Raw genomic sequence first — 115,343 nt, forward strand, 5'->3', positions numbered from 1 at the left:
TTTACCGGTGGTCATCGTGATTGACTGTTGGTTGTAAGAGATACGGGCGAAAATGGGAGATTCTCCCTTTTTGTTAGCTTTTCCAGCTTTGAGATAAAAAATTACTTTTAACATAACTTCTTGTTTTTAAATTAATAATCAAATTGATTTAAAAACTTTGAGAGTTGCTAGTGATGGCGGGGAATTCCCGGGGAATTCTTCCGATTTAGTGACCCTATTTTCTCGAAAATGGCTGAAAATAAAATAGGGTCACCAATAGGGTCACTGTTCTTTGATTCTATATGTGTATTTTGACACATTATAAAAAACGAAAAAGCCTTTAAATACTACTATTTAAAGGCTTTTGACTTTTAAAGTTTCTTTTGAAACCTTATGTGGCGGAGAAAGAGGGATTCGAACCCCCGGACCTGTTACAGTCAACAGTTTTCAAGACTGCCGCATTCGACCGCTCTGCCATTTCTCCAGTATGTCGCATTCATTGTCTGATTGCGAGTGCAAATATAAGAACCTTTTTTGGTTATGCAAATCTATTTTTAGAAAAAAAGCATCTATTTTTTGGACTAATTTTTAAAGGTTTCATTTTGTATACTTTAGATGAAAATATTTTTATAATTTTTTTTAAAATGAATTTAATAATTTACATATTCTTTAATTTCTAATCCATATCCAATCATTCCAACGCGTTTTGTTTGCTCAGTATTGGATAATAAACGGATTTTTGAAATATCAATATCATGTAAAATCTGAGCACCAATACCAAAATCTTTATTATCCATCTTTATTTGTGGTGCTTTAAATTCTCCTTTCGCTTGCAGTCCTTTCAATTCTACAATTCGATGCAATAAGTCTATTGATTGCGCTTCCTGATTAATAAATAAAACCGCCCCTTTTCCTTGATCATTTATCAATTGAAACATACCGTCTAATTTCTTATTGACATCATTGGTCAATGTTCCTAAAATATCATTATTGACTAAAGTAGAATTGATTCTGGTAAGTATTGGTTCACCAATATTCCAGTTGCCTTTAGTCAGCGCAATATGTATTTGTTTGTTAGTGGTTTGTTGGTATGCACGTAATCTGAATGTACCAAAACGAGTTTCAATATCAAAATCTTCTTTTTTAACAATTAAGCTGTCGTGTTGCATTCTGTAAGCGACTAAGGATTCGATTGACACTAATTTTAAATCGAATTTTTTTGCCACTTCGACTAATTGGGGAAGACGTGCCATGGTGCCGTCTTCATTCATGATTTCCACAATTACTCCAGCTGATTTAAATCCAGCTAAACGAGCAAAATCAATTGCTGCCTCTGTATGGCCTGTTCTTCTCAAAACACCACCTTGTTTGGCAATTAGAGGAAAAATATGTCCGGGTCTTGCTAAATCATGCGGTTTTGTTTCTTGATTTACGAGTGCTAAAATTGTTTTTGCTCTATCAGCTGCTGATATTCCAGTTGTAACTCCGTTTCCTCTTAAATCCACCGAAACTGTAAAAGCGGTTTCCATTGGATCCGTATTATTGGTCACCATCACATGCAATCCTAATTCTTTACAACGGCTTTCTGTCAACGGAGCGCATATTAATCCGCGACCATGAGTAGCCATGAAATTAATCATTTCGGGTGTTACTTTTTCGGCTGCAGCCAAAAAATCTCCTTCATTTTCACGATCTTCATCATCAACAACTATAATAATTTTTCCTTGACGAATATCTTCTATTGCTTCTTCAATTGTGTTAAGTTGTATTTTATTTAAGTCCATTTCGGGTGTTAGTTTTGTGATGGGAATATTTTTTTTACTAGTTTTTGAAATGGAGCTAAAATAACATCCATATTTATTAAACCAATATCGTTTGTAGCTCTGTAAGTCAATAAAACAGCTAATGGTGTTAGTATAAATGATGATAACCAAGCTCCCATAAATGGAGTCATTCCATTTTCCTGAGCAATCCTTTTTCCAAAAGTATTTATAAAATGAAAGGTTATAAATATAAAAACAGCAAAAACTATTGGAAGTCCTAATCCTCCTTTTCTAATAATTGCTCCTAATGGCGCTCCTATAAAAAACATCAGAAAGCAAGCATATACGATTACAAATTTATCGTAAAAAGCCAATAAATGTCTGTTTATATTTTTCTGCTTATTGAACAATTCGGTTTTAGAAGAATCAATGGAATAGCTGGTGCTGATCACATTACTGCTGGCGATTTTTAAAATATCCGATTTTTGTTCGTTGGTGTATAATGATAGAATATCATCTGGAAGTGGTTTACTTTTTTTGGCTACTGGTACTAATTTTTTTTTCCCTGGAAATCCAATTCTTGCATTGCTGTTTTCGGTAAACGTAATGATGTCCGTTTTCATATTTTTATTTAATGAATCTAAAGTGTAATTTAGTTCATTAACGGTAAGCATGGTATTTGTGTTGGCAACAGATTCGTCATTTACATCCACTTTATTCAGTTCAGATAAATCTATATTTATAATTTGCTTTCTAAAGGAGCTTTTTGCAAAAGGCATCTTACTGCGATCTTCATATTTTTTTGGAACGATGTCTTCGTAATAATACCCTTTGTTAAGCACTAATTGCAGAATACTGGATTCTTCACTACTAATTAATTCTCCATTTTTGGCTTTGATTACAGTTTTACTTCCATCACCAATTTTAGATTTTTTGTGAATAGTTATTCCGGTCAGAATATTTCCTTCTGTGCCACTTTTTTTGTTGACTTTTATATTATAAAAACCAACATCATTAAATTGTCCTTCGGCGATAGCCAATGCTGGTTTGACCTGTGCGATATTTTTTCGAAAATTAATAAACTTGTATTCAGCATAAGGAATGACATTATTCGAAAAGAAAAAGGCCACAACACTTAATAAAACTATGAATACAGTGAGACTTCTCATGGCGCGTTGAAGCGAAATTCCCGAAGATTTCATTGCTGCAAATTCATAATTTTCAGCCAAATTTCCAAAAGTCATTATCGAAGATAAAAGTATAGAAAGTGGTAAAACCAAAGGTACAATTCTAGGCATGGAAAAGGCCAGGAACTTAATAATCATTAATAGATCTAAATCTTTCCCAGCCAATTCTGATATAAATAACCAAACGGTTTGCAGTATAAATATAAAAAATAGGATTACAAATACCGTAATAAATGTAGTCAAAAAGGTTTTTAATAAGTATTTGTCAAGAATTTTCACTTAGCGCATTAATCTAATTTGTTGATGTAGTAATTTGGATATTTACTTCCCGCAAATGTAAATTGATTTTTTGACAAAGGTTGGTTGGTTTTGAAAGAATTAACCGTTAAAGTTGTTTTTGTGCCTTTTTTGCCCATTTCTATTAAATTGTAAATGTGTTTCGTTTGAACATCAATTCCCAATAAGACTTCTTTTCTTTGATCTTTAGCATTTAACGGAACTAATTTAATATATTGAATTTTTCTGCCTTTTACATTTTGCAAAATATCCATATTATATCTGTAACCCGTATTAAAAAAAGTCAACATTTTTGATGGAGTTATGGCATTATCGTCTTTTTCATTTACTGCTGAAATGGTAATTTCTTCATCTTCGGGAACAATAGTATATGTTTTTTTACCATCAAAAATTTTAGTGACTCCCATGAAATTTAAAACATATTGATTTCCTTTCATCGTAACATTTCCTTTACTGTCCTGATTGATGTTTTCTTTGGCGTTATTCAAGGAGTATTTAAAATCAATAGCAATATTATCATAACTTTTAACTTTAGCAGTAACTTGATCTAAAAGGTCTTTTGCTTTTTTATCTTGTGCTTGAACTGAAAAAGTAAGAATAAATATACCCGCTAATAAAAGGAACTTTTTACTCATATTTTGTATGTTGCTTTTTTTAGAATCTTGAATTTTTGATTTCATCGTAATTATTTGTTTTTTTCATTGTTGAAAAATTGATCAAGAGAACTCATGTCCAGAATGTTAACACTGCGTGCTTTACTTCCTTCAAAAGGGCCTACAATTCCAGCAGCCTCGAGTTGATCGATTAATCTTCCTGCTCTATTGTATCCTAATTTAAGTTTTCTTTGTAATAAGGAAGCTGATCCCTGTTGTGCATTCACAATGATTTCAGCGGCCTCTCTAAACAAAGTATCTCTGTCGGAAATATCCATATCAAGATTAATGCCACTTTCGTCACCAACGAACTCAGGAAGTAAATAAGCAGTAGCGTAGGCTTTTTGGGAACCTATAAAATTAGTAATTTTCTCCACTTCAGGAGTGTCGATAAACGCACATTGTACCCTTACCACATCATTTCCATTGGTGTAAAGCATATCACCACGTCCTATCAACTGATCCGCTCCTTGCGTATCCAAAATGGTTCGAGAATCAATTTTTGAGGTCACTCTAAATGCTATTCTCGCAGGGAAATTGGCTTTAATTAAACCTGTAATTACATTTACAGATGGTCTTTGTGTCGCTATAATTAAGTGTATTCCAATGGCTCGCGCCAGTTGTGCCAAACGAGCTATGGGAACTTCCACTTCTTTGCCTGCAGTCATAATCAAATCGGCAAACTCATCAACTACAAGAACAATATAGGGTAAAAATCGGTGTCCGTTTTCAGGATTCAGTTTTCGAGCCTTAAATTTATCGTTGTATTCTTTGATGTTACGGACCATCGCATCTTTTAACAAAGAATAACGGTTGTCCATTTCTACGCAAAGGGAATTTAATGTATTAACTACTTTTGCATTGTCCGTAATAATAGCGTCATCCATATCTGGAAGTTTTGCTAAATAGTGTCTTTCGATTTTGTTAAAAAGTGTAAGCTCTACTTTTTTAGGATCTACCAAAACAAATTTAACTTCAGCTGGATGTTTTTTGTATAACAGCGAAGTCAAAACGGCATTCAAACCAACTGATTTTCCTTGACCAGTAGCTCCTGCCATCAATAAGTGAGGCATTTTGGCTAAATCCACTACAAAAGTTTCGTTAGAGATTGTTTTTCCAAGAGCGATTGGTAATTCCATTTCAGCTTCTTGAAATTTGGCAGATCCGATAACACTTTTCATAGAAACCATCGTTGGATTCTTGTTAGGAACCTCAATTCCTATGGTTCCTTTCCCCGGAATAGGAGCGATGATACGAATTCCTAAAGCCGAAAGTGACAGCGCAATATCATCTTCTAAACTCTTAATTTTTGAAATGCGAATTCCTGCTTCAGGAACAATTTCATATAATGTAACCGATGGGCCAACGGTCGCTTTTATTTGAGCAATTTCTATTTTATAATTGCGAAGGGTATCTACAATTCTGTTTTTATTTTCTTCTAATTCTTCCTGATTGATGGTAATTCCCCCTGTAGAATATTCTTTTAATAAATCAATCGTAGGAAATTTATAATTGGATAAATCCAAAGTTGGGTCGAATAATCCAAAATCAGCTACTAATCGAGACGCTAAGTTTTCTTCGATAATGTCTTCTTCAGGAGCGGTTTCTATTATAAACGATTCCTCAGCATTCGAAATAACTTCTGGAGTTGCTATTGGTGTTACTTCCATTGCAAGCGGTTTTACAATAGGATCTCTATTAATATCAGATGAATTACTAATAGTTGGTTTTAATGCTTCTTTGTTGATTTCGAATTGTGAACCATTTGTTTTTAAATGAATGTCGTCAATTTCTTCCTCTTCAAGAACTGCAAATTCTTCCAAATTATAACCGCTTTTTCCGTTGTTTAGCGGATTGGTGATGGAAACTGCTTTCATTTCTTTTTTGGTAGTATCAAAAAACAATTGAATACTTTCCGGGGAAAGCTTGATTTTGAAAATGATATAAATAATGAGTCCAAAAAGCAAAATTAGTAACGTTCCTGTTTTTCCAATGTAATCTTGCAAAAATAAATTCAATTCATATCCAATAGTTCCTCCTAATTCAGGCGCTGAAGTAGCAAAAAATCCAAATAAAACGGATACTATAATGATCACAAATAAATCCCAAAACCAAATATTCTTAAGTTTTCCTAAAGAAATACCAAGAATCATATATATTCCTGAAAGAAAAAATAAACGTACGAATATAAAAGCGGCGATTCCAAAACCTTTATAAACCAGTAAATCAGCTAAAAAGGCGCCAAATTTTCCAAGCCAGTTCTGAACCGTTTCTGAACGATCCGTCAATTGTTGAACAGCACTTTGATCTTGTTGTCCATAAAGGAACAAGGACACAAACGCAAACAATAATGCAACGGAAAATAAAACCAGTAAAGAACCAAAAACAATTTTATTCTGTTTGGTTAATTTTAATGGTGTTTTGACCGCTGATTTAGTTTCGCTTTTTTTTATTAAAGGAGCTGTTTTTGTTGTTTTTGCCATTCTTATTTGTAATAATACCTAAAAAACGAAAGGGATATATATAATTAAACCAATTACTATTGCTGTCAAAGCAGCAAAAAATACCGCTCCCGCAGCAATATCTTTAATGAAGCCAATTCTTTCGTGATAATTGGGATGAATAAAATCGGCTATTTTTTCAACAGCCGTATTTAAACCTTCAATACTCATCACTAAACCAATAGCTAAAGTCTGAAAAAGCCATTCTGTTTTAGAAATACCAAAATAAAATCCAGCAATGCTGACCAAAATTCCAAGAGAAAATTGAACCATTATGCTGTGTTCTGTCGTAATAAGTTTTAAAGCTCCCTTTAGAGCATAAGAGACACTTTTTAATCTTCCGGAAAAAAAAGTATTGTCTTTTTGAAATTCCATTAAATTCAGATTAAAGTACCGCTAACGCAGCTTCGTAGTTTGGTTCATCTGCAATTTCAGCAACTTGTTCCGTATGTGTAATTATTCCGTTTTCATTAACAACGATAATAACTCTTGAGTGTAATCCGGCCAGAGGACCGTCGGTCATTTCTAAACCATTTGCTTTACCAAAACTTCCTTCTGGAAAATCAGATAAGTTAACAACATTTTCAAGTCCTTCTGCACCACAAAAACGTTTTTGTGCAAATGGTAAATCTCTTGAAACACACAAAACAGTAGTATTTTCTAAAGTACTGGCGCTTTCGTTGAATTTTCTAACAGATGCTGCACAAGTTCCGGTATCTACGCTTGGAAAAATATTTAAAACTAGTTTTTTACCCGCAAAATCTTGTAATGAAGCGATAGAAAGGTCCGTTTTTACTAACTTAAAATCAGCGATTTTTGTACCTATTTTTGGTAATTCCCCTGAAGTATGAATTGGATTTCCTCCTAATGTTATTGAAGCCATAATGTTTGTTTTTTTATGAGGTTCAAAAGTATGAAAATTATTTAAGAATTTGTCCTCAAATAGAGGTTTAAAGTTTACCATTTTACGCAAATCATTAACTTTAAAATTATGTCATCTTTTAGATTTATTGAATAAAAAAACGCACCCGTTTCGGAATGCGTTTTAGTAGAATTAAATAAAAAATTCTTTTATTTATCGATGGAACCCAAAACACGTTTCATGAAAGTGTTTAAGGCTTCTTTTTTATCAGTTCCGGTTTTTACTAGTTTGTTTACTTCTAATGCGCCGTACATATTAGAAATTAATTCACCAATGACATCTAATTCTTCATCTTTCAATGACGAAATTTCAGTCATAGCTTCCAGAACTTCTATCGTTTCAATGATGTAATCTTCATCATTTTCCTCAATAAACTGCGTTAAATGCTTAATAACAGGTAATTTCATTTTTTTCCTTGATTTTTAAATTGTAACATTTATTCGATTTTTAGATTTGTTGGAACTCTAAATTGAATTTAAGTATAAAAAAGATTTTTAGGTTTTTAAAATCTAAGACGTCTATAAATCTAATCAAGTCTAAAAATCTAATCTGATAATCTTGTTAAACAATCTCGTTTACTAATTCAATTAGCACTTCTTGTTTATTAGTTTGTGTTTCGTTTACCAGTTTGCCATTTACAAAAGTGGCAAAAGTTGGCAAATTACTCACATTCGCTAATTTTCTGGATTCCGGAAAATTTTCAGCATCAACAAGAGCAAAGGTGATTGTTTCATTTTCTAAAGCCAATTTTTTGAATTTAGGCTTCATGATTCTGCAATTTCCGCACCATGATGCCGAAAATTGAACCACTACTTTTTCGTCTTTTGCAATTAAATCCTGTAACGTATCTTCGGTTAATTCGATTAACATATTTTTAAATTTCAAAATGCAATTGCAATACTAATATTTACTGTATTAAATAGAAATTTAGTACTACAATTGACAGTGTTATTGATTTAGTTTAAAGTCAAGTATTCAGCTGTACTGTTTCGGTCAGCGCTCATTGCTTCTTTTCCGGCTTCCCAGTTTGCAGGACAAACTTCTCCTTTTTCTTGAATGTGTGTGTAAGCATCAACCATACGCAAGTATTCACTTACATTACGACCTAGTGGCATATCGTTTACGCTTTCGTGGAAAATTTTTCCAGTTTCATCAATAAGGTATGTTGCTCTGTACGTTACATTAGAACCTTGAATAATAATTGAATCAGTTTCTTCGCTGTAAGCTGTTTCTTCAATATCAAGAATTCCTAATATGTTTGATAAGTTTCTGTTGGTATCCGCAATAATTGGATAAGTTACACCTTCAATTCCACCGTTGTTTTTTGGAGTATTTAACCATGCAAAATGTACTTCGTTAGTATCACAAGATGCACCTATAACAATTGTATTTCTTTTTTCGAATTCTGGTAAAGCGGTTTGAAAAGCATGTAATTCAGTTGGGCACACAAATGTAAAATCTTTTGGATACCAAAATAAAAGTACTTTCTTGTTGTTGTTTACAGCTTCTTCAAAAATGTTGATTTTTAAATTATCACCCATTTCAGAGATAGCGTCTACTGCAATACTTGGAAATTTTTTACCTATTAATGACATTTTTATTTACTTTTTAATTGTTTTTTTGTTGGTGCAAATGTAGTCATACTAAAAGTAAATTAAAATAGCATTTGATTATAAATACTTATCTCAAAATAGGGAATTATTATGATAAAATTTTTTAAAGATTTTACCTATAATTAACCCGTTGGGTGTAATTAATAAAAATTTGAATTAATCTTAAATAAAAAAATTGAACTACATAGAAACATAGAAAAAAAGATTTGGACATACCAATTTTTAGCTTCATGCAGCTATGATTTTCTCTAAAAAAGTGAAACGCCTTACATAATTTTAAAATCTATGTTTCTATGTGGTAAAAAAATTAAACAAATTGAATTACACCCAACGGGTTATAATTATAGAAAGTTAACCTCTACAGGAATAGTTCCTTTACATTTAGTATTTTTCAAAAGTTGTTCGGCAGCGGTCTCCTGAAATTCTGAAAAATCCTGATACATTTGAATAATTCCTGAAGCATCTTTCAAATTTGGAATAATTTGCAGCGCATAAGGATTCCCGAAAACATATAAAATGCACTTTTTGACGGTAAACATGTTACCTAAAAATTGAAGTACGGAATCTTCAATATCAAAATTGTTTAATGGTTTTGCCTTTGGAACAAATAAAGAAATGATTAGAGTGTCAAATTTATTTAGTTCATTTCCTAATTCATTCAAAATGGATTCACCTCCAGTTTCATAACTGAATTCAGGTGAAGGTAAAGCGTTACTTAAGGTATGAAAAAATACATTATCGGTATTTTTATAGATGCTAATTTTGGCAAGATCACCTCTATTTTTTGCGTCAAAAACAGTCTCTGTATTGTGATTGTCTTTTATTTTTGTAATGCAGTTTTGAGCAATTTTCAGATTTAATTTAGAAGTGGTTTCAAAATCAAAATCAGTCGCTGAAAGGTTTGGCAAACTTAGTTTTCCATCTACAATTCCTGCTTTTTGTTTGCATTTCCAGATGCGTTGAAAACTAGCTTCAATTCTTTCAGGTTTTGCATTTTTAAGGATTTCCTGGATTCCTTCAACAACATTTTCTGCGAAGCACAACACATCATTACCCGCATTGAAAGCTTCCCATTCCAACTGTCCTTTTTTATCGTACAATTTAGAAACGCTATGCATATTTAACGCATCCGAAATCACTAGACCATCGTATCCTAATTGCTTTCGCAAAAGCGTTTCAATTACGGATTTTGATAACGTGGCTGAAGTGTCTTTTCCATCGTTTAAAGCGGGAACTGCTAAGTGGCCAATCATAATCGAATCAACGTTATTCTCAATTCCTTTTATAAAAGGAACTAATTCATTGGCTAATAATTCTTCCAAAGTTTCTTTTAAAACGGGTAATCCTAAGTGCGAATCAATATTCGTATTTCCGTGTCCGGGAAAATGTTTAAAACAACCTAAAATCCCGACATCATTCATTCCTCTAAGATATTCCAGCGAAAAATCAGCTACTTTTTCTTTGTTTTGACCAAAAGAACGGTACCCTATTACAGGATTATTAGGATTATTATTGATGTCGGCCAAAGGCGCTAAATTATAATGAATCCCAACAAATTTTAAGTCTAAGCCTATTTGTTTACCAACTTCGTAAACCAAATTTTTTTCATTAATAGGTAAAGCGCCAAGTGTTATAGCATACGGATATTGTGGTGTTTTTTCGACGCGCATGGCTAAACCCCATTCGGCATCGATACTCATTAATAACGGAGTCGTAGCACAACTTTGATACCTTTTAATAAGTTCCTTTAAACGTTGAAAACTATCATCATTTAAAACTACTTTTTTCTTAGATTCATAATTCGTCGCTGCACTGGCTCGGCTGTGAAAAAAAGTCAATCCTCCGATGTTGTAATGCCTTATTAATTGTTCGGTAGCTTGAATGTTTTCTTCAGTATCATTAATGAAAACGGCAGGAAAGAAAAACTGTCCTATTTTTTGTTCTAATGTCATTAGTTAGAATTTTATACTTTTTTAGTACGCAGAAAAAATGGATTCACTATTTCAAAAACGCAGGTAAAAACGGATTTTTAAAAACGGTTTTTATTGTTGACTTTACACAGTAAATCCGTCTTATCCGTGTGCTATTAAATTATTCGGTTTTCTTTCCAAAATCGGCTGGAAAAATCAAAAATCGGGATAAAATTAATCCTGGAATGGTTGCCAAAAATACCCAAATAAAGAAATTTCCATAGCCCAGATATTCTTGGATATAACCACTCAACATTCCCGGAAGCATCATTCCTAAAGCCATAAATCCAGTTGCGATAGAGTAGTGGGACGTTTTTGATTCGCCATCAGCCACATAAATTAAATACATCATGAAAGCCGCAAAACCAAATCCATAACCAAATTGTTCCGCAATTATCGTCAAATAAACATAGATAACGGAACCCGGATGAAAATGGGAGAGTAATATAAACCCTATTATGGGTAAGTGCATAGCTAAAATCATGGGTAGCATCCACTTTCCTAATCCATCTCTAGATATGACTATACCGCCCAGAATACCTCCAACAGTTAGTGCAATAACCCCGAAAGTGCCATATATTATACCAACATCCTGAGTGGTTAATCCCATTCCGCCTGCAGTTATCGGATCGATAAGAAAAGGAGTCAACATTTTTAATAATTGCGATTCTCCTAATCTAAACAATAAAATGAAAGCTAAAACTAAACCAATTTGTTTCTTTTGAAAAAAAGTAGCGAAAACAACAGCAAAACTTTTATTAGGAACCGATTCCGCTTTTGTTGCTAAGATTTTTGCTTCAATTTTTGGAGTCGAAAAATAATTATAAATGGTAATTACAGTCATAATGATACCGACAATTACCATCGTGTAGGACCATGCTTTTTGCTTATCACCATATTCTTGTTCTAAATAACCCGCAATAAACACTATTAATCCATTGCCAGTAAGCATGGAAAGTCTATAAAAAGTACTCCTGATTCCAAGAAAAAAGGATTGCTGTTCTTTTTCTAAAGCCAACATATAAAATCCATCGCTTGCTACATCATTAGAAGCGGAAGCAAATGCAGCAACCCAAAATACGGCTAAATTAATAACGAAAAAATTACTTAAAGGTATCGTCAAACCCACCACTAAAAAAGCAATAGAAATAATCAATTGCATGGTTAAAAACCATTTTCTTTTAGTCGAATAAAGATCAATAAATGGGCTCCACAACGGTTTAATTACCCACGGTAAATACAGTAAACTGGTATAAATCCCAATATCTTCATTATTGATTCCGAGGTTTTTATACATGATCACCGATACCGAAATAATGATGGCATAAGGCAATCCGGAAGCAAAGTTTAAAACGGGAATCCAATACCAAGGTCTGTTGTCTGTTTTCATTTATAGCGTGTTATATTCGATTCAATTTTACAGCGTAAAGTTCACTAAAGTTGCTTCACTTTCATTACCATAAAAATCAATGAATGTAATTGCGCAGGTTGTATTTTTGTCTAATTTATAAGATGGAATCACAACTTCAACCGTATTATTATCATCTTTAAATGCTATTTTATCAATAATTTGACTTGGATCGTTAATATCAATTTTTGAATTGAATTTGGCTCCATAAACCATTACGTAACGCACTTTACTGTATAGAGGATAAGTAACATTAAATCGTGACGCAATTGGGTCTATCAAAATGTTATTCGCTGTAGGCACGATCGCCATTTTTTTAATGGAACCGGGCACTACGGTTGGAAGGGCAGCATATTTGTACTGGTTTTCTGTTAGTAACTTGGTCACATTTTGATTTCTGTTTAAGAATGATTTGGCACTAAAAAAAGCATTTCCCTGAATGTTTTTGTAGGATCTGGTAATGTCAATTTGATTTGGTATTTCATTTGGATTATTCCATCTTTTATCAGAATCAGTGTTGATTTTATACGTTCCATTTCCAATGTAAATTGCTGTATTCGTTGAGTTTTCAGACCACCAACGCAATAGTTTTGAATAGGAAGCTTTTGGATGATCCATGCTCCAATATAATTGTGGCACAAGGTAGTCAATCCATTTATTTTCCATCCACGCTAAAGGATCAGCGAATAAATCATCGTAATTCGTTTGTCCCGCCTCGGTTTCAGAACCTCTGGGATCTACTGATTTATTTCTCCAAACTCCAAATGGGCTGATGCCAAATTGCACCCACGGTTTGATGTTTTTTATCGAAAGGGAAACACATCGTACAAAATTATTCACATTTGAACGTCTCCAATCTTCGATACTTAGTCCATTACCGTATTTTTTGAAAGAATCGGTATCATCAAATAGTTCTCCTTTTATTCTGTACGGATAAAAATAATCATCAAAATGTATCGCATCAATATCATATTTTTCCACTACCTCTTCTACGATTGCCGTCAAGTGGTTTTGAACTTCGGGTAATGCCGGATTGTAATAATATTTTCCACCATATTTAATCATCCAATCTGGATGCTTGAAAAAATCATGTTGCGGACTCAAAAGCGACGTGTTGTAATCCATTGTAGCTCTGTATGGATTCATCCAAGCATGAAATTCAAAACCTCTGGCGTGAGTTTCAGCAATCATCCAGGCTAATGTATCAAAATATGGTTTTGGAGCTTGTCCTTCTTTACCAGTCAAAAAACGTGACCACGGAGCTAATTCTGTTGGATAAAAAGCGTCACCAACACTTCGAATCTGAACAATAACAGCATTATAATTTAATTTTTTGTAGGTGTCTAAAATCTCAATATAATCCGCTTTTTGTTTGGCAACATTATCAGTGCTCATTTTTGGCCAATCAATATTTACCACGGTAGCAATCCAAACGGCTCTAAATTCATTTTTTGGATTTGTAGCCAATGCTTGTGCGTTACCATTCCAAAAAGAAAGTAAAAGGAACGTAATAAGCAGAAGGGTGTGCTTGAAATTTTTCATCGGAGTATCGTTTAAATAGTGTTCAAAAATAGTTTTTTTAGTGAAATTTACCAGTTAAAATGGTTTTAAAATTTGACTTATTTTACCAGCGCAATTTCTTTGCCAATTTTTTTAAAATGAGATTTAAGAAAACTTTCCGGTAAATAACAAAAGGATTTGAATTTTTCTTAGTTGTTTTTAAGGTATAAACTGCTATATATTTATATTTGTGAAAATAATAGCAATTTACTCCACTAAATGTTAATCACGCCTCAATTACAAGAATTATCTCAGTCATTAGAAGGAACACTTTTTTATGATGATCTCCATAAAACATTATATGCCACGGATGCTTCCGCGTATCGAATTATGCCAGTTGCTGTAGCGATTCCAAAATCAGAGGAAGATATTGTAAAAATTATTCGATTTGCAGCAAAAAATAAAATTTCAATTACGCCCAGAACTGCCGGAACTTCCTTAGCTGGACAAACGGTAGGGAATGGAATAATTGTAGATGTTTCGAAACATTTCACTAAGATTGTCGCTTTTGATTACGTACAAAAAACGGTTACCGTTCAGCCGGGAGTGATTCGGGATGAACTGAATTTGTACTTAAAAGAACACGGGTTGTTTTTTGGTCCCAATACTTCTACTTCAAATCGTTGTATGATAGGCGGAATGGTAGGCAATAATTCATCGGGAACTACATCGATTCGGTACGGAGTTACCCGCGATAAAATAGTGGAGATTAAAGCAGTTTTGAGTGATGGAAGTTCGGCAGTATTTAAAGAAATGACTTCTGCTGAATTCATTGAAAAGACAAAAGGGAACACGCTTGAAAGTTCTACTTACAAGACCATTTATGAGGAACTTTCGAATAGCGAAAACCAAAAAGAGATTGTAAAGGAATTTCCGAAACCTGAAATTCACCGAAGAAATACCGGATATGCGATTGATTTATTATTGAAATCGGAACTTTTTGGAGGAACAGAAAAAACAATAAATGTAGGGAAACTCCTTTGCGGAAGCGAAGGAACACTGGCTTTTACCACCGAAATTACTTTGAAAGTCGATGAGCTGCCACCAACGAATAATGTGATGGTAGTGGCTCATTTTCATACCATCCAGGAAAGTTTAGAAGCTGTGGTTACTGCGATGAAGCATCATTTGTATACGTGTGAAATGATGGATGACACGATATTAAATTGTACCAAAACCAACAGAGAACAAGCGAAAAACAGATTTTTCATTCAAGGAGAACCAAAAGCGGTTATCATGCTTGAAGTGGCGTCGCATCACAATATGGAAGATGCCGAAAGACAAGCTAATGATTTAATTGCAGATTTGGAAAGAAATAATTTTGGGTATGCTTTGCCAAAAATTTACGGAGCTGATATTGATAAAATAAATGAATTGCGAAAAGCAGGTCTTGGACTTTTAGGAAGTATTGTTGGCGATAATAAAGCGGCTGATTCTATTGAAGATACCGCCGTTGAGTTAAGTGATTTACCTAATTACATTGCCGAATTCACGGCAATGATGGAGCGTCACGGTCAGAGTGCCATATATTATGCACATGCCGGGGCCGGAGAAATTCACTTGCGACCGGTTTTGAATTTGAAAACAAAAGAAGGGCTGCATCAATTTAGAAATATCGCAACTGAAGTAGCCATTTTGGTGAAAAAATATAGAGGATCTTTGAGTGGGGAACATGGCGACGGGATTGTTCGTGGCGAGTTTTTGCCTTTTATGATTGGAGACAAGAATTATGAATTGTTGAAAAGAATCAAACATGCTTTTGATCCTAACAGTATCCTGAACGTTGGGAAAATCGTAAATGCGTTCAAAATGGATGAAAATCTTCGGGTGGAAGCGGGCAGAGTGGAACCGGAAATACAAACAATTCAGGATTTTTCGGATAGTATGGGGATTTTACGTGCAGCGGAAAAATGCAATGGTTCGGGTGACTGTAGAAAATTACCTTCGGCGGGTGGGACTTTATGTCCAAGTTACCGCGCAACCCGAAATGAAAAAGATACGACGCGCGCCAGAGCCAATGCGCTGCGAGAATATTTGACACATTCCGAAAAAGACAATAAATTCGACCATGAAGAATTGTATAAAGTATTTGAATTGTGTGTGAGTTGCAAAGCCTGTGCCAGCGAATGTCCTAGTAATGTGGATGTGGCAGCGTTAAAATCGGAGTTTTTGTACCAATACCAAAAAGCAAATGGATTTTCATGGCGCAATAAAGTGTTTGCTTTTAATGCGAAACTGAATGGCCTGGGAAGTATCACTCCAAAATTCACGAATTTCATGGTGAACTTGCCCTTTGTAAAAAAAAGTATGGGGATTTCTGCCAAAAGAGAAGTGCCGCTTTTGGCTCCAAAGACATTTCGAAAATGGTATGAAAAAAATTGGAATCAAGCACCAAGTGATTCTTTTGAAAACGGAAAAGTATGTTTGTTTTGTGATGAATTCACTAATTATTATGATGTTTCAGTTGGAATCGATGCGTACGAGTTATTGACAACATTAGGATATGAAGTGATTCTGGTGGATCACGAAGAAAGCGGAAGAGCTTTTATTTCTAAAGGTTTTCTCGAAGAAGCAAAAGCAATTGCGAATATAAATGTTGCCGTTTTTTCGGATTATATTACTGCAGATTTACCTTTGATAGGAATCGAACCTTCAGCGATATTGACATTTAGAGACGAATACATTCGATTGGCCGATAATAAAGAAAGTGCGGAAAAATTAGCCAAAAATGTATTTACAATTGAAGAATTTTTCAAAAATGAGATTACAAAAGGAAAAATTCATACACAACAATTTTCCGAGGAGGCGAAAACAATAAAAATTCACGGACATTGTCACCAAAAGTCATTGAGTACGATGGAAGCGACTTTTGCGATGTTGAATGTGCCCAAAAACAGTTCGGTTACCATTTATAATTCGGGTTGTTGTGGCATGGCAGGTTCTTTTGGATACGAAAAAGAACATTATGAAATCAGCATGCAAATGGGAGAAGATACGTTGTTTCCAAAAATTAGAGCCACTGATGCGACAGCGGTCATTGCTGCAGCGGGAACCAGTTGTCGCCACCAGATTTTTGACGGAACTACCAGAAAAGCATTGCATCCGGTCACAATTTTAAGGAGCTGTTTGAAGTAGAAACTATTTTTTAAAAGACAGATAAATTGTGACTGGCTTTCGTTTTCCAAAAATATTGGAAGACTTTTTTAAAAATAAAAATAATAAAATTCTTTTATATTATTATATCCGAACAAAATTTATATTATTGCAAACTGCAAGTAAAAAGGCGTAAAAATAGATTAATTTTTTAATGATAAAATTTAGATATGGCATTTTCAAGTTTATTTAGAAGAAAATCAACAACAACAATAGTACAACAAGGCGGTGATGGAGATCACACCGAACTCCATAAGGTATTGACAGTTAGGGATCTTACTTTTTTTGGGATTGCTGCAATTATTGGTGGAGGTACTTTTAGCGCCATAGGAAATGCCTGTTTTTCAGGAGGTCCCGGAGTAGTAATACTTTATGTTATTTGTGCTATTGCCTGCGGATTTACCGCGATGTGCTACGCCGAATTTGCTTCACGTGTCCCGGTTTCTGGAAGTGCTTACACTTACGCGTATGTCTCTTTTGGGGAATTATTTGCATGGATCATCGGATGGGCGTTGATAATGGAATATTCTATCGGGAACATTTATATAGCTTTCTCTTGGAGTGGTTATTTTACGAATTTGTTGGAAACTTTTCAAATTCATTTGCCACAATGGCTCACGATAAATTATCAATCGGCACATTCTGCCTTTTTAGAAAATAAAGCCGGAGAAGGATTTAATGCTTGGCAAACTGCACCGATGCTGGGCAACTTGCGAATAATTTTTGATATGCCAGCCGTTGTAATCAATTTATTGATCACTTATTTAGTTTACAGAGGCACAAAAGAGTCCAGAAATATCAGCAATGTCATGGTAATGATTAAATTGGTGATAATAGTTTTGGTGATTATTGTTGGCGCTTTTTATGTAGATATTGACAATTGGACTCCGTTTATGCCAAATGGTTTTAAAGGAGTTATGGGTGGTGTTTCGGCAGTTTTCTTTGCTTATATTGGGTTTGATGCCGTTTCAACATTAGCAGAAGAAAGTAAAAATCCGCAACGTGATTTGCCTCGCGGAATGATTTATTCCTTACTGGTTTGTACTGTTGTCTATATTATTTTAGCGTTGGTAATTACAGGGATGGTGTCCTACACTTTGTTGGGCGTTAGCGATCCGTTAGCTGAAATATTTGCTTTAAAAGGCGTAAAATGGATGTTATTTATTGTTTCCATTGCGGCCGTGGTGGCTATGACCAGCGTAATGTTGGTTTTTCAAATGGGACAACCACGTATCTGGATGACAATGAGCCGTGATGGACTGATGCCAAAGAAATTTTCAGAAATTCATCCAAAATATAAAACACCGGGGTTTGCAACTATTGTAACGGGTTTAGTGGTTGGAATTCCAATTTTTTTCACCGATGAAAACTTCGTATTGGACTTTACAAGTATTGGGACTTTATTTGCTTTTGTGTTGGTTTGTGGCGGAGTTTTAATGTTATCTCCTCAAAGTGAAGCTGAAATTGCGGAGCGTAAGACCAATGGTAAATTCAAAATTCCATATATAAACTCCAAGTTTATTTTTCCTCTAATGGTTGTGGCTGCCGCATTTTTAATTCGATATTTATTTCCGACATTCTTTGTGGATACTTTCGATTTCTCTGCAGATAAAATGGCAACAAATAGCACGATGATCATTTTCTTTATTTTGTGTATCGTGATGGCAATTTTGTCATTCCTCAAAAACCTTTCTTTAATTCCGTTATTGGGATTAATTTCATGCTGTTATTTACTTACTGGAATGGCGGTTTCTAATTGGAAATGGTTTGGTGTCTGGTTGCTAATCGGATTGGTGTTTTACTTTTTTTACGGATATAAAAACAGTAAGCTTAATCCTAATAGGTAATACGAATAAAGGATATAAAATAAGCCGTTTCTGCTGCAGAAACGGTTTTTTTGTGTTTTGTAGTTAAGTTTTGAAAAAGATTTTAAACACAGATTTTAATAAACTCAACAAATAGATTGGTTTTCCACTGTTAAGTAAGTTTTGAACGGGTTGAAATACGATTTATCGATCGTGATTGCTCTTAAAGCTAAATAAGTTGTGTAAAGTCCATTTTCTATGAGCTTTCTTCGTAATATATAGCTTAACGACAATTTAGAAGTTGGGATTGGAGATCAATGATTTGAAAAGGTATTGTTTTTTAATGTTTTTGTACCTTATCTAAAAATTATCGGATTTAGTACACTTTTCGATACAATGCATAAAAAAACCCCAATATCTATTGGGGTTTTGTGACCTTGACTGGATTCAAACCAGTAACCTCTTGAGCCGTAATCAAGTGCGCTATTCAGTTGCGCCACAAGGCCGTTTCGCAAACCGTTTTATTATCTTGCTTGCGGGTGCAAATATAGGTATAAATGTGTAATTCGCAAGTGTAAAATTGTAAAAAAACAAAAAAATATAACGTTGAAAAATTATATCGGTGATATTCAGGGTTTTCCCAAAGAAGGAATTTTTTTTAAGACATTATTACATTGTTAATTGATCCCGAAACAAGGAATAAATGCCTTGAAATATTGCGTTCATCCTTAAAAAATAAAAAAATGGACACGGTAATACGAGTAAAGAGTCGCAGATTCTTCTTTGGGATGTTGATTGCACAGGAATTAAATGCTGGTTTTATTCCAGTTCGAAAGCCTAACAAGTTACCTTATGAAATCATTTCGGCAACGGACGATTTGGTATATGGAATGGATACTTTAGAAATTCATATCGACGCGATTCAAAAAGGAGATAGAATCTTACTTCACGATGATGCATTAGCAACTGGAGTAACGGCAAAAGCGGTATGTGAATTGTTTGAAAGTTTAGGCGGCGAAATAGTGCAAAGCAATTCCCTTAAGGAGTTAGCTTTCCTTAATGGAAAAGCAAAAATTAAAGACAATGATATTTTTGCCGTAATCACTTCTTAGATAATGCACGAGTGGTCACATAATATTTATAACCAATAATTGCCATTTGCCATTTCGTGGCTTTCGCCAAATCTAACCGCTGTTTGGTGAAACTAGGTAAAATGACTTTGTTGATTTGTGCTAGGATTTTATACATAGGATTTTATTTGGGTAAAGATATAAAAAAAGACGGTCTTGATAAGGACCGTCTTTTTTGGCTATTTAGGGGAGTTATTATTTTTTTCTTTCGCGTTCCAAGTTAGAATAATATTGTTCCATTTGTTGTTCGTACACTTTCATTTTTTTTTCAAAAACTTCCATTTCTTTATTGAATGGTTCCATTTTCTTATCAAATTCTCCCATTTGCTTATCGAAAGCTTCCATTTGAGGCTCTAGTTTTTTCATTTTAGCCTCGAAGTCTTCCATTTTCTTTTCAAACTCTTTCCAAGCTTTTTTATCTCCTTTAATTGGATCACCCTTAGGTGCTTTTGGTGCTTTTGGAAATGCAGGAGGAACTGGAGTTTTAATATTAAAAACTGGCGGTATTGGCGGCGTTGGAGGAACTGGTAAATTTCTCTCTTGAGAATATTGGATTCCATTTTTGGTTGTAATTCGGATTGTTTTATCATCTTTATTTACATCCATTCTCTCAATTGTATTTTGATCTAAACGTTCTAATTCATTTTGAGACACTTTTTCATTATTGATATAAATGTCATTCTCATTAATCATTTTCCTATGATTATTAGTAATGATTCGGATTTCCTGTTGGTTATCATTCTTATTGACATTCATAGTCGAAATTTCATTAGGATCTATTTTATCCAAATCATCTTCACTTACTTTTTTGCCGTTGATAAAAATTTCTTTTTCAGTTACTGACGGTGCATTTGGAGCAACAACAATACTTTTTTGATTGATCATTTTTTCATCTGAACCAAAATTTACAGTAAGCATTCCATCATCATTTTTAGATATTATAATTCCAAATTCATTTATGGCCTCAGTTCCTTTTGTTTCCATTTTCTGTGCAATTTCTTTTCCTTTTTTTAAATCAACTTTTATAGCGGTCAATTCGTTTTTGGAATTTCTTTTGATTCCGGAAAAAGTAGCAATTATGGCATAGTTTTCTATTAAATTACTTGATTTTTCTTTTAGTTCCTCATCAGTAGTATTTTTATTTATTTTGTATACATCGACTGAATTTTCATTTGTTTTTGAAGGTACCGTAATAATTTGTTCTGATTTTTTTTCCTGAGCAATGGTTTCAATTTGAAATAAAGATACAAAAGCCACTAAAACAGGAAGAATAAGTGTGTATTTCCAGGAATTCGATTTTTTTGATTGATTTTTGTTTAACATAACGATTCGTTTTTTGATTAATGATTGATAAAAATGATTAGTAATGGCAACACAATTTTCGTGTGTTGTTATTTTTAAGAGCGTAAACTGATACGCTTTTTTGTCGGATATCTTTTTTGTGGCTTCGTCGTCAGCAATGTATTCTAAGTTTTGTACAATTGCTTTTTTATAAAACCAAATAAATGGATTAAACCAAAAGACAATACAAAACAATCTTGAAATTAATACATCAACAGTATGATTTTGTTCACTATGCACTTTTTCGTGTTCCAAAATATTTTCTAATTCGGTGGTGCTGTATAAAGAAGAGTTATAAACAATAGTATTAAAAAAAGAGAAAGGAGCTAGGTTGTCTTGTATGTCTATAAATTTAAAATAAGCTTGACGTTTTACGGTTTTTCCTCTTAATACTTTTTGTAAACTGTAAAAATCAAAACCGAATTTAGTTAATAGATACAATGTGCCAATACAGTAAATTACCGCTAATCCCAAATAAATATACTCTTCAGTATGATCTTCATCAGCAATTGTGTTTATGGGTAATGATGACCAATTATAATTTACAGGAGTTGGTTCTACCCATATTATTTTTGTTAAAACCACTAACGGCAAAAGAACGGCAGTAAATAAACCCAATAAAAGAAACCAGCGATTGCTCTTAAAAAAGGTTTCTTTTCGCAACATAAAATAATAAGCAAAATAGAACAGTGCGATTAATCCACTAGATTTGAGAAGATAAAGATAGAATGATTCCATAATTACTGTTGTTACTGTAAAGTTTATATTTCCCCTTTTTGACTTTCAATCATTGCTAAAATCTCTCGTAATTCAGCTGCAGAAATTTTCTCTTCTTTGGCAAAATGCGATACCATATTTTTATAAGAACTGTTGAAATAATTATCGATGGCCGTATTCATAAAACGTTTTCTATAGTCTTCTAAACTCACGATAGGGTAGTATTGGTGCGTGTTTCCAAAAGCATTGTGCGACACAAAACCTTTTTCTTCCAGATTGCGAACAATAGTAGAAAGTGTGTTATAGTGAGGCTGATCTTCGGTGATTTCGGCCATGACTTCTTTTACAAATGCTTTTTTGAGCTTCCATAAAATATGCATTATTTCCTCTTCTTTATTGGTCAGTTTTTGCATGATTTTTTTATTTGAATCAAATGTACAACTATATTTATAGTTTACAAACTGTTTTTATAGTTATTTAACTAATTTTTTAGTTTTTATTAATTTTGATTTTTAAATCAAGGATATATGTTGCTGGTTTTTCTTGTTTAGAGAGTTAATTTGGAAAGACAGAAGCACTTCATTTCAGATGTGTTGTTTTGAAAACGAGGTCGCGTGAGGGATAGTAGCTAGCTACCAAAGTAGCGCGAATAGCCCGACCGCATTGATAAAAGGGGCAGTTTAAGCATCTAGTTAGTTTGCCCCTTTTAGGAATGGGGTCACGCCCAAAGAGTGATAATGGAATTAATTTTGTTCTTTTTGAACAAGTTTTTGCAACCAAATGCAACCTGCTACAGAAAGTATCCCTAAACTACCCATGACAAACCAGTTTGCCTGATAGCCAAATGTAGCAATGATTTGCAGACCAGTTTTAGAACTCGCAATATGTGCCAAACTGAAACTCATCGTAAACAAGGCCATGTAGCGGCCTTCATGCCCTTTTGGTGCTCGGCTCAAAGCAAAAGAGTTGGAAAAAGGGAAGATGAACATTTCGCCAAAAGTGATAAAAATAATGCTGAAAATCAGTATTCCAGCCCACATATTGATCATTAAAACATAGAAACTTAGGGACATCAGCAACGAACCCCAAAGTATAATTTTGAGCTTATTGATATCTTTTCTTTGGCTAAAACTGACTATTGGCATTTCCAAAAAGAAAATCAACAGTCCATTTAAGGATAATAAAAGTCCGCTTTGAAACTCCGTCAGCCCAAATTTTTCGTTGTGATATAAGGGTAAAGTCGTAAAAAGTTGAAAGAAAAGCATCGCCGTTATAAAACAGATAAAGAGAAAAATCCAGAATATTTTGTCTTTAAAAACGGAAGCAGGTATTTCGGTTTCGTTATTTGAGGTGTTTAAATCGGCAGGTCTTTTACGTTCTTTTACCAATAAGGTGAAAATCAAAATAGATACAATGCAAGAGCTTCCATCTACCCAAAATAATCCGCTGTAGCCTAAATTCATGATAATCAAACCTCCTAAAGCTGGTCCCGCGGTAAATCCTAAATTTACTGCTAATCGAACTAAAGTCAGTGCTCTGGTACGATTTTCAGGTTTAGCGTACGTCGCGAGTGAGACAAACATTGCGGGACGAAACATATCAGCGACGGTCATAATAACAAACATTCCTATGCATAATCCGTAAAAAGTTCGGATGTATTGTACAAAAAACAACAGAATTCCACTGGTGAACAAACTGAAAACCATTATTTTATAAAAACCTATTTTATCAGATAATTTGCCTCCGAGCCAGGAACCCAGCATAGAACCAAAACCAAAAGCAACCATAATCCATCCTACTTGTGCGTAGGAAAAATTCAAATCTTCTTTCAAATATTTGGACAAAAACGGCAAAACCATTGTACCGGCACGATTGATAAAAGTGATGAGTGTAAGAATCCAAATCTCTCTAGTAAAGCCTTTGAAATTATTTATGTAACGTTGAAAAGCAGTTTGGATCATATACTAAGTTATAATTTTGCAAAGGTAGAAAACTTTGTACCGATGCGTCTTTGTGTCCTAGTAACTTTTAAACTATTTTTGCATAAAAATAGAAACATGCGGATACTATTTACTTTACTTCTTTTATTGCAATTGAATTTAGGCTTTGGCCAAGAAAAATTTGATGTTTCGGCTGTAGCCAAATTCCAAAAGGAATTGAACGCAGAATATGCTGATGCAAAGACAAGTCCATTGATTGCAGAAGATTTAGCGGTTTTTAAAACGCTGGATTTTTATCCTGCAAACGAAACTTTTTTTGTGATAGCAAAATTGGTAAGAACCCAAAAAGAGAAACCTTTTGAGATGGAAACTTCAACGGACAGAAAACCTTTGTATGTAAAATATGGAGAACTTTACTTTACAATTAACGATCGTGATTTTGAACTGAATGTCTATAAAAACATTGAACTTTCAAAAAAGAAGGAATACAAAGACTATCTATTTCTGCCGTTTTCTGATTTGACTTCGGGTGCCGAAAGTTACATTGGCGGAAAGTACGTTGATTTAAGAATCCCGAAAGGTGATTCGATTGTGATTAATTTTAACACCTCTTACAATCCTTATTGTGCTTATAATTACAAGTATTCTTGTCCAAAGGTTCCTCTGGAAAATGATTTAGATATTGAGATAAAAGCTGGAGTCAAAAAGTTTCACGACTAATGGAATTCTTTAATCTGCATACGCACAAATGGACTAATCAACTCAATGTGTTGGAAATAGTAAATCAATATCCGCAGGAATTTGATGCAACGATTCCGTATTATTCCATCGGAATTCATCCGTGGTTTATTGTTGAGGAACGAATAGAGGCTGATTTGGCTGTAATTGAAAGTAAAATACAAGAGAAAAATTGCCTCGCTGTTGGCGAATGCGGATTGGACAAGCGCATCGAAATTTCGATGGAATTGCAACAAGTAGTTTTCGAAAAGCAATTGCTTTTGGCACAAAAACATCAACAAGCAGTAGTGATACATTGCGTCGCGGCTTTTCAGGAATTAATTGCAATTAAGAAAAAATTGAATATTTCAGTTCCAATGCTGATTCATGGATTTTCAAAAAATGCACAACTTGCCAAACAATTAGTGGACAATGGATTTTATATTTCGTTTGGGAAATATTTATTGCTGAATAAGGAATTAGAAGCTGTTTTTAAAAGCGTTCCCAATTATCGATTCTTTCTAGAGATGGATACGGTGGAGGAAGGAATTGAAGCAGTTTATGAATTGGCAGCAAAATACAAAGAAATTTCCGTCAAAGAAATTCAAGAAATGGTGAATAATAATTTTTTGGAAGTATTCAAGATTAAAATTTAAATATATATAAATTAAAGCTTTATAATTTTAAAAATTAAACAATAAATTAAAAAAATGGCAGAGTGGACAGAAAGAGCCGAACTTTTATTTAAAAAAGAAGGTTTAGATAATTTGAAAAATGCAAATATATTGATTGTAGGATTGGGTGGTGTTGGTTCTTTTGCCGCTGAATTTTTGGCAAGAGCAGGAGTGGGAAATATGACTATTGTTGATGGTGACGTAGTTGATATTACTAATGTAAACCGACAATTACCTGCTTTACATTCTACTGTGGGACAACCCAAAATTACTGTTGTTGGGGATCGATTAATGGACATTAATCCAGAGTTGAAATTGATTCGCGTGCAAGAATTTCTTTCACCGGAGCGCGCTTTCGAAATTGTTTCAGAGGAGTTTGATTATGTTTTGGATTGCATCGACAGTGTCACTCCAAAGTTAAATTTAATTATTGGCGCCAAGCGAAAAAGAGTAAAAATCATCAGCAGTATGGGCGCGGGCGGCAAAATGGAAGCTTCTAAAGTGAAAGTAACCGATATTACCAATACGGTGAATTGTTTCTTTGCTAAAACCATCCGAAGACGATTGAAAGAATTTAAAATTGATAAATTGAAAGTGGTTTTTTCTTCTGAAATTCAAGATGAGACGAGTTTAAAAATGACAGACGGATCCAATTTTAAAAAGTCATTTTACGGGACAAACAGTTACATGCCGGGATTATTTGGTTTGTACGCTGCAGAAACCGTGATTCGTTATTTGCTAAAGAAATAGTATTCATTTTTAGCCTTCGTATTAAAGATTAAAACTCATAACTCACAATTTATAATTTCAAATGATACAAACCGTAATTTTTGACATGGATGGCGTAATTGTCGACACTGAACCCGTACATCGTTATGCTTATTTCAAACAATTTAATGAATTAAATATTACTGTTACGGAGGAAATGTACACCTCATTTACTGGTTTTTCGACTCGAAATACGTTTCAGAAATTGAAAGAGATTTTTGTAATTGAACACGAAGTTGAAGATTTGATTCAAAGAAAACGTACTATTTTTAATGATGCTTTTGACAGTAAAGCTGATTTGGAATTACTGGAAGGTGTTGAAAGTTTTATTAAAGAACTGCATCAAAACGGAATGCAGTTGATTCTGGCTTCTTCAGCATCCAAAGTTACTGTTGAGCGAGTTTTTAACCGGTTTAAATTGCATGAGTATTTTACGCATGTTGTAAGCGGAGAAGATTTTCCAAATTCGAAACCAGATCCTGCTATTTTTGAACATGCCGCTAGTTTGTCAATTGCCCCAAAAGAGAGCTGTATTATCATTGAAGACAGTACGAATGGAATAAGAGCGGCGAAAGCTGCAGGGATTTTTTGTGTGGGTTACAACAGTATTCATTCTGAAGCTCAAGATTTATCGGAAGCTGATGTTGTAATTAATCATTTTAATGAATTGGGTTTTGATATCCTTAAGGATATTCAGTCTAAATTAAGAAATAATTAACAATAGAAAGCCACTGAATTTGTAAATTTGGAAACATAAAAATTTGAAACATGAAAAAAATAATCATTGTATTTGCCATTATTATAGCAAATTTCACTATCGAGGCACAAGTTAAAACACCTCAATCGAGTCCGAAATCTACCATCATGCAAGCAGTAGGTTTGACAGATGTAGAAATTAATTATTCAAGACCAAGTGCAAGAGGAAGAGCCGTATTTGGTAATTTAATTCCTTTTGGAAAAGTGTGGAGAACAGGAGCGAATGAAAACACAACCGTATCTTTCAGCGACGATGTAATTATTGATGGAAAAACTTTGAAAAAAGGAAAATATTCGTTGTACACAATTCCAAAAATAGAAAGCTGGGAAATAATTTTTTATAAAACTACGGATAACTGGGGTAATCCAGAAGAGTGGAAAGAAGAAAATGTAGCACTTAGAGCTACAGTTAAGCCAGAAACTTTAAATAAAAGTGTGGAAACATTTACTATGGGAATTAGCGGTTTAGATAACAATTTTGCCTTTTTAGAAATATATTGGGAGAACTCTTATGCAGCGTTAAAATTTGAAGTGCCTACACAACAAAAAGCGACAGCTAATATCGAGAAAGCATTAGCGGGACCAGCTGCTGCGGATTATTTTTCTGCCGCTCAATTTTTATTTCAATCGAACGGGGATAATGCAAAAGCTTTGGTTTATGTAAACAAAGCATTGGATATGAGTAAAGATAAACCGTTTTGGTTTAACAGATTAAAGTCATTGATTCAAGCCAAACTTGGAGATAAAAAAGGAGCAATTGAAACTGCGAAATTATCTCTTGCCGCGGCTGAAATTGCAAAAAACCAAGATTACGTAAAAATGAATAAAGACAGTATCGCAGAATGGAGTAAGAACTAATTATTTTAATTTTTTTACAAAAAAAACCCGTTTCAAATAGATGAAACGGGATTTTTTTTGTTTGAAAAATCAGGCATTATCATTTTAAATGTAGCGCCTAATACCATTTTATTTTTGTAATAACCTTAATAAACAATTGCGCTGTTTGTCATTTTGAGGAAATGGAAATCTCCTTACGTAATTCAGATTGTGTGATTCCGTCTTCATCGGAATTAAAATATTACAAATAAATATTCCAGTGTTTTTAAAAATAAAAGGATACCATCATTATGATTTGCAAATCTTAAGTTAATAGATTTACGAAACTAAAACACAATCATTTAGTTCAGAAATTAAAGAGCGACAGTACTTTTATTTAAGCAGTAATCCCTCTCTGTTTTCTGAAAATCGTCCATTGTAATAGCAACGAAATTACTATCGTTAACATTGCTCCGATGAAATTAAGCCATAAATACCCAAGTTTTTCTTCACCGCTTGGAAAGATGTAAATCGCGTAATAGTAAATGATAAAAATAGTAAGTTGACTGACAACAGCACTGTAAAATATAGCTTTTGATTGAACTTTGTGTATGTAAAAACCAACCAGGAAAATTCCCAATACAGTTCCGTAAAATATAGATCCAATGATGTTTACCAATTGGATTAAATTTTCAAACAGCGTCCCGATGCAGGCAAAAAGTATCGCAATAATTCCCCATAATAAGGTAAAGAATTTGGTAGCATAAAGATAATGCCTTTCTGACTTTTCCTCTTTGACATTTCGTTTGTAAATATCAATTGCAGTAGTGGATGCTAATGCATTCAGTCCGGAAGCGGTTGATGACATTGCTGCTGAAATGATAACAGCCAGCAATAATCCTATAAGTCCTTTGGGTAAATAGTTAAGAATAAAGTGAAAAAACACATAATCTTTGTCATTCGTTTCACTATTGCTATCAGCTTTTATAATTATTTCTTTAGCTCGATCTCTTAAATCTTTTTCTTTATTGGACAAAGCCACTAATTCTTTTCGAAGGATTGGATTGTCATAATCTTGATTGAGTTGATCGATGTACAAAAGATTAATCACTTTTTTATCCTCCGATAAATCGTCTAGTTTTTTCTCCAAAGCATTGTATTCGCCTTTGAAAGCCGATTTTTCAATCATTGCTTTGTTGTTTGGATTAAAATTTAACGGTACAGGATTGAATTGAAAAAAAACAAAAACCATTACTCCAGTAAGTAAAATAAAGAACTGCATCGGTACTTTTAAGAGTCCGTTCATAATCAGGCCCATTTGACTTTCCCGAACAGATCTTCCGGATAAATAACGTCCTACCTGAGATTGATCCGTTCCAAAATAAGCCAACGCAAGGAAAAAACCGCCTGTGATTCCGCTCCAAAAAGTATATTTTTCTTCCGGGTCAAAAGAGAAATTGACAATGTTCATTTTATCATTCGCGCCGGCAATATGCAAAGCACTGGTAAATGTCATATCATTTGGTAAATAATGCAATATCAGAAAGAATGTGATGAACATTCCGGACATGATTACAAACATTTGCTGTTTTTGAGTTACATTCACCGCTTTTGTGCCGCCCGAAAAAGTATAAATGATTACCAATACACCAATTATAATATTCATGTAAGTAAGATTCCAACCCAATAGTGCCGATAAAATAATCGCTGGCGCATAAATGGTCAATCCAGTTCCTAAACCTCTTTGGAACAAGAAAAGAATGGCTGCAAGAGAACGGGTTTTTAAATCAAATCTTTTTTCAAGGTATTCGTAAGCCGTGTAAACTTTGTATTTGTGATACAGAGGAATAAAGGTGACACAAATTACCACCATGGCAATAGGCAATCCAAAGTAGAATTGTACAAATCCCATTCCGTCATGATATGCTTGTCCCGGAGTGGAAAGAAACGTAATTGCACTAGCTTGGGTCGCCATCACGGAAAGTCCCACAACATGCCACGGTGTTTCATTATTTCCCAGAATAAAGTCTTCTACATTTTTACTTCCTTTGGTTTTCCAAGCACCGTAAATTACTATGAACAGTAAAGTAACTACGAGTATAATCCAATCAAATAATTGCATAATTTAAGAGTATAATTTCATGATGAGACAAAAGATCAAGATGTAAATAGCATTAGCCACAAGCACCCATGTGTAGTTCTTTTTCCAGGTTTTTATTTTTTTTGTTTCCATTTTTGGTAGCGTTAGTGCTTTATATTTTTTGCAGGAATAGTTTCGGATGATTTCAACGAGATGATATTTGAAATTAATTTATAGGCACCGGCAACGCCTTCAGGTAATTCTCTAAAAAAGCTTAAACCTGTATAAATGTAATGGCCTTTTCCATATTGAGCTATCAGTAAAGCACCATTTTTTGGTGTTTCTCCTTTATCATTTGAAGATAGAATAGGAGTGAAGGCTTTGTCGTATTCACTGGGATAATACAAACCTTGCTCTTGTTTCCAGTCTTGAAAATCTTTAGTGGTAATCTTATTTGGGAAATTCAAAACCGGATGGTTTGCTGCCAAAAATCGGACTTCGGCATCTTCCTCCGTTACTCTGTCGCGGGACAGTTTCAACGGATAAGGTGCAATATTATCGGTTACAAGATCACCGGCAGTATTGTATTGAACTAGCATTGTTTTTCCACCTTTTACAAAATCAAAAAGAATGTTTTGCTTATTTGCCAATGCCGCAACGGTGTTGTAAGCACGAACACCAGTTATCACGACATCAAAATTTTCTAATTTTTCAGGTGTTATTTCTTCGGGTTTTAGCAGGGTAACAATGTAGCCCAATTGTGTTAAGCTGCTAGGAACTTCATCTCCGGCACCCATAATGTATGCGATTTTTTCACCATTTGTTTTTAAATCCGTTTTAATGCATTTGGCTTCAGCCGATTTTAAAACTTGCTGTTTAGTGATGTGGTCGTAATTAATGATGATTTGCTCTTTGTCAAATTGCTTGTTATCAATAATTGCAACACTTTTTGCTGTTGCCTCTTCGGATTTGTTAGGTGCAATTACTTCAAAATAGACAATTTGCTCGGTTCCCTTTTTTTGGATATTGAATGGAATTGATTTAGGAGAAACATTCCAGTTTTCAGGCAGTTGGAGTTGGAGATTTCCTTTTACTTCATCTTTCCCAGCTTTAATTTTTACGCCTACGTATTTAATCTTCGTGTCTTTAAAAATCAGTACTTTGTCAATTATTGAAGTGGTAACTTCAGGAACTATATCCAGATAATTATACACTTCGCCTTTTACATCATCATTGTATTTATAAACAACAGTTCGTTCAAATGGGATTTCAATTCCGTTGATTTGAACGTTAAACACCACTTTAGTTTCCCTAATAATATCTGGAATCCCTATGTTTTGTTGCTGATTTACGGCATACATTCCCACGGTTCCTTTTTCTTTTAGCCAATATGGTTGTGTGTAGTTAATTGATTCGGGCAATTTAAAATCCAGCTTTATATTGTTTAGAATATTGTTTTTTAACTCGCGATTTTGAGGTATTGTAATTTGATTTGGAAGAGCGGTCACACTCATTAATTGAATAGGTACTCCGCTTCTGTTAATGGCTTCAAGCTTCAGTTTTATAGTGCTTCCCGGAGTGGCCTCCTGATTTTGAGCTACGGCTTCAAGATACAAACCCGAACAGGCTGCTATAATTTCTTTTATGGATGAAGATTTCAATGGGGCCCAATGATTTTCATCCAAAGCTTTCATCATAGTGTAGGCTTTCGCCAAATTTGGAATACTTGCCGCAGGATTTTTATGGTCGAATTCAGCTTTGATGGTTGTCAACAATTCTCCGATTGCTTTTCCTCCTTTTACGCGGTTCCAAGAGGTATCGATTCCTTCAAATAATGATTTTTTGTCTGTTAAAGCACTTCCATTTATAAACTCTAAATATTCTGTTTCTTCGCCACGTGCACCAGTGCTGCCAAAACCTTGCGATTGATGACGGCTTCTACTTAATGCTGCTATTTCTTGATTTGATTTTCCTAAACCGGCATAATATACGCCAGTTTCTATTGCAATTAAGTTCTTTTTATCGGCGGCATTAAATTTTTCGAGAGTTCCATAAAACCACCAAGAGGTATTGAAAAACTGACGCTTGGTTTGCCAAGGTTTTACAAATTGCAATTGTTCCGGAAAAATGGCTGGATTATTGGCCAGTTCAAAACTTTCTACACTCAACATTGCCGATGAAGTGTGATGACCGTGTGTAGTCCCTGGAGATCGATGATCAAACCGGTTGACAATTACGTCGGGCTGAAATTTCCTTATGGCCCAAACAACGTCAGCCAATACTTTCTCTTTATCCCAAATTTCTAAGGTTTCTGTTGGATTTTTAGAAAACCCAAAATCATTGGCACGGGAAAAAAATTGTTCTCCACCATCAATTTTTCGGGCTTCAATAAGTTCTTGTGTTCGTACTACCCCCAATAATTCCCGTAGTTGCGTTCCTATTAAGTTTTGGCCGCCATCACCACGTGTCAACGATAAATATCCTGTTCTTGCTTTTTGTTCATTGGATAAATAAGAAATTAGTCGGGTATTTTCATCATCTGGGTGCGCTGCGATGTACAGTACTGATCCAAGAAAATTAAGCTTTTCAATTTGATGATAAATTTCAACGGAATTTAATTTTTGTGGTTGTTGCGCAGTTGTAATTTGAAAACAAACCAGAATTGTTACAATGATTAGGCTGAGTTTTTTTTGCATTCTTTTAAATTTAATTTGCAATAGCTTCAAATGTAGGAATTAAATATTTTTTTCTGAAATTTTTTTAGTTTTCTTTAAAGAATAATAGTTCGATTGAACAAAAAAGAGAGAAAACTAATTGTAGTTTTCTCTCTTCTTTTTTGATGGTATTTTAAAGCTTAATCTCTATCTTCTCCATGTCCATGTTTATTCCCACGACCATGTTTATAATTTTTATTTTCTTTATGATCATCATTTTCTCTATGATCATCATTATCATTTTCTCGATGACTGCTGTAACGTCTGCGGTTGTCGTATTGTTTACGGTTATCATATTGTCTGTTATTCACATACACTCTGCGGTCGTTGTTATATCCTATATTTCTTTGTTCTCTAGGATGGTATCCTCTATAATATTTGGTTTTATGGTTTCTAAAGTTGTTATAAGGTCTAGAACCATGGTAATCATTTAATACTACTTTGTATCCATTATATAAATCATAGTTTCTGTATTGACTAGGCAACTGTCTGGAACGAATCCACCTTCCACCACCAAAATAAATAAATTGTGTGGCTCTAATATCATAGTAGGATTCAACATCAGGTAAGTAATAGTAGTCTACGTTCGAATATCCTACTGGACCCCAAGATGGAGCGGTTCCTATATTTACATTTACTGAAACTTGCGCTTGTATTGTACTGGAGGCAAAAAGGATAATTCCTACGGCAATTAATTTTAGTGTTCTCATCTTTTTAAATTTTTTTGTAATTATTTATTGGAACTCTTTTTATTTTCTGTTTATCGATTTTCAACAACTGTGCCAGCGTGAAATAATTAACTTTTTTTTAAGATTTGATTATCATATTATTTTCCCTAAAAAAAAGAACCTCGCTTGGAGGTTCTTTTTTTTTGGCAGGGTATTCCGGTATTAATGCTTGTCGTTACCATGTCCTTTATTTCCTTTTCCATGACCATTATTTCCTTTTCCTTTGTTGTAATCATCATTTGCGTTGTTTCCATGGTTATATGAAGCTTTACGAACCACAACTTTTCTGATGCCAATTGTTTTTTGTGGACTACCTTTATACCCCTTGAAATATTTAACTTTATGTTTGTTAAAGTTACTGTATGGTTTTGAACCATGATAATCATTCAAGACTACTTTATAGCCGTTGTATAAATCATAGTTTCTGTATTGGTTAGGTAAATTTCTGGAACGTACCCACTGTCCATCGCCTAAATAAATAAATTGTCTGGCTTTTATGTCATAATAAGACTGAACATCTGGTAAATAATAATAATCTACTGCGGAGTATCCTGCAGGACCCCACGATGGAGGGCTTCCTAAATTTACATTTACTGAAACTTGTGCCTGTATCGTATTGGTTGATACCAAAAGAATTATAATTGCGGCGATTAATTTTAATGTCTTCATCTTTTAAATTTTTAATTACTATTTTTTTTACAGGTCCTTTTAAGGTCACTATTTTTTATTTTAAATCCAAGAAGTATGCCAAGCTAGAATAACAGAATTTATGTTGATCCTGGCTTGCATAAAAAAAGGAAACGATTTACCGTTTCCTAATTTCTATTTTTAATTTTTATTGACTTATAACAAAAGAATCAATAAAAGAATAACGATAATAATAGCTCCAACAGATAAATAAACACCATTTCCTGTAGATTTTAATTCTGCTTTAATAGCACGAACTTCTTTACGTAATTCTTTTTTCTCTGTTGAAGTCAATTCAGACTTGTCCATTGCTTTTATTTCGTCTAGACGATTAAGCAATACTTTAACTTCAGCAGGAACTTCTTTTGGGGTACTTGAAACCGAAGTTGGAGTTTTTTCAGCAGCTAACATTTGCGTAGGAACAACACTCAATGACAATACCATCATCATTAAATAAAAGGTAACTTTTTTCATTTCTTTTGGTTTTAATTAAAAATTTCTATTTGATAAAAGTAAGAAATAATATGCTACATAAACTTACACTATTTAGGCAATTAATTATATAATTTACGTTAACATGCCCGAAGTGTAATTTGTATTATTTTAAAAATTAGCAATTTAAAGATTTTGATTGCTTGTAATTGTACTTCTGTTGTAGTTTATTTACCTGTAAATTACAGTTCTTGGTTTTGCTAATTCAAAATCCTGAAAGCCAAAGTCTGTCGTCTCAAATGCATTCGTTTTAAAAATATGTTCGCCATTTCCAGGAATGGTTGGATAATAGGAAAGGGAAATTTGGAAAGAGCTAAAGACTAAATAATCATTGTTTACGATGAACCCAATTCCAATTTTAGAATACGCTTTGCTCTCTGTCAAGCTTTTTTTCGAATTCCCAAGTAAAGCAATTGAATAATTAAAAAAAGGATTCAAACGAAATCCCCAAAAATCCCATGGAGCATAGGCTTGGGTTTGCAAAGTCATTAACGCTTTTTTGGTCCCATACTCTGCCATAGTGAAACCATTGAGACCATAATTCTCATTAATTGAAAGTTGATCTCCAATTGCATCCATGCGGTTTGAACCAATAACTAATTGTGGTTTAACAAACTGTCGTAATTTCCATTTTCCAAGAGTCAACAGATTGGTGAAATAATTGGCCTGAAAAGAAAAAGCCGTCTGTTTGGTAATGCCTTTTTCAAAAAAAGTTCCCACATCAAAATTTGCACTCAAAAAACCATATTTGTAAAAATTCCCAAAGGTGGCGCGACCACCCAAATAATATCGTCCAGAACTGTTTTTATATTGGTAGCCGGTTGTTATTCCGTATGTTCTTCCAATGGGGACATCCTCAATAATTCCATTTTTGAAAATAAAGCGGTCTCTTATAAATTTACGTGATGAAATACCAATTCCTATTAGTGCAAGTTTTTCATTTGAATAAAAATCATCGCGATCATACTCAAAAATAGGACTTTCTTGGTATTTAATATGTAAAAACCGTCCTGTCGCAACAAGATTCGTCGTTCTTTCATTTTCAGTATTACCCTTGAAAATTCTAAAAGCACGCCCAAGCCAAAAATCGTGTGTATTGAATTTGAAATTCTGATACGCAAAAACTAAATTGGAATCGGGTAAAGTATCTTTTCTAAATTGCTGATCTAAATAAACTCCACCAGCCCATTTTGTCAAAGGCGAATAAAAAGGGCGATCAATAGCAATACTCTTTCCATAAAAACCGTCTAAATCAATTTGGTAAGTGACTTTGGTATTTATAAAGGTATTTTTTACATTGGGAATAGTGTAAGCAACCGCGTAGGCACTTTTTCCGTCACTGAATCTGTTTCTTATTTTATTTTCAAATTGATGTCCTAAACCTAGAAAATTACGCTCGTTCAATCCAAAACTAATTCTTGAACTTGAAAACGAACCTTTGGGAACCAAACTCCAAGAATCTAAAACTCGGATAGCAATATCGACAGAATCAGGACTATTTGGAATTAATTTAGGTGCAATATCCACCCGATTTATAAATCGTTGCGCTCGTATCAAACGCTCTGATTCTTTCACTAATAATGAATCAAACGGATTATTTTTTTTAATTAGCAATAAATTTCTTATCGTAAGCGAGTTGGTTTTAATATGGATTTTATTCCCATTTTTTTCCGCCCAATTTTTAGGCTTTTTTAAAGTGTCAATTTCAGAGTACCCAAAAGGATCGAGTGTAAGAATAGTAATGTTCCTTATAATTTTGCCTTCAAAACCGCTGTAGTCTTTTTGGACTTCTTTTGTTATTTCGTTTTTTATCACTGGCGTTCTAAAAACTATTTTATGCATCAATCGGGTAAACTTATTCTTTTTTGAATAGTTTCTAATATTGTAGTAAACGTTAGAAGAATCTTTCGTGACCTTTATTTCTTGCCCATAAGAAATGGCAGAACAACAGATGAACATAAGAAAAAAAACTAGTTTTATTTTTTTATACATTGTTAAAGAATCAACTGAAAAAGACTAAGAAAACGTACAGAAAACGTTTTAATGATTGCGTAAAAACTTTTAGATATTCAGCATTCGAAACTGATTTGATTAATAATTACCCACTTATTTATCAGTTTGATTGGAGGCATTTTCAGTGGTCGTTTCGGTAAAAACTGGAACAACAACGTCAGCTTTGATTATCATCTTTTCTGATGGTTCTTCGGAATCAAACAGCGGTAATTTAATTTTACGCCAAGTATAGGTTTTAGGTAAATGATCCCCCATTAAATAGCCCCAAGGCTCCAATGATTCTACTCTGTCAAAAATCACTTTGAGCACTGCAAGTATCGGAAGTGCTAAAAACATGCCTGAAACTCCGGCAATTGCTCCGCCAATGATGATTCCCACAATTGATACAAATGCGTTTATTTCAACTTTGGAACTTACAATCAAAGGAACAATCACATTATTATCAATTAGTTGAACGACGATTGTAATGACAATTACACCTATAATTATTGATAAATCAGGTGAACCGGTAAGCGAAGCTACAATACTTAAAACACCGGCAAAAAGAATTCCTATGTAAGGAATTAGATTTAAAATTCCTGTAATAATTCCCAATAAAATGGCGTATTTCATACCAATAAGCATAAATCCAAGTGTTGTCATTACTGAAATTAAAATCATTTCGATAATCAAACCTACAATGTAACTGTTGATTGCAACTCTTATATTTGTTAGAATGTTTTTTAACTGTTCGTGATTTTCTTTTTTGAATAATTTAGATAAAAACAGTAAAAAATGAGTTCTGTATAAAAGAATTAAAAAAGTATAAATTGGAATTAAAGTTAAATTTATCAAAGTATCCGTAAATGACATTAAGGTAGTTCCAATGATTTCTTTTCCTTTCTCCATCGAATCTTGAGTAGCACTATCCATATACTGCTTTTGTTCTCTCGAACTTACATTAAAATTATCTCTCACAAACACTTGAATATTACTAAGATGAATGTTTATATTTCTTTCAATTTTATCAAAATCATCGGCAAAATCACTGATTTGAAAGGAAAGAAACACAAAAAGACCTATAAAAATTAAGACAAACAGTATCACGGCAATCATCACGGCAAGCACATGCGGAAAACGAAGTTTAGATTTGAAAAATTTAACAATAGGATATAACAAAATGGCAAATAAAAACGACATCATTACAGGAATCAATATGTCTTGACCAATATAAAAAATAAAGATAATAGCAATTAAACCCAACAAAGTCAAGGATAATTTAGCATAAAATGGAAATTTTAGGATATCATTCATATTTTTTTTGATTTGTATTTTAAACTAATTATTATTCAACTCACAAATATGTAATATTAAAAAATTTAATGTATTACATATTTTATAGCATTAGTTATATAATTGTCACTTCCCAATTGATAGTTTTAATATTGACTGTGACATTATCATTCATAAAGTTATAAATTAATCTACGAATTCCTTATTTTCAAAATGATTTTTTAGAATAGATATTCCCTTTTGCAATAGCAAATTATTGGGATAAATAATTTTTTCCCCATCAATCGTTTTTAAGAAAACATGAAAGGCACCAATATCTTCTATTTCAGCTTCAATTGGAAAATCTTTATCATGGATTTTTATAACGTCACCAATTTTAAAAGGAAAAGAAAAAAACAAAATAATACCGGAGGTAATATTACTTAAAATAGACCATTGAGCAAACATTGCAACTCCTACAACGGTTGTAATTGAAGAAAGAGCAATAAAAATATCTTTAGTCTGTACTCCCCAAATTATTATTAAAGCAACAATTACCAGTATATGAATAAATAAATGAATGTATTTGATGACTAAATTGGTTCTGTGTTCCAGCGTTTGGTTTGATTTTGCGTAGCGACGCACCAGTTTTGTTGAAATTATCCGCAATATAATCAGCAAAATCCCTAATACTCCTGTAGCAATTAATTCCTTGGTGTATTCGTGTACTAATGAGATTTCCATAAAATGACTAAGCTAAATTATTCAAATATTCGTACACTTTATCCGTTGGCATTCCCATCACATTAGCATAAGAACCTTCAATTTTTGAAACACCTATAAAACCAATCCATTCCTGAATGCCATACGAACCCGCTTTATCATACGGTTTGTAATTTTCTACGTAATAACGAATAGATTCCTCACTTAATTCATTGAAAGTGACTTTTGTTACTTCGTGTAAAATTTCGACTTTTTCATTTGTTTTAAAGCAAACAGAAGTGATGACTTCATGAGTGGCGTTCGATAAAGATTTCAAGATTTCAAAAGCATCTTGTTCGTCTTTTGGTTTACCCAAAGCTTTGTCATTGTGCCAGACAATGGTGTCGCTGGTAATCAGAATTTCATTCGGATTTAATTCTCCTTCATAAGCGCTGGCTTTCAGTTCAGCCAAATAATTAGTGATTTCATGAGCTTTTAATTCCGGCGGATAAATTTCTTCGATTTCTTTCAATCGAATTTCAAAATCTAAGTCTAAATCTTTAAAAAATTGTTGGCGTCTCGGTGAACCCGAAGCCAGAATTAAAATGTATTTTTTTAATTTATTTCTAAGCATTATATTTTATATTTAAACTGATAATAATAATGGACAGGATTCCAAAAAGCAGAATCCATTTTAAAAGTATACTCAAAATGTGCACCTCTTTTTTTGATGTAGCCGACCACATTTTTACAGTAAAAAAAATCAGCGGACCTACAACAAAAAGCAACAGATATATTGTAACGAATAGTAATTCGAACAAGTATTTATTAATGTAAAATAAAATAAAAAAAAGTGGAATAAAACTTAATCCAAAAACTATTTTTCCAGTTCTGGATTTTCCTATTGCAATGGGTAAGGTGTTCATTCCTTGGTTGTAATCACCATCTGTATCTTCAATATCTTTTACAATTTCCCGAAGCAGATTGATCATAAAAGCAAAAATAGCGTAATCTAATAATATAGAAAAAAACAATCCCATTTGCTGTTGATTGTCTATTCCTGTGGCGGGATATAAATCAAAAATACCAATGATGATCACACTAAAAGAAAGCAACAATGCAATAATAACGTTACCAATGATCATCATTTGTTTCAGACTTGTGGCATACAAATAGAGTGTCGCTGCAATCAGAATAAATATAGAGGCAAAACCAGGTTTGACTATAACATTTGATAAATAGAAACCAATCGCCACGCCCGTTGCAGTAAGTCCAACGTATAAATTATATGCTTGCGTTTCCGAAATGCTTTTACCTATAACAACGGTATTGGGTTTGTTGATTGTATCCGTGTTTTGATCAAAAATATTATTAATGATATACCCACCACCAGCAATCAAAACGGTTGATAAAACTAATAAGCCATATTGCCAATCCGCTAATGCCAAAGGAATATTTTGAATTTTAAAAAATCCGTACCTAAAAATAAGCTGCATAAAAGCGAGCATTAGCAGGTTTTGGTATCGGATTAGTTTTAGAAATGGAACCACAGATTTTATTTGAAATTTATAATTTAAGATTTAAAATACTACTAATCGTGTTTCCCGTCAAAATAAGCCATCCATTTTCCTTGTGCTTTCATAACTTGCTCTATTACGTCTCTCACAGCGCCTTTTCCACCATTTTTATGTGAAATATAGCTACAAATGGCTTTGATTTCTGGACTTGAGTCTTGAGGACAAGTTGGTAATCCCACTAATTTCATCACATGATAATCAGGAATATCATCGCCCATGTACAAAACATGTGCTGGATTTATTTGGTAAACATCCGTATATTCATCAAAGGTTTCCACTTTATCGGGTGTGCCCAAATAAATATCTGTGATACCAAGATTTCGAAGTCTGACCCGGACACCTTCATTGCTTCCGCCCGAAATAATACACACCTTATAACCGCTTTCAATGGCAGCTTTCATCGCATACCCATCGCGAATGTTCATCGTACGCAAAATTTCTCCTTCATTGGTTACAAAAACAGAGCTATCGGTTAGTACGCCATCGACATCAAAAATAAATGTAGTGATGTCGTTCATTATTTCTTTATAACTTTTTGCCATTCTCTAATATTGATTGTGTTAGTGTTTTATAAATATTTAAATGATTCGCCTGTGATAAAAAAGCTTCATGTGCTTCAATAGTTGCAGTATCATTGCGTTTTGCAGGACCAGTTTGCGCTTCTTCGGGAGAAAGCACCATTATTTTATTTGCGGTTTCAGCGATTAAAGGTTTCAGAATTTCGAAAGGAACCTGATGTTCCTCGCAAATTTCCTGACCTATTTGGTACAAATGATTCGTAAAATTATTGACAAATACGGCTGCAACATGCAACGCTTTGCGTTGGTCTGAATTTATTGCGAAAATTTTTTCAGAAATTGATTTGGCTACTTTATCCAATAATTGATAATCAGAAGCATTTTCACTTTCTAAGCAAATTGGGATCATTTTGAAATCTACAGGTTTGTTTTTGGTAAAGGTTTGCAAAGGATAAAAAACCCCTTTACGATTGTCTTCATTCAAAACATTCAACGGAACACTTCCTGAAGTATGCACCACCAAACGATTTTTAAACGGAAGTTGTGAAGAAAGCGCTGCAATCACATCATCCGATACGCAAATAATATATAAATCAGCTTCCGCCAAAGTATCTAAATTATTTGTAATCTGTTCCAAACCGATCAAGTGTGAAACACTTCCAGTTTGTCTGGAATACACCTGTATTAACTCGATTTCCGACCCCAGAATTTGAGCATTTTGAAAAGCGGCAATCAAATGTTGCGCTACGTTACCGGAACCAATAATTACTACTTTGACCATGGGACAAAATTAGCAAAAAAATATTAAGAGTTTTATTCGAAATTGACAAGGGTAAATAAATGACTTTAGCCTTGTAAAGAGCCTTTTTAGGGTTTGATATTCATTCTTAATTTTGGATTAAATTAACAAATGTCAGAATATAGAAGTCAACATTTTTAAGTACTTTTGTGGCACTTTTACAAAACATAATCCCATAAAAATGGATAAAAAAATATTTTCTTTTTTGTTTTCTACACGTTTAATGGCCTTTTTATTTATTTCTTACGCCGTTGCCATGGCTACCGGAACTTTTATCGAAAGTAAATACAATACCGATACCGCAAAAATTTTAATTTACAATGCCTGGTGGTTTGAAGCCATTCACGTGTTTTTCGTTATCAATTTCATTGGAAATATCAAGCGTTACCAACTCTTAAAAAAAGAAAAATGGGCTACATTGTTGCTTCACTTGTCTTTTATCTTCATTATTGCGGGTGCTTTTGTAACGCGTTACATCAGTTATGAAGGGATGATGCCCATTCGAGAAGGCGCTTCGGAAAATCAGATATTTTCAGATAAAACCTTTCTAACTGTTTTTGTAGACGGTGAATTTAAAGGCGAAATGAAACGCAGGGTTTTTGAAAAACAAGTTCTTTTGTCTCCGGCAACAAATAATGATTTTAGCATTTCAGGAAAGTTTGCCGATACTCCATTTGAGGTAGAATATGAAAATTTTATCATGGGAGCTAAAGAATACATCAAACCAGATCGTACAGGTACTGTGTTTTTGAAAATTGTAGAAGCTGGCGATGGCGGGCGCCACGAGCATTTCTTGAAAGATGGCGAAGTACAAAACATTCACAACGTATTATTTTCTTTAAATAAATTTACAGACGGCGCGATAAACATCAATACTACCGGAACTGCGTATACAATCCAAACGCCTTTTGAAGGTAATTTTATGAGAATGGCTGATAAATTAGAGGGTAAAGTAACTAAGGATAATGCGCAACCATTGATGATGCGTTCGTTATACAGCATAGGTGAAATGCGATTTGTATTTCCAGATCCCGCGGTCAAGGGAATTGTTGATTATGAATCGGATAATGATTTTAAAGCTAAAAGCCATGAAGATGCAATTACTGTAAAAGTTATGGCCGAAGGTAAACAACAAACAGTTACCGTTTTAGGTTCCAAAGGTAAAGTTGGAGAAGCTAAAACAGTTAAAATTGGAAAAATTGATTATACTTTTTTCTACGGAAGTAAAGCGTATGTATTGCCTTTTAAGATAAAATTGAATGATTTTATCGCACAGAAATATCCTGGAACGGAGAAAAGTTATTCTTCGTTTGAAAGTAAAGTGACTGTGGAGGATAAAGAACAATTTGATGCCAGAATTTATATGAATAATGTATTAGACCACAAAGGATTTCGTTTTTTTCAATCTAGTTTTGATCCTGATGAAAAAGGAACGGTTTTGTCCGTAAACCATGATTTTTGGGGAACAACGCTGACTTATATTGGTTATTTTATGTTGTATTTTGCAATGATGGCGATTATGTTTACCAAATATTCTCGTTTTGCGGATGTCAAACGCAAATTGGAAGTGGTCAAAATTAAGAAAGCTAAATTATTAACGATTTTAATATTGCTGTTCGGTTTCAATAGCTTTGCACAAGAGCAAGAACACAATCACGATGATCATGAAGGACATGCGCATACGGAGGCTGAAGCTGCACCAGCAACGCATGCGAATCACAACAAAAAAGTACTGAGTCAGGATGAACTAAATGCTTTGATTATTAAGTATAAAGTGCCTGAAACACATGCGACAAAATTTGGTAGACTGGTAATTCAAGATGGTGGCGGTAGGATGAAACCGATTAATACGTTTTCATCAGAATTATTGCGAAAAGTAAGTCATGATGATTCTTATAACGGAATGAATTCTGACCAAGTGTTTTTGTCCATGACACAATACGCGAGTTATTGGATTGAAATCCCAATTATTTATATCAAAAGCGGGAATGATAGTATTCGAAAAATTATTGGAGTCGACAAGAAAGCAGAATTTGCTCCTTTTGTGGCTTTCTTTGATGCTAAAGGCAATTACAAGCTTTCTAAATATTTAGAAGAAGCATTTAAAGCTGCAAATCCTAATCAGTTTGAAAAAGATTTTATCGAAACAGATAAAAAAGTAAATCTGATGGAATCTGCTTTGAGTGGTAGAATATTGAAGATTTTCCCAATTCCGGATGATAAAAATAACAAATGGGTTTCTTATTTAGAACTCAATGAAGCAGGTTTCAAAGGAATGGAAGCGACCTATACTAAAAATGTACTGCCTTTGTATTTTGGGTCTTTGGCAAACGCTTCAGACTCTAATGATTACAAAACAGCCGATGAGTTGCTGGAAAGTATTAATGGTTTCCAAAAACGATTTGGTAGCAAAGTAAGACCAAGTGATGAAAAAATCACTTCAGAGGTGTTGTATAACAAATATGATGTTTTCAAGAAATTACCGTACTGGTATATTTTTGCGTCTATTTTGATGTTGTTTTTTACGATTTTACAAATCTTTAAAGAAAGAAAAGCCCTGAACTATTTAGTTAATTTTATGCATATTGTCGTGATTGCGTTATTTGCATTGCACACTTTTGGATTAATTGCAAGATGGTATATTTCGGGCCATGCGCCTTGGAGCAACGCGTATGAGTCTATCATTTATGTAGCTTGGGCAACGATGTTTTTTGGTTTGGCTTTCGACAGAAAATCAAAACTTACTATAGCTTCATCAGCATTTGTAACCGCCATGATTTTGGCTGCGGCCTACATGAACTGGATTGACCCGGAAATTGCAAATTTACAACCGGTACTGAATTCGTATTGGTTAATGATTCACGTGGCGGTTATTGTGGCAAGTTATGGACCGTTTGCGTTAGGAATGATTTTAGGAGCAGTTTCATTATTATTGATTTTGTTTACCAATGAAAAAAACAAAGCCAAAATGGATTTGAATATTCAGGAAATCACTTATATTAATGAATTAGCGTTAACAGTTGGTTTAATTATGTTAACTATTGGAAACTTTCTTGGAGGACAATGGGCTAATGAAAGTTGGGGACGTTATTGGGGATGGGATCCAAAAGAAACTTGGGCCTTGATCAGTATTATGGTCTATGCTTTTGTAATTCATGCTCGATTTGTTCCTTCTTTACGAGGAAAATGGATTTTTAATTTGATGAGCATGTTTGCTTTTATATCCATTTTGTTTACGTACTATGGTGTGAATTTTCACTTAGTTGGATTACATTCTTACGCAAGTGGCGAAGCACATTCTTTGAATTGGATATGGTATTCATTAGGGGTAATAACTTTATTTGGAGCTATTTCCTATCCAAAATATAAGAAGTATTATAAGAAATAATATTTTTTTGATTGCTATAAAAAAAGGTTCAACTTTGTAGTTGAACCTTTTTTGTTTTAATTAGAAAAATAGGTTATTTATACTTTTCCCAGTGTATATAATTGTTCCATCGTAGGAGTTAAACTTCCACCTTTAGGTTCAAGTGTAATTCCAAAAGCTTCAGCTTCATTAGCATTATTTACCGCAAATAATTTTTGTTCATTTGCATCAAAATCTTCTAATAATCCAATACTGGTAGGAGTCAACGGGCTTAATTTTAATGCCCAAACCTGGTAGACCATTCCCTCAGGTGGTTCTGGTAAACCAGCAGCGTCAATATAAACTACTTTAGTATCTTGATTCCAGTACACTTTCGCTGAAGATTCAGGAGCAACTGCTTGTCCTCCAAGAGCTACAACTGTGTTTTTTGTATCTCTTACAACCGCTAAACTCGTTTCATTAGCCGTATTTTTTAATTTTAAGAAATTAAATTCTTTCTCTAATTTAGCTTTCTCAATTTCAGTAGTAGCTACTTGTGTCGAGGTTTGGTTCAGTTGGTCGTATTGGTAGCCAATACCAACTAATAACAACACAGCCGCTGCCCATCCAATATATTGAGACCTGTTCTTGTTAGGTTCTAATTGTATGATTTCAGCATGTTTGAGTTCCAGTTTAGCTTTAATTTTTTCATAATTCGCAACAGAATGAAACGGTGAAAAACTTGACGATAAAGCAATAATGGCTTTTTCAATAGCGATAATTTCCGCATGTATTTCCGGACTGTTTTTTGCCATGGTACTCACTTCTTCGTTTTCGGTTTCATTAAGTAAACCGTAAACATAGAGTTCCAGGATTCCTGATTCTATATATTCTTTTGTTTCCATTATACTTTCAAATAATTTCTTAAGTCATTAATACAATTCCTATTTTGTGTTTTTACTGTTCCCAAAGGAATTGCCAATTCATCCGAAGCTTCCTGTTGGGTATAACCTTTAAAAAACAGTAAATCAATTATTTGAATACATTTTGGTTTCAGCCTTTTTACAAAATCCTGCAAACCTATAGTATCCACTTTGTCAACCAGTTTAGAACTGTCTTCAAAATGATTTACGAAATTATCAGTAGAAAGGTTTTTTTGACTGTTATTAAAATTTTTAGAACGCAGTTTGTCGATAGAAGTATTTCGGGCAATATTCAGAATCCATGTGTAGAATCGTCCCTTGCTTTCATGATAGGAATCAATGTTTTTCCAGATTTTGACAAATACATCCTGAAGTACATCTTCGGCTTCTTCTCTGTTTTTTACAAGAACATTTATAACCGAAAATAAACTTTTAGAATACATATCATATAGATGTGTAAAAGCTCTCTCGTCTTTCTTATAAATTAATACTAATAATTCTTCTTGACTCATATCTTATTATTTAACGAATACAAACTTATACATTCTTATTTACAAATGACATATTTAATGATTACCAACATTAAAATAAATTTTAAGTTAAAAAAAAATACTTTTTTTTTAACTTGTAAGGCATTGTTTATCAATATTTTGATAAAAAAATTCATTTTTTTTTATGTTTTACAAAACCAAATCGAATACTTACCCGTAAATGATCGTATAAACTTTTAATTTTATCAAAATGAAAAAAACAAAAATGATTTTAGGTCTATCGCTAGTGGCGGTTTCAGGCTTAATTTTAGTAGCTGCGGATCACATTGATGCTCCATTAACTGCATCAGGGAGTGCAATTGATATTACTGATGTCTATGCTTTTCAAGGTCAAAACACTAGTAATTTAGTATTTGCTGTAAACACACAAGGGTTGTTAAGTCCCGGTGCAACTGCTGCGGCAAAATTCGATGAAAATGTAATGATTGAAATCAATATTGACAATAATGGTGACAACATTGAAGATTTGGTAATTCAAGCCATCAAAAGAGATGACAAAATGTACTTCTTTGGACCAGTTGCTCCAGGTACGACAGGAACTACAAGTACCATCAAAACGGCTGCAGCATCTGGAAGTGTAGCAATAACATCTTACGGTACTACAGCATTAACTGCTGAAAAAAATGGAATGAAATTTTTTGCTGGACCAAGAGACGATCCATTTTTCTTTGATTTAGGTCAATTTAAGGCAATTCTTGCAGGGACTGCAACAGGATTTAAAAGTTCAGGTGTTGATACTTTCGCAGGAACTAATGTTATGTCATTAATCGTAGAAGTTCCAAAAGCAATGTTAGGGACATCAAGCAAATTAAATGTTTGGGCTGAAACTAAGAAAAAACAATAACATTTTAAATTTAAATTATGAAATCGCAGAGTAGCGATTTCTCAAAAAAACTTAAATACAAACATCATGTATAAAACAAATAAATTCAAAATTATAGCAATCGCATTAGTAGCAGCGGTTGTTTCCGTAAATTGTGATAATGACGATTCAAACAGTAATCCTGAGGCGAATCTTAATTTCTCAGGAACATTTGTACAGCAAGATCAAATGGCTAGACCAGCAATTAATACTGTATTCATTGCTTCAGGACAGCCTAAAGATGATTTTAATGCTGCAATTCCTTCAGCAATGGGAGCTAAATATCAATCTATTTTCCAATCTAGATTATTAGCTTTAAATTCAGGCTTTACCACTAATGCTTTAGGACAAACTGCAGCTCAGTTAACGGGTCTTTTGTCTACAGACGTATTAAACGTATCAAAAACTGCTAAAACAACGTTTTTTGATGGAACAAATGTTTTAACAGGAAGAGCATTGGCAGATGATGTAATTGACGTTGAATTGTTATTGATTTTTGGAGGTTCTACTGGAGCATCTAATCCTAATCTAACAAAAGACAATGTGAATGCAAATGACAAAGCATTTGGAACAACTTTCCCTTATTTAGCTACTGCCTGGTAGTATTATTTAAAAAAAAACAGAGCGTTTACATGGTAATCTTCGCTCTGTTTTTTTTTTCAAAACAAACAAACAAACAAACAAACAAAAGACTTAGAGTATGAAAACTTTAAAAATAATCCCATTTTTGGTTTTCACAATCCTATTTATATTCGGTTGCGAGACTAAATCAAAACAAATTACGCATACAGAAGATTATAATAAATATTTGACAATAAAAGATAATAAATCATTGAGTTTTGCACGAAATGAAATTGATTTTTGGCAAAAAAAATTCGATGCTGCTCCCAACCAAATCAGTTATTTAAGTCAATTATCATCTAATTATAGTACTCTTTTTGAATATACAGGGAATATCAGTCACTTGTATAAATCAGAAGAATTATTAACAAAATCGAATGAAGCATATGATTACTCAAGAGTTTCCACCATTCGATCTTTGGCAAGAAATTACATTTCCCAACATCGTTTTAAAGAAGCGCTTGTACTTGCTAATAAATCTTTAGCTATAGGCGAAGGAAGAAAAGAAACTCAAAAATTACTTTTTGACGTTCAAATGGAGTTAGGAAACTATCCTGAAGCTATCAAAAACTTGAATGCTATTCGAGACATGACTGATTTTGATTATTTAATTCGTCTGGCAAAGTGGAATGATCATAGAGGCGACTTGGATACTGCTATAACTTTTATGGAAAAAGCCAGAGATATTGCTGAAAAATATGATAATAAGACCTTAAAAATATGGTCTTATTCTAATTTAGGTGATTTTTATGGTCATGCGGGAAGAATTGAGGATTCGTACAATAGCTTTTTACAGACGTTAGCGATCGATCCTAATTATTCTTACGCTTTAAAAGGAATTGCCTGGATTGTTTTTTCAAAAGAAAGAAATACAAAGGAAGCTAACCGAATTATTGATGCAATTGCAGCAACTCACAATACGCCGGATTTTTACTTATTAAAATCTCAAATTGCTCAATTTGAAGGAAATAAAAGCGCGGAAATAAAAAACAAAAACGCTTATTTCTTGATGATGGACAATAATAATTATGGAGCAATGTATAACAAGTACAATGTTTTGATATACGCTGATGACAAACAAATGGCTAAAAAAGCATTAGAAATTGCAAAAATTGAGGTCAATCATAGACCGACAGCTGATTCTTATGATTTGTTAGCATGGTCGTATTTAAATTTAGGTCAGCATAAAAAAGCATTACAAATTGCACAAAAACATGTGGTTGGAAAATCATTTGAACCAAAGGTGCAATACCATTTAGCTATGATTTACAAGTCTAATAATTTAACGCTCAAAACCAAACCTATTAAAGAAGAATTGCTTTCCAGTTTGTATGAGTTAGGTCCTAATTTTGATCAAAAAGTGAATCAGTTATAGCAAATGAAAAATATTGTTTTAATGATGATTTTCCTTTCTGGTTTGTCTTCTTATTGCCAAATCCAAAAAGGAAAAGTGCTGGATAGTGATGGGAATCCTGTAGAAAACGCTTATTTGGTGAATACAAATTCTGAAGGTCATGCCCATACAAATGAATTTGGATTGTTTAGCTTAGACAAAACGGTTTTGGGTGATGTTATAAAAATAACGGCATTAGGTTATAAAAAGTCAAATTTCACCATTGTTTCTTCGGAAGACATAATTATTTTGGAAGATGATATTTTTAGATTGAATGAAATTGTAATCCAACCGAAACTTTCGGCGATGAATGTCATTTCAAAAATTGATTTGCAAACGACTCCAGTAAATTCTTCTCAGGAAATTTTGCGAAAAGTACCGGGATTATTTATTGGGCAGCATGCCGGTGGTGGCAAAGCAGAGCAAATATTTCTTAGAGGATTTGATATCGATCATGGTACTGATATTGCCATTTCGGTAGACGGGATGCCAGTAAATATGGTTTCTCATGCACACGGTCAGGGCTATGCTGATTTACATTTTGTAATTCCGGAAACAGTAGAAAAAATAGATTTTGGAAAAGGAACGTATTATGCTAACAAAGGGGATTTTGCTACAGCAGGGTACGTTGCCTTCCAAACGAAAGATAAAATAGGAAAGAGTAGTGTAGGATTAGAAGTAGGACAATTCAATACAACTAGAATCGTTGGATTGTTTAACCTTTTGGGAAACCAAAAAACACAAAGTGCCTACATAGCAACAGAATATATACTAACAGATGGACCATTTGATTCACCCCAGAATTTTAACCGTATTAATTTATTGGGGAAATATTCTGCTATTTTAAATGATAACAGTAAGTTTTCCATCTCGGCTTCTCGCTTTTCCAGCAAATGGGATGCTTCTGGACAAATACCACAAAGGTTGATAGATAAAGGAACGATTTCTAGATTTGGTGCTGTTGATGACACTGAAGGTGGAATTACCTCAAGAACGAATTTCAATGTGAGTTTGAGCAAACCCATAGATGAAAATACATTTTTGAAAGCGAATGCTTTTTATTCGAATTATCAATTTGAACTGTATTCTAATTTTACGTTCTTTCTGGAAGATCCTGTTAATGGAGACCAAATTAAGCAGAAAGAAAACCGAAATATTTATGGAATGAATACGGAGTTGAATAAAAAAATGAACTTAAATGATGTGGATGTTTTGTTACAATTTGGCGGAGGTTTTCGTGCTGATGCCACAAAAGATACAGAGCTTTCGCATACTTTAAACAGAAGAACGGTTTTAGAAAATTTAAAGTTAGGGGATATTGATGAATCTAATTTATTTTTGTATTTAAATTCAGAATTAAATTTTGGAAAATTAATGATTAATCCGGCATTACGATTGGATTATTTTAAATTCAATTATCAAGACAAGTTGACTGCGAATTACAAAACTCAATCTGAATCTAAATTTAAATTTTCTCCAAAACTGAATTTCATTTATTCGCAAAACAACAATTTACAGTTTTTTATAAAATCTGGTGTGGGATTTCATTCGAATGACACCCGAGTTGTCGTTGAAAACAGTGGAAAACAAATTTTACCAACGGCTATAGGAACTGATGTTGGTACTATTTGGAAACCATTTCCAAAGTTGATTCTTAATGCAGCACTATGGCATTTGTATTTAGAGCAGGAATTTGTTTTCGTAGGTGATGCAGGAATAGTTGAACCAAGTGGACAATCAAGACGTATGGGAGCAGAGCTAGGATTGCGTTACCAACTGAATGATTGGTTGTATTTTGATGCTGATTCCAATTATACGTATGCAAGAAGTATTGGTCAATCAAAAGGTCAGGATTACATTCCGTTAGCACCTGATTTTACAACAACAGGAGGTTTAAGTTTTCAAAAATTAAATGGTTTTTCTGGAGGAATTAGGTCTCGTTATTTAAAAAGCCGTCCAGCAAATGAGGATAATTCTATTGTTGCCAAAGGCTATTTTGTTTCGGATGTAAATGTTAATTATCAGTATAAGAATCTGAATTTTGGGGTAGCTGTTGAGAATATTTTTAATACGGAATGGAACGAAACACAATTTGCAACTGAATCAAGACTTCAGGATGAAACAAAAAGTGTTGAAGAAATTCACTTAACACCGGGAACACCTTTTTTTATAAAAGGAAAAATTACGTACACGATCTAAATATAACATAAAGATTTGTTGTTTATTTGTTTGGAAGCCTGGCATTTTCTTAATGTCAGGTTTCTTTTTTTAACGTGTGTTTATCAAAAAAAAAATTTAATGAGACAAAAAAATGTCTATTTTTATAAAAAATTAGAAATATGAAAAATATATTATTGCTAGCCAGCTGTGCTTTATTATTGTTCAGTTGTAAAAATCAAGCACAACCTCAAAAATCTGGAACAAATATGAGCACACCATTAGTAGCTAAAGAAACCATTTATCAATTTAAAGTAGAAGATTTATCAGGAAACAGTTTTGACTTTGCTTCTTTGAAAGGTAAAAAAATTATGATTGTGAATACTGCTTCAAAATGTGGATTGACGCCACAGTACAAAGATCTTGAAGCAGTTTATAAAGAATACAAAGACAAAGGATTAGTAATTGTTGGTTTTCCTGCAAATAATTTTGCTTCACAAGAGCCAGGAACGAATGAAGAAATTGCCACTTTCTGCCAAATGAATTATGGTGTGACTTTTCCTATGATGGACAAAGTTTCTGTAAAAGGGGATGATATGGCAGCAATTTATCAGTTTTTAACGCAAAAAGCTAAAAATGGATTACAAGATTCAAGTGTGGAATGGAATTTTCAAAAATACCTAATTAACGAAAAAGGAGAATTAGAAAAAGTGATTTCTCCAAAAACATTAGTTACAGATCCAGAAGTATTGAATTGGATCAAAGCATAAATAATACAGTTAATTCGATAATTTTTCGAAAGTAAATACATTAAAGGAGATTTTCAGTCAAATGAGAATCTCATTTTTTTTGCGATTTGAATAACTATACAATATATTCAAAAATTTTAACCATTAAGAAATTAAGTTACATTAAGAATCATAGCTTAATTTTTCTTAATTTCTTAATGGTTTTTTTCTTTAAAACTTTTCATTTTTGAAAATTTCCGCAACAGCTGCTTCGTAATTCCGAATGCTTTGCGCTTTTTTTATTTTTTTCAAAACTTTATGTGGATTCGAAAACGTAGCCGAAAAGTATTCCCATAAATGATACATTTTTAGTAAAATATGCGTTGAACCAGAAAGCGATTCACTATAAATAGCATACAAAGTATCGTGAAACGTACTGAATAATTCCATTTTGTTCGCAGGATATTCTGAAGTATTGTTTTTTATCATGCTTGGTAAAAAAGGATCCGAAATTAATCCTCTGCCAATCATCCAGTGGTCAATGCTTGGGAATCGTTCTTGCATTTCATGAAATTTAGCCACAGATGTAATATCACCATTATAGTATAGTTTGTGCTTGCTGTTATCAACACAATGTTGAAATGCATCCAAATTTACACCACCTTTATACAGTTGTTTTCCAATGCGCGCATGAATCGCAATATTTTTAATAGGATAAGTATCTAAAATAGGCAAAACATCCAGAATTTCTTCGCTGTTGTCGTAGCCCAAACGCATCTTCATAGACACGATAATATCTGATTCAGAGTGCGCTCTGTGAAGTATGTTGTTGATTTTGTCAGGATTAGCGATAAGACCAGAACCCATTCCAGATTTGGTAACCATCGGATAAGGACATCCTAAATTCCAGTTTAATTCTTTGTAACCCAATTCCTGAACATATTTGGCCACAAATAAAAATTCATCGGCATCATTAGTTATCACTTGAGGAATTACCTCTAAATCAAGATTGTTCTCCAGAAGCAGGTCTCGTTCATACGATGGTTTGATCACCATCTTTCCGTTCAATCGAATATAAGGCGAGTAAAATGTATCAATTCCTCCAAAAAGCTTGTTTTGGGCATTTCTAAAACGAAAATCAGTAAATCCCTGTAAAGGCGATGAAAGTAAGGTGTAGTCCATGAAATTTTTAGTTGTGCAAATATACTATAAAGTCTCAAGCCTTAAAGTCATAAATTTTTTAAAGTCAAACATAGTAAAAAACGAACAAAATTTTAGTACAAATTGATTTACTCTAAAATCAACTGCATAAAAACGGAACTCAGCCAGCGATCAAATTTATAACCGGATTCTTTAATAACGCCAACGGTTTCAAAACCATATTTTTTATGAAAAGCAATACTGCCAATATTTTCGGAGTCAATAACGCCAATCATAGTGTGGTATTTTTGTTTTTTTGCCAATTGGATAAGTTCTGCCAATAATAATTTTCCAACCCCTTTTCCTAAAAACTCTTCGGCTACATAAACAGAATGTTCGACCGTAAAACGATAACCTATTTTATGACGAAAAGTTCCATAAGTAGCATATCCAATAACGCCATTTTCAGTTTCTGCTACAATTACAGGTAAATCTTGGGCCAATTTATCTTCAAACCACAATTTATGGGTTTCGAAATCGCGTGGCTCATAATCATAAATTGAAGTACTGTTCAATATTTGGTGATTGATGATTTCCAATATTGTATCTAAATCAGTAAAAACAGCCGGTCTTATTTTGATTTCCATAAAGAATTTATTTTGCCTCAAATTTAAGAAAACTATTTAAGAATAGAGAAAAACCTTTGCATCTTTGTATCTTTGTTTCTTTGAAACTAAAACAATGATTTACCCCAAAATACCTTTAGCACAAAGCATTATTGAAATCTGTTTGGCCAAAGGAATCACCACCATAATTATTTCTCCGGGTTCTCGAAATGCACCGCTAACCATAGGTTTTGTAAATAATCCTGCCTTTCAATGTTACAGTATTGCCGATGAACGAGCAGCTGGTTTTTTTGCACTTGGAATTGCACAACAAACCAATCAACCAGTGGCTTTGGTTTGTACTTCCGGTTCCGCTTTATTGAATTATTATCCGGCTTTTGCGGAAGCATTTTACAGTCAGATTCCTTTAATAGTGATTTCAGCGGATCGACCGCAAAGCAAAATCGATATTGGTGATGGCCAAACCATTCGGCAGGAAAATGTGTTCGAAAACCATTCATTATTCAACGCTAATTTGCATGAGGATGTTTCGACCGAAAATGATTTAATAATCAATGAGGCGATTAATACGGCTATCACTGATAAAGGTCCTGTTCACATCAATGCGCCTTTTGAAGAGCCATTGTATGAGACCATTTCGGAGCTTTCCATTACTGTAAAAATTGTCGCTTCCGCAAATGTAACGCAACTGATTTCCATCGAAGACGTTTCGGAATTTGCAACGATTTGGAACAATTCTACTAAAAAAATGATTTTGGTTGGCGTGAATGAACCAAATGCCATCAATTTAAATATAATTGACACTTTTGCAAAAGACGAATCGGTTGTAGTTTTGACTGAAACAACTTCGAACTTGCATCATCCTACTTTTATCAACAATATAGATACGATAATTACACCTTTTACGAATGCCGATTTTGAAAATTTTCGTCCGGAAATTTTAGTCACTTTTGGAGGAATGGTCGTTTCTAAACGAATTAAAGCATTTTTAAGAAAATACAAACCCAAACATCATTGGCATATTGATTCTTTAAGAGCATATGACACTTTTGGTGCTTTGACCAAACATTTTAAAGTAGATATAAATGCGTTTTTTAATACTTTCTTGCCACTTACAAAGGTAATAGAAAGCGATTATTTTCAAAAATTCGACGTAGTAAAAGTGTTGCGAAAGCTGAAAAGCGATATTTATTTAAACAAAATTCCTTTTTCGGATTTTAAAGTTTTTGAAAAAGTGATGCAGTATTTGCCAAAAAACAGTCAATTACAAATCAGTAATAGTTCAGCAATTCGGTATGCGCAATTAATAGCTATTGACCCTTCAGTTGAAGTGTATTGCAATCGCGGAACCAGCGGAATCGATGGAAGTACTTCAACCGCTATTGGTGCGGCTGTAGCCAATGATAAACAAACCGTTTTCATAACTGGAGACATTGGATTTTTGTACGATAGCAATGCGTTATGGAACAATTATATTCCAAAAAACTTCAAGATTATTCTAATCAATAACGGTGGCGGCGGAATTTTTAGAATTTTACCCGGACATGAAGAAACACCTGTTTTCAATACATTTTTCGAAACTTCCCATTGCTTAACCGCAGAACATTTGGCTAAAATGTATGGTTTTGAATATAGCATTGCCAGTAATGAAAGTAGTTTAGCAACAAGTTTAACTGCTTTGTATGCTCAAAATGAAAAACCAAGTATTTTGGAAATTTTCACACCAACCTTGAAAAACGACAGCATTTTACTGCAATATTTTAAAGAATTGATTTAATTATTTTCGAATCATTCACATTTATCATTTATGCTTAATTTATAAATGGTATCCATAAAAAAAGCGTTTGCAAAGGCAAACGCTTTTCTGTTTATTGTTATATTGAACCATCAAGTAAGATTCATTAGCAAAACCATGACTATAAAAATTACTTTAATGGTTAAAAACCTTTTAGTATTTTAACGAATTGGCAAAGGGAAAACTGGCAAACTGGAATGTCCTAAAGCATCAACGGCTTGAACAGCGAAGAAAAAGTTATCTTTAGAATACGGAATTTCAGCTTTTGTATCTTTTACAAAAATTGTTTTTTCCCAATGTTGTGATGAAGTTTCTCTGATCACAATGTTGTATCCATAAACTGATTTCCCTTCAGGAGCGGTCCAAACTAAAGTAGAAAAATTAGTCAAATCCTTTACTTCAATTCCTACGTTTGTTGGTGCTTTTGGAGACCAAGCCAAATTGCTGAAAGTAGCCAAGTTAGAACACGTTACTTTCTTCATGTATTCAAAGTCCATAAATTCAGCAAGATCGCCGTACTGGATATTGTTTTCTTTTCGAACGTTTTGATGTTGGTGATCATAGTTTTCATTCATTTCACAAAAACGAATGGCGGTAAATCCATTTTGACTAAAAGGAGTATGATCGCCACCACGTAAGAAACGGTCGTTGCGATAGACTAAATTGATGTCCAGTTGCTCTACATATTGATTGGTGACCGTTTTGATGTACCGGGCTAATTGTCTGGATGGACTGTCATTATCACGATTGGTCGATTTACGCATTTTTGATTCGGCTTCCGTTTCTAAGAATGGAATTGTTTCACTGAAAACACGAACTTTAGTATTGTCTCTGAGTAAAGTACCGCTAGATAAGCTGTTTCCAATCATATCATTATTGATCATGGCAATAACATTCCATTTTCCTTCTTTGGCAACATCGGCTAAATGCTTGGCTCCGTACAATCCTTGCTCTTCACCAACGACAGCCACAAAAATTAGTGTAAAAGGGAATTCTCTCTGGCTCATTATTCGGGCAAGTTCCATCATCGCGGCTACTCCGGAAGCATCGTCATTAGCGCCAGGCGCATCTGATTTAGCATCCATTACATCGGAAGCACGGGAATCTAAATGGCCGCTTATAATTAGTACACGATCATCTGTAGGATCCGTTCCTTTTAATGTAGCCATCACATTACCCAACTGGCTGTCGGTGGCGATGCGTCTTCCATCAGCTTTAATGGTGAAAAAATCAATAACCGAAGTCAGTCTTCCGCCCGATGTTAAAGCATATTTATCAAATTCTGATTTTACCCAGCGTTGTGCCGCGCCAATGCCGCGCGTGTTACTTTTGGTGTCACTTAAGGTATGTCGGGTTCCAAAAGACACAAGTTTGCGAACTGTAGCTTCCATATTTTCCGATTTTACCTCGGCTACCATTTTTTTTATTTCGGGATCATCAACTGTTGTCTGTGCGTGATTGGTATGAGAAATGAATAACAGTAGGAATAAGCAAAGAATTGAGGTTGGTTTCATTAATAGGATTTTTTTAGTTTTTTCAAAGTTAGTAAAAAAGAAAGTATAAGTGAAATTGAGTTTTAGGAATTGTTTATTCTTAGTACTTTCAAAATTTTATAATTAATCATTCTGAAAAACAAAAAGTCCTTATCTAGCCCCGATGGAAGCAAGTATCCCACGCTTTTGAGCGTGGATACTGCGGACAGCGGGACAACTCGTGATGAAACAACGGAAAATTATGCTCCTAAAAAAGAAAATAACTATTGTATTTAAGCTTTATGTTTTTGTGGACCGTTTCTTAATTTACTATTTTCAAACTTCGTACATTTGCGCTTTAGAAATTGAAAGAAAATGATTGAAATAGGAAAATACAATACGCTTACCATTTTACGCGACACCAAAGTGGGTTTGTTTCTGGGAAATCCAGAAGAAGATCCTGAAGGAATTCATGATATTCTGCTGCCTAACAAATACGTACCCAACGAATTTGAAATAGGCGAGGAGTTAATTGTTTTTGTATATTTAGACCACGAGGAAAGACCCGTTTCCACGACATTAGAGCCGTATATATTATTGAATGAATTTGCGCTTTTACGTGTGAATTATACCAATCAGATTGGAGCTTTTATGGATTGGGGAATGGAAAAAGATATTTTGGTTCCGTTTAAAGAGCAGGCGCGTCCTATGGAAAAAGGGAAACGCTACTTGGTGTACCTTTATATGGACGAGAAAACCAATCGTTTAGTCGCTTCCAGTAAATTAAATCAATTTTTAAAAAATGACCACCTAACGGTTGAAAAGGGTGAAGAGGTAGATTTAATTGTTTCTCATATCACTGAATTAGGAATTAACGTAATCATAAACGAGCAGTACAAAGGTTTGATGTACAAAGATGAAGTTTATGATGACGCGATTCGAACGGGAGACCGCATGCGAGGATACATTAAGACGATTCGTCCTGATAATAAAATTGACGTGGCATTGCAGGTGCAGGGATATCAAAGTATCGAACCGAATGCAGAAAAAATTCTCGACGAATTAAGGGCTAGTAGAGGTTTTTTGCGTTTGACTGATAATTCACATCCGGAAGACATTAAAACGGTTTTAAAGATGAGTAAGAAAACCTTCAAGAAAGCCATTGGTGCTTTGTACCGGGAGAAATTAATTGAAATCAAGGAAGACGGAATTTACTTGGTTAAGGAATAAAAAAAAGAAAGACTAATCGTAAAGGTTAGTCTTTCTCTTTTTAACGCTGTTTCAGAATATTAAATTCTGGCAACATTAAAATTAATTTGAAGTTTAAAGTAGCTTTATCCGCTTCTAAGAGTAATAGTATTTTCTATACTATTTTAAAAATATTAACTTAAGCGTAAATACTTTAAAGGGTAGTTTTGTCTTTAAATGAACAATCACCTGCTTGTGAGTTAAGAAATAATTTCACGATAAGGCCGTTGGTTTTCTATATATTGGAAGATAATTTTCTAAACAATTGTTTAATAATGCCTCACTTTCGCAAGAACAAAAAAATAAATCTTTATTTAACCGTAGGTGTTACTTTTTATTTTTTACTGCTGGGGCAAATGCTAGTATCATTAGCTCGTTTATCGGGGCTTTCTATATATTTTTATAAGTTATTACCGTAGAAAAAGGAGCGACAACATTTTTAATTGCATTCAATACATTCTTTTTTTAGGTTAATAAATCAGTGAAGAATCAATAATTAATCAAGATAAAGAATTTATATTCATCTGATTAGCTTGTTCTAAAATTAAAAATAATTTGAATTGGCAACTGCTAAAATGCAGATTTTTTCTTGTTTTTTAACATTTTGAAGCCTTTAATCAGAGAAGGATTACCATAAGCTTATTGAAATAGAATAGATAAAATGTAAAAAATGATTTATTTTTACACTAAAATAATTTAAATCAATTGTAATGGATTGGATCACTGCTAAAGAATACGAAGATATCACTTATAAGAAATGCAATGGCGTTGCCAGAATTGCTTTCAACAGGCCGGATGTGCGCAATGCGTTCCGTCCAAAAACAACTGCCGAATTGTATAATGCATTTTATGATGCGCAGGAAGATACGTCAATAGGAGTAGTTTTACTTTCTGCTGAAGGGCCTTCTTCTAAAGATGGCGTGTATTCTTTTTGCAGCGGCGGCGATCAAAACGCACGAGGGCATCAAGGATATGTGGGCGATGACGGACAGCATCGGCTAAACATCTTAGAAGTGCAACGTTTAATCCGATTCATGCCAAAAGTAGTCATCGCTGTAGTTCCCGGTTGGGCTGTAGGCGGAGGACACAGTTTGCATGTGGTTTGCGATTTGACTTTAGCGAGTAAAGAACACGCTATTTTCAAACAAACGGATGCCGATGTAACCAGTTTTGACGGTGGATACGGTTCTGCTTACTTAGCTAAAATGGTAGGGCAGAAAAAAGCGCGCGAGATATTCTTCTTGGGACGCAATTATTCGGCTCAGGATGCGATGGATATGGGAATGGTAAATGCGGTGATTCCCCATGCTGAATTAGAAGATACGGCTTATGAATGGGCACAGGAAATTTTGCAAAAATCGCCAATGGCTATCAAAATGCTGAAATTTGCCATGAATCTAACCGATGATGGAATGGTAGGGCAACAGGTTTTTGCCGGTGAAGCTACGAGACTTGCTTATATGACCGAAGAAGCTAAGGAAGGCCGAAACGCTTTTCTTGAGAAAAGAAAACCGAATTTTGAGAAAAAGTGGTTGCCGTAATGCAGTAATCAGTGTTCAGTGTTCAGTTTTTAGTGTTCAGTCGCAAAACAGGAAAAAAAGTTTAATGTTTCAAGTTTATAGTTGTTTTAAAAAAAACTTTAAACCTAAGACCTTTCGATTTAAACTAAATTTTATAAATGGAAAATTTCACAAACGAAACAATTGATACCAGCCAGCTTCCTAAGTTTGAGGAAGTCGCTTTTACGAATTTGCATCCTAAATACATTACAGTGGTATTGATTAGTTTGGTGAGAATTATTGCAATAGTAGTTCTGATTCCAATACTACTTTCGATGCTTAAACCCGAATTGTTTTCAGGAAGAGTCTGGTTGATTTTAGGAATTGTAATTCCTGTATTTTCGATTTTGTTAGTCGTATTTTCTGTTATTGGATTCAAGAAAAAAGGATTTGCATTCCGGGAACACGATGTGCTTTTTAGACACGGAATTATTGCTACCAATACTATCGTAATTCCTTATAACAGAGTGCAGCATGTGGCGTTGCATGAAGGGTTTATTTCGCGTTATTTTGGACTTGCCAAAATAGAAATTTTTACTGCCGGCGGAAGTTCCAGTGATATTGAAATCCCCGGAATCGAAAAAGAACAAGCCGAGAATATCAAACAATTGTTGATGGGTAAAATACAAAAGCAATTGTAATGGGAGCCGATTTTAGTCAGCCACAGCGGCAATCTTCAATAGGGATTTTGGTAATGTTTTTTTACACGCTTCAGCAGTATGCCAGAGCGTTGTGGCCCATGATTGTGATTTGGATTTTTAAGTTTGACGAGGTTAATAAATTATATTTTTTCGTTGGAATGGTGGCCATCTTCGTGAGTATTGGAGTTGTTTCTTATTTGAAATATCTTAATTTTACTTTCTTTTTGGATGCTGAAAATGAAGAATTCGTTATTACAGATGGCGTTTTGAATAAAACCAAAACTGCTATTCAGCTTCGTAAAATTCAACAAGTAAATATAAATCAGTCTTTTCTTCAAAAGTTAATTGGGGTTTATGAATTGGATGTAGATACAGCCGGAAGCAATAAAAAAGAAGGCGCCATCAAAGCCATTTCACATGAATTGGCTTTAGAGTTGAAATTTCGTTTGTTGGAAAATGAAGAATTAAAGAGTGCAATTGGAACTGAAGAAACTTCATTGGAGGAAACCGAGCAAAAACTATTTGAAGCTGCGCATCCTTTTATAAAAATAAGTTTTTTGAGTTTGCTAAAAGTTGGAGTTACCTCTAATTATGGAAGAAGTATCGCTTTATTGGTAATTTTCTTTAGTACGATTTACGAGAATTTTCAAAATTTTGGAGATGAAAGCAATGTTTATAAAGAAAAAGTAGGCTCGTATATCGATAAAAACTTAGTGTTACAAACTATTCTAATATCGATAGCGTTTTTGTTTGGGATCGTATTAGTTATTAATGTAATACGAATCGTTTTTAAATATTATAATTATAAAATAACCCGACAAAGAGGGTCATTGCTATTATCTTTTGGCTTATTGAACACAAAAAGTACCATCATAAAACCTGAAAAAGTTCAGATTACAACCATCAGAAGGAATTATTTTCAAAAGAAACTGGGAATTCTGGAACTGAAAATCAGACAAGCGACCAGTGGAGAGAAAGAAGAACGCAAGTCGGTAATAGAAATTCCGGGCTGTAATGAGAATGAAAGCGATTCAATTTTAAAATTATTGTTTAATGAAATTCCTGAAAAAGGATTAATGCTTCAGCCTAATTTTCGCAAACTTATTTTTTCTATTTTTCTGTCAATTGGATTACCTTTGTTGGGATTTATGGCGATAGGTTATTGGCTTGAACCTGTATTTTTCGATTACAGTTATGTCGTGCCTATTTATGTTGTTATTATTGGATTAATCCAATATTTTAAATTTAAAAATAACCGATTATTCATCCACGATAATTTTATAATAAAACAAAGTGGCTCTTGGGATATTAGCAATGATATTATTGAGCCCAGTAAAATACAAGCAATTACAACTTCGCAGCTCTTCTGGCATAAAAAGTTGAATATCGGTTCGATAACATTGCATACAGCAGGAGGAAATATAGCTTTTCAGTTGGGGAATTATTCAATACTAAAACAACAAGTCAACCTTTGGTTGTACGAAATTGAAACTTCCGATAGTAATTGGATGTAAAATAAAATGGTTTAAAGTTTATGGTTTAAAGTTGTATGCGCAACAAATCTTAAGTTTTATACTTCAAATTTTTAAATAAAAAAACATGAAACATTGGATTGAAGCCGCACGTTTACGAACATTACCTCTATCGGTTTCCGGAATAATAGTTGGAAGTATGTACGCTTTGGCACACCCAACAGATAACATATTAACCCCGACAGAAGTTTTTAACTGGCGATTGTTTGGTTTTGCTATGTTGACAACATTAGGATTGCAAATACTGTCCAATTTTGCCAATGATTACGGCGATGGAATGAAAGGAACGGATAATGAAGACAGAGTAGGTCCTAAACGCACCATACAAAGCGGCGTCATTACTCCACAAGCCATGAAACGCGCCATTATTATTACATCTGCGTTGACATTACTTTCCGCGATGTTGTTGATTTATTATGCCTTTTCCGATACTAATTTATGGTATTCCTTATTTTATTTGATATTGGGAATTTTAGCAATCATATCGGCCATCCGTTATACAGTGGGAAATACAGCTTACGGTTACAAGGGATTTGGCGACATATTCGTCTTTGTGTTTTTCGGTTTGGTAAGTACATTAGGAGTAAATTTTTTATATTCGAAACAGTTGGATTTTCAATTGGTTTTACCTGCAATTGCCATTGGATTATTGAGCGTTGGCGTTTTAAATCTGAATAATATGCGGGACGAAGCATCGGATAGTAAGTCAAATAAAAATACAATTGTCGTAAAAATTGGCGGAGCCAAAGCTAAAATATACCATTACTTTCTAATTGTAACGGCGATGGTTTTGGTATTGATTTTTGCAATTGTAGACGATTTTCACTTTGATCAATATTTGTTTTTATTGGCGTATATTCCATTAACCAAACATTTAATTACCGTTTATAAAAACCAAATCCCTAAGGAATTAGATCCTGAATTAAAAAAACTGGCACTGAGTACTTTTGCACTTTCTGTATTGTTGTCGTTAGGTATGATTTACTTTTTTTCGGATATAATCGTAAATACTTTTTTAGGAGGGAGATAAAGTAGTAATCAATCACTGAGTCATATAATTTTTAAATTAAAAAAGATGAAAATAACATTTTACGGCCACGCGTCATTAGGAATCGAAGTTGGAGGCAAACACATCATTGTAGATCCTTACATTTCTGCAAATCCAAATGCAGCGCACATTGATATGGATGCTTTCAAAGCGGATTATATTTTGCTTACGCATGCCCACGAAGATCATATTCTGGATGTGGAGGCAATTGCCAAAAGAACCAATGCGGTAATTGTTTCCAATGCTGAAATTGCAGGTTTTTATGGCGCAAAAGGGCTTCAATCGCACCCGATGAATCATGGCGGAAGCTGGAATTTCGATTTTGGGAAACTAAAATATGTAAATGCCATTCATTCCAGTTCGTTTCCTGATGGGAGTTACGGAGGAAATCCGGGTGGTTTTGTCATCGAAGGTGAACATAAAAACGTTTATATTGCTGGCGATACGGCACTTTCTATGGATATGAAACTGATTCCAATGCGTACTAAACTTGACTTGGCGATTTTGCCGATAGGCGATAATTTCACCATGGACGTTGAGGATGCGATTATAGCTTCTGATTTCTTGGATTGCGATAAAATCTTGGGTTACCATTATGATACTTTCGGTTTTATCGAAATTGACCATGAAGAATCCATTCGTAAATTCTTTGATAAAGGAAAAGATTTAATGTTACTGGAAATAGGAAGTTCTATCGAATTGTAATGTCATTGCGAATTTTTTGAAGCAATCTCCTGCTATCCGCTTGTATCTTTACTTGCTTAAAAACGCAAGTAAAGGATACCGCTTTTATCAGGGCTAGGGTTATCGTTGCTTCATAACTTTATCAACTTTGCGAAAACTTTGTTCGCTTTGTGTTTAAATTTTATATCAATCATGTGTAAGAAGAATTTTATCGTTCTATTTCTGTTTTTAATTACTGCAAATATCGTTTTCGCGCAAAAAGACGGTTATTGGGATAAAACTCGCGCTACAACCGAAGAGATAAAGGTTTCCGCCAGAGGTAGAATCATTATTAAAACCCAAGATTTCCATGAAGGAACGACCGAAGTAGTCTATAGAATAACGCTTTTGGATAAAAATCAGCAATTGGCTGGAAGTTTGGTTTCAGTTTTGAAAGCTATTCCGGATCCAACGGGAATTAGTCAAGGTGCGGCAGGAGCGGTTTTTATCCTATCTAAAATCTCTGCTGATGATAAATGCAAGTACGCCATCTTCTCGAGTGCCGAATTAGCCTCAAAATACAAAGAAAACGGCAAAACGGATGACGCGTGTTTGGTTCAGGATACACCGGTCAGCAAAGATGCAAAGCGACTTTCGACAGAGAAATCAACTTGTATGCAGTCAAACTCTGAAAATTTATGGTTTGGTTTTGAAAGTAAAAACTGGATTATGAATCAAAAAATCATCCTTGAAGTTGTGCCGTGGGTCGATAATAAACTCAGTCGTGGCTGGACGCTTGAAAACAGAAAAGCAATTATCGATCAATGCAAAACTTCTAATTTGGCTCAAAAAATGACCAATTCCGATGATTTTTGCGTTTGTATTCTTGATAAAATTAAATCTAAGTACAAGTTTAAGGAATTTCAGAAATTATTGGCTGTAGAACGCGCTAAAGCGTTTAAAGATTTTGGTACTAGTTGTTTTGGTGAAAGCAGTCTTTCTAAAAGTGTGTATAATGATTTGCGCAAGCAAGCTGCAGGATTAGCAAAACAAGGAAAGCAAGGCGAAGCGATTCAGAAACTTACTACAATAATCAACGACGGAAAAGCAACTGCTTTAGATTATAATTCTATTGGGAATAGCTATCTTTTGACAAAGCAATACGGGAAAGCGATAAAATTTCTGAAAGAAGGCGAGAAGCTCGACGGCACAGAACTATTAATACAACTCAATTTGGCACATGGCTATTTATTGAATGATAACTATGCTTCGGCAAAAGCAATTTACAAAAAGTATCAATCACAAAATGTAACGGATAGTTTGGGTTGGACTCAAAAAGTAGAACAAGATATTGTGACTTTCAAAAAAGAGGGAATAGCTTCCGATGATTTTGATAGAGTTTTGAAGTTGATGAATAAATAAATTTATAACTTAAATGCCTTATATGTTTTAAAGAAGCGATTAATTTTTTTTACCATTTAAGGCATTTAAGTTTTGATAAAATTAGTCAGATATAAGTTTACTGGATTAAAATAACTCATAATTTATAATTTCTTGAAAGCAACCTATCACAAATACATTCTGGATTTCAAGCGACCATCAGGAACTTCCCGTGGCGTTATGACCGAAAAAGAAACTTGGTTTATTGTCTTGGAACAGGACGGTAAAAAAGGAATAGGAGAGTGCGGAATTCTTCGCGGATTGAGTATTGATGACCGACCAGATTATGAAGAAAAATTACAATGGACTTGCTACAATATCCACTTAGGAAAACACCAGCTTTGGGGAGCGTTATTGGAGTTTCCTTCGATACAATTTGGAATGGAAATGGCGTTCCAATCTTTGGAGAGTGAAAACCCTTTTTTGTTGTTTCCTTCGGACTTCACAAACGGTATAAAATCCATATTGATCAATGGTTTAGTTTGGATGGGTGAGGAGGCTTTTATGAAGCAGCAAATCGAGGAAAAACTAGCGCAGGGTTTCCGATGCATTAAACTTAAAATTGGAGCAATTGATTTCGATAAAGAATTACAATTATTACGGTTTATTCGGGAACATTTCACTCCGGAACAAGTCGAAATTCGGGTGGATGCTAACGGGGCTTTTGATATAGATTTAGCTTTAAATAAACTATTACAACTATCTGAATTTAAATTACATAGTATAGAGCAGCCAATTCAAAAAAATAACACTGACAGGATGGCAGAGCTATGTAAAACCACTCCTTTTCCTATTGCTTTGGATGAAGAGCTGATTGGGGTGTTTACATTAGCAGAAAAAGAACAATTACTGGAGAAAATCAAGCCACAATACATCATTTTGAAGCCTAGTTTTGTAGGCGGTTTTCGAGGTACACAAGAGTGGATTTCATTGGCTGAAAAGCATAAAATTGGGTGGTGGATTACCTCCGCTTTGGAGAGTAATATTGGACTGAACGCGATTGCGCAGTGGACCTTTTTACAACATAATTTAATGCCTCAAGGATTAGGAACCGGAGCACTTTACACCAATAATTTTGACTGTCCGCTCGAAGTTTCAGTAGGGCAGTTGTGGTATAAGAAAGAATTGGATTGGGCTTTTGATTTTGGCCTTTTAAAATAGATTATTATGATGTTTGCTTTTGGTCACCATTTCCCAATAACACGGATAACGTCTTTAAACTTGGTGTGCGATCCGCTATCAACTTGATGATGCTTATGAATGGAATAAAAAGAATCATTCCTGCTGCTCCCCAAATAATGCCTCCAACGATTACTACAATAATAATGATAAGTGTATTTATTTTTAAACGGCTTCCTACTGCAAAAGGAAATACAATATAGGCTTCAAGTGCTTGAACAATCGAAAAAACAGCAATAACGGCTAATGGATACCAGATAGAATTGTACGTTATCCAGGAAACCGCAATAGGCAAGAGCGAAGATATCATGATTCCCACATATGGAATAAAAGTGAGGATTGAGGCTATAAAACCAAACAGAAAAGGATTTGGCACCCCAATTATCCAAAGTCCAATGCTGTTTAATAATCCAACTATTAAATAAACTATTAACATTCCTTTGATGAAATTGTAATATTCATGAATGGTTTCAATGAGAATTTCGTGAATGGTATTTTTACGCTCTGGTGGAAAAAGTTCATATAAAGCATTTGATAATAACTGTCGATGGAAAAGTATTAATGCCGAAAAAACAGGAATCATTATTAAAAAAAATAATGATGTAGATAACGAGTATGCGGTATTTCGTAACATGGAAAAAGCTAGTGAACCAGAATCGTTGACCGTATTATTAATGAATTCCGTTTGTTTTTCCAGACTAATATTAAATCTTTCTACGATAAAAACACTTAATTGATGTATCGATTGGTTCAGTTTGACTCTCAAAGATTCCCATTCGTGAAGAAATTCAGAGAACTGTATGAACAATAAATAAATAATAGAACCCGCTAAAAGTGTTACACCTAAAATAGAGATAAAAATGGCTATACCTTTTTTAATGCCTTTTGTTTCCATCCATTTGCAAACAGGGTATAGTATAAATCCAATGAGTAATGAAAAACTCAACGGAATAAATAGTGTTTTTCCAAAATAGAGTATCAGAGAAACTACTACTATAAACTGGAGTATCTCTAAAATGGAATATTTCCTACTAGATTGAAACGCAACGGGTTTTTTAGAAGATTCTGACATATAATTGTTGTATTGTAAGCGTTATTTCTTACTCTTCCTAACTTTATAAACGATTTAAGTATGAACCTAAAACGTGTAGCAATTTACTAAATTGCCGATCATTGCTAATGTTTTAAGATTCCAATAATCCTCTGTGGTAATTAATTTGTCCCAGATGATAGGCTAGGTGCGTGGTCAAATGGACAAGAATAAACTCAGTAGAAGTATTGTTTTCGAAAACTAAAAGGAGGGTATTCCTTTTTTAATTCTTCTTCTGATATTGTATTTAATGCATTGTCAACAACGGCAATGGTTTCTTCGATTTTTTGTATTAATTCTGCTCTTGGAATATCTTTTAGTGAAAATTCGAGTGCTCGGTTTCTGATATATCCGGTTTTTCCAAATTCGGCGCCAATGTATGTATTAAGATTTCCTACCAAATGCAAACAAAGATTCCCGGCTGAATTAGCGATACCTTTTTGGATTTTCCAAATATCACTTTCATTTTGGTACGACTCAATTTCGGTTTTTAGCTGATTTAAATCTCGGTTGAATAGTGTCTTTAAACTTTCAATTAGCATTTTTAGTTTCTTTGTATTTTTTCAATGATGAAAGTGCTTGTTGTTGTATTTTTTTTTGAAAAAAACCAGTCCAACCTAATAAATATCCGGTAGTTCCAAACGCTTGTTTGGACCATTTCCAGATGTCAAACTCATCGGTTTGCTTTATTATTAATCCGTCTTTAAATTGAAATTGAGATTGAATAATATTTACTATTTTTCTATTGGTTTTGCTAAAGTTGTATCTTGCGATCCATTGTGCGGAACCCAAGTAGTCATCCGCTTTAAGGTTTGAGAATTCAATCTTGATGTTTCCTTTACTTTTTTCAATCAACATTTTCCACATTTGGCAAACATCATCTCCTTTTAATAAACCGAACGCAGGATCTCGAAACTGAATGATGGGAGAATAACATTCACACATTGTTGCCGCGTCAGCATTTGCAAAAGCAGTATAAAATTTGACAAGTATTTGTTCGTTTGAAGTCATGTTTTACATAAAGTGAATAGTAAAAATACTATTTTTTTTTGCTTTAATCTACTGTTTGAAAATGAAATTGGAAAATACAAAATCTGATCAGATGCTTTTTTATGACAATTATTTAAAAGAATTAATTCTTGTTCATTGAGTTACCATAGATTAATGAGTTAAATTTTGGCACAAAAAAAGGATAGACTTTTAAGTTTCTATCCTTTTTTGTTAAATATAAAATGTATTCTCTGCTAATTTGAATTATTTAGCGGCGGGAATAATATCAATAATTACGGTACGATTGTAAAAACGTTCTTCAGGAGTTTTGTTTTCAAAAGGAGCATTATTTTCATTTTCACCGTAACCAGATACTTCGAATTTAACATCGTTTCTGCCGGTTTTAGTTAAAGAACTTTCAATGATACGTTTTACATCATTTGCACGTGAAAGAGATAATCCTTGATTGTAAATTTCTTCACCAATAATATCAGTATGACCTTTGATAACTACCGTTGCTCCAGAAGGAATTTTCGGTGCTACCACTTCAGTAAGGTATTTTTCATACATTGTGATTGCTGTAGAGCTATTAAATTCATAGATGATACTGTATCTCATGCCTTCGTCCATTTTTGCAGGAGTCCAAAGCACCATGTGAACCGGAGTTTCTTTCTCTACAATTTTACCACTTTTAGTTTGACCAATCATCTTTACTTTATAATCTCCTTCTGGACGACTACCCAAAATTAAATTTCCAGGAATTTTAACTTCTTCCTCAGTATAAGGGCCAAAAGATTGTACTTTTCCTTGTTCGTCAGCGATTTGTAATGACCAAGAAGATAAAGCTTCGCCAGCTCCTTTATTATTAAAGGTCACATAACTTTCAACAGGTGCCACTTGTGATGGAACAATTTGTACTGGTTTCAATGGAGCATTAGGGCCACTTTGAAATTCCATCAATAAATCTGGAGAGTTACTTTCGATAGAAACTCTACGATCTCCTTCACGTAGTAACACTAATTCTTGTGTTCCTCCTGGTTGTTCAGATGGAATATTTGGTTTGTTTTGACCTTTGGTTGTAATTCTAGCTTCATTTATAGCAAATACATTTACCAAATATGTTTTAACAGATTCTGCCATAGTGAGACCATCTGTATTGCCATTATTTGATGAACCCACCAAAGTAATTGTCGCTGAAGGATTTTTTTGCATACGGTCTCCTAGAATATTCAAAACGTTATAATAAACAGTCATTTGACGTTTAGAACGATCTGATAAGTTTGTTGGAGCAAATGTTTCCAATTGATCTTCTTTAAAGTCTTTTACTTGAGCTTTCGTTAACAAAACATAACGATTTGGAATTTCACTTGATCCTTCATTAAAGAAAACGTAATTTCTAAGTGGGAAAATTTCAGTCATTCTGCTTTCTCCGGGAACATTGCTTGGAGAATTTACAGTGAAATTAACCTCACGGTCTTGAACCATATCTGTAGCCTGCTGGATATTTTGTCCTTGTCCAAATTTAAGCGCAACACCAGCTCTGATCGTAGTTATGTTCCATGTTTCTGTTGCACGTGGATTTTGACCAAAATAAGGTTGGAAAGAAACAAAAGGAGACAATATAAATTGTGTTTTGTTACTATCTGAAGAAAGTGGAATATCATAACCAGCACCAATTTGCATTGACAAAATAGTTTCTTCAATTTCACTAAATTCACCTGTTACAGCAGCAGAAGGTGCTTGATCAGGGAAAGCTGGATTAATACCTAATTGATACGTAAATGATTTATCCATATTGAAAGCCAAACGTGGACCTCCATAGAGGTAAAAATTAGATTTAAACGGTGCAAAACGTACGCTTGGTTCTACGGTGATGTAACTGAGGTCAGTTGATAAATCTGCAGGACAATCGCATGCTGTAAGTACTTGATCAAAAGAACCCTTACGGCTATCATAACCCGCTTGTAGCATTACTCCCCATCTTGAAGTAGCAGGACGGTATTCTAAAAGTGGCGCAACAAAAAGACCAATACCATCTCCATCGTGAAATGTAGCGGGAGGTGTAAAAGCAGCATTCAACTGGTTTGTAGAACCACGATAAAAATTAGCATTAGCACCACCAGCAACTCCAAAGTACCACGAAGGTTTTGCATATTTTATTACTTGAGCTTCTTGAGCTTGAACCGTTGTTTGTAAACTTAACCATGATAAAGCAATAATTGCAGCTCCTTTAACGGTTAGTTTATTGGGAGACAATGAAATACATAATGTCTCTTTATAAATATTTTTTGATATCATTTTTATATATTTTAATATTAGATTTTATTTAAATGAATCCCGCCCAAAGACGGGATATTTAAACTATATATTGACTGCTTAGTTTGCTGGAATATTAATAATGGTATTTACCATAGTTACTGAAGCGATTAATGAAATTGCTCTTCCGTTTAATACCGTTTCTTGTCCTGGTAAAGTTGTGCTACTACCTGGAGAAGATAACGTAACTCCGTCTTCTGCTATTATATTTCCTGTCATAACACCACCACCTGCGTAATTAATTACAGCTGCGCTACCTACATACCAATACACATTTTTGGCTAATGCACCACCTGTCAATCTAACATTTCTGGTAGCTGCTGGAGAACCTACTGTTAATGAAGATTCTGCTTGGAAAATCCAGACATCAGTTGCGCTTCCAGATAAAGTCAAATCTCCGTTTGTGATTTTGTATGAACCACTAGCTGATTTATAAACTCCTGCGGCTAAAGTTAATCCACCTAACTCACCTGATCCTTGGTCACTTCCACCCGGTTTTGCAGCTGGTGAAATACTGTTCCATAACGCTCTTGCTTCATTTAATCCTTCAAGTGCTTTTTGTGCTTTTAAAGCATTCCCTGGCGATGGTGCAGCGGCATATATTCCACCAAATACTAATCCATTATTAAGTGGAGTAACAGTGTAAACTTCATTCGGGGAAGCTAATCGATCAGTGAAACCTGTTACTAATGTGGAAGCAGCTGTTGTTCCTATTCCTCCATTATTAATCCTGGTATTGAGACCTTGGTTTGTAATTCCTGCATTTCCACCAAATACTCCGAAGAATAAACCTGTTGTTGGGGCGGGAGTATTTAAAATCAATGTGGTAAATTTCCATACGTAGTCATTTGCTAAAGGTACTCCGGTAGCACTTATTGCACCAGTTGTAATTGTAGCAGTGTAAACTCTACCCTCTAATAAAGCATTAGTAGGCTTAAAAGAGGCAGTAGACCCTGCATAAGTTACTGCTCCAGCAATTACAGTTGTACCTTCTCTTAAAGTAAAAGTTGTTCTGCTAATTGTTGACGAATTCATGATCATACTAAAATTAGCAGTTATTGTTTTATTAAGTCTAATTCCTGTTTCATCGTTTATAGGATCTGTAGAAGTTACGGTTGGGGCTACCAAGGCACCTGTTGTAAATTTCCATACATAATCACTTACTAATGTGGTGTTGTCTAAATTTGTTACTGATTTTGCAATTGTTGCTGTGTAAACCGTATTTGGAGTTAAAGGTTGTGTAGGAGTAAAAATAGCTGTAGTTCCGTTATAAGTTACAGTTCCTGCAATAGCTGTAGTTCCTTGTTTCAATGTGTACGAAGTTGCAGTGATAGTGGAAGACTTCATTGGCATATTGAAGTTTGCACTTACGACTTTGTTTAAAAACACATTAGTAGCGTTATTGGCTGGATCCGTAAATGTAACCATAGGAGTAATTGTTAAACCAGTACTAAAAGTCCAATTAGTTTCTGTTTGCAATGCATTACCTGTAAGATCTGTTACTGTTCGTGTTATTCTAGCACTGTAAGTTGTGTTAGGTTTTAGCAAAGCCGATGGAGTAAAGGTTGCTGTTGTACCGGAGTATGATACTGCACCTGTTATTTCTGACGTACCATTTTTTAATGTAAATGAAGATTGGTTTATTGTTGCAGCATTCATTTCTTCATTAAAAGTAACGCTAATTAATTGATCAAGAGGTACGTTTGTAGCTCCGTTTACTGGAACGGTAGACACAACAACTGGACAAACTCCGTCGACTTCAACGAAATCATCTTGGGCACAGCCAGAAATTAATGCAATAAAAACTATTGCTAGGGTTAAAAGTAAATTTTTTGTTTTCATTTTTTTAAATTTAGGGGATTATTAATTTTACCGTCAAAATTCACACTTTTAACGACTAAATGCATTATACAATTATTTTAATAAGTTATAAAATTCACTTATTTTATTTGTTAAAAAAATAATTATGTTTTTTAAAATCAATGGTTTAAGATATTATCTATGTTAACATTGTGTTATATCATTTAATTGTTGTCAAGAAATAGGATACAAATGAAAACAACCATAGAAAAAGAAAGATAGGGGAGTGTTCATCATTCTTAAACTTTATTTTAAAATAATGGTAACGAAAAATACTACTTGTATCGCATGAAATAACAGCATTACAAACAATTGATTAAGATTATAAAGATAAATCGTGGTGGAAGTAAAACTAAAAGTTATGTTTAGACAATTTTTAATTAAAATTTTTTAAAATCATCAACATTCAACTTTTTTTCTTTTTGTATTAAATTGGATGTAAAAATTTTTAATTCTTTAATAAAAGTATCAAGCGTTAGGGCAAATTGTTTAATAAGATCTAAACATTCTCCACTCTCCCATAAAGATTTTGAAGACTCATCTTGTTGAAAAAGTATGCATAAAATATTTGCTACCAGCTATCTGAATCTGCGAGAGGTAAGTAACATAATTTCTTTTAGCCAATAATAAATTTTTTGAATGTTTTTCAGCGATATTTAGTTCAGCGTTAACTTTTATTAATTCTGAGGCTCGCTTTTATTTTTTTTGATTTTGAAAAGCCAGTAGATTGTTTTTAGGTATTAAATCTTCTTTTTATTCTTTTAATCATGATATTCCACATTAAAATTTTAAAAGTAAAAAATTTTGGAGTTGAGTACTATAGTTTTTTAACCACTTATGAGAAAACAAAGATTAGAATTAAGTTAAGTAAGAATTTTAAAAATTTTAAAAGTAATTAGCACACACTTAAACGTTTTGTAGGTCGTTGTCTATTTGTTTTCCAGACTGTTTTGTAACAATATTAGTTATTGCAAATTGCAAAACTGTACCCAATATTCTTTTAATTGGATTGTGAGTTCCTCCTAACAAAACTTTTTTAGTTAAATATCCTGTTGTCATGCCTATAACATTGCTTAGAATATTCCCTTTTATTTCAGGTGAAGTGGCTACTAATCCAAAAGCCTTTTTTATTAGATTCAAAGGTTTTAAACTTTCAAGAGTGTGATGATACTGATCTTTAAGTTGTACTAATTCATCAGCTTGTTTCATTTTCATTAATAAGATAGTTTCCTTAAGAATTTCTGTCTGGTTTATCTTTTTCATATTAATTTTTTTTAAGCATTTTAACAATCATAAAATTGCTGATAGGCGTTTTGATCCATTGATCTTTAAATATGTAAAGAATAATTGCAACTAATAAATAAAAACTTGATACTATAAAAAAGCCATAATAAACTTTGCCTACTAATTCCCCAATCCATAAAGAAAGGCCAATATTTACCAAAAAAGCAAACATTGCAAAAACAATAGAAATAGCCAATTGAGAAATAAGAGAAGATATAAAATCAGCAGTTTTATCCACTGCAGATAACTTCGCCAATTCTACTGTTGTTTTTGTGTAATCCTCTGCTCTTTCAAAAAGCATTTCTATTGTTGTTGCGTTGTTTTCCATGATATAGTTTGTAAACGGACTTAGAATGAAATTTTAAAAATTAAATATCTAATTAAATATTTGTATTTTTAATTTCGTTTTTTGCATCGTAAAATTTAGATTTTCCTTCATCAAGTAAAGTTTCACCTTCACTTTTTGAATCGTAAAATTTGGATTTTCCTTCAGATACCAGAGATTCTCCTTCTTTCCAGATTTTTTCGTATTTTTGAGTAATTGAACCCAACAGAGTATCTAACTTACCTTTTAATTCGTCAGCATAGTCATTACTTTTATCCATTATTTTTGTTCTTGTTTTGTCTCCTTTTTCAGGGGCAAACAAAACTCCTAATAATGCTCCTACAGCCACTCCACCCAAAATTCCTAATATTATTTTATCTGCTTTCATAATTATTTATTTTAATTATTATTTATTATTTTAAAATTGAATTAAATACCTCTTCCTTGAATAAGTCTAAAAAGTATCGCAATAACTGCAATTACAAGAAGTACGTGAATTATTGATCCTAAACTGAATGCAAAAAATCCGATTGCCCAAAAGATAACCAGTATCACTGCGATTGTATAAAGAAGATTGCCCATTTTTTAATTTTTTACGATTTTATTATTTATATAATTTTTTTAATAACGATTGAATTAGATTTTTCTACCCGAGATAAGTCTAAATAAGATTGCTATAACAGCAATAACAAGAAGGATATGAATAATTGATCCGGCACTGTATGCAAAGAATCCAATTGCCCAAAAGATAACTAAGATTACTGCGATGGTGTAAAGAAGGTTGCTCATGATTTTTAGTTTTAGTGATTAGTTTATTTGTTCATTTGTTTGTTTTTTTAAACACTTTCTAAACCTTTACAGGTTTTTTAAATGGTTATACTCAAAAAAATTGCGATATATTTATTTGTATTATTGCTTGATTAAAATCCAAACGCAGCATAAACACTCAATACACTGTTTTTAGCATCTGAAGAAGCAAAGTCTGAATTGTCTTTTCCAATTTTAGTCAGTCCGTAATTGTAACGCACGCCAAAACTGACAGGCTCTAAATCTAAACCTACACCTCCAGCAAGACCTGCATCAAATCTGTTGAAATCATCAACATCAATTTTGTCTTCAAAGTTGTAGCTACCGTTATTAGATTTATTCGTCGTTTTACCACTTATCATATAAGCGGCGTAAGGACCAGCATGAATATTAAAATTTTTGGTCACATTTACTACTAATAAAAGAGGCACTTCGATATAATTTAATTTGAATTGTGCAGTACCACTAACTAACGGATTGTTGTAAACTAATTCAGAACCTTTTCCAGTATAAGAAATCTCTGGTTGTAAAAAGATATTGTCTGCAATAGGTAATTTAGCAAAGAAGCCAAAATTAAATCCTGTTAACACATTATTGTCATCAACATCATCGATATAAAAATTAGAGAAATTTACGCCCCCTTTTACACCAAATTTAGTTTCATTTTCTTGAGCCTGAACACTTGTGAAAGTCATTAAACTTAATACTAATGAAGCAAAAATTAGTTTTTTTGAATTTTTCATTTTGTTTGTTTTTTATCGAATAATTACATAACAAATATCTGCAGATTGTACTAGTAAGTTGTTACAATACTTTAATTTAAAGTTATATTATTCACACTTTGGCGCTATAAAATCAGTATTTGTATTGTTATAACAGTATTAATTATACAAAAAAAGGCGAGTTAAAAAACTCGCCTTTTTAATTTACTATTTATTGTCTACTGTCATATTTTTCATAGCAGCTCCTAATTCATCCATGTCTCGATTGTATTCTTCTTTAAAAGATTCCCAGTCACTATTAGTGTCGTTTTTGTATTCTTGCACTTTTAGTTTAATGTTCTTGTTCTTTTGCTCTAATTCTTCAATTTGTTTTGCATATATTTCATCAATTGATTTACCGGTTCTTTTCATTTTGGTTTTCATTTCCGCAATTCGAATTTCGTTTTGCTTAATAGTAGAATTAGTGCTGTCTTTAAAATCATTCCACTCTTTCTCTGTAGCTGCGGCTCTTACATCTGACAATTCCTCTTTGGCATCATCAAGATTATCCTTTGCTTCTTCTACATTATCTTTAGCAGCTTCTTCTTTTTTTGAGGTATTTTGACATCCTACTAAAACAGTTCCGGCCATGAATGTTGTAATGGCGAGTGTAAAAAGTATTTTTTTCATTTTGGGTTATTTTTATTGTTTGTTTTGGAATTATATTTTAAAATTTAAATGTAATTTGTTTATTGTGAGTATGTTAAAGGTAATAAAATTATTTTTGTCAAGCAAAATTTTTAATTTTAAATCCTTTAATTTGCTAGTAGGTTATAGAATAAGACTACTTAAAGGCCTTGGAATATTTTAAATAATTCTTCTCTGGTTATCCCCAGTTTAGCTTGGTACTTTTTAAACATTTCTTCTTTTTTCTCTTCAGAAAAAAGTGCCTTATTATTCGTCAAAGCAGCAAACTTTTCTTTTAACTCTTTTTTTTGTTCTTCCCAGTTTCCCTCGCGCTCTATCGGATCCATTTATTTATTGTGTATTGAATGCGAAATAGTTTTCACATTACAAATTTGGGACTTTTACAAGTTCAAGCAGTTATATAACTATAAAGATTAGTTTCATTATTCACTGATTCAGTAGATTATAACACAGATTAACAAAAAAAATAATGAAATAGAACGGTATTCTTTAAATATTAAGAATATAAATGAGAATAAAGTTGTGTAGTTGTATATTATTTATGGCTCTGACTATATTTTTTTAATAAATTTTCGAGAGATTCATAATAATCGCTCAGTACTTTAATAGTTACTTCTGGCTGATCAACATCAGGAATAGTTACTGGCATCTCTGATAAATACTTAATTAATTCAGGATATTCATTGCGTATTTTCATAGTAATTTCGAGTATTGCCTGATTGATTTCTTTTTCTGTTTTCATGATAAATTATTTAAATATATTTATTAATAATTGTTGGAAATAACTAATATAAACGTCATAATATTTTAAAGTATAATCTTGTTTTAAATTGGTTACCATTTGTGTAAATTAATTATTTTAAAGAATCATTTTCATCACCAATTTTTAATTCTTTTTTCATTTCCTCTTCTTCTAAATCAACTGCGTCCTCCAATTTTTTTGCTTCTGCTTTTTTCTTTTTATTAAAGTATCCTTTCAACAAGAAATTATTTTTGGCAGCTTCAATAACTTCATTCAGTCCTTTTGTCGCAGATTTAACATTCGTTAAAGATGAATCTATAACTTTTCCCATTCTTTCATCGCTAACCAGTTTAGACAAAGCTCCTTTTCCATTATTCATATTTACAGTAAATTTTTTGAATTCGGTTGAGCTATTTTCAAGATTAGTGACCATGATTTTTATGCTATTTCCAAATTCCTCATCAGAAACTAACCTGGATAGTGCACCGTTACCATTGTTCATACTGTAACTGAATTGAGCAAGCTGCGCTGTAATAATTCCGGCGTTATCGACACTTTTTTTGACACTAACCATTAAATCATCCATTTCTATAGATTGTTTGGAAGCTATGTAATTGCTATTTTCCACTATTACCGTAGAGTTTTTACCTGAGGAAATTGTAAGTACTTTATCGCCCATCAAACCATCTGAGTTAATACTGGCGATAGCATCTTTTTTAATATATTTACGAACTTCGTCTTTGATGACTAACTTTATTACTACAGAAGTGTCGGTCAAAAATTCAATTTCATCAACAGTACCGATATTAATACCTGATAAGCGAACATTATTTCCTACTTCAAGCCCATTAACCGAATTAAATTTTGAATATAATTCAAAAGTAGATCCAAATAAATTTTTCTGTTTTCCAACAAAATAAATGGTTCCTACAAAAAGTATTAATCCTATTATTACAAACATTCCCAATTTCCATTGGTATCCAGATTCCTTGTTCATTTTTTATTTTTTTATTGGTTATATGAAAAAAGAGCGCACCCATTCGTCGTCGCTTTTTTCTAATTCTTCGTATGTTCCTTCTGCGTGTATTATGCCTTCTTTTAAAATAATGATACGGTCACCAGTATGTTTGGCACAAGGCATATCATGCGTAATAATTATAGAAGATGTTTTGTTTTTCTTTTGGATTTCTAATATAAGTTCACTTATTTCTCTGGAAGTTATAGTGTCTAATCCTGTAGTGGGTTCATCGTATAAAATGATTTCAGGTTTTAATATAAGTGTTCTTGCAAGTCCAATTCTTTTGCGCATACCGCCGGATAATTCCGAAGGCATCTTGTCAATAGCTTCGCTCAAACCTACACTTTCTAAAACATTTTTTATTTGATTTTCCACTTCCTCAGCAGATAAATCCTTAGCATGTCTTTTTAAAGTAAAGCCTAGGTTTTCTCGAACACTCATTGAATCATATAAAGCGGCATTTTGAAATAAAAATCCAATGCGAACCCTAATTTCGTTAAGTTCATTATTGTCTAATTTGGTAATATCAGTTCCAAAAACATTTATTTCGCCTTTGTCAACTTCGACCAAACCAACTAAGCATTTTATAGCAATTGATTTCCCTGAACCAGATTTACCTAATACAACTAAGTTTTCTCCCTTATTGACAGAAAAAGTAACGCCTTTCAAAACCTCGTTTTTACCAAAGGATTTATATATATCTTTAATTTCTATCACTGGCGCATTGGTATCAACCCTTGAAGTACCATTTATCGATGTCTTTTCTTGTGTCATTTTAAAAGAATAAATCAGTTATTTGTACCGCTAACATGTCAATTATAAATATAGTCAGCGATGCGGTGACAACTGCAGAGTTAGCGGCTTTACCAACACTTTCTGTTCCATTAGCCGCATTAAATCCTTTGTAACAGCCAATCATTCCGATAAAAAAGCCAAAGAAAAAAGTTTTTATGGTTGCTGGGAAAATGTCTAAAAAAGCTATCGATTCTAAAACCTGGGCCAGATATCGATATAAATTCACTTCACTGTGGATATTGATTCCAAAATATCCACCTAAAACTCCAACACCGTCAGCATAAATTACTAATAACGGAATCATAAGCGTTGTTGCTAAAATTCGGGTAACTACTAAATATTTGAAAGGATTTATGGCTGAAACTTCCATGGCATCAATTTGTTCTGTTACTTTCATGGAACCTAATTCGGCACCAATACCTGAGGAAACTTTTCCTGCACAAATTAAAGCGGTTATTACAGGAGCTATTTCTCTGATAAGGGATAACGCTACCATGCTAGGTAACCAGGATTCTGCACCAAACTTAGCTAAAGTAGGTCTCGATTGCAATGTAAGAACTAGTCCCATTATGAAACCCGTAATAGTCACTAATGGTAATGATTTGTAACCAATAACGTAACATTGCTTAATAAACTCCTTCATTTCATACGGAGGCTTAACTACTTCCTTAAAGAAGCGTGCGGAGAACATCGTAACTTTGCCTACATCATTAAAAGTTTCTTTTAAATAGATCGTTAGACTCTCCTTTTTTGTGGTTACTATGTTATTCATTTATCATTAATATTATTTTTTGATTTTTTGAAGGCAAATAATTTCATCTGGTCGCGGAGAAAGGATATCGTCAAGGAAATTTAGGTTGGTTAATCTAGTGACTTATCATAATCGTCTTTGTGTAGCATAATCCGTGAAATACTTTACTATTATTTGAAATATTCAAAATAAAAAGAATTTTGTGATTTTTTTTTAGCTTATGAAAAGTATGAATTTGGCTTTTACAAAATTAATTAACAGAATTACTACCTAATATTTTTAAAAGATTTGTACTTAAATTTGAAATACCTATCTGATTGTACTAATAATTAAATTCTAAATGTTTGAAAATTTTAAGTAATCGAATGAAAAATTGAGTAAAATTCGCAGCATATTTTACTTACGATAACATCAAATCACCTAATTTTTTAACTTTATCATGATGTGCTGTTAACAAAATTTGTTGTGATTTAAGCATAATATGAAGTTCAGCGGTAAGATGGTCCAAGTTGTCAGACAAGGTATCCTTATAACTTTTTATAGCCACAAATTCATTGTATTCAAGAGTGTTTAAAATGTCTTCTCTTTCTTGCCCCATGAGTTTTGATTTAAAAATAATCCAAACCCTTACCAATAAACTTTTATTTCTGGCCACCTTAACAGGAACTCCTCCCATTTTCTGCACCTCTTCAACAAGTTCTGATTTGAAAATTGCGCTTGTTTTCTGGAATTCGGAAAACAAATCTTTTAAATCGTTCTCTTCAGTTACTTTTTTAGCTGTTTTATAAATCTCAATTCTTTCATTGTTGATTTCAATAAGATTATTTAACACTACAATTGATTTTTCTTTATTCATCATCTTAATTATTAGGTATTAAACGAACTGAAAGGATGGTTTTCGGGAGAGAATTGTTGATTAATAAAAGAAATGAAACCTATTTTTTTAATCAATTTATTCCAACTGCTAGGAAAGTCATTTCTCAGTTTTAAAATAGTGACAGTATTATAAGGTTCTTTTCAATTTATTAATAATACTCAAGAATCATGTCAACAAGAATAGTAGTTCCTACAAATTACTTTTATATGAAATTAAAATTTATTTGTTGTAAGAACAAGTTGCATTCCCGGGTACTGAACATCTGCGTTGTCCTCAGCTGTAATGAATATTTTTACTGGTGCAAATGATGTAACGGTTTCAAAATTCGCTTTAAGTTTTGATGACATAAAACCAGTGTCGCTTTTTATTTGTCCAATATTTTTCACAACAGAATCTTCCGTTTCCATCCAAACAACGTATACATTTTTAGAAGGTTGTAATCTGGTTACTTCTGCTAAATTTGTAATTTCTATTTTGATTGCATTGTTCTTATTACTGTCTTTTTTAACACTCACTTTTCCTTGCGCAGCCGGAACTATTGAAGAGTTTTGAAAAGCAATATTTTTGCTGCATGAGGCAAACGATAAAAACACGATTAAAGCTAAAGCGTTAATGAATATTTTTTTAATATCTAAATTTAGTTGAATTGTCATTGTATGTTTTTTTTTGATTATAATACAATACAAATTTCACAATCAAAGCAATAAATCTGTTATATAAATATTGTAAAAAGTTATATTATTCACACGTAAATAAAAATGATTTCCTTAATTTAATAATTTTTCTTAGTACCAAACACTAGCAAAACAACACCACCTACAGCAAGTACAATACCTATTATGGGCGACCAGGCAATTGGATGATTTACTTCTTTATTTATTTCAATAGGGCCTATGTCAACCACTTTTTCTGTAGTTGTAAAATTAAAGCTATTGTAAAGCAACATTAATATTCCTAAAACAATCAGTATAATTCCTATGGTTTTGCTTTTCATTTATATTTATTTAAAAGTTAATTATTTTAAAAGTTATTTTTTAGTATAAGATTATGCTTCAGAAAAATATTTTTAGGCAAAATTATGTCGCGGATTTAATTTCAGCTTATCAATGTTTTTGATTTTGAATTCAATTTTAAGAAAATGTTTATTTCCACTAACTAGATCCAAAAAAGCTACTTTTGCATCCGTAAGACCAAAAAGAATTACGCGTTTTTAGTTTTTAATTGTTTCGCCAATTTTTTGTAATAGTTGTACAATTGTTTTGGATCTTTTGAAAGCATGAAATTCTCGTTTTTTGCTAAATATTTATTTTTTCCTTGTTTAGAAACTTTGATTCATAAGTTTCAATTTCGAAATAATTTAATGTTAGTTCCATTAGATCCGCTAGTACTGATCCATCTAAATTCCTAATTATTTCAATGCTGTCATGATGATTTGTTTTTGGATTTATTCATGTAACATGCTTTAATATCGGCAACTATAATTGTAAAAGTCTAAAGTTCAGGTGGTTGTTTTTTTTAATAATTGTATAAATTTACATAAATTTATTTAATTACATTTTTGTAAATCATATTAATAAGTCACATTGATTTTGAATGAAGGAAATTTTGTGAAATTATTTGTATTTCAAATTTTTATAGGAATATTTTTTATTTCTCTTTTCAAAGATTTTTCTACAGTTAATCTTGCCATCAAATAGCTCACAGTTGACTCCGCACCTTGATTTAGATTTACATAATTATCTTCTAATCCGTCATAACATCCGCCAGTGCAAGGATTGTAAATAATTTGGTATAAATGATTGTTTCCCAAAAACCAATTAAAAGCGGTTTCCATTTTTTGAAGATATTGCTCATTTTCAAAAACAAGAGCAAATTTCCCTAAAGCAAGAATAGTATACGCGACATCAATAGGTTGTTCGCCTCCTATAGGACTCGGAGCCAATTTATTTTCTTTGTTAAGCCACCCTTTATTAGAAATTACCCGAATCCGGTTTTCTACAAAAATTTCAGAAAGAAGAAAGTCAAAAGATGTTTTTGCAATTTCCTTATAAATTAATTTTCCTGTGACTAACCAAGCACAAAGCATAGCTTCAGGCAAAATACTGTTACCATAAGTAAGATAACTTTCAAACCACGTCCATTCCTTTTCTGTTTCGTGTGTGTACATTTGTACTAACCTATTGGTTAGCGCCTTAACTGTAGAAATGTTTTGCTCTGATACTTTATTTATATTGTAATAATAGATCCCTTTAATTATAAAAGCCATAGCTCGAGTGGAATGAATTTCAAGCACTTTTAATAAGGCTCGTTGCATTGTAACGTCAGCATCTTTTGCTAACTCTTCGGGAAGAATAGCACCAATTGAATTTAAATAGCCCAAAGCCCATATCGCTCTTCCATTTGAATCTTCCAAGTTTGTAGTATAATTTTGCGCTGTAAAAAGGTATTCTTCATCTACATAATTTAGAAAATATCCGTCAGGCTGTAAACAATACTTTATAAAGTCAAAATAGATCTGAATGTATTTTAAATTCTCCTCGTCCTTTGTTAATTCATACTGTTGACACATAGCTACCATTGCTCTGGCATTGTCATCTAAAGTGTATCCCGAGTCAATATCAGGCTGATTAATTTTCGAAAACTGAATCATTCCAAAAGGTTTCGTGAGCTTTTTTATATGATCCAGATTGACTTTTGGAATTTTATAACGCAAGTGGAAGTTTTCTTCTCCAATTTTTTCAAATAACATAGCATGAGCAATTGCTGCATTTTCCCAAGCGGTAGGAGCTATTTTATGCAAACCGTTTGATCCCATATTCTTTCTCAACTGCTCGTCTAGCAATAGAATATTTGTTTTTTTAGCCAATTGTTTAGGATTGTTGAAATCAATGATAATTCCAACATTATTTTTTAATACTTCACACACATGGGGGATAGGAGTAGAAATAATTGGGCAACCACAACTAATAGCGTACGAAAAGGTTCCACTTACCGCTTGATTTGGATCTTTGGAAGTAAATAAATAAATATCAGTAAGTTGTAAGTATTCTAAAAGATTTGGTAACGGCAGAAAATGATTTATAAATTGAACATGTTCCTGAAGTTGTAAGTCTTCAATCTTAGCTTGAAGCATCAAACGGTATTTTTCGCCTTCTTCTTTTATAACAGATGGATGGGTTTTTCCAATAATTAAGAATATTACGTCTTTATTCTTTTTTATAATTTGTGGTAACGCATCTAAAGTGGTTTCAATGCTTTTTCCAGAGCTTAACAATCCAAAAGTAGAAAGTATTTTTTTTCCACTTAATTTATATTTTATTTTTAATTCCTCTTTGTCAGAATGAGGAACTAAATGAGTCCCGTGTTGAATTATTGTGATTTTATCTGCAGCAACATCATAGTCTTTTACTAATAGATCAGCAGCCGAATTAGTCATTACAATAATGGAATGCGCTTCTTGTACTATTTCTTGAACATTTGCTTGCAAGCATGGATTTGGCCTGGGTAATATTGTATGGAATACAATGATAACAGGTTTTTGAACTATTTTCAGAAACTGTTTTAAATCGGCTTCATTATTTTTAAATAACCCGAACTCATGCTGAATTAATACCATCTGAAGATTGACATTAGTATTAATTTTATTCGCCAAATTACTAAAACCATTCGGATGATCGGTATTTAGTAAATATTTTATGGAATCAGTATAAACATGTTGCTCATTGTTAGATTCTAAAGGACAAATTGTTATTTTAAAACAATCCTTGAATTTATTATTCAACGCTTTAATCAAATCTTGGGAATAGGTAGCTATACCGCATTCTCGAGCAGGATATGTTGTAATAAATAAGATTTCGGGCAACTCTTTTTTTGTACCTACTAGCAGTAAATTGTTTGACTCATTCACATAAGCTTTTGATAGGATGCTTTTAAATTGGATATTTTGACGTTTAACCTTGATTTTATTGATCATTATCTATAATTTAGGATTAATTCTTTAAGTAATTCTAATTAAGCGCGAAACAAATTGCCTATTTATGGACTGTATCATAATTTTTAGAAAGATTATCTCTAAATAAAGCAATATCTAAAGGGAAATATATTATCTACTTATCCTTTTAATCTTCAACTCAATTTGGGTTTAAAGAAAGGATACGGTAATAGTTCTATTTCATTGTGGCCTCATGTAAATCAAACAATGCTTTACAAGCTGAATAAATAAAGCCTTTTATAGTATCTTTAATATCAATAGATTATAGACAGTCAATGTTTTTTTCAATTGAAGGACATGCTTAATAATGAAATGGTAAGTTGTTTATTATATGTACTGTAACATTACAATAATTACCATTGCTTACCATTCAGTAAAGAAATGATTGTTAATTCCTTCGTTTATTTATACAGGATTTGGGGCTCCTCCATTTTTAAAATCGAACAACGTTTTCTGAATTTTAATACCTTCTTTTTTTAAAGCTACCATGTGAGTTATATAAATATATCATTGATAAAATTTTAAAAAAAAACATCATATGGATTAAGTTCCGGAGAAATCTGAATTATAAAGATCTGTTTCTTATTTATTAAAAGTGTTATATAAATTTTAAAATTAGTTACATTATTTACAGTTTATTTGCCGCAATTATTTTACTTTGAAAACTAACTAATAGCTAAAATTTAAAATTGTACTTTAAATCAATATTATCCAATATACGAGATAATCTATTCTTCAAATTTTGAAAAGTGGTATAGATATTAAAATTCAATTGTTAATACTTTATTGTTCGGCACAATATTTCTGTAAGGTTCAATTCTTGAGGATATGGTTGTAAAGAGTAAATCGAAATTTCTTTTTCATTTCATTCTTTAATTGTAGCCATAAATTTTTTTGAATTTTGTATTGGTGAGTTAACAAAAATCACAATCTTTTTTTTTGACGGTTTGGTTAGCAAAACTATTCCTGAAACTAATCATTTTATCAGAATTAAAAGTTGTTTCATGGGCTGCAAAGTAAAATTTATTTTTACGAGTCATAAATCCAATCACATTTAGATATTTTCCTTCAATAAACAGTAATAATATCGGATTTTTTTCTGCTTGCCAAGTATTAGGAACATTAGGAGTAAGTCCAAAATGACTTTCGTCTTCAAAACACACGTTTATATATTCGTGTGTTCCAATTTTGTCAGGTTTTTTATTAGATCTTGTTTTAATTCAAATTGATTCTTGTTTGGTTTTCCTTTAAAAAAACGTCGAGCTCTTATCCATCCTTAGCCCACTATCTTTAAAAAAATTCTGAAAAGTCTTTTTACAAATTATAGTATTGTTTTGCTCTTCAAAATAAATCAATTCATTTATTATGTTCCTTTTGTAAAGTTCTGATTGCTGCGAAACCTCTTTGGAATAATATTTTAAACGGGTTGTAGGAACTCTTCCTTAAGTTGCAGCAAGGGATTAGATCCCGATTTCGCTCCGACTATAATAGCAACGTTTAATAGTTTTGCACTGACTTCAAAAATAGATGTCATTTACTTAATCTTATGTTTAGATCCGGCAAAAAAACTCAACGCCAATATTTTCTTGTAGTGTTATTAGGATCTTTTCAATGAAGTTATTCTTATACCTCAATCTCTTTACTTTTAAATTTTACACATCTCATAATGAGAGAGATGTTTGTAATTTATGACCTGTAAACAACAAAATAGGATATTATTTTATTCTATTTTCTTTAGACTTTAATCACAGAGCACAAAAGAAGGGCTGTTGTTTCCAACAGCCCTTCAACTAACCAAACCAAAAACCCAACCTAATCTTACTATTTTTCGTAGGTCATTTTCAACTCTACTCTTCTATTTTTAGCACGCCCAATTGCCGTTGCATTTGTAGCGATCGGTTTACTTTCACCATAACCAACTGCTGTAACTCTTGATCCAGAAATACCTTTTTCCATTAAATAATTTTTAACAGATTCAGTACGTTTTTGAGATAACTCTAAATTCAAGGCATCGCTACCATTGCTATCAGCATGTCCTTCGATAACTAGGTTAGAAGCATCATATTTATTGATGATGTTAACCAACTCATCTAATTGAACTAATGATCCAACTTTTAATTTGGCACTATTGTTTTCAAAGAAAATTTTACTTCCTAAATAAGTTATTCTTTCAACATCTTGTTTTGTAATTTCAGGACATCCTTTGTTTTCCATAGTTCCTTTTACAGCAGGACAACGGTCATCCATATCAGCTACACCATCTCCGTCAGAATCCGGACAACCATTTAAACTCATTGGACCAGCAACATCTGGACAACGGTCTAGATCATTAGTAATTCCATCTTTGTCATTATCCATAATACAACCAGTTGCATCTACTTTAATTCCCGGTTTAGTATCTGGGCATTTATCATTTATATCAGCAACACCATCATTATCTGAATCTGGACAACCGTTTAATAATTCTGATCCTGCAACATCTGGACAAGTATCTAAATAATCGGCAACACCGTCTTTGTCTCTGTCTAATGGACAACCATTATTATCAACAATTACACCAGCCGGAGTTCCAGGACACGTATCATTACGATCTGAAACACCATCATTGTCAGCATCTTTTTTCTCTCCTAAATTGAAAGTCAAACCAGCCATGTGAGATAAATAAGCATCTTTTTTACCATTTATAACACCATCTCTTCTGTCTTTATTAGAAAAACTAAATGTTTCTTGTAAATTCAATGTAATCACATCACTTAATCTGAAATTTAAACCACCACCCGCTGTAGGTAATGCGTAATCAATTCTGTCTTGATCAAAGTTTAAATCTTTGTCAAATAATATTGCTCCGACACCCGCAAATGCGTACGGCCTTACAAAAGATTCAGGACCTGTCATGTTAAATCTCAAATTTAACGCAACCGAATTAAAATCGCTTTTAAAACTTCCTGAAGGACCATTATTGTAACCAATTGTTCCTTTTGATGCTAAAAAGTTTAAATCGAAATAACGACCTAAATATCTAGAAACAGAAACACCACCAAAACCGTAAAATGCTTTATCAGTTTTGTAAAAATTATTTCCTAAATCACCTTGGTATTGTGTTACACCGCCATGAAGACCAACGTTCCATTTCTTGTCTTCCGTTTGTGCTTTCGATATTAAAGTAAATGCTAAGCACGTACTTAATAAAAGGATTTTTTTCATTTTCATTTTTGTTACATTGTTTATACAAAGGTCATTAACACCGCAGCATTATTTGTTACAGAACTATGGCAATAAGTTGTATCATTCACACATTTTGATAGCTTTAGCTTTATAAATTTGAGCGAGAACGTGAGTTAAAGCAGAACACATAAAGCAAAAAAACCACCTAAAAAATTCTTTCTATTAACAGCTCAAGGAGACAGTTTTGAAATTGTTTTTTAAATGGTTCTAAGTTGTTTGAAAAAGAGTAAAGCACTTTAATTCATATAATACAGTCATAAAAGGATAATGACTCATCATTTTCTTCTGTCGTTCTAATTACTTTTGACAGTCGGTTTCTTGTATCAGTTGATTTTCTTCAACATGTTTTTTGGCAGTTATTTTTCCAACTCTGCAATTACTTCTAGAAATTATATAAACTTCTGATTCTAAATTTTCCATTTATAATATTGTATTTTTTAAGTTATTCTAAATATCTTCTCAATGTCCAAGCCATCGTTTCATGCGCTAACATCAAACTTGTTAAGAAATCAGCAGTTCCCGCATCCTTATTTTCATCAGCGCTTGCATCAACATCTTTTCTTAACTGAATGATTAACGTTTCATGATCTTCTAAAAGCTCTTTTAGCATTTCTTTTTGACCTGGATATTGATTTGGAGATTCCATAATAATCGTTAGCTCTGAAAACTCTTTCATTGTACCAATCGTTTTTCCACCCAATTTGCTAATACGCTCTGCGGTTTCATCAATAGAAACTTCCAGCTGAATATATTGTCCTTCAAACAATTTGTGAAGTTCCATAAAACTTTGACCGGATACATTCCAATGAAATTTTCTTACTTTGATATATAAAGTCATTTCATTTGCCAAAATTGAAGACAAGATCGAAATGCTGTTTTTTAAATGTGCTTCTGTAATCCCTATTTGAAGTTTCATATTTTCTTAATTTTATTTGAATAATATTATCGTATCAAAAAATATAGTTTTTATTATACCGTTAAGACATTTGAAGTTTAAATCATGCTTATCGAGAAAATTTTATATTACAAAGATCATTGCATTCCTCTGAAAGAGTATTATAAAATTAGAAGAATAAGTTACATCTTTCACACCTTTTTTTGTTGTAAAATAATGGTAATCAATATTTTTAAATATTTTATTTCTTTTTTGTTCATACTGTGGTAATTTAAAAAAATAGCTTTTCAAATTACATCATCTTGTATTTTACAAATGTAATTTCTATTAACTAATTTGGAATAAAAACTCCATCTGAGGGTTAGGCTATCGAAACTTCTTTGGCTAAATAAATTTCTTGTACTGCCTGAATGAGTTGTACGCCTTCGCTAAAAGGTCTTTGAAAAGCTTTTCTACCCATAATTATTCCCGCTCCACCTGCTCTTTTATTTATTACAGCTGTTTTTAAGGCTTCTGCCAAATCAGTTTCGCCTTTTGATTCTCCGCCGGAATTAATCATACTAATACGTCCTGAATAACAATTCATTACTTGATATCTACATAAATCTATGGGATTTGAGCTAGATAATTTTGTATACATTTCCAGATTTGTTTTGGCAAATTGTATTGAACTAAAACCTCCATTATTGGTTGGTAGTTTTTGCTTAATGATATCTGCTTGTATAGAAACTCCCAAATAATTAGCTTGACCGGTAATGTCCGCCGCGGTATTATAATCTATGTTGTCTTTTATAAAGGCATCATTTCTGGAATAACACCAAAGAATAGTTGCCATTCCTAAAGTATGTGCTTCTTCAAAAGCCTTTGCCACTTCAATTATTTGCCTGTCGGATTCAGCTGAGCCAAAGTAAACGGTGGCTCCTACGGCCACAGCACCCATGTTCCAAGCATCTCGAACACTCCCAAACATGATTTGATCGTATTTATTGGGGTAAGTCATTAATTCGTTGTGATTAATTTTTACCATAAATGGAATTTTATGAGCATATTTTCTGGATAGCATTGCAAGACCGCCCATCGTGGAAGCAACTGCATTACAACCCGCTTCAATAGCTAACTTGACGATATTTTCCGGATCAAAATAGATTGGATTTGGAGCAAAAGAACTTCCTGCAGTATGCTCAATTCCCTGATCTACAGGCAAAATTGAAAGGTATCCAGTGTCCGAAAGTTGACCATGATGGTACAATTGTGCTAAACTCCTAATTGTTTGCGCATTTCGATTGCTTTGTAAAAAAACAGTATCGATATGGGAAGGATTCGGCAAGTGAAGCTGATCTTTTATAATTGTTTTACAAACGTGATTTAACAAAGCGTCTTTCTCATCTCCTAACAAAGCTAGCAATTGGGATATGTCTTTCATTTTAAGTAGCTTTTGAGAGTTTCTGTAAAACATTATTTAAGAGGTAAAAATTTGTTACAGTCAAATTTTGTAAAACGGATAGTCAGTATATCCTTTTTCATCTGCTGTGTAAAATAAGTCCATATCAAGTTCCTCGGATAAAGGCCAATCATTTTGGAATCTTTCTACTAAATCAGGATTATTAATAAAAGGTCTTCCAAAAGCAACAAGATCTGTAAGTCCGGATTCTAGAGCTGATTCGGCACTTTCCTTTGTATAACCACCGCAAATAATCATGGTATTTTTAAAATTTTGACGAATTAATTTTTTGATTTCCAGAGGAACTTCAGGAGCACCCATAGCGGAATGATCCACAAGATGAATGTAGGCAATATCAAGTTTGTTAAGCTCTTTAGATAAATAATCATAAGTAGCTTCAATTTCAGGATAATGTGGCATATCGCTGGCAACTCCATAGGGCGATAGCCGTATTCCGGTTTTTTCTTTTCCAATCGCTTGAGCAACGGCCGCAGCCACTTCAATTACAAATTTGCAACGGTTTTCTACACTTCCTCCATAATCATCTGTTCGAATATTACTAACCGGAGAAAGAAATTCTTCTAATAAATATCCATTGGCAGCATGTAATTCTACACCATCAAATCCTGCAAATAGCGCATTTTCAGCTGCAGAAATATATTCTGTTTTGGCGTGTAAAATATCTTGACGGGTCATTTCATTAGGTACAACAAAATCTTGTAAACCATTTGCATCTGTACACATTTGCCCCGCTGCTTTTACCTGAGAAGGGGCCAGTATTAAGGAGTCTTTTGGCATGTTTAAAGGATGGCTAATTCTTCCGGAGTGCATTAATTGAACTATTATTTTTCCTCCGTTTTTATGAATGACAGCAGTAGTTTTTTTCCAGCCCTCTACTTGTTCAGCATTAAAAATACCAGGAATTCTAGCGTATCCTAATCCATTAGGCGACGGTGATGTCCCTTCAGTTATAATAAGGCCTGCACTCGAACGCTGATTGTAATATTTAGCCATCAATTCATTAGGAACATTTCCAATCGCTCTGCATCTTGTCATTGGCGCCATCACAATTCTGTTTTTCAAATCGATGGAACCTAATTTTTTTGGTGTAAATAATTCGTATGTTTTCATTTTATTTAAGCTTATGTTGTTGACATAAAGATACTTATATTATATTAATTAAAAATATCTTTCAAAATAAAGTTGTAGTCTTTAGAGATGGATCTAAAGCTTTAAAAATCTTTGAGATAAGAATCGTTTTAAAAATCTAAAACTACAGTTAGCTTTAATTCCGTTTGAACATGATTTTTATTATGTTTGGGAACTTTAATTTTATACTTACAAAGGATGAAGTATTCTCTAAATAAACTTTTCGTCTAATGATAATTTTAAACAAAATTTTTTATAACACTAAAAACTAAAATATAAGTTAGGCAACATTTTTTTATCGTTCTAATTAACGGGTATCAAGCTCGTGTACCTATTCGTTGGTCATAGGCGGAAGATTGGAAAACCCCTATGTTCTTGATGCCGTTACGCCAATCTGGCAAATCAGAAAAAATGCTACCTAACAAAATATATTTTTATTCTTTTATCAGCAACTAAATACGATGCTCGTTTTCCAGAAATTAATAGGTTCTTCTAAAGACCATTTGGCGCATTAGCCTCATTAAATAAATCTTCAATTGCAATAGTGCATTGTTCCACCATGGATGCCTGTTTTATAAAATCTATATTTCCAACCATAATGTTTAGAGCCGAAAATCTGGCCACTTTATAAAAAGGAAAATTTCATGGCTCAACACCAAAAATAGCTCCTATACGGCTGCAACGTACATAAGCATCACCATATTTTGGTTTTGGATGCTTATCTGCCAAAAATGTCTCCGCGTTAGTTGAATAGGAATCAAAAATATCAGCACTTAATAAAATTTCACCTTCTGTTTGAACAATTAATTTGCCCATTTCTAACGATATAATTTTAGCTAGATGTTCTTTTTTATCACTCATAAAAGCAGCAACTTTATGCAATATTACAGCACGATACTTATAACTAGTTTGTTTCCATGAATTAAATGTTTTTACAGATTGTGCAATAAACATATCGACAGATTCATCATTCATTTCATCAAATGACCTTATGACTTCATTGGTAAAGGGGTTTACAGTTTGAATAGCCATCTTTTATTTTTAAAAAGGATTGGTAGTAGTGTCTTATATTTTTTACGGAGTTGTTAAACCGTACATTGCTTCGTATTTTGACATAATATTTATTTCACCTATGGAAGTAAAAAACTCTTCAAGGCGCTTAATATGGTCAATTGTAAATTGTAAGTGTACTTTGAGTGCGTCAGCTAATTCTTCGGTAGCAGCGTTCTTAACTAATATGGGAATTGAGATAATTAACGCTTTTTCAGAAAAGTAAATTTCTTTTAATTCCTCTAAAAAAACATTGCGACAACCCTTGCTTGTTTCAAGAATGGTTTCGTCTGAATTTCCTTTCGCTTTGTGCAATATGGTTTTTTTATCCATTTTGGTGATTGTACTTTTCAAGTGTTTTAATTTAGGTTTTACATTAAAATAATATAGTAAAGTTATTGTTTTACATTGATAAATTCATTACATAATATTCCAAATGAGTTGTAACATTCACACATATCACTATGGAAATTTGCTATACATATCTACTGTTTTACTTCATTTTTTAAGGGTAAACCCTGTTCAAAATCAGTGTAGTTATTCAAGGTAGTAATAGCAATCTGGTCTAGTGCTTCAATGGTAAAAAATCCCTGATGTGGTGTAATTAATACATTGTGAAAAGCCATTAATCGCTCAATTAAATCATCATGAATAATGCTTTCGGATAAATCCTTAAAAAATAAATTCTCTTCTTGTTCATAAACGTCTATCCCTAAATAACCCAATTGTTCTTTTTTTAAAGCTTCAATAGCATCCGATGTTTTAATTAAAGCGCCACGGCTGGTATTTATCAACATAGCGCCTTTTTTAATTTTAGAAAATGCTGTCTTGTCAAAAAGGTATTTTGTGTCAGTGGTAAGAGGGCAGTGCAGCGAGATGATATCAGAATTTTTAAAAAGTTCATCCAAAGTTCTGTAAATAACACCTTTTTTTATTAATTTCTCGGATTCAATAACATCGTAAGCAATAACATTGCAACCAAACCCTAACATTATTTGGCAAAAAGCGGCACCAATTTTCCCAGTCCCAATTACGCCAACCGTTTTTTCATGAAGATTGAATCCAGTAAGATTTTCTAATGAAAAATTACTTTCCCGAACTCTATTGTATGCTTTGTGCGTTTTGCGATTTAAAGTTAAAATCAATGCTACAGCATGTTCTGCAACAGCTTGCGGAGAGTAAGCGGGAACCCGCATTACTTTAATGTTGTGTTTTGCAGCTGCTTCAAGATCAATGTTGTTGAAGCCTGCGCAACGCAAATCAATAAGTTTTATACCTATTTCTGCTAATTTTGCGATTGCTTTTTTATCGATTGTGTCATTTACGAAGACACAAACGGCTTCAAATCCTATCGCCAAATTGGTAGTTTCACTATTCAATGGTGCATCAAAATAAACTAACTCGTGTTTATGATCCGTATTAAACTTGTCTAAATATTCTCGGTCGTATGGTTTTGTACTAAAGACGGCTATTTTCATGGTTTGATTTTAAATTTGATATGGAGAATTCATATTATTTATTGTAGTTTATTTTTTGTTGACAGCTAATTGTAGCATCAAAATAAGAGAATTTCCTAAATGAGTCGGTTTAGTATAAAAATTAAAATGGCCAATCCAGTAAAAAGGGTATGCTTGCAAGACTATAAAATATGATTTGAGGAGCAGGGAGAACTTTAACGGATCTGTTTTAAATCACAATTCAGGAAATAGAAAAAGACATTTAAGCCTAAAAAATAAATTCTCTCTGCACATAAAAAGCAGAGAGAATTTGTTTTGTAAAAATGATATTTGAATGTATTCTGTTTTTACTAGAAAAACGCACTTCAATCATTTTATTGTAATATTAAAAACTTATGGTCAAAGTAATAATAAATTATTTTTCTCATTAATTGAATTGGTTTTTCATGCAATAACAATCAAATTTTCAGAAAAATAATTTATGATTCGTCTTTTGTTGTACGCACTAAGCTGATTCCGGAAATGAAGAAAAGGATACCAAGTACACCGTAAATGATTAACGATTTAACATCTGTTGTTTCACCTGAAGTACTTGCAAATATAACTGCAGTGTAAATAAGTCCACCTATTCCAAGAGCAGTAAGTAATGCTCCAAAAATTCTTTTTAAATTCATGATTTTGATTTTTAAAATTTATACTTTTTTTAATGTAAGTTTTTAACTAATATGGTTTCAAACAAACACCTTTGAATAATTAATATTTCGTTTTGGGGAGATCATAATTACTTAACAAATGTATTTTGATTGAACAGCAAAAATGTTATACAATTGTTAATAAAAGTTATATCATTCACAGTTTAAAATAAATCGAATAAATCTTTACATCATATATTTATTTGTAAAACATTGACAATGAAGGAAAAATAAATTTAATTTTGTCTTATTAGAGTTTTTTTTTTAGTTATGTTTTTGGTAGCGGCTTTATCTTTTTATTTTTATCCGTTTTAAATTGTATCAAGTTCTTCCCTCAATTCGTTACAGGCTTGGAGGCAAACATCTTCAAGTTGCTGCACTAGTTCATGTATCTCTTTTGTTTTGTCTGGTGCTGTCGCTAATTCCTGAATTTTCTTTGACATATTTTCGTAATTTGAACTGATTCCCATTATTGAAAAGGAAGGTATCAATTTATGTGCGGAAGCGCCTAATAAACACCAATTTTCATTGGCTAAACTTTGCTTCATTGTAGTTACCAGTGCTGGAGTTTGTGCCAAATATAAAATTATCATTTCCTTAAATAGTGCTGGATTTGATTTTGTTCTATGATGTAGGTATTCCAGATTGGTGTATTTTGTCTTTTTACTTGCTACCTCTTTATCGTTAATAATTTTAGTATGCTTTATTGGAATTTTCCCAATTTTTATATGTTTTGGCTTCTTTAATATGTTAACTATCTTATTATAGAGTAGTCTTTCATCAACGGGTTTCGCAATGTAATCATTCATCCCAACGGCTTTGCATTTAGCTAAATCCACGGTAGTTACATCAGCAGTTAACGCAATAATAGGAATAGATAAATTCATCGTTTTACGAATGTATTCTGTAGCTTCAAATCCATTCATAACTGGCATTTGTAAGTCCATTAATATAATTTCGTAATCTTTTTCTTTTATTTTTTCGATAGCTATTTGCCCATTTTCAGCAATGTCTCGTTCAAATCCAAAATCATCTAACAATGTTTTCATCAATAATTGATTTAGCGGAATATCCTCAACTATTAATACTTTTATATTATTTATTTCTGCATCTAATAATTCTTCTTCATTTTCCAATTCTGCATCTGCGTTTGTTTTTTGAAAAGGCAAGGTGAAACTAAATGTTGAACCCTCATGAATAATACTATTTACAAAAATACTTCCTCCTTGAGGTTCTACTAATTGCTGCACAATAGCAAGACCAAGTCCAGTTCCACCATATAATAAGGAAGTTCCGCTAGTTGCCTGTTGAAAATTTTCAAATATAGTTCCTATTTTTTCTTCAGAAATACCAATTCCGGTGTCCGTTATGGCAAATTTGAGTATTACTTTTTCATCATCTTCATGCAATAAATCGACACTTACCGTAATTTTCCCTTGAAATGTAAATTTAACGGCATTACTTACTAAATTTAAAACAATTTGATGCAAACGAATCGGATCTCCAATCAGAACATCTGGAATTTTATTATCGTATTCCTTAATAAGTTTTAAGTTTTTTTCCTGAATTTTGTTTTCAAATAAATGAAGCATTGCCGTGATTGAAGATTTCATTTTGAATGGCGTTTTCTCAAATGTCATCTTACCGGCATCAACTTTTGCCAAATCGAGTATGTCGTTAATGAGGACAATTAAAGCATCACCACTTATTTTTATGGCGCTTAAATATTCTTTTTGCTTGTCTGTCAATTCCGTTCTCAGTATCACTTTTGTAAATCCGATGATCGCATTCATTGGTGTACGGATTTCGTGACTCATATTCGACAAGAATCGCTGTTTTGCTTTTACGGCACTTTCAGCTGTAATCGCAGCATTTTCCGCGTTAATTTTAGCTTCTTCAGCAATTTTGGTGGCTGATTCTGCTGAAATTTTAGCTTCAAGTAATTCTCTTTCAGCTCTTTTTTGATTGGTCACATCTCGTGCAACAATGGCCGCTCCAAGTACATTTCCTTTATCATCTTTATATACTGCTCCATTGAATAATACATCATTCAATTTGCCATTTTTATGACAAAGGATTAATGGACAATCTGCAATAAATCCTTTTTCAAATACTTTTTGGTATAATTTGCGAGCCTTTTTTGGTTCAGTAAAATAATTAAAAAAATCTGTTCCAATTAATTGCTGTCGAGCGATACCGGTTTCTTTAACCGATGCATTATTCATGTCGGTTATTTTCCCTTCCGGATTGATGGCAAATAATGGATCATGACTTGCTTCAATTAGACTTAAAGAATATTCAGAACGTAATTTTTGGACTTTAAGGTCGGTATTCAGTTTTTTCAATTGCTGCGCTTGAACTAATAATTCCTGATTTTTTGTGTGCAAATCCACAAAAACAGCTACTTTCGCTTTTAATATTTCAGGCGAAATAGGTTTAATCATATAATCTACAGCACCGGCCTCATATCCTTTAAAAATTTGTAAAGAGTTATCCATGCTGGCCGTTAAAAAAATTATCGGTACATGTTTAAGTTTATCGATTTGTCGAATTAGTTCTACGGTTTCAAATCCATCCATCTTAGGCATTTGCACATCAATTAATATGATGGCAAAGTCTTGTTGGTGAAGTAGAATTTTTAAGGCTTCATTTCCGGAATTTGCTTTGACACACAAATAATTTTCATTAGAAAGTATTACTTCTAAGGCAAACAAATTCTCTGGTAAATCATCGACCAATAAAATTTTAACAGGGCTATTTATTTCCATTTTTAATTGTAAAACAAAAGTTTAAGAGTTGAGTGTTTTCTTTGAATATCAAAATATCAATCAAAAAATGCAACGTATGATGATGGCTGTATATCGCCTTCTTGAAAATGTTTGATTATTTGCTTAACCACACACGCATTAATGATAACAAACGTTCAACATCAATTGGCTTCGTGATGTAATCATTGGCGCCTGCATCAATACATTTCTGTTTGTCGTCTTTCATCGCTTTAGCCGTTAGGGCAATTATCGGTAAGTTTCTGAATTTTATCTGAGATCGTATCTGTTTCATTGCTTCATAACCGTCCATTTCCGGCATCATAATATCCATTAAAACCAAATCAATATCAGAATGAACTTCTAACATTTTTAATGCATTCTTGCCGTCTTCGGATTTTATGACTTCCATTCCTCGTTCTTGTAATATTTTTGATAAAGCAAAAACATTTCGCATGTCATCATCGACCAATAATATTTTTTTTGAATGAAATATAGCTTCTTTATCATGCAAATTGTTAATCATCATTTGTTTCGATTTGGGTAAATTGCTAATCGTTCGGTGAAGAAAAAGAGCTGTTTCATCCAGCAATCGTTCTTCGGATTTTATCCCTTTTATAATAATGCTCTCCGCATATTTGTGCAACAGATTATTTTCCTCTTTTGTAAGTTCTTTTCCTGTATAAACGATAATAGGAGGTAGGTTATGGCCTTTTAAATCGCCCAGTTTTTGGATAAGTTCAAAGCCCGTCATATCTGGTAATCCTATGTCGAGAATGATGCAGTCAATGTGTTTGTGCTCAAACAATTCTAAAGCCTCTTTTCCTGTTGCTGCCTCATAACATTTTACATCACCACTGCCAATGAGTATTTTTATTGCTTTTCTGGAATTTTCGCTGTCTTCAATAATCAACAGTTTTTTTATCTTTCTATCCACAAAATTTTGAATTCTGTTAAAAGCTTGTTCCAGACTTTCTTTCGCTATTGGTTTCATCAGATATTCTACCGCGCCTTCTCGGATAGGTTCCAGCGAACGGTCATCAGCCGATATGATATGAACCGGAATATGCCTTACCAAAGAATTTGTTTTTAGTTCAGTCAATACTTGTCTGCCTTTGATTCCTGGTAAACCCATATCAAGAATGATGGCTTGAGGTTTGTATTTTGCAGCAAGGGCCAGGCCGTCTTCTCCGGAAGATGCTGACAAGCATTTGAATCCTTTTTTGTTGGCTTGTTTTAAAAGTATTGAAGCAAAATTTTGGTCATCTTCAATGATTAGTACTATTTTATCATCCCTGTTTATGGTATCTCTGTCGTCTTTTATTGTTGGATAATTGAGGAATCGACTATCAATTTCAGAACGTGGCGCATTCGAAACAGGTTTCAATGGGATTTCGTTTTGAGACTCTTCTGTAGCGTAAATTTCAAATGGGATTATCAGTGAGAAAGTAGAACCTTTGTCTAAATTACTTTTCACTTTTATTTCTCCTTTTAATAATTTTGCAAGTTCCCGTGAAATAGAAAGTCCTAATCCAGTTCCACCATATTTTCTGGAAGTACCGCCTTCGGCTTGCTGAAAAGCTTCAAATATGGCTGCCTGTTTGTCTTCTGATATTCCAATTCCTGTATCACTAACTGAGATACGCAAAGTATTTTCGGTGTTAGATTCCAGATCAATAAGTACACTTCCTTTTTCGGTGAACTTTATCGCATTGGATAAAAGATTTCTCAAGATCTGATTCAAACGCTGAGAATCAGTGTAAATAAACTCGGGTAAATTATCCGCCTGTTTGCAAAGTATTTCCAGTCCTTTTTGCTCAGCTTGATGCTTAAAATCGCGAATAATATTAGCTGTAAAATTTCTCAGTGCTACTTTTTCAATATTGATAGCCATTTTTCCAGCCTCAATCTTGGAGAGATCCAGCACTTCATTGATTAAGACCAAAAGATCGTGACCACTTTTATAAATTATTTCTGCACTTTCAACCTGAACTTCATCTAGATTTTTTTTTCTGTTTTCGGATAAATCTTTGGATAATATAAGCAAACTATTAAGAGGTGTTCTTAATTCATGCGACATGTTTGCAAGAAATTCTGATTTGTACTTGCTGCTAATTTCCAGTTGTTTTGTTTTTTGTTCAATATCATTTTTAGAGGCTTCAACTTCTTTATTTTTCTCCTCCAATGATTGGGTTTGCTCTTCCAGTTCTTCGTTGGTCATTTGCAATTCCTCTTGCTGTTGTTTTAAATTTTGCGCTTGTTGTTCTAATTCTTCATTCAGTTGTCTTAGTTCTTCCTGCTGAATTTGAAGTTCTTCAGCTTGATTCGAAAGCTCTTTGTTCGCAAAACTTAATTCCACAGCCCTTTTTTCTTTTTCATCATTTTGAAAGGCAAGTTCTTCATTTGCAATAACTAATTCTGCTGCTCTTTTTTCTTTTTCTTCATTTTGATAAGCGAGTTCTCTGTTAGCAACAACTAACTCTGCGGCTCTTATTTCTTTTTCTTCAGCTTGTTGCACAGTATAGACACTTATAGCAATACTGCTCATAGCAACATTTACAAATTCTTTTTCGGTTTCGTTAAATTCTGCAAGCTTGCCTATTTCAATTACGCCTATCGTTTTTCCATCGAGCAAAAAAGGAGTAATGAGCAGATGTTTTGGTTTTGCATCCAATACGGATGAAGTGATACGAATTTGATGATCAGTTACATCTGATATTGAAATTTGCTTTTGTTCCCAGGCAGCCTGACCAATTAATCCTTCATTTAATTTAAAATTTTCTTTTGTGTCATTAGTAGATGAAAAAGCAAATTTTCCACTAAGCAGTAGAGTATTTTCGTTTTCATTAAAAAGATAAACGGCGCCAATATTGGCCTTCAAATAGTTACATAGAAAACTTATGGTATTGTTTGCCAACTGTTCTATATTTTGATCTCCCATTAATTTTTCACTAAGTGCTGAGTTACCGGTAAGCAACCAATTTTTACTGGCAGTTTGTGACTCGGAATTTTTAAGTGCTTTTAAATTTGTAGCAACAATGGTATAGACGACAATAAGAATCAATACAATAACCAGCAGTAAAACAGCAAAAACAATATTAAACTTACTGGCATCTTCCGCACTATTTTGAGTCCTTTGCGCAAGAAGCGAACGTTCTAATTGCTGTGATTCACTAATTATTTTGCGTATTTCGTCTTGAATTTTTTTGCCTTCGCCTGAAGCAATAAAGACTCGTGCTTTTTCAAAATTATTTTTACGAAGGTTTACACAGGTATTTAAATTGTCAAATCGCAGTTGAAGCACTTTTGTAAGTTTCTCGATATTAATTTGTTGATTGAAATTGTCTTGTGTTAATTTATTTATTTTTTTAATATTCTCAATTATTTTTGTATCAGCGGTTATATAATGCTTCAAAAAATTATCATCGCCTGTTATAACATAACCTCGAACTCCTGTTTCTGCATCAACAGAAGTAAGTAAAATTTGTTCGAATTCATACAATACCTGATTGGAAATATTTACCAAAGTATTTGAAGCAACAAATTTTTCACTGTTTTTAAAAGAAAACAATGCAACTCCGACAAGGACCATTGCACAAGCAATAAATCCGATAACGATTTTTCTTCCTAAGTTCATTTTCGTACTGTTATTTATAAAATTTAGGCTTTTTATTTTTTTTGTTGATCTAATTGTATTAATAATTTGATTATATCCTCCAATGGTAAAACGTAATCTGTCACAATTGCTGCAATTGCTGACATTGGCATATATTCAGATTCTGCTGTTTTTGGGTCTTGAATAATGGCTAAACCTCCACAGTCTTTTATTCGTTTAATTCCTTTTGTCCCGTCACTATTAGATCCTGTGAGCACAATTCCAATTAATTTATTTGTATACGCTTCGGCTGCTGATTCAAATAACACGTCAATTGAAGGTCTTGCAAAATTTACACGCGCGTCTATAGTAAGAGAAAACGTTTTATCCTTTTCAATCAATAAATGATAATTGGGAGGGGCAATATAAATGTTTCCTTTTTCAATTGCATCTTTTTCATCGACTTCTTTTAGATTAAGTTGACTTTTTTCACTTAAAAGTTTTATCCAATGACTATCAGATTGAGCGCTTAAATGCTGCACTACGATAATCGGAATATTAAAATGCAGTGGCAAAGAGGAAGATAAAATTTTCAACGCACTCATGCCTCCAGAAGAAACTCCTATTACAATTGCTTCATATTGCATATTCAATATTTCTTTTTAAAGATGCGTTGTTTGGTGTCCAATTCAAAATAATGGGTATATAAATCAGAAAATCGTAAACTTTCTTTAGAACCCAAGCAGAGTACGCCACCATTTATAAGACTACTGTAAAAAAGATTTTGGACTTTATTTTGTAAATTTTTATCAAAATAAATCAGCACATTGCGACACAATATTAAGTTCACTTCTGCAAAAACACTATCGGTTACCAAATTATGATTGGCCCAAACAATATTTTTTTTTAAGGAATGATTCATTATAACATTATCATAATTGGAAGTGTAATAACTGGAAAATGATTCTTTTCCTCCGGCCAACTGATAATTAGAAGTATACTCTTTTATCATTTTGTTGGAAAAAATTCCATCTTTCGCACGGTTTAGAGCCATTTGATTAAAATCAGTAGCATAAATGGTTGTTCTGTCATACAAGCCTTCTTCCTGCAAAAGAATAGCCATTGAGTAGGCTTCTTCTCCCGTAGCGCAACCTGCATGCCATATTTTTATGAAAGGATACGTCTTTAAAATAGGAATAACATTTTCTCGTAATGACCTGTAGAAAACTGGGTCACGAAACATTTCTGTTACTGTTATTGACAAATCTTGTAAAAGTTCAGAAGCAAATGTTTCATCATTCAAAACCTTAGATTGCATTTCAGAAATATCTTCAAATTTCGATAGTGCCATTCTGTTCATAATCCTGCGCCTGATATGAGCTTGGGAATACTCCCTAAAATCGTAACCGTATTGCTGATCGATTGCTTTTAACAACAATGAAATTTCCAAATCTGATGTTTCTTTATACCGCATTTTAAAATAATTTTGGTTTTAATATTCAACCAAATGAGGGATGATTTATTTAAATTATCTATTAAATTTTAACAAAATTACGTTGGAAAACGGATTACATACGATCCATGTACCAATTTAATTCTTTTTCCATTTTTTGATATTTAAAAATAGCCGTAATTATTTTTTGCAGACGAACAAAAGCAGTTTCACTTTTTACTACATAATCAAATGCTTTGTGGTGCATACAATTTACAGCCACTTCAATTTTATCTTGAGAAGATAGCATTACAACAGGAATCTCTGGATTAAAAGCCTTTACTTTATCCAAAGTTTCGAGTCCGTTCATGGCGTTTTCTACAATACCGTCCAATTGATAATCTAATATTACCACATCTGGACTGTGAGATAAATTACTTATGCAGAGTTCTCCCGTAGGATAAGTTTCTACTATAAAATCAGCATTTTCTAAGAATTCAATTTCTAACGATTTTAAAAATAATGCATCATCATCCACAAGAAATATTTTTATTTTATCATTGTTATTATTCATTAAATAGTATTTTTAATTATGTTAAATTCTTCTTGTAATTCAATACATGCTTGTAAACAAATTTTTTCTAGTTCTAACACCAAAGTAGCAATTCCATCTGTTTTTTGTTCTACTATTGCGAAATCTTGAATTTTTTTTGCCATGTTTTCAAAATCAACACTCATCCCCATTATTGCAAAAGATGGAATCATTTTGTGTGCTGCGGCTCCTAATAAAGTCCAATTTTTTTGTGCTAAACTTTGTTTAATAGTATGTATTAAAGGTGGTGTTTGTTCTAAGTAAAGAGATATCATTTCCATCATTAGCGTAGGATTCGATTTTGTTCTTTCATTTAAATATACTAGGTCAATATATTTTATTTTTTTTGCTGTAGTCCCTTCTTCTTCCTTTTCTAATGTTTCTTTGAGTTTGGCATGTTTTGGCTTTTTTAAGAGGCCTATTATTTTACTGTGTAACAATCTTTCGTCAACAGGTTTTGCAAGATAATCGTTCATCCCCACAACTTTGCATTTAGCCAAATCGACGGTGGTCACATCAGCAGTTAACGCAATGATTGGTATTTTTGAATTCATTGTGTTGCGAATGTATTCTGTAGCTTCAAATCCATTCATTTCTGGCATTTGTAAGTCCATCAAAATAATATCGTAAACTTTTGTCTTTAGTTTTTCAATCGCTACTTTACCATTTTCGGCAATGTCCCAAATAAATCCAAAATCATCTAGCAATGTTTTCATTAGCAATTGATTCAAAGGAATATCTTCAACTACTAAAACTTTTATATTTTTTAATTTTGTACCCAGTTCGATGTCTTCATGGCCTAGTTCAGCATCAGAATTTGTTTTTTGAAAACTTAAAGTAAAACTAAATGTAGAGCCAATACCAATTGTGCTTTTTACACGAATGGTTCCACCTTGCTGTTCTATCAGTTGCTTTACTATCGCTAAACCTAATCCTGTTCCTCCATAAAGTCTAGAAGTTCCGCTAGAAGCTTGTTGAAAATTTTCAAATATTTTTCCTATTTTATTTTCAGCAACTCCAATTCCATCATCAGTTATGGCAAATTCAATAATCGCTTTATCATTGTCTTCATGTATCAAATTTACACTTACGGTAATGTTTCCTTTTGATGTAAATTTAATGGCATTACTGACCAAATTTAAAATGATTTGGTGTAAACGAATCGAATCACCCAAAAGTACAGCAGGAATTTTATTGTCATATTCTGTAACTAATTTTAAGTTTTTTTCCTGTATTTTGGTTTCAAATAAGTGAAGCATTGCAAATACAGACGTTTTCATTTTAAATGGAGTTTTCTCAAAAGTCATCTTTCCGGAATCTACTTTTGCTAAGTCCAAAATATCGTTTATTAGTACGATTAATGCATCACCACTCATTTTAATAGCATCTAAATACTCTTTTTGTTTGCAGCTCAATTCTGTTTTTAGTACCACTTTTGTAAAACCAATGATAGCATTCATCGGCGTACGAATTTCATGGCTCATATTCGACAAAAATTGTTGCTTAGCTTTTACTGCATTTTCAGCTATAATGGTAGCACTTTCGGCGCTTTTCTTTGCTTCTTCAGCTATTTCTGTGGCTAATTCGGCAAAAACACGTGCCTCAATCAGTTCGTTCGCAATTCTCTTTTGTTCCGTCACATCTCGAGCAACAATTACAACACCAATAACATTTCCTTGATAATCTTTATAGACGGAACCGTTGAATAAGACATCGGTTAATTTGCCGTCTTTGTGACGAATGGTTAGCGGAGAATCAGCAACAGATCCCTTTTCAAATACTTCTTGATATACTTCTCTAGCTTTTTGTTGCTGGGTAAAATAATCAAAAAAATCAGAGTCAGTAAGTTCCTCTCTGGTCATACCTGTGATATTTACCAATGCTTCGTTCATATCGGTAATTTTTCCTTTGGTATTTATGGTAACCAGTGGATCTTGGCTTGCTTCAATCAGACTTAGAGAATATTGCGAAGCTAATTTTGCAGAATTATTAATTTCTGTAAGTTCTTTATTTACAATTTCCCTTTTTTTATTTTCTTTATTTTGAAATAGTAACTCTTCGTTAGTAATCACTAATTCAGCAGCGCGTTTTTCTTTTTCCTCGTTTTGGTACGCCAATTCTTTGTTGGCAATCACTAACTCCGCTGCGCGTTTTTCTTTTACTTTATTTTGATGCGCGAGTTCTCTATTTGCGATTTTCAAATCCAAGGCCCATTTTTGCTCGGCTATATTTCGAGATACTACAATCACTCCTGATGGATTTCCTTGATCATCTCTAAACATAGTTCCGTTGAACAGTATATTTGTTAATTTACCCTTTTTGTGATGTAGCGTTAGAGTAGAATCAACTACGACTCCATTGGTAAAGGCTTCTTGAAAAACATCCTTTGCTTTTTGGGGTTCGGTAAAATAATCAAAATAGTCAGTGCCAATTAAGCAGTCACGACTGATACCCGTAATATTTACCGTTGCCTCATTTACGTCCGTGATTTTCCCCGCAATATCAATTGAGATTGTAGGGTCTAAAATGGCTTCAATTAGACTTCTTGCATATTTTGATATCTGATTATTTATGATTTCTATTTTTTATTAAATTTTTTGAAAAAATTGGTTTAATTACATCTTATGGCTTCCCAATTTCCTCAATTGGGTTGCGCCTTTTGTCTTTTAACTGTTTAAAATGAGAAGGGGAAAGACCAGTCACTTTTTTAAATTGACTGGATAAATGAGCGACACTGCTATAATTCATTTTCCAGGCAATTTCCGTGATATTTAATTCTCCGTAAATAATTAACTCTTTTATACGTTCTGTTTTGTGGGAAATTATAAATTGTTCAATAGTAGTTCCTTGCACTTCCGAAAATAAGTTAGACAAGTAGGTGTAATCATGATTTAGTTGTTGACTCAAATAATCCGAAAAATTAATTTTAATAGGTTCAACCGTATGGTGCACCATTTGTATAATTACATTTTTAATTTTTTCGATTAGCATCGATTTTTTATCATCCATCAATTCAAGTCCTGAATCCAAAAGAGCCGCTTTTAAGAGTTGTCTTTGATCCATAGAAATATTTTCCATGATCTCGACCTCTCCTAATTCAACAACTATAAAGTGAAGTTTAAGCTTTTTCAACTCTTCTTTAACCGCCATTTTACAGCGATTACTTACCATGTATTTTATGTACAGTTTCAAATATTTTTATTTTACAGTTTGAACAAAAATAGCTTTTCATGCTAAAGGTACATTATAAAATTTAACAAATATGTTATAAAATTTATTCTTGTTCAGCCAATTTAACTTATTTGGAAGGCATTTCTTTAAATTTACTTTTAGTAATAATTTAAAATTAAAGATAATTGCCGAAATCTGATTTTTGTTACATAATTATTTTAAATGCTTGTTTAATTACTGTTGTTAATTTGTCTCTAAATCAAATGTGTTTGTAATAAATACCATTTTACTAATTAAAAAAATAACACTAAAAATAATCTTTGACTCGATCTTATTTTAGATTTGTGGAAGCAACTGTGAAGCAAGATTTCTTAATTAAAAAAGAGAAATTCAACTTAAAATTAATTTAGAGGAAAAGAGTTAACCCAATCTAATGACTTGATGGAGGATACTTTATTTTCTGAATTCATTGTAACGCGGAGTTCTTTGTTTGCCACTTTTTTTGAATACAAACCTTTGTAACGAAACACCGTTGACTTGTCAAAATTATTTCTGTATGCTTCAACCAATTGAAGATCAATAAATGTACCGTAGAATTGACGAAAACGAGTGCAAGTTTTTGTCAGTCTTTCCTCAGTAGTGTTTTTAATAACAGAAGGGGTTGCTTCGTTTAATGTGAATGGTTTGAATTTAGATGTATTGCAAGTCATCAAAACTCTTTTGCCAAGCTCATAAGCTTTACTCTTTTGACTTTCACTAATTTCAGATAACGTAAGTCTCTCAACTTTAAATACTTCTGTCTCTGCTGGTGAAGCTACAATATTTTTTGATTTACAGCCAATGAGCAAAAAAATACTCAAAACAATAATTAATTTTTTCATGATTTATTTTATTTTTAATAAGATATTGGGGTCCGGACAGTTCTCTGAATAATGTTTCAGATTATTTTCACTACAAACGCCGGGATAGTCCCCAAAGGTATTCGAAATTTCTTTTATAATTTGAAAATGCAAATGAGGTGCATAATCCCCATTTACCGCAGCATCACCCAAAGTGGCTATTTGTTGCCCTTTTTCATAAACATCTCCAATTTTGATGTCACTGATACTTTCTAACGATAAATGACCGTATAAAGTGTAAAATTTATGGTCTTCAATTTTGTGTTCTAAAATTATTGTAGGACCGTAGTCTCCCACGCCAGTATTGTAATTAAAACTGTGAATAAATCCGTCAATTGCTGCCAGAACAGGTGTTCCTGCTTTTATCCATAAATCTAAACCGATATGAATGTTGCGTTCTTCCGTTTTTGAATCGTTGAAAATTTCACTTCTTTGATACAAATTTCTAATTTCATTGTAGCCGCCGTAAGCAACTTTTGCGTCATTTTCTGTTAAATAGCTTTCTATATATTTTTCAAAATCGGTTGAATTATCGATCTTGTTTTTGTTAAAAGCTTCATTTGTAATGGATAAATCCAAAGGGATGTACTGATTGTACTCAATTCTGTCATCTATCACTTTAACATTTTCAATGCCGTGTAAGATGGTTTCTAATCGTTTCATGTTTTATAAATTTTTAAAACACTAAAATTAAATAAAAAATGCCAACATAAAAATTTTACGTTGGCATTATACCTTTAATTTAAAATTATGCCCCTAAAGATTTAAGAATACGTTATTTTTTGATTTTAAAAACAATTTTTTGTTATGAATAGAGTGTCTAGAATCTTTATTTTACTGCTAGTAATTCAACAAACTCTATAATCGGATCTTGTGACAGAAGTGTTCCGGCATTAGTCATTAGCGCTTCGGCAATTTTACCAGCAAGATGCGCTTTTCTACCTTCTTCAGTTTCGAAAGTATCAAAAATGCCAAAAGTAGATGTTCCTATTTGCCATCCGTACCACTTTACTGTTTCTGGTTCATCTAATACTAAAGGTAAAGCGCTTTTTAAAAATGCTGCAACTTCTTCTTCTTTTCCAGCTTTAGCTTCTAATCGAGCTAGTAGTGCATATTTTTCCATAATTATTTTTTTTAGAGAATAAAGGTAATACTAATCGTTTTTATATCTATCGAGTTTAACTTTTGTTCAGTTACTTATTTTTTTAAAACCACTTTTATTTAAAACCCAAACGAACATAAAAAAACAATCCTAACCGTTGCCGATTAGGATTTATAACTTAGAAAATATTTATTTTAATATAAACTTGGATATTTTGATGGATTTACTTCATTCATCATTTCGTATACTTTCTCAAAAATATCTTCAGCAGAAGGTTTAGAGAAATAATCTCCATCTGTACCGTAAGCCGGTCTGTGAGCTTTTGCTGTCAAGGTTTGTGGCTTGCTGTCTAAATGATGATAAGCATCTTGTTGCTCAATTATTTGTTGCAAAATATAAGCCGAAGCGCCTCCAGGGACATCTTCATCAATTACTAATAGACGATTTGTTTTAGCAATACTTTTGACAACATCTTGTTTGATATCAAATGGAAGTAAGGATTGTAAATCGATAATTTCGCAGTCAATTCCCACTTCAAGCAGTTCTTTGGCGGCTTGCTGAACCAATCGTAAAGTTGAACCATAAGAAACCAACGTAATATCAGAACCTTGTTTAAGCGTTTCCACCACTCCGATTGGAGTTTTGAATTCGCCATAATTCATCGGCATTTTTTCTTTCAATCGGTACCCATTCAAACATTCGATTACTAAAGCAGGTTCGTCACATTCTAACAAACTGTTATAAAAACCAGCTGCTTGTGTCATATTTCTTGGAACCAAAACGTGGATTCCTCTAATAGAATTTATAATCATTCCCATAGGAGAACCTGAGTGCCAGATGCCTTCTAAACGGTGGCCACGAGTACGTATAATAAGAGGTGCTTTTTGTTTGCCTACTGTTCTGTATCGCAAAGTAGCTAAGTCATCACTCATGATTTGAATAGCATACAATAAATAATCTAAATATTGAATTTCGGCAATGGGACGTAAGCCTCTTAGCGCCAATCCAATACCTTGTCCTAATATAGTAGCTTCACGAATTCCAACATCGGCAACGCGTAACTCTCCGTATTTTTCCTGCATTCCTTCTAAACCTTGATTCACATCCCCAATGGCTCCGGCATCTTCACCAAAAATTAATGTTTCAGGGTATTTTGTAAAAATGGCATCAAAATTATCACGCAGAATCATTCGGCCATCCGTGTCTTCTTTAGCATCTTCATGGTAAATTGGCAATACTTCCTCAACAGAAAAAACATTTAAATCAGTTTCAGAAAATAAATTACTGCTAAAATTCTGTTGTGTTTTAGCGATGTATGCTGTAATCCACTGCGAAAGTTCTTCTTTACCAGATTCATTTTGAATTAAACGCAATAATTTTCGGGCAGTGACCAAAATTTCTTTTTTCAAAGGAGATTTGATTTCGCTTAAATCAGCAATAAATTTTAATATTATTGCTTTATTTGAACTGGAATCAGCTATTTTTTGCAATAATGCAACCAGTTCTTTTTGCTCTTCAACAATAGGTTCTATAAAGGCATTCCAAGCGGCTTTTTTGCCTTCTAAAACATCTTTTTTTGCTTGAGCATCAATTACTTCGATTTCTTCAGGTGATGCAATATTAATGGCAATCATCCATAATTTCATTTGACGAATACAATCAAAATCTCGTTCCCAAGCTAATCGGTCTGCGTTTTTGTATCTTTCATGCGAACCGGAACTGGAATGTCCTTGTGGTTGCGTCAGTTCATTGACGTGAATTAAAACAGGAACGTGATTTTCTCTGGCAATAGTAGCGGCTTTTTCATACGTGGCAATTAAGTCCGCGTAATCCCAACCTTTTACTCTTAGAATTTCAAAACCATTCGTGTTGTCTTCTCTTTGATATCCTTTTAATATTTCTGATATGTTTTCTTTTGTAGTTTGGTGTCTGGCATGAACAGAAATACCGTATTCATCATCCCAAACGCTCATTACCATTGGCACTTGTAAGACACCTGCAGCATTTATGGTTTCAAAAAACAAGCCTTCAGAGGTACTTGCATTTCCTATAGTTCCCCACGCAATTTCATTTCCTTCAACAGAAAAATTAGAAGCGTTTGGTATTCCTGCAACTTGTCTGTATATTTTTGATGCTTGGGCAAGACCTAGTAATCTTGGCATTTGTCCTGCTGTAGGAGAAATATCAGCACTTGAATTTTTTTGTTTTGTTAAATTTTTCCAAGAACCATCTTTGTTTAAACTATGAGTGGCAAAGTGACCTCCCATTTGTCTTCCTCCTGACATCGGATCTTGTTCAATATCAGTATGGCCGTATAATCCGGCAAAGAATTGTTGAATAGTAAGTTCACCAATGGCCATCATAAAAGTTTGATCGCGATAATATCCGGAACGGAAATCACCGTTTTGAAACGCTTTTGCCATTGCAAGTTGCGGAACTTCTTTTCCATCACCAAAAATACCAAACTTGGCTTTTCCAGTTAATACTTCCTTGCGTCCTAACAGGCTACATTCTCGGCTTATCATGGCCGTGGTATAGTCCTTTAAAACTTCGATTTTGAAATCTTCAATCGTCAATGTAGTATTGGTTTTTTCTTTTATCATAATTGAAAAGTATAACTTTAAATGCCAAATTTACTTAAAAACAACGTATTTTCATAATACATTGAAAAAAATAGAATTTAATTTTTGCAATTTATTCTAATAAAAAGAACTTTATTTTTTCATTATATATAATTTTATTATTTAATATCTAAGAATACTTTAATAAATAATGATAATTATATTGGATTAGAACCATTTTCGATTAAAAAGATTGATTAATGTTTTAGGCGAAAAAGTTACAATAAAACGTATTTTTTCATTGTAATTATCTTGCGCAATTTCCCATCCATTGTTAGAATAGACTGGAAAATACAATTCAAAATAGTCTGTAACCAGATTTAGGCGAATTCCACTGTCGTAAACAAATCGCTGTTTCACGTCTTTATTTTTGATAAAACCAATATCGCCATAGACCTCAATCCAGTTCCATATACTATAACTCGCATTGAAGCTGGTAATCCATCGATTGGCAAAAGGAGTAGCAATTTTGGACTTAAAACCGCCTTCTGCCAATACATATTGTTGACTGTAAAGCCCCGTGCTTTCTGATCTTCCAAAATAATTGTAATCAAAAAGATAATCTGTGGGTCTGTCCAATGCAAAACTGAAAAAATCCGATTGTGTTTTATTATATAAAAAACTCCCTGCGTAAAAACGAAGATTAATTTGGCGGTTATCTCCAAATAGTTTTCGGTATTCAATTTCACCCGTAATTTTCCCGAATTTCCCCGAAATTTGTAAATCGGATGTAAAATTAAAATGATTGGTAACCTCCGTTTTTGTATTGATATATCTCACATCAAATACCGAATAATTTTCTGGTGAGTTGTCAAGCACCAAAGCGCTTTTTTCCTTATTTACAATCACTTGTCGGAATAAGAAAAGTTGTTTCCTATTATCTCTGAAATTTGGCTCTCTTATTCGTAATTGTACGGCCGGATTCAATCTAAAATAGGAGGCATCTTCCGCATAATGAAAATAGGAGCCGCTAATAGAATATCTGGCATTATAAAGATTACTTTTTCTAAAATTTTGATTGACTACAAAAACGGCCGAACCGGATAAATTATTCGATTTAGTGGAGTAGGAGGGGTTGAAATCAAAAATAAAAGGCTTTTCAAGAATGGTTTTATTGTGGAGTCGCAGTCCGGGAGTCAAACCGTCGTACAAGTTGTAATAAATGGAGGGAACGTACAAAATTTGATTATAATACGGGTCTTCCAAGTCTTTCATGAATACAAATTTAACCGGACGATTGTTAGGGAAAAAACCTTCTAATTTCTTCCAATTATTTCTTAAGTTGTATTCTGGGACTTCATTTTTTAGATTTAAAATAATCTTATCAATACTGTTTCTGGGAATCGTAAATGTGCTGTCGCATTCTTCAATATCGAGCCATTGTTTAAAAACGATTGCTCCTTTTTTTGTGCCATAAACCGGAATAGGAATTGGCGCTCCTGTTCGGTTTTTAACTGAAAAAGTAATGCTGTCTTTAGTTTTTGTAACACTTGAAAATTTATAATCAATAATGTCTCTTGAATCGATAATGGTTTTAAAAAACCAACTAATATCTTTAATGGTTTTTGATTTTAATACAGTTTCAAAATCAGATCTCGATACTTGTGCGTGCTTATTTTTTTGATAAAATTCCTGTATACTGGTCGTTACAGCATCGTTTTGTAAATAATCATCCAGAAACCGAATGCTTAATCCTGATCGGTATTTACTGGCAATTTGTTCGTTAAACTTGATTAAAGTATTCTTTGGAGCTCCTAGTGGCTGGTCTAGATTTTTCCGTGCCATCAGCATGTAAAAATAGCTGTACTGACCGTTAAAATCAATATTGGTCAGATTGAAACTTTTAAGCAATCGGATGTTAGAGGCACTTCCCATCATTTTAGTTTTCGGGTGATTTTCATCGATATATTTCATCATCGCATAGACTTGAATTCCATCGTAAATCCAATTGTCTTTTCTCGGATCCAGATGCAAACTCGTCTTTAGATATTCGTTTAAATAAGTTTTCAAAAACTTAATTTCAAAAATAAATTCGTCTGGAAACGGACTTATAAATGATGGAAGTTGATTCAATCCATAAAAAGGATTTTTTTCATAATCCGTCTGGGAAACTACAATTTTTTCATACGGATATTTCCCAATCAAATTATTGGCGTAATTTACAATTCGGTCAATTATAATTGCTTTTTCAATGTTGTCTACTTTTTTGTTTTTCAAGTCAGTCAGCACTTCAACTGAACTGTTTCTGTAACTCTCAAAATTAGATTTAGGTTCAATAATCAGACTAAAATCAGTTCTGTTATTTCCCGACAATCTGTAATGTAAAAAATTATCTTTTCCAGTTGTTTTAACGCTGTTTAAATCTGATATTGCTTCTAAAGTTGCCGGAAGTGTAAGGTCAACTTCGTAATCAGAAACAGCATTTGCAATATCCTCCAGATTATTATTGCTGTTTTTTATAAAAGTATGGTTTTCGTATCTTGCAGGAGTCAGGTACCAGTTTTTAAGATTAAAACTACCATTGTTACTGTAACCGTGTTTTGTAAATTTATCGCTTGGGATTTTTGAGATGTATGAAAGATGCAAAGTAATTTTCTGATTTGGAAGTAATTGCTCCTTTAATTGTACCACGATATAATCAGGATTTTTGTCTGGTCGTTGCCAAGATAAAAACTGCTGGGACGCATCGTTTATAATTAAATTTATCGTGCTGCCGCGTTCTTCTTCTTTGGCCAAATGAAAACCCCTGTAAAATTCGTCAGAAAATCGTTTGGCAAGCGGTGTGTTTTTATTGGAAAAAGCATGATTCCAGTCATTCAAAACGATTGAAGTCAACGTATCCTCCGACTGATTTATAAAAATAATTTTTTGTTGTAAGGACAATGTTTTATTATCAGCATCAAGCGCCGCAGTCATCTTGTTTTGATGTTGAGCATATTGATGCACTGACGTTAATAAAACAAAGAAAAAAATCGTTATTTTAAGGTATGATTTCAAAATTCGGTATTATTTATTAAAAAATAAATATACTTATAATTAGATAAATTTGTTCTGATGTTCCTCAATATTAAGCAAAAAAAGAAGCTGTTTTTGAGGCAGCTTCATTTTTTTTAAAAGTTTGGTGATAAATCGTATTTCTTATAAAAGGCATTTAGGACATCAACCACTTCATCTTCAGTGTCTACAATTTTAAATAAATTCAAATCTTGAGCACTTACAGTACACTCTTTTTCTACTAAAACTGTTTTAATCCAATCAATTAATCCCGACCAAAAGCTGGTGCCAACAAGAATAATTGGGAATTTTGCTATTTTTTTGGTCTGAATCAAAGTTATCGCTTCAAACAATTCATCCATAGTTCCAAAACCTCCCGGCATCACCACGAAGCCTTGCGAATATTTGACAAACATTACTTTTCGAACAAAGAAATAATCAAAATTAAGATTTTTATCGCTGTCAATATACGGGTTAAAATGCTGCTCAAAAGGCAATTCAATATTTAATCCCACTGACGTTCCTCCGCCCAGATGTGCTCCTTTATTTCCGGCTTCCATAATTCCGGGACCGCCGCCAGTAATCACGCCATAACCGGCTTTACTGATTTTGTATGCAATTTTTTCAGCCAATAAGTAATTAGCATCTTCAGGCTTCGTTCTTGCGGAACCAAAAATAGACACACAAGGACCAATGCGTCCCATACTTTCGTAACCGTTTACAAATTCGGCCATAATTTTAAAAATCGCCCAACTGTCATTCGTTCTTATTTCGTTCCAGGTTTTTCTTTTTAGACGATCTTGGATCACTTTATCTTCGTCATTATCAAAATCTTCTAATCTCATATTCAAAAATATAATTTAATTTCTGTTTTTTTGGGAGCTATTTCCTGCTATCCTTTTCAATCTTTATTGTTTTAAAGAAAAACAATAAAGGATTTCCATTGCTATCAGGGCTAAGTAAATTTAATACGTTTGTTCTTCAATTGATTTTGTTATTGTAGCGATAACTTTACCGGTATGTTCAGTAGTTTTTGATTCTATTAGCATAATTAAGCATTCGTCAGTTGACGAAACTCTGTGGTTTATACCTTTTTTTACCACAAATAAATCTCCTTTTTTCATAGAGAGTTTGGTCTCGTTTTCAATTTCCATTAATAGTTCTCCTTCTACAATGTAAAATAATTCATCTTCATTTTCGTGATTATGCCATGGCAGATCTTGGCCTTTAATTTTAGCCACCTTGATAAATTGATCATTAACTTCGCCAATTATTTTAGGTGAAAAGTAGTTTTCGACATTACTGAACGCTTCTTTTAAATTCATGATTTCCCGAGATTATTTTTATAGTTTTTATTAATACTAAAGTAATTCTTTTTTTAAAAATTGCGCCGTGTAGCTTTTTTTATTTTTTATAATTTCCTCAGGAGTTCCTTTGGCAATCAGTTGTCCGCCGCCTTTTCCACCTTCAGGACCAATGTCTATAATATAATCTGCCAGTTTTATCACGTCCATGTTATGTTCGATAATCAAAATCGTATTCCCTTTGTCAACCAGTTTATTAATCACTTCCATCAACACTCTGATGTCTTCAAAATGCAGTCCCGTTGTAGGTTCATCCAGAATATAAAACGTGTTTCCGGTATCTTTTTTTGATAATTCTCCAGCCAGTTTAATGCGTTGTGCTTCACCACCGGAAAGCGTTGTGCTCTGCTGGCCAAGTGTAATATAGCCCAAACCAACATCCTGAATGGTTTTTACCTTTCTATAAATCTTCGGAATCATTTCAAAAAATGGAACCGCTTCATCAACCGTCATATTCAAAACATCCGAAATTGATTTCCCTTTGTACCG

The 115,343-nt window shown here is 33.1% G+C and carries 99 protein-coding genes, 2 tRNA genes and 2 pseudogenes (1 of these 103 running past the window's edge); 23 read left to right on the forward strand and 80 right to left on the reverse strand.

The window, feature by feature from the left end:
* Positions 1–375: 375 nt before the first annotated feature.
* From ACP7AV_RS12625 to ACP7AV_RS12685, 13 genes are all read right to left on the reverse strand, one after another.
* A tRNA-Ser gene (locus ACP7AV_RS12625) sits at positions 376–463 on the reverse strand.
* Positions 464–629: 166 nt separating this feature from the next.
* Complete coding sequence (gene ribB, locus ACP7AV_RS12630) at positions 630–1,763, reverse strand: 3,4-dihydroxy-2-butanone-4-phosphate synthase (protein WP_426092255.1); 1,134 nt, start codon at positions 1,761–1,763, stop codon at positions 630–632.
* An 8-nt stretch (positions 1,764–1,771) separates the two neighbouring features.
* Positions 1,772–3,208: an LptF/LptG family permease gene (locus ACP7AV_RS12635; protein WP_426092256.1), complete on the reverse strand. Its 1,437-nt coding sequence runs from the start codon at positions 3,206–3,208 to the stop codon at positions 1,772–1,774.
* A gap of 8 nt (positions 3,209–3,216) precedes the next feature.
* Positions 3,217–3,861 carry a LolA family protein gene (locus ACP7AV_RS12640; protein ID WP_426065263.1) on the reverse strand — a complete coding sequence of 215 codons (645 nt, stop codon included), beginning with the start codon at positions 3,859–3,861 and terminating at the stop codon, positions 3,217–3,219.
* Between the two features lie 50 nt (positions 3,862–3,911).
* Positions 3,912–6,362, reverse strand: a complete 2,451-nt coding sequence (locus tag ACP7AV_RS12645; RefSeq protein WP_426065220.1) for a DNA translocase FtsK — start codon at positions 6,360–6,362, stop codon at positions 3,912–3,914.
* Between the two features lie 18 nt (positions 6,363–6,380).
* On the reverse strand, positions 6,381–6,755 hold the full coding sequence (locus tag ACP7AV_RS12650) for a diacylglycerol kinase family protein (protein ID WP_426065219.1): 375 nt from the start codon (positions 6,753–6,755) through the stop codon (positions 6,381–6,383).
* A gap of 10 nt (positions 6,756–6,765) precedes the next feature.
* Positions 6,766–7,263, reverse strand: a complete 498-nt coding sequence (gene tpx, locus ACP7AV_RS12655; protein ID WP_426092257.1) for a thiol peroxidase — start codon at positions 7,261–7,263, stop codon at positions 6,766–6,768.
* Positions 7,264–7,451: 188 nt separating this feature from the next.
* Positions 7,452–7,709, reverse strand: a complete 258-nt coding sequence (locus tag ACP7AV_RS12660) for a DUF6952 family protein (RefSeq protein ID WP_091172168.1) — start codon at positions 7,707–7,709, stop codon at positions 7,452–7,454.
* Positions 7,710–7,863: 154 nt separating this feature from the next.
* Positions 7,864–8,172, reverse strand: a complete 309-nt coding sequence (locus ACP7AV_RS12665) for a thioredoxin family protein (RefSeq protein WP_426092258.1) — start codon at positions 8,170–8,172, stop codon at positions 7,864–7,866.
* A gap of 86 nt (positions 8,173–8,258) precedes the next feature.
* Positions 8,259–8,897 carry a peroxiredoxin gene (locus tag ACP7AV_RS12670; protein WP_426092259.1) on the reverse strand — a complete coding sequence of 213 codons (639 nt, stop codon included), beginning with the start codon at positions 8,895–8,897 and terminating at the stop codon, positions 8,259–8,261.
* A gap of 359 nt (positions 8,898–9,256) precedes the next feature.
* Positions 9,257–10,867 (reverse strand): glycoside hydrolase family 3 protein, encoded by a 1,611-nt coding sequence (locus tag ACP7AV_RS12675; RefSeq protein ID WP_426092261.1) that lies wholly within the window; start codon positions 10,865–10,867, stop codon positions 9,257–9,259.
* 139 nt (positions 10,868–11,006) lie between these two features.
* A complete protein-coding gene (locus tag ACP7AV_RS12680; protein WP_426092262.1) occupies positions 11,007–12,275 on the reverse strand; it encodes an MFS transporter in 1,269 nt (422 codons plus the stop codon).
* Positions 12,276–12,302: 27 nt separating this feature from the next.
* The gene (locus ACP7AV_RS12685; protein ID WP_426092263.1) at positions 12,303–13,835 is read right to left on the reverse strand and encodes a glycoside hydrolase family 10 protein; all 1,533 of its coding nucleotides are present in this window, start codon (positions 13,833–13,835) and stop codon (positions 12,303–12,305) included.
* Positions 13,836–14,072: 237 nt separating this feature from the next.
* On the opposite strand from ACP7AV_RS12685, the gene ACP7AV_RS12690 reads away from it, so the two are divergent.
* Positions 14,073–16,988 carry an FAD-binding and (Fe-S)-binding domain-containing protein gene (locus tag ACP7AV_RS12690; protein WP_426092264.1) on the forward strand — a complete coding sequence of 972 codons (2,916 nt, stop codon included), beginning with the start codon at positions 14,073–14,075 and terminating at the stop codon, positions 16,986–16,988.
* Positions 16,989–17,176: 188 nt separating this feature from the next.
* Complete coding sequence (locus tag ACP7AV_RS12695) at positions 17,177–18,853, forward strand: amino acid permease (RefSeq protein WP_426065209.1); 1,677 nt, start codon at positions 17,177–17,179, stop codon at positions 18,851–18,853.
* Positions 18,854–19,243: 390 nt separating this feature from the next.
* On the opposite strand, the gene ACP7AV_RS12700 is transcribed toward ACP7AV_RS12695, so the two are convergent.
* Positions 19,244–19,317, reverse strand: a tRNA-Arg gene (locus ACP7AV_RS12700).
* A gap of 94 nt (positions 19,318–19,411) precedes the next feature.
* On the opposite strand from ACP7AV_RS12700, the pseudogene ACP7AV_RS12705 reads away from it, so the two are divergent.
* Positions 19,412–19,923, forward strand: a pseudogene (locus tag ACP7AV_RS12705) (adenine phosphoribosyltransferase).
* Here the strand turns inward: ACP7AV_RS12705 and ACP7AV_RS12710 are convergent.
* From ACP7AV_RS12710 to ACP7AV_RS12725, 4 genes are all read right to left on the reverse strand, one after another.
* The gene (locus tag ACP7AV_RS12710; RefSeq protein WP_091206227.1) at positions 19,913–20,059 is read right to left on the reverse strand and encodes an SsrA-binding protein; all 147 of its coding nucleotides are present in this window, start codon (positions 20,057–20,059) and stop codon (positions 19,913–19,915) included. The pseudogene ACP7AV_RS12705 and the gene ACP7AV_RS12710 overlap by 11 nt on opposite strands.
* A 77-nt stretch (positions 20,060–20,136) precedes the next feature.
* Complete coding sequence (locus ACP7AV_RS12715; protein WP_426092265.1) at positions 20,137–22,020, reverse strand: M56 family metallopeptidase; 1,884 nt, start codon at positions 22,018–22,020, stop codon at positions 20,137–20,139.
* 23 nt (positions 22,021–22,043) lie between these two features.
* Positions 22,044–22,412, reverse strand: coding sequence for a BlaI/MecI/CopY family transcriptional regulator (locus ACP7AV_RS12720; protein WP_426092266.1), 369 nt, complete (start codon positions 22,410–22,412; stop codon positions 22,044–22,046).
* 330 nt (positions 22,413–22,742) lie between these two features.
* Positions 22,743–23,960, reverse strand: coding sequence for an MDR family MFS transporter (locus tag ACP7AV_RS12725; RefSeq protein ID WP_426092267.1), 1,218 nt, complete (start codon positions 23,958–23,960; stop codon positions 22,743–22,745).
* A 96-nt stretch (positions 23,961–24,056) separates the two neighbouring features.
* On the opposite strand from ACP7AV_RS12725, the gene ACP7AV_RS12730 reads away from it, so the two are divergent.
* From ACP7AV_RS12730 to ACP7AV_RS12750, 5 genes are all read left to right on the forward strand, one after another.
* Positions 24,057–24,659 (forward strand): DUF1684 domain-containing protein, encoded by a 603-nt coding sequence (locus tag ACP7AV_RS12730; RefSeq protein ID WP_426092268.1) that lies wholly within the window; start codon positions 24,057–24,059, stop codon positions 24,657–24,659.
* The gene (locus ACP7AV_RS12735) at positions 24,659–25,312 is read left to right on the forward strand and encodes a TatD family hydrolase (protein ID WP_426092269.1); all 654 of its coding nucleotides are present in this window, start codon (positions 24,659–24,661) and stop codon (positions 25,310–25,312) included. The genes ACP7AV_RS12730 and ACP7AV_RS12735 overlap by 1 nt, the downstream gene beginning before the upstream one ends.
* Positions 25,313–25,366: 54 nt before the next feature.
* Positions 25,367–26,080, forward strand: coding sequence for a tRNA threonylcarbamoyladenosine dehydratase (locus ACP7AV_RS12740; RefSeq protein WP_426092270.1), 714 nt, complete (start codon positions 25,367–25,369; stop codon positions 26,078–26,080).
* Positions 26,081–26,141: 61 nt separating this feature from the next.
* Positions 26,142–26,816 carry an HAD family hydrolase gene (locus ACP7AV_RS12745; RefSeq protein WP_426092271.1) on the forward strand — a complete coding sequence of 225 codons (675 nt, stop codon included), beginning with the start codon at positions 26,142–26,144 and terminating at the stop codon, positions 26,814–26,816.
* A 50-nt stretch (positions 26,817–26,866) separates the two neighbouring features.
* Positions 26,867–27,712, forward strand: a complete 846-nt coding sequence (locus ACP7AV_RS12750; RefSeq protein WP_426092272.1) for a DUF2911 domain-containing protein — start codon at positions 26,867–26,869, stop codon at positions 27,710–27,712.
* A 355-nt stretch (positions 27,713–28,067) separates the two neighbouring features.
* Here ACP7AV_RS12750 and ACP7AV_RS12755 read toward each other — a convergent pair whose 3' ends face one another.
* The 12 genes from ACP7AV_RS12755 to ACP7AV_RS12810 all read right to left on the reverse strand — a co-directional run bounded on the left by ACP7AV_RS12755 (position 28,068) and on the right by ACP7AV_RS12810 (position 41,213).
* Positions 28,068–29,792: a sodium:solute symporter gene (locus ACP7AV_RS12755; RefSeq protein WP_426092273.1), complete on the reverse strand. Its 1,725-nt coding sequence runs from the start codon at positions 29,790–29,792 to the stop codon at positions 28,068–28,070.
* A gap of 122 nt (positions 29,793–29,914) precedes the next feature.
* Positions 29,915–32,446, reverse strand: a complete 2,532-nt coding sequence (locus ACP7AV_RS12760) for a PIG-L family deacetylase (RefSeq protein WP_426092274.1) — start codon at positions 32,444–32,446, stop codon at positions 29,915–29,917.
* Between the two features lie 158 nt (positions 32,447–32,604).
* The gene (locus ACP7AV_RS12765) at positions 32,605–33,174 is read right to left on the reverse strand and encodes a hypothetical protein (protein ID WP_426092275.1); all 570 of its coding nucleotides are present in this window, start codon (positions 33,172–33,174) and stop codon (positions 32,605–32,607) included.
* 180 nt (positions 33,175–33,354) lie between these two features.
* The gene (locus ACP7AV_RS12770) at positions 33,355–33,861 is read right to left on the reverse strand and encodes a hypothetical protein (RefSeq protein WP_426092276.1); all 507 of its coding nucleotides are present in this window, start codon (positions 33,859–33,861) and stop codon (positions 33,355–33,357) included.
* 174 nt (positions 33,862–34,035) lie between these two features.
* The gene (locus tag ACP7AV_RS12775; RefSeq protein WP_426092277.1) at positions 34,036–34,353 is read right to left on the reverse strand and encodes a hypothetical protein; all 318 of its coding nucleotides are present in this window, start codon (positions 34,351–34,353) and stop codon (positions 34,036–34,038) included.
* A 189-nt stretch (positions 34,354–34,542) separates the two neighbouring features.
* Positions 34,543–36,363, reverse strand: coding sequence for a hypothetical protein (locus ACP7AV_RS12780; RefSeq protein ID WP_426092278.1), 1,821 nt, complete (start codon positions 36,361–36,363; stop codon positions 34,543–34,545).
* A gap of 114 nt (positions 36,364–36,477) precedes the next feature.
* On the reverse strand, positions 36,478–37,677 hold the full coding sequence (locus ACP7AV_RS12785) for an AI-2E family transporter (RefSeq protein ID WP_426092279.1): 1,200 nt from the start codon (positions 37,675–37,677) through the stop codon (positions 36,478–36,480).
* Between the two features lie 165 nt (positions 37,678–37,842).
* Positions 37,843–38,379, reverse strand: a complete 537-nt coding sequence (locus ACP7AV_RS12790; RefSeq protein WP_426092280.1) for a mechanosensitive ion channel domain-containing protein — start codon at positions 38,377–38,379, stop codon at positions 37,843–37,845.
* A gap of 7 nt (positions 38,380–38,386) precedes the next feature.
* The gene (locus ACP7AV_RS12795; RefSeq protein WP_426092281.1) at positions 38,387–38,971 is read right to left on the reverse strand and encodes a Maf-like protein; all 585 of its coding nucleotides are present in this window, start codon (positions 38,969–38,971) and stop codon (positions 38,387–38,389) included.
* The gene (locus ACP7AV_RS12800) at positions 38,964–39,833 is read right to left on the reverse strand and encodes a geranylgeranylglycerol-phosphate geranylgeranyltransferase (RefSeq protein ID WP_426092282.1); all 870 of its coding nucleotides are present in this window, start codon (positions 39,831–39,833) and stop codon (positions 38,964–38,966) included. Before ACP7AV_RS12800 ends, ACP7AV_RS12795 begins: the two co-directional genes overlap by 8 nt.
* 95 nt (positions 39,834–39,928) lie before the next feature.
* The gene (locus ACP7AV_RS12805; RefSeq protein WP_426092283.1) at positions 39,929–40,456 is read right to left on the reverse strand and encodes a KdsC family phosphatase; all 528 of its coding nucleotides are present in this window, start codon (positions 40,454–40,456) and stop codon (positions 39,929–39,931) included.
* Positions 40,440–41,213 carry a Rossmann-like and DUF2520 domain-containing protein gene (locus ACP7AV_RS12810; protein WP_426092284.1) on the reverse strand — a complete coding sequence of 258 codons (774 nt, stop codon included), beginning with the start codon at positions 41,211–41,213 and terminating at the stop codon, positions 40,440–40,442. The genes ACP7AV_RS12805 and ACP7AV_RS12810 overlap by 17 nt, the downstream gene beginning before the upstream one ends.
* Before the next feature lie 199 nt (positions 41,214–41,412).
* On the opposite strand from ACP7AV_RS12810, the gene ccsA reads away from it, so the two are divergent.
* Complete coding sequence (ccsA, locus tag ACP7AV_RS12815) at positions 41,413–44,619, forward strand: cytochrome c biogenesis protein CcsA (RefSeq protein ID WP_426092285.1); 3,207 nt, start codon at positions 41,413–41,415, stop codon at positions 44,617–44,619.
* A gap of 77 nt (positions 44,620–44,696) precedes the next feature.
* On the opposite strand, the gene ACP7AV_RS12820 is transcribed toward ccsA, so the two are convergent.
* Both ACP7AV_RS12820 and ACP7AV_RS12825 read right to left on the reverse strand, forming a co-directional pair.
* Positions 44,697–45,482 carry an anti-sigma factor gene (locus tag ACP7AV_RS12820; RefSeq protein WP_426092286.1) on the reverse strand — a complete coding sequence of 262 codons (786 nt, stop codon included), beginning with the start codon at positions 45,480–45,482 and terminating at the stop codon, positions 44,697–44,699.
* Positions 45,482–46,012, reverse strand: a complete 531-nt coding sequence (locus ACP7AV_RS12825; protein WP_426063139.1) for an RNA polymerase sigma factor — start codon at positions 46,010–46,012, stop codon at positions 45,482–45,484. Before ACP7AV_RS12825 ends, ACP7AV_RS12820 begins: the two co-directional genes overlap by 1 nt.
* A gap of 229 nt (positions 46,013–46,241) precedes the next feature.
* Here ACP7AV_RS12825 and ACP7AV_RS12830 point away from each other — a divergent pair, with 229 nt between their 5' ends.
* From ACP7AV_RS12830 to ACP7AV_RS12850, 5 genes are all read left to right on the forward strand, one after another.
* Positions 46,242–46,895, forward strand: coding sequence for a DUF4331 family protein (locus tag ACP7AV_RS12830; RefSeq protein ID WP_426063138.1), 654 nt, complete (start codon positions 46,242–46,244; stop codon positions 46,893–46,895).
* Positions 46,896–46,961: 66 nt separating this feature from the next.
* Positions 46,962–47,516, forward strand: a complete 555-nt coding sequence (locus ACP7AV_RS12835) for a DUF4331 family protein (RefSeq protein WP_426063137.1) — start codon at positions 46,962–46,964, stop codon at positions 47,514–47,516.
* A 97-nt stretch (positions 47,517–47,613) separates the two neighbouring features.
* On the forward strand, positions 47,614–48,909 hold the full coding sequence (locus ACP7AV_RS12840; protein ID WP_426092287.1) for a tetratricopeptide repeat protein: 1,296 nt from the start codon (positions 47,614–47,616) through the stop codon (positions 48,907–48,909).
* A gap of 3 nt (positions 48,910–48,912) precedes the next feature.
* On the forward strand, positions 48,913–51,126 hold the full coding sequence (locus ACP7AV_RS12845) for a TonB-dependent receptor (RefSeq protein ID WP_426092288.1): 2,214 nt from the start codon (positions 48,913–48,915) through the stop codon (positions 51,124–51,126).
* Between the two features lie 140 nt (positions 51,127–51,266).
* Entirely contained in the window at positions 51,267–51,854 is a 588-nt protein-coding gene (locus ACP7AV_RS12850) for a glutathione peroxidase (RefSeq protein ID WP_426092289.1), read from the forward strand.
* Between the two features lie 189 nt (positions 51,855–52,043).
* Here ACP7AV_RS12850 and ACP7AV_RS12855 read toward each other — a convergent pair whose 3' ends face one another.
* Both ACP7AV_RS12855 and ACP7AV_RS12860 read right to left on the reverse strand, forming a co-directional pair.
* Positions 52,044–52,994 carry a tRNA dihydrouridine synthase gene (locus tag ACP7AV_RS12855; RefSeq protein WP_426092290.1) on the reverse strand — a complete coding sequence of 317 codons (951 nt, stop codon included), beginning with the start codon at positions 52,992–52,994 and terminating at the stop codon, positions 52,044–52,046.
* 107 nt (positions 52,995–53,101) lie between these two features.
* Entirely contained in the window at positions 53,102–53,599 is a 498-nt protein-coding gene (locus ACP7AV_RS12860; RefSeq protein WP_426092291.1) for a GNAT family N-acetyltransferase, read from the reverse strand.
* A gap of 94 nt (positions 53,600–53,693) precedes the next feature.
* On the opposite strand from ACP7AV_RS12860, the gene menD reads away from it, so the two are divergent.
* Positions 53,694–55,355 (forward strand): 2-succinyl-5-enolpyruvyl-6-hydroxy-3-cyclohexene-1-carboxylic-acid synthase, encoded by a 1,662-nt coding sequence (gene menD, locus ACP7AV_RS12865; protein ID WP_426092292.1) that lies wholly within the window; start codon positions 53,694–53,696, stop codon positions 55,353–55,355.
* A gap of 179 nt (positions 55,356–55,534) precedes the next feature.
* Here menD and ACP7AV_RS12870 read toward each other — a convergent pair whose 3' ends face one another.
* The gene (locus tag ACP7AV_RS12870; protein ID WP_426092293.1) at positions 55,535–56,887 is read right to left on the reverse strand and encodes a M28 family metallopeptidase; all 1,353 of its coding nucleotides are present in this window, start codon (positions 56,885–56,887) and stop codon (positions 55,535–55,537) included.
* A gap of 333 nt (positions 56,888–57,220) precedes the next feature.
* On the opposite strand from ACP7AV_RS12870, the gene ACP7AV_RS12875 reads away from it, so the two are divergent.
* From ACP7AV_RS12875 to ACP7AV_RS12910, 8 genes are all read left to right on the forward strand, one after another.
* Positions 57,221–58,075 (forward strand): CvfB family protein, encoded by an 855-nt coding sequence (locus tag ACP7AV_RS12875; RefSeq protein WP_426092294.1) that lies wholly within the window; start codon positions 57,221–57,223, stop codon positions 58,073–58,075.
* Positions 58,076–58,803: 728 nt separating this feature from the next.
* Positions 58,804–59,634 carry a 1,4-dihydroxy-2-naphthoyl-CoA synthase gene (locus ACP7AV_RS12880; RefSeq protein ID WP_091170323.1) on the forward strand — a complete coding sequence of 277 codons (831 nt, stop codon included), beginning with the start codon at positions 58,804–58,806 and terminating at the stop codon, positions 59,632–59,634.
* Positions 59,635–59,771: 137 nt separating this feature from the next.
* Positions 59,772–60,293 carry a PH domain-containing protein gene (locus ACP7AV_RS12885; protein ID WP_426092296.1) on the forward strand — a complete coding sequence of 174 codons (522 nt, stop codon included), beginning with the start codon at positions 59,772–59,774 and terminating at the stop codon, positions 60,291–60,293.
* The gene (locus ACP7AV_RS12890) at positions 60,293–61,807 is read left to right on the forward strand and encodes a PH domain-containing protein (protein WP_426092297.1); all 1,515 of its coding nucleotides are present in this window, start codon (positions 60,293–60,295) and stop codon (positions 61,805–61,807) included. Before ACP7AV_RS12885 ends, ACP7AV_RS12890 begins: the two co-directional genes overlap by 1 nt.
* Before the next feature lie 85 nt (positions 61,808–61,892).
* The gene (gene menA, locus ACP7AV_RS12895) at positions 61,893–62,855 is read left to right on the forward strand and encodes a 1,4-dihydroxy-2-naphthoate octaprenyltransferase (protein WP_426092298.1); all 963 of its coding nucleotides are present in this window, start codon (positions 61,893–61,895) and stop codon (positions 62,853–62,855) included.
* A gap of 45 nt (positions 62,856–62,900) precedes the next feature.
* On the forward strand, positions 62,901–63,578 hold the full coding sequence (locus ACP7AV_RS12900) for a metal-dependent hydrolase (RefSeq protein ID WP_426092300.1): 678 nt from the start codon (positions 62,901–62,903) through the stop codon (positions 63,576–63,578).
* 171 nt (positions 63,579–63,749) lie between these two features.
* Positions 63,750–64,958, forward strand: a complete 1,209-nt coding sequence (locus tag ACP7AV_RS12905) for a tetratricopeptide repeat protein (protein WP_426092301.1) — start codon at positions 63,750–63,752, stop codon at positions 64,956–64,958.
* Between the two features lie 132 nt (positions 64,959–65,090).
* Positions 65,091–66,137: an o-succinylbenzoate synthase gene (locus ACP7AV_RS12910; protein WP_426092302.1), complete on the forward strand. Its 1,047-nt coding sequence runs from the start codon at positions 65,091–65,093 to the stop codon at positions 66,135–66,137.
* Positions 66,138–66,141: 4 nt separating this feature from the next.
* Here ACP7AV_RS12910 and ACP7AV_RS12915 read toward each other — a convergent pair whose 3' ends face one another.
* The 45 genes and pseudogenes from ACP7AV_RS12915 to uvrA form a co-directional block, all read right to left on the reverse strand.
* Entirely contained in the window at positions 66,142–67,227 is a 1,086-nt protein-coding gene (locus ACP7AV_RS12915) for an AI-2E family transporter (protein WP_426092303.1), read from the reverse strand.
* A 112-nt stretch (positions 67,228–67,339) separates the two neighbouring features.
* Positions 67,340–67,787 (reverse strand): annotated as a pseudogene (locus ACP7AV_RS12920) (DinB family protein).
* Complete coding sequence (locus ACP7AV_RS12925) at positions 67,777–68,256, reverse strand: nuclear transport factor 2 family protein (RefSeq protein ID WP_426092304.1); 480 nt, start codon at positions 68,254–68,256, stop codon at positions 67,777–67,779. Before ACP7AV_RS12925 ends, ACP7AV_RS12920 begins: the two are co-directional and overlap by 11 nt.
* 243 nt (positions 68,257–68,499) lie before the next feature.
* Positions 68,500–70,533 carry an OmpA family protein gene (locus tag ACP7AV_RS12930; RefSeq protein ID WP_426092305.1) on the reverse strand — a complete coding sequence of 678 codons (2,034 nt, stop codon included), beginning with the start codon at positions 70,531–70,533 and terminating at the stop codon, positions 68,500–68,502.
* 78 nt (positions 70,534–70,611) lie between these two features.
* Entirely contained in the window at positions 70,612–72,393 is a 1,782-nt protein-coding gene (locus ACP7AV_RS12935; RefSeq protein WP_426092306.1) for an Ig-like domain-containing protein, read from the reverse strand.
* A gap of 924 nt (positions 72,394–73,317) precedes the next feature.
* A complete protein-coding gene (locus tag ACP7AV_RS12940; RefSeq protein WP_426063116.1) occupies positions 73,318–73,674 on the reverse strand; it encodes a hypothetical protein in 357 nt (118 codons plus the stop codon).
* 1 nt (position 73,675) lies between these two features.
* A complete protein-coding gene (locus tag ACP7AV_RS12945; RefSeq protein WP_426092307.1) occupies positions 73,676–74,023 on the reverse strand; it encodes a hypothetical protein in 348 nt (115 codons plus the stop codon).
* A gap of 52 nt (positions 74,024–74,075) precedes the next feature.
* Positions 74,076–74,408: a YtxH domain-containing protein gene (locus tag ACP7AV_RS12950; RefSeq protein WP_426092308.1), complete on the reverse strand. Its 333-nt coding sequence runs from the start codon at positions 74,406–74,408 to the stop codon at positions 74,076–74,078.
* Between the two features lie 41 nt (positions 74,409–74,449).
* On the reverse strand, positions 74,450–74,602 hold the full coding sequence (locus ACP7AV_RS12955; RefSeq protein WP_113633709.1) for a lmo0937 family membrane protein: 153 nt from the start codon (positions 74,600–74,602) through the stop codon (positions 74,450–74,452).
* A 54-nt stretch (positions 74,603–74,656) separates the two neighbouring features.
* Positions 74,657–74,809, reverse strand: a complete 153-nt coding sequence (locus tag ACP7AV_RS12960) for a lmo0937 family membrane protein (RefSeq protein ID WP_121365230.1) — start codon at positions 74,807–74,809, stop codon at positions 74,657–74,659.
* A 131-nt stretch (positions 74,810–74,940) separates the two neighbouring features.
* Positions 74,941–75,570 (reverse strand): porin family protein, encoded by a 630-nt coding sequence (locus tag ACP7AV_RS12965; RefSeq protein ID WP_426092309.1) that lies wholly within the window; start codon positions 75,568–75,570, stop codon positions 74,941–74,943.
* A 186-nt stretch (positions 75,571–75,756) separates the two neighbouring features.
* A complete protein-coding gene (locus ACP7AV_RS12970) occupies positions 75,757–76,218 on the reverse strand; it encodes a hypothetical protein (RefSeq protein ID WP_426092310.1) in 462 nt (153 codons plus the stop codon).
* 158 nt (positions 76,219–76,376) lie between these two features.
* Positions 76,377–76,562 carry a CsbD family protein gene (locus ACP7AV_RS12975; protein ID WP_426063111.1) on the reverse strand — a complete coding sequence of 62 codons (186 nt, stop codon included), beginning with the start codon at positions 76,560–76,562 and terminating at the stop codon, positions 76,377–76,379.
* Positions 76,563–76,771: 209 nt separating this feature from the next.
* Positions 76,772–76,978 (reverse strand): hypothetical protein, encoded by a 207-nt coding sequence (locus ACP7AV_RS12980; RefSeq protein ID WP_426092311.1) that lies wholly within the window; start codon positions 76,976–76,978, stop codon positions 76,772–76,774.
* 112 nt (positions 76,979–77,090) lie between these two features.
* Positions 77,091–77,975 (reverse strand): MlaD family protein, encoded by an 885-nt coding sequence (locus ACP7AV_RS12985; RefSeq protein WP_426063109.1) that lies wholly within the window; start codon positions 77,973–77,975, stop codon positions 77,091–77,093.
* 18 nt (positions 77,976–77,993) lie between these two features.
* A complete protein-coding gene (locus ACP7AV_RS12990; protein ID WP_426063108.1) occupies positions 77,994–78,770 on the reverse strand; it encodes an ABC transporter ATP-binding protein in 777 nt (258 codons plus the stop codon).
* Position 78,771: 1 nt separating this feature from the next.
* Positions 78,772–79,482, reverse strand: coding sequence for an MlaE family ABC transporter permease (locus tag ACP7AV_RS12995; RefSeq protein ID WP_426092348.1), 711 nt, complete (start codon positions 79,480–79,482; stop codon positions 78,772–78,774).
* Between the two features lie 460 nt (positions 79,483–79,942).
* Positions 79,943–80,398 (reverse strand): PA2169 family four-helix-bundle protein, encoded by a 456-nt coding sequence (locus ACP7AV_RS13000; RefSeq protein WP_426063107.1) that lies wholly within the window; start codon positions 80,396–80,398, stop codon positions 79,943–79,945.
* A gap of 233 nt (positions 80,399–80,631) precedes the next feature.
* The gene (locus tag ACP7AV_RS13005) at positions 80,632–81,072 is read right to left on the reverse strand and encodes a hypothetical protein (protein ID WP_426092312.1); all 441 of its coding nucleotides are present in this window, start codon (positions 81,070–81,072) and stop codon (positions 80,632–80,634) included.
* A gap of 119 nt (positions 81,073–81,191) precedes the next feature.
* Positions 81,192–81,413, reverse strand: a complete 222-nt coding sequence (locus tag ACP7AV_RS13010) for a hypothetical protein (protein WP_426063105.1) — start codon at positions 81,411–81,413, stop codon at positions 81,192–81,194.
* 630 nt (positions 81,414–82,043) lie between these two features.
* Positions 82,044–84,392, reverse strand: a complete 2,349-nt coding sequence (locus ACP7AV_RS13015) for a glycosyltransferase (protein WP_426092313.1) — start codon at positions 84,390–84,392, stop codon at positions 82,044–82,046.
* A gap of 932 nt (positions 84,393–85,324) precedes the next feature.
* The gene (locus ACP7AV_RS13020; protein ID WP_426092314.1) at positions 85,325–85,573 is read right to left on the reverse strand and encodes a hypothetical protein; all 249 of its coding nucleotides are present in this window, start codon (positions 85,571–85,573) and stop codon (positions 85,325–85,327) included.
* A 658-nt stretch (positions 85,574–86,231) separates the two neighbouring features.
* Positions 86,232–87,614 carry an OmpA family protein gene (locus tag ACP7AV_RS13025; protein ID WP_426092315.1) on the reverse strand — a complete coding sequence of 461 codons (1,383 nt, stop codon included), beginning with the start codon at positions 87,612–87,614 and terminating at the stop codon, positions 86,232–86,234.
* Between the two features lie 463 nt (positions 87,615–88,077).
* Positions 88,078–88,551: a Dps family protein gene (locus ACP7AV_RS13030; RefSeq protein WP_426092316.1), complete on the reverse strand. Its 474-nt coding sequence runs from the start codon at positions 88,549–88,551 to the stop codon at positions 88,078–88,080.
* A 340-nt stretch (positions 88,552–88,891) separates the two neighbouring features.
* Positions 88,892–89,953, reverse strand: a complete 1,062-nt coding sequence (locus ACP7AV_RS13035; RefSeq protein ID WP_426092317.1) for a class I fructose-bisphosphate aldolase — start codon at positions 89,951–89,953, stop codon at positions 88,892–88,894.
* Positions 89,954–90,013: 60 nt separating this feature from the next.
* A complete protein-coding gene (locus tag ACP7AV_RS13040) occupies positions 90,014–91,102 on the reverse strand; it encodes an alkene reductase (RefSeq protein WP_426092318.1) in 1,089 nt (362 codons plus the stop codon).
* A 660-nt stretch (positions 91,103–91,762) separates the two neighbouring features.
* Complete coding sequence (locus tag ACP7AV_RS13045) at positions 91,763–92,152, reverse strand: aldehyde dehydrogenase family protein (RefSeq protein ID WP_426092319.1); 390 nt, start codon at positions 92,150–92,152, stop codon at positions 91,763–91,765.
* 42 nt (positions 92,153–92,194) lie between these two features.
* On the reverse strand, positions 92,195–92,524 hold the full coding sequence (locus ACP7AV_RS13050) for a DUF892 family protein (RefSeq protein ID WP_426092320.1): 330 nt from the start codon (positions 92,522–92,524) through the stop codon (positions 92,195–92,197).
* Positions 92,525–92,655: 131 nt separating this feature from the next.
* Entirely contained in the window at positions 92,656–93,648 is a 993-nt protein-coding gene (locus tag ACP7AV_RS13055) for a 2-hydroxyacid dehydrogenase (protein WP_426092321.1), read from the reverse strand.
* Between the two features lie 458 nt (positions 93,649–94,106).
* Positions 94,107–94,301 (reverse strand): hypothetical protein, encoded by a 195-nt coding sequence (locus ACP7AV_RS13060; protein ID WP_426063093.1) that lies wholly within the window; start codon positions 94,299–94,301, stop codon positions 94,107–94,109.
* A gap of 329 nt (positions 94,302–94,630) precedes the next feature.
* Positions 94,631–97,087: a response regulator gene (locus ACP7AV_RS13065; RefSeq protein ID WP_426092322.1), complete on the reverse strand. Its 2,457-nt coding sequence runs from the start codon at positions 97,085–97,087 to the stop codon at positions 94,631–94,633.
* A gap of 115 nt (positions 97,088–97,202) precedes the next feature.
* Positions 97,203–100,721, reverse strand: coding sequence for a response regulator (locus ACP7AV_RS13070; protein ID WP_426092323.1), 3,519 nt, complete (start codon positions 100,719–100,721; stop codon positions 97,203–97,205).
* A 32-nt stretch (positions 100,722–100,753) separates the two neighbouring features.
* Positions 100,754–101,326: a chemotaxis protein CheB gene (locus tag ACP7AV_RS13075; protein ID WP_426092324.1), complete on the reverse strand. Its 573-nt coding sequence runs from the start codon at positions 101,324–101,326 to the stop codon at positions 100,754–100,756.
* A 2-nt stretch (positions 101,327–101,328) separates the two neighbouring features.
* A complete protein-coding gene (locus ACP7AV_RS13080) occupies positions 101,329–102,153 on the reverse strand; it encodes a CheR family methyltransferase (RefSeq protein ID WP_426092325.1) in 825 nt (274 codons plus the stop codon).
* Between the two features lie 94 nt (positions 102,154–102,247).
* On the reverse strand, positions 102,248–102,685 hold the full coding sequence (locus ACP7AV_RS13085) for a response regulator (RefSeq protein WP_426092326.1): 438 nt from the start codon (positions 102,683–102,685) through the stop codon (positions 102,248–102,250).
* Entirely contained in the window at positions 102,685–105,285 is a 2,601-nt protein-coding gene (locus tag ACP7AV_RS13090; RefSeq protein ID WP_426092349.1) for a PAS domain S-box protein, read from the reverse strand. The genes ACP7AV_RS13085 and ACP7AV_RS13090 overlap by 1 nt, the downstream gene beginning before the upstream one ends.
* Before the next feature lie 40 nt (positions 105,286–105,325).
* A complete protein-coding gene (locus ACP7AV_RS13095; protein ID WP_426063353.1) occupies positions 105,326–105,874 on the reverse strand; it encodes a helix-turn-helix domain-containing protein in 549 nt (182 codons plus the stop codon).
* Positions 105,875–106,275: 401 nt separating this feature from the next.
* On the reverse strand, positions 106,276–106,755 hold the full coding sequence (locus tag ACP7AV_RS13100) for a hypothetical protein (protein WP_426092327.1): 480 nt from the start codon (positions 106,753–106,755) through the stop codon (positions 106,276–106,278).
* A gap of 3 nt (positions 106,756–106,758) precedes the next feature.
* Complete coding sequence (locus tag ACP7AV_RS13105; protein WP_426092328.1) at positions 106,759–107,436, reverse strand: peptidoglycan DD-metalloendopeptidase family protein; 678 nt, start codon at positions 107,434–107,436, stop codon at positions 106,759–106,761.
* Between the two features lie 166 nt (positions 107,437–107,602).
* Positions 107,603–107,896, reverse strand: a complete 294-nt coding sequence (locus tag ACP7AV_RS13110) for a putative quinol monooxygenase (RefSeq protein ID WP_426063085.1) — start codon at positions 107,894–107,896, stop codon at positions 107,603–107,605.
* A 173-nt stretch (positions 107,897–108,069) separates the two neighbouring features.
* The gene (locus tag ACP7AV_RS13115; RefSeq protein ID WP_426092329.1) at positions 108,070–110,478 is read right to left on the reverse strand and encodes an alpha-ketoacid dehydrogenase subunit alpha/beta; all 2,409 of its coding nucleotides are present in this window, start codon (positions 110,476–110,478) and stop codon (positions 108,070–108,072) included.
* A 186-nt stretch (positions 110,479–110,664) separates the two neighbouring features.
* Positions 110,665–113,412 (reverse strand): aminopeptidase, encoded by a 2,748-nt coding sequence (locus ACP7AV_RS13120; RefSeq protein WP_426092350.1) that lies wholly within the window; start codon positions 113,410–113,412, stop codon positions 110,665–110,667.
* Between the two features lie 194 nt (positions 113,413–113,606).
* Complete coding sequence (locus ACP7AV_RS13125) at positions 113,607–114,335, reverse strand: TIGR00730 family Rossman fold protein (RefSeq protein WP_426063083.1); 729 nt, start codon at positions 114,333–114,335, stop codon at positions 113,607–113,609.
* A gap of 120 nt (positions 114,336–114,455) precedes the next feature.
* Positions 114,456–114,815, reverse strand: coding sequence for a cupin domain-containing protein (locus ACP7AV_RS13130; protein ID WP_426063082.1), 360 nt, complete (start codon positions 114,813–114,815; stop codon positions 114,456–114,458).
* A gap of 36 nt (positions 114,816–114,851) precedes the next feature.
* On the reverse strand, positions 114,852–115,343 hold the 3' end of the coding sequence (uvrA, locus tag ACP7AV_RS13135) for an excinuclease ABC subunit UvrA (RefSeq protein ID WP_426092330.1). It continues 2,340 nt past the right edge of the window; only the last 492 of its 2,832 coding nucleotides appear in the window; its start codon lies off the right edge, out of view; the stop codon is at positions 114,852–114,854.

It is taken from the genome of Flavobacterium sp. DSR3-2 (assembly GCF_049896525.1).
Taxonomy (GTDB): Bacteria; Bacteroidota; Bacteroidia; order Flavobacteriales; family Flavobacteriaceae; genus Flavobacterium.

Excerpts from the sequence above, each read along its gene's own strand:
- ACP7AV_RS13110 (WP_426063085.1), bottom strand. The coding sequence starts at position 107,896 with ATGGAAAAATATGCACTACTAGCTCGATTAGAAGCTAAAGCTGGAAAA.
- ACP7AV_RS12755 (WP_426092273.1), bottom strand. The coding sequence starts at position 29,792 with ATGCAATTATTTGATTGGATTATACTCGTAGTTACTTTACTGTTCATA.
- ACP7AV_RS12695 (WP_426065209.1), top strand. The coding sequence starts at position 17,177 with ATGGCATTTTCAAGTTTATTTAGAAGAAAATCAACAACAACAATAGTA.
- ribB (WP_426092255.1), bottom strand. The coding sequence starts at position 1,763 with ATGGACTTAAATAAAATACAACTTAACACAATTGAAGAAGCAATAGAA.
- ACP7AV_RS12790 (WP_426092280.1), bottom strand. The coding sequence starts at position 38,379 with ATGGAAATCTCATTAGTACACGAATACACCAAGGAATTAATTGCTACA.
- ACP7AV_RS12845 (WP_426092288.1), top strand. The coding sequence starts at position 48,913 with ATGAAAAATATTGTTTTAATGATGATTTTCCTTTCTGGTTTGTCTTCT.
- ACP7AV_RS12960 (WP_121365230.1), bottom strand. The coding sequence starts at position 74,809 with ATGAGCAACCTTCTTTACACCATCGCAGTAATCTTAGTTATCTTTTGG.
- ACP7AV_RS12660 (WP_091172168.1), bottom strand. The coding sequence starts at position 7,709 with ATGAAATTACCTGTTATTAAGCATTTAACGCAGTTTATTGAGGAAAAT.
- ACP7AV_RS12840 (WP_426092287.1), top strand. The coding sequence starts at position 47,614 with ATGAAAACTTTAAAAATAATCCCATTTTTGGTTTTCACAATCCTATTT.
- ACP7AV_RS13000 (WP_426063107.1), bottom strand. The coding sequence starts at position 80,398 with ATGAATAAAGAAAAATCAATTGTAGTGTTAAATAATCTTATTGAAATC.
- ACP7AV_RS12795 (WP_426092281.1), bottom strand. The coding sequence starts at position 38,971 with ATGCTTAGAAATAAATTAAAAAAATACATTTTAATTCTGGCTTCGGGT.
- ACP7AV_RS12875 (WP_426092294.1), top strand. The coding sequence starts at position 57,221 with ATGATTGAAATAGGAAAATACAATACGCTTACCATTTTACGCGACACC.
- ACP7AV_RS13085 (WP_426092326.1), bottom strand. The coding sequence starts at position 102,685 with ATGAATAATAACAATGATAAAATAAAAATATTTCTTGTGGATGATGAT.
- ACP7AV_RS12680 (WP_426092262.1), bottom strand. The coding sequence starts at position 12,275 with ATGAAAACAGACAACAGACCTTGGTATTGGATTCCCGTTTTAAACTTT.
- ACP7AV_RS13045 (WP_426092319.1), bottom strand. The coding sequence starts at position 92,152 with ATGGCTATTCAAACTGTAAACCCCTTTACCAATGAAGTCATAAGGTCA.
- ACP7AV_RS12780 (WP_426092278.1), bottom strand. The coding sequence starts at position 36,363 with ATGTATAAAAAAATAAAACTAGTTTTTTTTCTTATGTTCATCTGTTGT.
- tpx (WP_426092257.1), bottom strand. The coding sequence starts at position 7,263 with ATGGCTTCAATAACATTAGGAGGAAATCCAATTCATACTTCAGGGGAA.
- ACP7AV_RS12885 (WP_426092296.1), top strand. The coding sequence starts at position 59,772 with ATGGAAAATTTCACAAACGAAACAATTGATACCAGCCAGCTTCCTAAG.
- ACP7AV_RS12750 (WP_426092272.1), top strand. The coding sequence starts at position 26,867 with ATGAAAAAAATAATCATTGTATTTGCCATTATTATAGCAAATTTCACT.
- ACP7AV_RS12745 (WP_426092271.1), top strand. The coding sequence starts at position 26,142 with ATGATACAAACCGTAATTTTTGACATGGATGGCGTAATTGTCGACACT.
- ACP7AV_RS12830 (WP_426063138.1), top strand. The coding sequence starts at position 46,242 with ATGAAAAAAACAAAAATGATTTTAGGTCTATCGCTAGTGGCGGTTTCA.
- ACP7AV_RS13105 (WP_426092328.1), bottom strand. The coding sequence starts at position 107,436 with ATGAAACGATTAGAAACCATCTTACACGGCATTGAAAATGTTAAAGTG.
- ACP7AV_RS12665 (WP_426092258.1), bottom strand. The coding sequence starts at position 8,172 with ATGTTAATCGAATTAACCGAAGATACGTTACAGGATTTAATTGCAAAA.
- ACP7AV_RS12860 (WP_426092291.1), bottom strand. The coding sequence starts at position 53,599 with ATGGAAATCAAAATAAGACCGGCTGTTTTTACTGATTTAGATACAATA.
- ACP7AV_RS12675 (WP_426092261.1), bottom strand. The coding sequence starts at position 10,867 with ATGACATTAGAACAAAAAATAGGACAGTTTTTCTTTCCTGCCGTTTTC.
- ACP7AV_RS12800 (WP_426092282.1), bottom strand. The coding sequence starts at position 39,833 with ATGCAGCTTATTTTTAGGTACGGATTTTTTAAAATTCAAAATATTCCT.
- ACP7AV_RS13075 (WP_426092324.1), bottom strand. The coding sequence starts at position 101,326 with ATGCAATATGAAGCAATTGTAATAGGAGTTTCTTCTGGAGGCATGAGT.
- ACP7AV_RS12900 (WP_426092300.1), top strand. The coding sequence starts at position 62,901 with ATGAAAATAACATTTTACGGCCACGCGTCATTAGGAATCGAAGTTGGA.
- ACP7AV_RS13095 (WP_426063353.1), bottom strand. The coding sequence starts at position 105,874 with ATGGTAAGTAATCGCTGTAAAATGGCGGTTAAAGAAGAGTTGAAAAAG.
- ACP7AV_RS12775 (WP_426092277.1), bottom strand. The coding sequence starts at position 34,353 with ATGAAAAAAGTTACCTTTTATTTAATGATGATGGTATTGTCATTGAGT.
- ACP7AV_RS12970 (WP_426092310.1), bottom strand. The coding sequence starts at position 76,218 with ATGAAAAAAATACTTTTTACACTCGCCATTACAACATTCATGGCCGGA.
- ACP7AV_RS13115 (WP_426092329.1), bottom strand. The coding sequence starts at position 110,478 with ATGATAAAAGAAAAAACCAATACTACATTGACGATTGAAGATTTCAAA.
- ACP7AV_RS12935 (WP_426092306.1), bottom strand. The coding sequence starts at position 72,393 with ATGAAAACAAAAAATTTACTTTTAACCCTAGCAATAGTTTTTATTGCA.
- ACP7AV_RS12990 (WP_426063108.1), bottom strand. The coding sequence starts at position 78,770 with ATGACACAAGAAAAGACATCGATAAATGGTACTTCAAGGGTTGATACC.
- ACP7AV_RS13010 (WP_426063105.1), bottom strand. The coding sequence starts at position 81,413 with ATGAAAAGCAAAACCATAGGAATTATACTGATTGTTTTAGGAATATTA.
- ACP7AV_RS12870 (WP_426092293.1), bottom strand. The coding sequence starts at position 56,887 with ATGAAACCAACCTCAATTCTTTGCTTATTCCTACTGTTATTCATTTCT.
- ACP7AV_RS12650 (WP_426065219.1), bottom strand. The coding sequence starts at position 6,755 with ATGGAATTTCAAAAAGACAATACTTTTTTTTCCGGAAGATTAAAAAGT.
- ACP7AV_RS12645 (WP_426065220.1), bottom strand. The coding sequence starts at position 6,362 with ATGGCAAAAACAACAAAAACAGCTCCTTTAATAAAAAAAAGCGAAACT.
- ACP7AV_RS12980 (WP_426092311.1), bottom strand. The coding sequence starts at position 76,978 with ATGAAAACAGAAAAAGAAATCAATCAGGCAATACTCGAAATTACTATG.
- ACP7AV_RS12765 (WP_426092275.1), bottom strand. The coding sequence starts at position 33,174 with ATGAGAACACTAAAATTAATTGCCGTAGGAATTATCCTTTTTGCCTCC.
- ACP7AV_RS12685 (WP_426092263.1), bottom strand. The coding sequence starts at position 13,835 with ATGAAAAATTTCAAGCACACCCTTCTGCTTATTACGTTCCTTTTACTT.
- ACP7AV_RS13060 (WP_426063093.1), bottom strand. The coding sequence starts at position 94,301 with ATGAATTTAAAAAGAATTTTTGGAGCATTACTTACTGCTCTTGGAATA.
- ACP7AV_RS12690 (WP_426092264.1), top strand. The coding sequence starts at position 14,073 with ATGTTAATCACGCCTCAATTACAAGAATTATCTCAGTCATTAGAAGGA.
- ACP7AV_RS12940 (WP_426063116.1), bottom strand. The coding sequence starts at position 73,674 with ATGAAAAAGATAAACCAGACAGAAATTCTTAAGGAAACTATCTTATTA.
- ACP7AV_RS13030 (WP_426092316.1), bottom strand. The coding sequence starts at position 88,551 with ATGAAACTTCAAATAGGGATTACAGAAGCACATTTAAAAAACAGCATT.
- ACP7AV_RS12715 (WP_426092265.1), bottom strand. The coding sequence starts at position 22,020 with ATGGAATCATTCTATCTTTATCTTCTCAAATCTAGTGGATTAATCGCA.
- ACP7AV_RS12965 (WP_426092309.1), bottom strand. The coding sequence starts at position 75,570 with ATGAAAAATTCAAAAAAACTAATTTTTGCTTCATTAGTATTAAGTTTA.
- ACP7AV_RS12725 (WP_426092267.1), bottom strand. The coding sequence starts at position 23,960 with ATGATCCAAACTGCTTTTCAACGTTACATAAATAATTTCAAAGGCTTT.
- ACP7AV_RS12930 (WP_426092305.1), bottom strand. The coding sequence starts at position 70,533 with ATGATATCAAAAAATATTTATAAAGAGACATTATGTATTTCATTGTCT.
- ACP7AV_RS13120 (WP_426092350.1), bottom strand. The coding sequence starts at position 113,412 with ATGACTGCGGCGCTTGATGCTGATAATAAAACATTGTCCTTACAACAA.
- ACP7AV_RS12785 (WP_426092279.1), bottom strand. The coding sequence starts at position 37,677 with ATGAATGATATCCTAAAATTTCCATTTTATGCTAAATTATCCTTGACT.
- ACP7AV_RS12805 (WP_426092283.1), bottom strand. The coding sequence starts at position 40,456 with ATGGCAAAAAGTTATAAAGAAATAATGAACGACATCACTACATTTATT.
- menA (WP_426092298.1), top strand. The coding sequence starts at position 61,893 with ATGAAACATTGGATTGAAGCCGCACGTTTACGAACATTACCTCTATCG.
- ACP7AV_RS12730 (WP_426092268.1), top strand. The coding sequence starts at position 24,057 with ATGCGGATACTATTTACTTTACTTCTTTTATTGCAATTGAATTTAGGC.
- ACP7AV_RS13125 (WP_426063083.1), bottom strand. The coding sequence starts at position 114,335 with ATGAGATTAGAAGATTTTGATAATGACGAAGATAAAGTGATCCAAGAT.
- ACP7AV_RS12985 (WP_426063109.1), bottom strand. The coding sequence starts at position 77,975 with ATGAACAAGGAATCTGGATACCAATGGAAATTGGGAATGTTTGTAATA.
- ACP7AV_RS12835 (WP_426063137.1), top strand. The coding sequence starts at position 46,962 with ATGTATAAAACAAATAAATTCAAAATTATAGCAATCGCATTAGTAGCA.
- ACP7AV_RS13070 (WP_426092323.1), bottom strand. The coding sequence starts at position 100,721 with ATGAACTTAGGAAGAAAAATCGTTATCGGATTTATTGCTTGTGCAATG.
- ACP7AV_RS13005 (WP_426092312.1), bottom strand. The coding sequence starts at position 81,072 with ATGACAATTCAACTAAATTTAGATATTAAAAAAATATTCATTAACGCT.
- ACP7AV_RS12945 (WP_426092307.1), bottom strand. The coding sequence starts at position 74,023 with ATGGAAAACAACGCAACAACAATAGAAATGCTTTTTGAAAGAGCAGAG.
- ACP7AV_RS12740 (WP_426092270.1), top strand. The coding sequence starts at position 25,367 with ATGGCAGAGTGGACAGAAAGAGCCGAACTTTTATTTAAAAAAGAAGGT.
- ACP7AV_RS12735 (WP_426092269.1), top strand. The coding sequence starts at position 24,659 with ATGGAATTCTTTAATCTGCATACGCACAAATGGACTAATCAACTCAAT.
- ACP7AV_RS13080 (WP_426092325.1), bottom strand. The coding sequence starts at position 102,153 with ATGCGGTATAAAGAAACATCAGATTTGGAAATTTCATTGTTGTTAAAA.
- ACP7AV_RS13100 (WP_426092327.1), bottom strand. The coding sequence starts at position 106,755 with ATGAAAAAATTAATTATTGTTTTGAGTATTTTTTTGCTCATTGGCTGT.
- ACP7AV_RS12710 (WP_091206227.1), bottom strand. The coding sequence starts at position 20,059 with ATGTATAAAATCCTAGCACAAATCAACAAAGTCATTTTACCTAGTTTC.
- ACP7AV_RS13065 (WP_426092322.1), bottom strand. The coding sequence starts at position 97,087 with ATGGAAATAAATAGCCCTGTTAAAATTTTATTGGTCGATGATTTACCA.
- ACP7AV_RS13035 (WP_426092317.1), bottom strand. The coding sequence starts at position 89,953 with ATGAAAGACATATCCCAATTGCTAGCTTTGTTAGGAGATGAGAAAGAC.
- ACP7AV_RS12640 (WP_426065263.1), bottom strand. The coding sequence starts at position 3,861 with ATGAGTAAAAAGTTCCTTTTATTAGCGGGTATATTTATTCTTACTTTT.
- ACP7AV_RS12905 (WP_426092301.1), top strand. The coding sequence starts at position 63,750 with ATGTGTAAGAAGAATTTTATCGTTCTATTTCTGTTTTTAATTACTGCA.
- ACP7AV_RS12950 (WP_426092308.1), bottom strand. The coding sequence starts at position 74,408 with ATGAAAGCAGATAAAATAATATTAGGAATTTTGGGTGGAGTGGCTGTA.
- ACP7AV_RS13055 (WP_426092321.1), bottom strand. The coding sequence starts at position 93,648 with ATGAAAATAGCCGTCTTTAGTACAAAACCATACGACCGAGAATATTTA.
- ACP7AV_RS12890 (WP_426092297.1), top strand. The coding sequence starts at position 60,293 with ATGGGAGCCGATTTTAGTCAGCCACAGCGGCAATCTTCAATAGGGATT.
- ACP7AV_RS12975 (WP_426063111.1), bottom strand. The coding sequence starts at position 76,562 with ATGGATCCGATAGAGCGCGAGGGAAACTGGGAAGAACAAAAAAAAGAG.
- ACP7AV_RS12850 (WP_426092289.1), top strand. The coding sequence starts at position 51,267 with ATGAAAAATATATTATTGCTAGCCAGCTGTGCTTTATTATTGTTCAGT.
- ACP7AV_RS12880 (WP_091170323.1), top strand. The coding sequence starts at position 58,804 with ATGGATTGGATCACTGCTAAAGAATACGAAGATATCACTTATAAGAAA.
- ACP7AV_RS12925 (WP_426092304.1), bottom strand. The coding sequence starts at position 68,256 with ATGACTTCAAACGAACAAATACTTGTCAAATTTTATACTGCTTTTGCA.
- ACP7AV_RS12955 (WP_113633709.1), bottom strand. The coding sequence starts at position 74,602 with ATGGGCAATCTTCTTTATACAATCGCAGTGATACTGGTTATCTTTTGG.
- ACP7AV_RS12810 (WP_426092284.1), bottom strand. The coding sequence starts at position 41,213 with ATGGTCAAAGTAGTAATTATTGGTTCCGGTAACGTAGCGCAACATTTG.
- ACP7AV_RS12770 (WP_426092276.1), bottom strand. The coding sequence starts at position 33,861 with ATGAAGACATTAAAATTAATCGCCGCAATTATAATTCTTTTGGTATCA.
- ACP7AV_RS13025 (WP_426092315.1), bottom strand. The coding sequence starts at position 87,614 with ATGAAAAAAATCCTTTTATTAAGTACGTGCTTAGCATTTACTTTAATA.
- ACP7AV_RS13130 (WP_426063082.1), bottom strand. The coding sequence starts at position 114,815 with ATGAATTTAAAAGAAGCGTTCAGTAATGTCGAAAACTACTTTTCACCT.
- menD (WP_426092292.1), top strand. The coding sequence starts at position 53,694 with ATGATTTACCCCAAAATACCTTTAGCACAAAGCATTATTGAAATCTGT.
- ACP7AV_RS12720 (WP_426092266.1), bottom strand. The coding sequence starts at position 22,412 with ATGCAAAAACTGACCAATAAAGAAGAGGAAATAATGCATATTTTATGG.
- ACP7AV_RS12760 (WP_426092274.1), bottom strand. The coding sequence starts at position 32,446 with ATGCAAAAAAAACTCAGCCTAATCATTGTAACAATTCTGGTTTGTTTT.
- ACP7AV_RS12915 (WP_426092303.1), bottom strand. The coding sequence starts at position 67,227 with ATGTCAGAATCTTCTAAAAAACCCGTTGCGTTTCAATCTAGTAGGAAA.
- ACP7AV_RS13015 (WP_426092313.1), bottom strand. The coding sequence starts at position 84,392 with ATGATCAATAAAATCAAGGTTAAACGTCAAAATATCCAATTTAAAAGC.
- ccsA (WP_426092285.1), top strand. The coding sequence starts at position 41,413 with ATGGATAAAAAAATATTTTCTTTTTTGTTTTCTACACGTTTAATGGCC.
- ACP7AV_RS12855 (WP_426092290.1), bottom strand. The coding sequence starts at position 52,994 with ATGGACTACACCTTACTTTCATCGCCTTTACAGGGATTTACTGATTTT.
- ACP7AV_RS12670 (WP_426092259.1), bottom strand. The coding sequence starts at position 8,897 with ATGTCATTAATAGGTAAAAAATTTCCAAGTATTGCAGTAGACGCTATC.
- ACP7AV_RS12820 (WP_426092286.1), bottom strand. The coding sequence starts at position 45,482 with ATGGAAACAAAAGAATATATAGAATCAGGAATCCTGGAACTCTATGTT.
- ACP7AV_RS13040 (WP_426092318.1), bottom strand. The coding sequence starts at position 91,102 with ATGAAAACATACGAATTATTTACACCAAAAAAATTAGGTTCCATCGAT.
- ACP7AV_RS12825 (WP_426063139.1), bottom strand. The coding sequence starts at position 46,012 with ATGAGTCAAGAAGAATTATTAGTATTAATTTATAAGAAAGACGAGAGA.
- ACP7AV_RS12995 (WP_426092348.1), bottom strand. The coding sequence starts at position 79,482 with ATGTTCTCCGCACGCTTCTTTAAGGAAGTAGTTAAGCCTCCGTATGAA.